This window comes from Sphaerotilus sp. FB-3 (assembly GCF_023706025.1).
GTDB lineage: Bacteria > Pseudomonadota > Gammaproteobacteria > Burkholderiales > Burkholderiaceae_C > Sphaerotilus > Sphaerotilus sulfidivorans.
In genome coordinates this window covers 56912-168771 of sequence record NZ_BQWE01000017.1, presented here as the reverse complement: position 1 = coordinate 168771, position 111860 = coordinate 56912, and the positions used below count along the sequence as shown (strand labels likewise).

The 111860-nt window shown below is 69.6% G+C and carries 107 protein-coding genes, 2 tRNA genes, 2 pseudogenes and 2 riboswitches (2 of these 113 running past the window's edge); of the genes and pseudogenes, 50 read left to right on the top strand and 61 right to left on the bottom strand.

Annotation, left to right across the window (positions count from 1 at the left end):
- Positions 1-451 carry the end of an aminopeptidase P family protein gene (locus NFT33_RS10420; protein WP_251675129.1) on the top strand. The gene continues 1370 nt to the left of window position 1, outside the view, so 451 of the gene's 1821 nt are visible here — the last part of the coding sequence; its start codon lies beyond the left edge, outside the window; its stop codon occupies positions 449-451.
- A gap of 46 nt (positions 452-497) precedes the next feature.
- Positions 498-761 carry a hypothetical protein gene (locus NFT33_RS10415; protein ID WP_149503825.1) on the top strand — a complete coding sequence of 88 codons (264 nt, stop codon included), beginning with the start codon at positions 498-500 and terminating at the stop codon, positions 759-761.
- A 150-nt stretch (positions 762-911) separates the two neighbouring features.
- On the opposite strand, the gene NFT33_RS10410 is transcribed toward NFT33_RS10415, so the two are convergent.
- From NFT33_RS10410 to NFT33_RS10400, 3 genes are all read right to left on the bottom strand, one after another.
- On the bottom strand, positions 912-2393 hold the full coding sequence (locus tag NFT33_RS10410; protein ID WP_251675127.1) for a methyl-accepting chemotaxis protein: 1482 nt from the start codon (positions 2391-2393) through the stop codon (positions 912-914).
- Positions 2394-2668: 275 nt separating this feature from the next.
- Entirely contained in the window at positions 2669-5434 is a 2766-nt protein-coding gene (locus NFT33_RS10405) for a zinc-dependent metalloprotease (protein ID WP_251675125.1), read from the bottom strand.
- Positions 5435-5529: 95 nt separating this feature from the next.
- Positions 5530-7593 carry an NAD(+) synthase gene (locus NFT33_RS10400; RefSeq protein ID WP_251675122.1) on the bottom strand — a complete coding sequence of 688 codons (2064 nt, stop codon included), beginning with the start codon at positions 7591-7593 and terminating at the stop codon, positions 5530-5532.
- An 87-nt stretch (positions 7594-7680) separates the two neighbouring features.
- On the opposite strand from NFT33_RS10400, the gene NFT33_RS10395 reads away from it, so the two are divergent.
- Complete coding sequence (locus NFT33_RS10395) at positions 7681-8901, top strand: GNAT family N-acetyltransferase (protein ID WP_376744148.1); 1221 nt, start codon at positions 7681-7683, stop codon at positions 8899-8901.
- Between the two features lie 9 nt (positions 8902-8910).
- On the top strand, positions 8911-10266 hold the full coding sequence (locus tag NFT33_RS10390; protein WP_251675120.1) for a DUF1615 domain-containing protein: 1356 nt from the start codon (positions 8911-8913) through the stop codon (positions 10264-10266).
- 12 nt (positions 10267-10278) lie between these two features.
- Here NFT33_RS10390 and NFT33_RS19400 read toward each other — a convergent pair whose 3' ends face one another.
- The 5 genes and pseudogenes from NFT33_RS19400 to NFT33_RS10370 all read right to left on the bottom strand — a co-directional run bounded on the left by NFT33_RS19400 (position 10279) and on the right by NFT33_RS10370 (position 12819).
- A complete protein-coding gene (locus tag NFT33_RS19400; RefSeq protein WP_446829367.1) occupies positions 10279-10452 on the bottom strand; it encodes a HepT-like ribonuclease domain-containing protein in 174 nt (57 codons plus the stop codon).
- A gap of 110 nt (positions 10453-10562) precedes the next feature.
- Positions 10563-10643: pseudogene (locus NFT33_RS19395) on the bottom strand (HepT-like ribonuclease domain-containing protein); the annotation flags it as partial.
- Between the two features lie 32 nt (positions 10644-10675).
- Positions 10676-10966: a nucleotidyltransferase family protein gene (locus NFT33_RS10380; RefSeq protein WP_149503831.1), complete on the bottom strand. Its 291-nt coding sequence runs from the start codon at positions 10964-10966 to the stop codon at positions 10676-10678.
- Positions 10967-11036: 70 nt separating this feature from the next.
- Positions 11037-11852: a DUF3047 domain-containing protein gene (locus NFT33_RS10375; protein ID WP_251675118.1), complete on the bottom strand. Its 816-nt coding sequence runs from the start codon at positions 11850-11852 to the stop codon at positions 11037-11039.
- 31 nt (positions 11853-11883) lie between these two features.
- Positions 11884-12819, bottom strand: coding sequence for a LysR family transcriptional regulator (locus NFT33_RS10370; protein ID WP_251675116.1), 936 nt, complete (start codon positions 12817-12819; stop codon positions 11884-11886).
- A gap of 103 nt (positions 12820-12922) precedes the next feature.
- Here NFT33_RS10370 and NFT33_RS10365 point away from each other — a divergent pair, with 103 nt between their 5' ends.
- The 6 genes from NFT33_RS10365 to tcuB all read left to right on the top strand — a co-directional run bounded on the left by NFT33_RS10365 (position 12923) and on the right by tcuB (position 19775).
- Positions 12923-14020 (top strand): 4-oxalomesaconate tautomerase, encoded by a 1098-nt coding sequence (locus NFT33_RS10365; RefSeq protein ID WP_251675114.1) that lies wholly within the window; start codon positions 12923-12925, stop codon positions 14018-14020.
- Between the two features lie 31 nt (positions 14021-14051).
- On the top strand, positions 14052-15014 hold the full coding sequence (locus NFT33_RS10360) for a Bug family tripartite tricarboxylate transporter substrate binding protein (RefSeq protein WP_251675112.1): 963 nt from the start codon (positions 14052-14054) through the stop codon (positions 15012-15014).
- A 159-nt stretch (positions 15015-15173) separates the two neighbouring features.
- The gene (locus tag NFT33_RS10355) at positions 15174-16100 is read left to right on the top strand and encodes a LysR family transcriptional regulator (protein ID WP_251675110.1); all 927 of its coding nucleotides are present in this window, start codon (positions 15174-15176) and stop codon (positions 16098-16100) included.
- A gap of 113 nt (positions 16101-16213) precedes the next feature.
- Positions 16214-17191: a Bug family tripartite tricarboxylate transporter substrate binding protein gene (locus NFT33_RS10350; RefSeq protein ID WP_251675108.1), complete on the top strand. Its 978-nt coding sequence runs from the start codon at positions 16214-16216 to the stop codon at positions 17189-17191.
- A 9-nt stretch (positions 17192-17200) separates the two neighbouring features.
- Positions 17201-18622 carry an FAD-dependent tricarballylate dehydrogenase TcuA gene (gene tcuA, locus NFT33_RS10345; protein ID WP_251675106.1) on the top strand — a complete coding sequence of 474 codons (1422 nt, stop codon included), beginning with the start codon at positions 17201-17203 and terminating at the stop codon, positions 18620-18622.
- Positions 18609-19775: a tricarballylate utilization 4Fe-4S protein TcuB gene (tcuB, locus tag NFT33_RS10340; RefSeq protein WP_251675103.1), complete on the top strand. Its 1167-nt coding sequence runs from the start codon at positions 18609-18611 to the stop codon at positions 19773-19775. Before tcuA ends, tcuB begins: the two co-directional genes overlap by 14 nt.
- A gap of 9 nt (positions 19776-19784) precedes the next feature.
- On the opposite strand, the gene NFT33_RS10335 is transcribed toward tcuB, so the two are convergent.
- Positions 19785-21572, bottom strand: a complete 1788-nt coding sequence (locus NFT33_RS10335) for an ABC transporter ATP-binding protein/permease (RefSeq protein WP_251675100.1) — start codon at positions 21570-21572, stop codon at positions 19785-19787.
- Between the two features lie 84 nt (positions 21573-21656).
- Complete coding sequence (gene ppa, locus NFT33_RS10330) at positions 21657-22181, bottom strand: inorganic diphosphatase (protein ID WP_173806528.1); 525 nt, start codon at positions 22179-22181, stop codon at positions 21657-21659.
- A gap of 399 nt (positions 22182-22580) precedes the next feature.
- Here ppa and NFT33_RS10325 point away from each other — a divergent pair, with 399 nt between their 5' ends.
- The 3 genes from NFT33_RS10325 to NFT33_RS10315 all read left to right on the top strand — a co-directional run bounded on the left by NFT33_RS10325 (position 22581) and on the right by NFT33_RS10315 (position 24883).
- The gene (locus NFT33_RS10325) at positions 22581-24062 is read left to right on the top strand and encodes a polyhydroxyalkanoate depolymerase (protein ID WP_251675098.1); all 1482 of its coding nucleotides are present in this window, start codon (positions 22581-22583) and stop codon (positions 24060-24062) included.
- A 57-nt stretch (positions 24063-24119) separates the two neighbouring features.
- A complete protein-coding gene (gene rsxB / locus NFT33_RS10320) occupies positions 24120-24782 on the top strand; it encodes an electron transport complex subunit RsxB (RefSeq protein WP_251675096.1) in 663 nt (220 codons plus the stop codon).
- A gap of 25 nt (positions 24783-24807) precedes the next feature.
- Positions 24808-24883, top strand: a tRNA-Ala gene (locus NFT33_RS10315).
- Between the two features lie 97 nt (positions 24884-24980).
- On the opposite strand, the gene NFT33_RS10310 is transcribed toward NFT33_RS10315, so the two are convergent.
- From NFT33_RS10310 to NFT33_RS10295, 4 genes are all read right to left on the bottom strand, one after another.
- Positions 24981-25823: a family 16 glycosylhydrolase gene (locus NFT33_RS10310; RefSeq protein WP_251675094.1), complete on the bottom strand. Its 843-nt coding sequence runs from the start codon at positions 25821-25823 to the stop codon at positions 24981-24983.
- Between the two features lie 227 nt (positions 25824-26050).
- The gene (locus NFT33_RS10305) at positions 26051-26302 is read right to left on the bottom strand and encodes a hypothetical protein (RefSeq protein ID WP_149503859.1); all 252 of its coding nucleotides are present in this window, start codon (positions 26300-26302) and stop codon (positions 26051-26053) included.
- 74 nt (positions 26303-26376) lie between these two features.
- A complete protein-coding gene (locus NFT33_RS10300) occupies positions 26377-26991 on the bottom strand; it encodes a DUF2242 domain-containing protein (protein ID WP_251675092.1) in 615 nt (204 codons plus the stop codon).
- A gap of 68 nt (positions 26992-27059) precedes the next feature.
- Positions 27060-27422 carry a hypothetical protein gene (locus NFT33_RS10295; RefSeq protein ID WP_251675090.1) on the bottom strand — a complete coding sequence of 121 codons (363 nt, stop codon included), beginning with the start codon at positions 27420-27422 and terminating at the stop codon, positions 27060-27062.
- Positions 27423-27544: 122 nt separating this feature from the next.
- On the opposite strand from NFT33_RS10295, the gene NFT33_RS10290 reads away from it, so the two are divergent.
- Both NFT33_RS10290 and NFT33_RS19245 read left to right on the top strand, forming a co-directional pair.
- The gene (locus NFT33_RS10290) at positions 27545-29032 is read left to right on the top strand and encodes a nickel-dependent hydrogenase large subunit (protein ID WP_251675088.1); all 1488 of its coding nucleotides are present in this window, start codon (positions 27545-27547) and stop codon (positions 29030-29032) included.
- 30 nt (positions 29033-29062) lie between these two features.
- On the top strand, positions 29063-30403 hold the full coding sequence (locus NFT33_RS19245) for a sensor histidine kinase (protein WP_220784237.1): 1341 nt from the start codon (positions 29063-29065) through the stop codon (positions 30401-30403).
- A gap of 3 nt (positions 30404-30406) precedes the next feature.
- On the opposite strand, the gene NFT33_RS10275 is transcribed toward NFT33_RS19245, so the two are convergent.
- On the bottom strand, positions 30407-30577 hold the full coding sequence (locus NFT33_RS10275) for a hypothetical protein (RefSeq protein WP_180693081.1): 171 nt from the start codon (positions 30575-30577) through the stop codon (positions 30407-30409).
- A 272-nt stretch (positions 30578-30849) separates the two neighbouring features.
- On the opposite strand from NFT33_RS10275, the gene NFT33_RS10270 reads away from it, so the two are divergent.
- From NFT33_RS10270 to NFT33_RS10200, 15 genes and pseudogenes are all read left to right on the top strand, one after another.
- Positions 30850-31926 carry a hydrogenase small subunit gene (locus NFT33_RS10270; RefSeq protein ID WP_251675086.1) on the top strand — a complete coding sequence of 359 codons (1077 nt, stop codon included), beginning with the start codon at positions 30850-30852 and terminating at the stop codon, positions 31924-31926.
- Between the two features lie 58 nt (positions 31927-31984).
- Positions 31985-32635: pseudogene (locus NFT33_RS10265) on the top strand (nickel-dependent hydrogenase large subunit); the annotation flags it as partial.
- A 20-nt stretch (positions 32636-32655) separates the two neighbouring features.
- A complete protein-coding gene (gene hybE, locus NFT33_RS10260; RefSeq protein WP_220787848.1) occupies positions 32656-33276 on the top strand; it encodes a [NiFe]-hydrogenase assembly chaperone HybE in 621 nt (206 codons plus the stop codon).
- Positions 33273-34412: a hypothetical protein gene (locus tag NFT33_RS10255; RefSeq protein ID WP_251675084.1), complete on the top strand. Its 1140-nt coding sequence runs from the start codon at positions 33273-33275 to the stop codon at positions 34410-34412. The genes hybE and NFT33_RS10255 overlap by 4 nt, the downstream gene beginning before the upstream one ends.
- Positions 34405-34752, top strand: coding sequence for a hydrogenase maturation nickel metallochaperone HypA/HybF (locus tag NFT33_RS10250; RefSeq protein ID WP_251675082.1), 348 nt, complete (start codon positions 34405-34407; stop codon positions 34750-34752). Before NFT33_RS10255 ends, NFT33_RS10250 begins: the two co-directional genes overlap by 8 nt.
- 40 nt (positions 34753-34792) lie before the next feature.
- Positions 34793-35644: a hydrogenase nickel incorporation protein HypB gene (gene hypB, locus NFT33_RS10245; RefSeq protein ID WP_251675080.1), complete on the top strand. Its 852-nt coding sequence runs from the start codon at positions 34793-34795 to the stop codon at positions 35642-35644.
- Positions 35641-36828, top strand: coding sequence for a Kae1-like domain-containing protein (locus NFT33_RS10240; RefSeq protein ID WP_251675078.1), 1188 nt, complete (start codon positions 35641-35643; stop codon positions 36826-36828). Before hypB ends, NFT33_RS10240 begins: the two co-directional genes overlap by 4 nt.
- Positions 36829-36831: 3 nt before the next feature.
- A complete protein-coding gene (locus NFT33_RS10235) occupies positions 36832-37098 on the top strand; it encodes a HypC/HybG/HupF family hydrogenase formation chaperone (protein WP_149503878.1) in 267 nt (88 codons plus the stop codon).
- The gene (hypD, locus tag NFT33_RS10230) at positions 37095-38234 is read left to right on the top strand and encodes a hydrogenase formation protein HypD (protein WP_251675076.1); all 1140 of its coding nucleotides are present in this window, start codon (positions 37095-37097) and stop codon (positions 38232-38234) included. Before NFT33_RS10235 ends, hypD begins: the two co-directional genes overlap by 4 nt.
- A gap of 89 nt (positions 38235-38323) precedes the next feature.
- Positions 38324-39382: a hydrogenase expression/formation protein HypE gene (gene hypE / locus NFT33_RS10225; RefSeq protein ID WP_251675075.1), complete on the top strand. Its 1059-nt coding sequence runs from the start codon at positions 38324-38326 to the stop codon at positions 39380-39382.
- 75 nt (positions 39383-39457) lie between these two features.
- Positions 39458-40270: a YdcF family protein gene (locus NFT33_RS10220; RefSeq protein WP_251675073.1), complete on the top strand. Its 813-nt coding sequence runs from the start codon at positions 39458-39460 to the stop codon at positions 40268-40270.
- 93 nt (positions 40271-40363) lie between these two features.
- The gene (locus NFT33_RS10215; protein ID WP_251675071.1) at positions 40364-40981 is read left to right on the top strand and encodes a 3'-5' exonuclease; all 618 of its coding nucleotides are present in this window, start codon (positions 40364-40366) and stop codon (positions 40979-40981) included.
- A gap of 10 nt (positions 40982-40991) precedes the next feature.
- The gene (locus tag NFT33_RS10210) at positions 40992-41663 is read left to right on the top strand and encodes a phosphatase PAP2 family protein (RefSeq protein ID WP_251675069.1); all 672 of its coding nucleotides are present in this window, start codon (positions 40992-40994) and stop codon (positions 41661-41663) included.
- Positions 41660-43195, top strand: a complete 1536-nt coding sequence (locus NFT33_RS10205) for a sigma-54-dependent transcriptional regulator (RefSeq protein WP_251675067.1) — start codon at positions 41660-41662, stop codon at positions 43193-43195. Before NFT33_RS10210 ends, NFT33_RS10205 begins: the two co-directional genes overlap by 4 nt.
- Positions 43192-44187 carry an NADH-quinone oxidoreductase subunit B family protein gene (locus tag NFT33_RS10200; RefSeq protein ID WP_251675065.1) on the top strand — a complete coding sequence of 332 codons (996 nt, stop codon included), beginning with the start codon at positions 43192-43194 and terminating at the stop codon, positions 44185-44187. Before NFT33_RS10205 ends, NFT33_RS10200 begins: the two co-directional genes overlap by 4 nt.
- Positions 44188-44221: 34 nt before the next feature.
- Here the strand turns inward: NFT33_RS10200 and NFT33_RS10195 are convergent, their stop codons facing one another.
- The 11 genes from NFT33_RS10195 to NFT33_RS10145 form a co-directional block, all read right to left on the bottom strand.
- A complete protein-coding gene (locus NFT33_RS10195; RefSeq protein WP_219340819.1) occupies positions 44222-44830 on the bottom strand; it encodes an HpcH/HpaI aldolase/citrate lyase family protein in 609 nt (202 codons plus the stop codon).
- 12 nt (positions 44831-44842) lie between these two features.
- A complete protein-coding gene (locus NFT33_RS10190) occupies positions 44843-45265 on the bottom strand; it encodes an alpha/beta hydrolase (RefSeq protein WP_376744147.1) in 423 nt (140 codons plus the stop codon).
- A 1-nt stretch (position 45266) separates the two neighbouring features.
- On the bottom strand, positions 45267-45413 hold the full coding sequence (locus NFT33_RS10185) for a hypothetical protein (RefSeq protein WP_180692753.1): 147 nt from the start codon (positions 45411-45413) through the stop codon (positions 45267-45269).
- Positions 45404-46345: an electron transfer flavoprotein subunit alpha/FixB family protein gene (locus tag NFT33_RS10180; RefSeq protein WP_251675061.1), complete on the bottom strand. Its 942-nt coding sequence runs from the start codon at positions 46343-46345 to the stop codon at positions 45404-45406. The genes NFT33_RS10185 and NFT33_RS10180 overlap by 10 nt, the downstream gene beginning before the upstream one ends.
- A 1-nt stretch (position 46346) precedes the next feature.
- Complete coding sequence (locus NFT33_RS10175; RefSeq protein ID WP_251675059.1) at positions 46347-47096, bottom strand: electron transfer flavoprotein subunit beta/FixA family protein; 750 nt, start codon at positions 47094-47096, stop codon at positions 46347-46349.
- A gap of 49 nt (positions 47097-47145) precedes the next feature.
- A complete protein-coding gene (locus tag NFT33_RS10170; protein WP_149503891.1) occupies positions 47146-48150 on the bottom strand; it encodes a Bug family tripartite tricarboxylate transporter substrate binding protein in 1005 nt (334 codons plus the stop codon).
- Positions 48151-48222: 72 nt separating this feature from the next.
- Positions 48223-49494 carry a CaiB/BaiF CoA transferase family protein gene (locus tag NFT33_RS10165; RefSeq protein WP_149503892.1) on the bottom strand — a complete coding sequence of 424 codons (1272 nt, stop codon included), beginning with the start codon at positions 49492-49494 and terminating at the stop codon, positions 48223-48225.
- Positions 49495-49497: 3 nt separating this feature from the next.
- Positions 49498-50661 carry an acyl-CoA dehydrogenase family protein gene (locus tag NFT33_RS10160; protein WP_149503893.1) on the bottom strand — a complete coding sequence of 388 codons (1164 nt, stop codon included), beginning with the start codon at positions 50659-50661 and terminating at the stop codon, positions 49498-49500.
- A gap of 15 nt (positions 50662-50676) precedes the next feature.
- Positions 50677-51897: an acyl-CoA dehydrogenase family protein gene (locus tag NFT33_RS10155; protein ID WP_149503894.1), complete on the bottom strand. Its 1221-nt coding sequence runs from the start codon at positions 51895-51897 to the stop codon at positions 50677-50679.
- A gap of 22 nt (positions 51898-51919) precedes the next feature.
- A complete protein-coding gene (locus NFT33_RS10150; protein ID WP_149503895.1) occupies positions 51920-53116 on the bottom strand; it encodes an acetyl-CoA C-acyltransferase in 1197 nt (398 codons plus the stop codon).
- A gap of 111 nt (positions 53117-53227) precedes the next feature.
- A complete protein-coding gene (locus NFT33_RS10145) occupies positions 53228-55381 on the bottom strand; it encodes a 3-hydroxyacyl-CoA dehydrogenase NAD-binding domain-containing protein (RefSeq protein WP_251675057.1) in 2154 nt (717 codons plus the stop codon).
- A 108-nt stretch (positions 55382-55489) separates the two neighbouring features.
- Here NFT33_RS10145 and NFT33_RS10140 point away from each other — a divergent pair, with 108 nt between their 5' ends.
- The 12 genes from NFT33_RS10140 to NFT33_RS10085 all read left to right on the top strand — a co-directional run bounded on the left by NFT33_RS10140 (position 55490) and on the right by NFT33_RS10085 (position 68143).
- The gene (locus NFT33_RS10140) at positions 55490-56389 is read left to right on the top strand and encodes a LysR family transcriptional regulator (RefSeq protein ID WP_149503897.1); all 900 of its coding nucleotides are present in this window, start codon (positions 55490-55492) and stop codon (positions 56387-56389) included.
- 42 nt (positions 56390-56431) lie between these two features.
- Positions 56432-56522: riboswitch (glycine riboswitch) on the top strand.
- A 34-nt stretch (positions 56523-56556) separates the two neighbouring features.
- Positions 56557-56692, top strand: a riboswitch (glycine riboswitch).
- Between the two features lie 78 nt (positions 56693-56770).
- Positions 56771-57904 (top strand): glycine cleavage system aminomethyltransferase GcvT, encoded by a 1134-nt coding sequence (gene gcvT, locus NFT33_RS10135; RefSeq protein ID WP_251675056.1) that lies wholly within the window; start codon positions 56771-56773, stop codon positions 57902-57904.
- A gap of 97 nt (positions 57905-58001) precedes the next feature.
- Positions 58002-58373: a glycine cleavage system protein GcvH gene (gcvH, locus tag NFT33_RS10130; protein ID WP_251675055.1), complete on the top strand. Its 372-nt coding sequence runs from the start codon at positions 58002-58004 to the stop codon at positions 58371-58373.
- 157 nt (positions 58374-58530) lie between these two features.
- Entirely contained in the window at positions 58531-61452 is a 2922-nt protein-coding gene (gene gcvP / locus NFT33_RS10125; RefSeq protein WP_251675054.1) for an aminomethyl-transferring glycine dehydrogenase, read from the top strand.
- A gap of 23 nt (positions 61453-61475) precedes the next feature.
- On the top strand, positions 61476-62549 hold the full coding sequence (locus NFT33_RS10120; RefSeq protein ID WP_251675053.1) for a threonine aldolase family protein: 1074 nt from the start codon (positions 61476-61478) through the stop codon (positions 62547-62549).
- 40 nt (positions 62550-62589) lie between these two features.
- Entirely contained in the window at positions 62590-63294 is a 705-nt protein-coding gene (gene ypfH, locus NFT33_RS10115; RefSeq protein WP_251675052.1) for an esterase, read from the top strand.
- Between the two features lie 90 nt (positions 63295-63384).
- Positions 63385-64281 (top strand): hypothetical protein, encoded by an 897-nt coding sequence (locus NFT33_RS10110; RefSeq protein WP_251675050.1) that lies wholly within the window; start codon positions 63385-63387, stop codon positions 64279-64281.
- A gap of 72 nt (positions 64282-64353) precedes the next feature.
- Positions 64354-64716 carry a response regulator gene (locus NFT33_RS10105; RefSeq protein ID WP_149503904.1) on the top strand — a complete coding sequence of 121 codons (363 nt, stop codon included), beginning with the start codon at positions 64354-64356 and terminating at the stop codon, positions 64714-64716.
- Positions 64713-65003, top strand: a complete 291-nt coding sequence (locus tag NFT33_RS10100) for an STAS domain-containing protein (protein WP_220787827.1) — start codon at positions 64713-64715, stop codon at positions 65001-65003. Before NFT33_RS10105 ends, NFT33_RS10100 begins: the two co-directional genes overlap by 4 nt.
- Positions 65004-65021: 18 nt before the next feature.
- Complete coding sequence (locus tag NFT33_RS10095; protein WP_251675048.1) at positions 65022-67013, top strand: methyl-accepting chemotaxis protein; 1992 nt, start codon at positions 65022-65024, stop codon at positions 67011-67013.
- A 25-nt stretch (positions 67014-67038) separates the two neighbouring features.
- Positions 67039-67599, top strand: a complete 561-nt coding sequence (locus NFT33_RS10090; RefSeq protein WP_173807541.1) for a chemotaxis protein CheW — start codon at positions 67039-67041, stop codon at positions 67597-67599.
- Entirely contained in the window at positions 67580-68143 is a 564-nt protein-coding gene (locus tag NFT33_RS10085) for a chemotaxis protein CheD (RefSeq protein WP_251675046.1), read from the top strand. The genes NFT33_RS10090 and NFT33_RS10085 overlap by 20 nt, the downstream gene beginning before the upstream one ends.
- Positions 68144-68161: 18 nt before the next feature.
- Here NFT33_RS10085 and aroC read toward each other — a convergent pair whose 3' ends face one another.
- Positions 68162-69274, bottom strand: coding sequence for a chorismate synthase (aroC, locus tag NFT33_RS10080; RefSeq protein WP_251675044.1), 1113 nt, complete (start codon positions 69272-69274; stop codon positions 68162-68164).
- Positions 69275-69535: 261 nt separating this feature from the next.
- On the opposite strand from aroC, the gene NFT33_RS10075 reads away from it, so the two are divergent.
- Together NFT33_RS10075 and NFT33_RS10070 are read left to right on the top strand one after the other, a co-directional pair.
- The gene (locus NFT33_RS10075; protein ID WP_244954526.1) at positions 69536-70000 is read left to right on the top strand and encodes a chemotaxis protein CheW; all 465 of its coding nucleotides are present in this window, start codon (positions 69536-69538) and stop codon (positions 69998-70000) included.
- Between the two features lie 172 nt (positions 70001-70172).
- The gene (locus NFT33_RS10070; RefSeq protein ID WP_149503911.1) at positions 70173-70595 is read left to right on the top strand and encodes a HAMP domain-containing protein; all 423 of its coding nucleotides are present in this window, start codon (positions 70173-70175) and stop codon (positions 70593-70595) included.
- Here NFT33_RS10070 and NFT33_RS10065 read toward each other — a convergent pair.
- Positions 70538-71005, bottom strand: a complete 468-nt coding sequence (locus NFT33_RS10065) for a CBS domain-containing protein (protein WP_149503912.1) — start codon at positions 71003-71005, stop codon at positions 70538-70540. The two genes, NFT33_RS10070 and NFT33_RS10065, sit on opposite strands and share 58 nt — an antisense overlap.
- Positions 71006-71107: 102 nt before the next feature.
- On the opposite strand from NFT33_RS10065, the gene NFT33_RS10060 reads away from it, so the two are divergent.
- Entirely contained in the window at positions 71108-72031 is a 924-nt protein-coding gene (locus tag NFT33_RS10060; protein WP_251675041.1) for an alpha/beta fold hydrolase, read from the top strand.
- Here the strand turns inward: NFT33_RS10060 and NFT33_RS10055 are convergent.
- From NFT33_RS10055 to NFT33_RS10050, 3 genes are all read right to left on the bottom strand, one after another.
- Complete coding sequence (locus NFT33_RS10055) at positions 71985-73067, bottom strand: methyl-accepting chemotaxis protein (RefSeq protein WP_309296139.1); 1083 nt, start codon at positions 73065-73067, stop codon at positions 71985-71987. The genes NFT33_RS10060 and NFT33_RS10055 overlap by 47 nt on opposite strands.
- Positions 73068-73070: 3 nt before the next feature.
- Positions 73071-73634, bottom strand: a complete 564-nt coding sequence (locus tag NFT33_RS19240; RefSeq protein WP_309296138.1) for a PAS domain-containing protein — start codon at positions 73632-73634, stop codon at positions 73071-73073.
- Between the two features lie 171 nt (positions 73635-73805).
- On the bottom strand, positions 73806-75032 hold the full coding sequence (locus NFT33_RS10050; protein ID WP_309296137.1) for a YihY family inner membrane protein: 1227 nt from the start codon (positions 75030-75032) through the stop codon (positions 73806-73808).
- Between the two features lie 58 nt (positions 75033-75090).
- Here NFT33_RS10050 and NFT33_RS10045 point away from each other — a divergent pair, with 58 nt between their 5' ends.
- Together NFT33_RS10045 and NFT33_RS10040 are read left to right on the top strand one after the other, a co-directional pair.
- Positions 75091-75561 carry a DUF2069 domain-containing protein gene (locus NFT33_RS10045; RefSeq protein ID WP_309296136.1) on the top strand — a complete coding sequence of 157 codons (471 nt, stop codon included), beginning with the start codon at positions 75091-75093 and terminating at the stop codon, positions 75559-75561.
- Positions 75558-76982, top strand: coding sequence for an FAD-binding oxidoreductase (locus NFT33_RS10040; protein ID WP_220786230.1), 1425 nt, complete (start codon positions 75558-75560; stop codon positions 76980-76982). Before NFT33_RS10045 ends, NFT33_RS10040 begins: the two co-directional genes overlap by 4 nt.
- 54 nt (positions 76983-77036) lie before the next feature.
- Here the strand turns inward: NFT33_RS10040 and NFT33_RS10035 are convergent, their stop codons facing one another.
- The 28 genes from NFT33_RS10035 to NFT33_RS09900 all read right to left on the bottom strand — a co-directional run bounded on the left by NFT33_RS10035 (position 77037) and on the right by NFT33_RS09900 (position 103562).
- Positions 77037-77531, bottom strand: a complete 495-nt coding sequence (locus tag NFT33_RS10035) for a DUF1178 family protein (protein ID WP_251675036.1) — start codon at positions 77529-77531, stop codon at positions 77037-77039.
- A gap of 9 nt (positions 77532-77540) precedes the next feature.
- Positions 77541-78161 (bottom strand): NUDIX domain-containing protein, encoded by a 621-nt coding sequence (locus NFT33_RS10030; RefSeq protein ID WP_149503919.1) that lies wholly within the window; start codon positions 78159-78161, stop codon positions 77541-77543.
- A 5-nt stretch (positions 78162-78166) separates the two neighbouring features.
- Complete coding sequence (locus tag NFT33_RS10025; protein WP_220786228.1) at positions 78167-78466, bottom strand: DUF2818 family protein; 300 nt, start codon at positions 78464-78466, stop codon at positions 78167-78169.
- Between the two features lie 16 nt (positions 78467-78482).
- Entirely contained in the window at positions 78483-79964 is a 1482-nt protein-coding gene (gene nuoN / locus NFT33_RS10020; RefSeq protein ID WP_251675034.1) for an NADH-quinone oxidoreductase subunit NuoN, read from the bottom strand.
- Between the two features lie 19 nt (positions 79965-79983).
- Positions 79984-81456, bottom strand: coding sequence for an NADH-quinone oxidoreductase subunit M (locus tag NFT33_RS10015; RefSeq protein WP_251675032.1), 1473 nt, complete (start codon positions 81454-81456; stop codon positions 79984-79986).
- Between the two features lie 16 nt (positions 81457-81472).
- Positions 81473-83488, bottom strand: a complete 2016-nt coding sequence (gene nuoL / locus NFT33_RS10010; RefSeq protein ID WP_149503923.1) for an NADH-quinone oxidoreductase subunit L — start codon at positions 83486-83488, stop codon at positions 81473-81475.
- A 21-nt stretch (positions 83489-83509) separates the two neighbouring features.
- On the bottom strand, positions 83510-83815 hold the full coding sequence (gene nuoK, locus NFT33_RS10005) for an NADH-quinone oxidoreductase subunit NuoK (protein ID WP_037482719.1): 306 nt from the start codon (positions 83813-83815) through the stop codon (positions 83510-83512).
- Entirely contained in the window at positions 83812-84471 is a 660-nt protein-coding gene (locus NFT33_RS10000) for an NADH-quinone oxidoreductase subunit J (protein WP_037482721.1), read from the bottom strand. Before NFT33_RS10000 ends, nuoK begins: the two co-directional genes overlap by 4 nt.
- Positions 84472-84555: 84 nt before the next feature.
- Complete coding sequence (gene nuoI / locus NFT33_RS09995; RefSeq protein WP_256365849.1) at positions 84556-85047, bottom strand: NADH-quinone oxidoreductase subunit NuoI; 492 nt, start codon at positions 85045-85047, stop codon at positions 84556-84558.
- A gap of 24 nt (positions 85048-85071) precedes the next feature.
- The gene (gene nuoH / locus NFT33_RS09990) at positions 85072-86130 is read right to left on the bottom strand and encodes an NADH-quinone oxidoreductase subunit NuoH (protein WP_149505271.1); all 1059 of its coding nucleotides are present in this window, start codon (positions 86128-86130) and stop codon (positions 85072-85074) included.
- A gap of 26 nt (positions 86131-86156) precedes the next feature.
- Positions 86157-88472 (bottom strand): NADH-quinone oxidoreductase subunit NuoG, encoded by a 2316-nt coding sequence (nuoG, locus tag NFT33_RS09985; protein ID WP_251675030.1) that lies wholly within the window; start codon positions 88470-88472, stop codon positions 86157-86159.
- A gap of 20 nt (positions 88473-88492) precedes the next feature.
- Positions 88493-89845 carry an NADH-quinone oxidoreductase subunit NuoF gene (nuoF, locus tag NFT33_RS09980; RefSeq protein ID WP_251675028.1) on the bottom strand — a complete coding sequence of 451 codons (1353 nt, stop codon included), beginning with the start codon at positions 89843-89845 and terminating at the stop codon, positions 88493-88495.
- 16 nt (positions 89846-89861) lie between these two features.
- Positions 89862-90374 (bottom strand): NADH-quinone oxidoreductase subunit NuoE, encoded by a 513-nt coding sequence (gene nuoE / locus NFT33_RS09975; protein ID WP_149503926.1) that lies wholly within the window; start codon positions 90372-90374, stop codon positions 89862-89864.
- A 35-nt stretch (positions 90375-90409) separates the two neighbouring features.
- Positions 90410-91663: an NADH-quinone oxidoreductase subunit D gene (locus NFT33_RS09970; RefSeq protein ID WP_251675026.1), complete on the bottom strand. Its 1254-nt coding sequence runs from the start codon at positions 91661-91663 to the stop codon at positions 90410-90412.
- A gap of 29 nt (positions 91664-91692) precedes the next feature.
- Positions 91693-92292, bottom strand: coding sequence for an NADH-quinone oxidoreductase subunit C (locus NFT33_RS09965; RefSeq protein WP_251675024.1), 600 nt, complete (start codon positions 92290-92292; stop codon positions 91693-91695).
- Positions 92293-92310: 18 nt separating this feature from the next.
- Entirely contained in the window at positions 92311-92787 is a 477-nt protein-coding gene (locus tag NFT33_RS09960) for a NuoB/complex I 20 kDa subunit family protein (protein WP_037482740.1), read from the bottom strand.
- 55 nt (positions 92788-92842) lie between these two features.
- Entirely contained in the window at positions 92843-93202 is a 360-nt protein-coding gene (locus NFT33_RS09955; RefSeq protein ID WP_037482741.1) for an NADH-quinone oxidoreductase subunit A, read from the bottom strand.
- Positions 93203-93368: 166 nt separating this feature from the next.
- A tRNA-Leu gene (locus NFT33_RS09950) sits at positions 93369-93453 on the bottom strand.
- Between the two features lie 244 nt (positions 93454-93697).
- The gene (secG, locus tag NFT33_RS09945; RefSeq protein WP_251675022.1) at positions 93698-94075 is read right to left on the bottom strand and encodes a preprotein translocase subunit SecG; all 378 of its coding nucleotides are present in this window, start codon (positions 94073-94075) and stop codon (positions 93698-93700) included.
- Positions 94076-94123: 48 nt separating this feature from the next.
- A complete protein-coding gene (tpiA, locus tag NFT33_RS09940; protein ID WP_037482745.1) occupies positions 94124-94873 on the bottom strand; it encodes a triose-phosphate isomerase in 750 nt (249 codons plus the stop codon).
- Between the two features lie 42 nt (positions 94874-94915).
- Complete coding sequence (locus tag NFT33_RS09935; protein ID WP_251675020.1) at positions 94916-95917, bottom strand: NAD(P)H-quinone oxidoreductase; 1002 nt, start codon at positions 95915-95917, stop codon at positions 94916-94918.
- Positions 95918-95960: 43 nt separating this feature from the next.
- Complete coding sequence (pnp, locus tag NFT33_RS09930; RefSeq protein WP_251675018.1) at positions 95961-98264, bottom strand: polyribonucleotide nucleotidyltransferase; 2304 nt, start codon at positions 98262-98264, stop codon at positions 95961-95963.
- A 217-nt stretch (positions 98265-98481) separates the two neighbouring features.
- On the bottom strand, positions 98482-98745 hold the full coding sequence (rpsO, locus tag NFT33_RS09925; RefSeq protein WP_220786216.1) for a 30S ribosomal protein S15: 264 nt from the start codon (positions 98743-98745) through the stop codon (positions 98482-98484).
- Positions 98746-98848: 103 nt separating this feature from the next.
- Positions 98849-100042 (bottom strand): pyridoxal phosphate-dependent aminotransferase, encoded by a 1194-nt coding sequence (locus NFT33_RS09920; protein ID WP_251675015.1) that lies wholly within the window; start codon positions 100040-100042, stop codon positions 98849-98851.
- A 21-nt stretch (positions 100043-100063) separates the two neighbouring features.
- On the bottom strand, positions 100064-101341 hold the full coding sequence (locus NFT33_RS09915; RefSeq protein ID WP_251675013.1) for a branched-chain amino acid ABC transporter substrate-binding protein: 1278 nt from the start codon (positions 101339-101341) through the stop codon (positions 100064-100066).
- A 25-nt stretch (positions 101342-101366) separates the two neighbouring features.
- Entirely contained in the window at positions 101367-102443 is a 1077-nt protein-coding gene (tsaD, locus tag NFT33_RS09910; protein ID WP_251675011.1) for a tRNA (adenosine(37)-N6)-threonylcarbamoyltransferase complex transferase subunit TsaD, read from the bottom strand.
- Positions 102440-103261, bottom strand: coding sequence for a prolipoprotein diacylglyceryl transferase (gene lgt / locus NFT33_RS09905; RefSeq protein WP_251675009.1), 822 nt, complete (start codon positions 103259-103261; stop codon positions 102440-102442). Before lgt ends, tsaD begins: the two co-directional genes overlap by 4 nt.
- 70 nt (positions 103262-103331) lie before the next feature.
- A complete protein-coding gene (locus NFT33_RS09900; RefSeq protein WP_180692750.1) occupies positions 103332-103562 on the bottom strand; it encodes a TIGR04438 family Trp-rich protein in 231 nt (76 codons plus the stop codon).
- A 235-nt stretch (positions 103563-103797) separates the two neighbouring features.
- On the opposite strand from NFT33_RS09900, the gene NFT33_RS09895 reads away from it, so the two are divergent.
- Entirely contained in the window at positions 103798-104103 is a 306-nt protein-coding gene (locus tag NFT33_RS09895) for a c-type cytochrome (protein ID WP_220786211.1), read from the top strand.
- A 141-nt stretch (positions 104104-104244) separates the two neighbouring features.
- Here NFT33_RS09895 and acs read toward each other — a convergent pair whose 3' ends face one another.
- Complete coding sequence (gene acs, locus NFT33_RS09890) at positions 104245-106194, bottom strand: acetate--CoA ligase (protein WP_376744149.1); 1950 nt, start codon at positions 106192-106194, stop codon at positions 104245-104247.
- A gap of 352 nt (positions 106195-106546) precedes the next feature.
- Here acs and NFT33_RS09885 point away from each other — a divergent pair, with 352 nt between their 5' ends.
- Positions 106547-107170, top strand: a complete 624-nt coding sequence (locus NFT33_RS09885; protein ID WP_051632010.1) for a TIGR00645 family protein — start codon at positions 106547-106549, stop codon at positions 107168-107170.
- Positions 107171-107195: 25 nt separating this feature from the next.
- Here NFT33_RS09885 and NFT33_RS09880 read toward each other — a convergent pair whose 3' ends face one another.
- Complete coding sequence (locus NFT33_RS09880; protein ID WP_251675005.1) at positions 107196-110270, bottom strand: transglycosylase domain-containing protein; 3075 nt, start codon at positions 110268-110270, stop codon at positions 107196-107198.
- 462 nt (positions 110271-110732) lie between these two features.
- Between NFT33_RS09880 and NFT33_RS09875 the strand changes: the two genes are divergently transcribed.
- On the top strand, positions 110733-111860 hold the 5' portion of the coding sequence (locus tag NFT33_RS09875; RefSeq protein ID WP_251675003.1) for a fumarate hydratase. It continues 396 nt past the right edge of the window; 1128 of the gene's 1524 nt are visible here — the first part of the coding sequence; its start codon is at positions 110733-110735; the stop codon falls past the right edge of the window.

Genomic DNA, 111860 nt, shown 5'->3' with positions numbered 1-111860 from the left:
GCCGCACCTGGATGCGCTGGCGCGCGCGCCGCTGTGGGAGGCGGGCCTGGACTTCGGCCACGGCACCGGCCACGGCGTGGGCTATTTCCTGAACGTGCACGAGGGCCCGCAGAGCATCTCGCGCGCGATGCCCGACGCCTCGATGGCGATGCAGCCCGGCATGATCACCTCGATCGAGCCGGGCCTGTACCGCGACGGCCGCTGGGGCATCCGCATCGAGAACCTGGTGCTGAACATCAGCGTCGGCCATCCCGACGAGTTCGGCGAGTACCTTGCCTTCGAGACGCTCACGCTCTGCCCGATCGACAGCCGCTGCCTCGAGCTGTCGCTGCTGCGCGCCGACGAGCGGCAGTGGCTGAACGACTACCACGCCGAGGTGCGCCGCCGCCTGGCGCCGCGCCTGGACGGTGCCGCGCTCGACTGGCTGCTGCGCCGCACCGAGCCGGTCTGAGCCCCGAGCCGCCTTCCCTCTCGACCCCCGACCAAGGAGACTGCCGATGAGCACCCGCCACCTCGACACCCTGCTGATCGACTTCCGCAGCGGCGAGCTGGACGCCACCGCGCTGGCGCACGGCTTCCGCGACACCGCCGCACACTGGCCCGGCCTGCCCGAGCGCTACAGCCAGGTGCTCGGCCAGCTGCTGATGCAGGTCGAGTCGAGCGCGCTCTTCACCGAGGAGAGCTGCAGCTTCAGCCGCGGCGACCTGTCGGACGCGCTCGGCCAGTGGCTGGCCAAGGCGCGCCAGGTCGCGCCGCACTGAAAAGGAACGGGGCCGGCATCGCTGCCGGCCCCGACCTCTCCCCCTCGACCGAGAGCCGCCACCCCTGACGGCTCTCGCCCCGTTCAACCTCGTTCCATTCTTTCGACTTCGCTCAGCCTCGAGCCTTCTTGTCTTCGGGTTCCATCTGGGTCAGAAACGGGTCCAGTCGCCGCCGCCGCCGTCATTGCCGTGTCCGTCGTCGCGACGGCGCCGGGGCTGCGGCTGCGGGCTCGGCTCGATGCCGTCGAGCGCGCCCCAGTCCGAGGACGGGAACGGCGGCAGCGCCGGCGGCACCTCGCCACGGGCCTTGACCCGGGCGCTGTGGATCGCGTGATGGGCATTCCAGGCGGCCTGCTGGGTGCGCTGCAGCAGCTGGAAGGCATTGACCACCTTCTGCAGCCGCTCGGCCTGCTGGCGCAGCGCCTCGGCGGCAGTGGCACTCTGGCTGACCACCGACTCGTTGTGGCGGGTCAGCTGGTCGAGCTGCTCGATGCTGCTGCCGGTCAGCTCGGCCTGCACCGCCGACGGGTCGCGCCCGTCCTGGTCCGGGCTGCTCAGCTCGACGATGTCGGTCATGCGCTGCACCGAGACGATCAGCGCATCCATCGTCGCGTCGGCATCGCGGGCCAGGCGGCCACCGAACTCGACCTTCGCGGCCGAGGCGGTGACCAGCTGCTTGATCTCGCGCGCCGCATTGCCGGCGCGCACCGCCAGCGCCCGCACCTCGCCGGCCACGACCGCAAAGCCCTTGCCCTTGTCGCCCGCCTGCGCCGCCTCGATCGCGGCCTGCAGCGCCAGCAGATTGGTCTGGAAGGCGATGCTGTCGATGGTGCCCAGGATCTCGGAGATCTGGCGGCTGGACTGGCGGATGTCCTCCATGTTGGCCACCACCTGCGAGACCACGTCGCCGCCCTGATGGGCCGCGGCCACCGCGGTGTCGAGCAGCTCGCGCGGGGTCAGGCCGGTCAGCGGCATGACCAGATCGCTGCTGGCCACCGGCGCCGGGCCGTCGGCCGGCAGCGCGGCATCGGACGGAGCCGCCGGCCCGGTCGACGCCGTGGCCGCCAGCGAGGCAGCCGCCGGGGCTGCGGCGGGAACGGTGGCCGGAGCCGCCACCGGCGGCACCGAGGCCGCGACCGGCGCCGGTGCCGCCAGGCCCTGGCCCGACTGCGCACGGGCCAGCACCTGCGACAGCAGCGGCGTGAAGCTCTCCGGCAGCGGCTCGTCGGCCATCTCGTCGGCCGCGGCGGCCCGGCCCTGGCGGCGCAGGCGGTCGCGCAGCTCGATCAGCGCATGCTGGAGCTGGCCGAACTCGTCGGCGCTCATCTTCGGCGCCGCAGCGGTGTCGTCGCCGTCGGCCAGACGCTCGGCGAAGTCGAGCGTGCGGTCCAGCGGCCACTTCAGGCTGTCGACCATCAGCCAGGCGACCATGCCGGCCGCCACCATCGCCGCCGAGCCGATCAGGCCCAGCATCTGGCGCTGCGACTGCAGCGCCGGATCCTGGCCCAGCAGCAGCAGCCCGGCGCAGGTCAGCACCATCAGCAGCGCGACCAGGAAGCCGAAGCCCCAGGCCAGGCGGGTGGCGACCGGCAGTCGGCTCAGGGCGTCACGGGAATCTCGCAGGGAAGGCATATCGGGTACAGCTCCGCAAAGTCGGATGGGTCTGGGCCCCGATTCTGTTCAAGGTCTACATGTCGATAAATACGTCACGATCTGACACCTTCAGGATGAACTGCGAGGTCTGAAACCTCCACCCTGCGTGCCGGGGTGCCGGATCCCGCAAACCGGTCTTTCCCGCCGAATCACCCGGGCCGGAACTGAGGGATATGCCCCGCATCCAGGGGTTCTGCGGGGCCCCTGCCGAAGGGGGCTTCCGCGGCCCGGAACACCCGGTCACATCGCCATCGTCACACGCCCGCTCGCATCACCCGGGCCTGCATCGCCTCGCGCAGGCGCTGCGCGCTGCCCTTCAGATGGGCCAGCGTTTCGGGTGACGCATCGGAACGATAACGTACCCGGTCCAGCCGTGCCAGCAGTTCGCGGGCCTGGCGCTGCATCTGCATGCGCATTTCCGCACGTCCGGCCGCCGGCGGCGCCAGCAGCCACTGGGTCAGCAGCGTGATCTGGTCGCGCTGCAGCGACTGCCGATCCGCATCGATGGGCTCGCCGGAGCTCAGGTCGGCCCACAGCGTCGCGGTCAGGCGGCTCTGCAGTTCCTCGAGCGACAGGCTGCCCAGCGCCGGGTCGGCGCGGCCGGTGCCGTCGAGCAGCCGGCTGCCCAGCGCCTCGCCCATCAGCTCGATCAGCATCTGGCGCTGCATCTCGGCGAGCTGGCGGGCCGGGTTGAAGTCGGTGGCGACCGCGCTCTGGCCCGACAGCATGGCCTCGCTGCGCTCGAGATAGTCGGGCGCCAGCCGGCGCTGCAGCGCCGGCGAGACGGTCAGCGCCTGCGGCGACAGCAGCTCGCCCAGCAGCAGCTCCAGCGCACGGCGCTGCTCGGCCAGCGGCAGCGGCTGCAGCGGATCGCGGCCGGTGCCGGGCGCGTCGCGCAGCGTGCGCAGGCCGCCGAGCTGGCGCATCAGCATCGCGGTGGAGCGGCCGACATCGCGCAGCGCGAAGCCCACCACCCGGCGCAGCCGCGCCGGATCGGCATCGGCGGCCAGCGGCTGCGCCTCCAGCCGGGTCAGCAGATCGCGCGCGATGCCCAGGCGCTTGCGCGCGAAGGCCACCGGATCGCGGCCCAGATCGCCCTGCAGCGTTTCCGGGTCGAGCCCGGCGATCACATCCTCGTCGGTGCCGAAGGCCAGCTCCGGCTCGCCGCTGCGCGCGGCGATGCACGCCAGCGTCGCGGCCTCCTCGGCCGGCGCGATGTCGCGGTAGGCATAGTCGATCGCCCAGTAGTCGTAGGGCCCGAGCGTGGTCTGGAAGGCCGCGGCCTGCGGCTGGCCGCGTGCGGGCAGATTGATGCCGGCGTATTCCATCACCGAGCCGGTCAGCGCATGGCGTCGGGTGAACTCGGGGTCTGACAGCTGCGTCTCGTCGCGCACGGTCGAGGCGCGGAAGTTGTGCCGCAGCCCCAGCGTGTGGCCGACCTCGTGCATCGTCACATCCTTCAGATAGGCAGCGACGAAGGCCTCGGCCTCGGGGCCGGCCGGATCCAGCCCTTCGCGCACCGACAGCACGTCGAGCGCATAGCCGAGCTGCTCGGCCGCCAGATCGGCATGCTGGCAGGCGGCCGGCAGACCCGGCGCGCCCAGATCGGGCGGCTGCGCGAAGACCGGCGCCGGCGTGGCGATCACCTGGCTGCGCAGCGTGCGCAGTGCACGCGAGCTCAGGCTCTCGATGGCGATGTCGGCGTCGAGGATCTCGCCGCTGCGCGGATCGACATGGCTGGGGCCGACCGCGCCGAACATCGCCGTCGCATTGGTCATCCAGCGCACCGAGGCGATGCCGGTCTCGAGCGTGTCGAAGTCGGCATCGTCGGGCTGGACCTTCACGACGATCGCCTCCTTGAAGCCGATGGCCTCGAAGGCACGGTTCCACTCCAGGATGCCGGCGCGGATCGGCTCGCGGTAGCGCTCGGGCACGCTGCGGTCGATCCAGTAGACGATCGGGCGCACCGGCTCGGACAGCGCGGCGGCCGGATCCTTCTTCTCGAGTCGCCAGCGGTTGATGAAGCGCTTCTTCGGGCTGCGGGCGAACTCGTCGCCGAAGTCGCTGACCGAGGTGACGAAGTGGCCGATGCGGGCGTCGGCCGCGCGGGTGCGCATCGGCGCGGCCGGCAGCCGGGTCAGCGACAGATGCTGCTGCACGAACAGGCTGCGCGGATCGGGCAGCGTGGCCGGCACCGAGGGGCCGGCACCGGCCGGGGTGCCCGGCTGCGCGCTGGCCAGCGCGCCGGTGGCGAAATGCTGCTGCACCGTCAGCGCCAGCAGCTCCGGGGTGCCGCGCACCGCGGTGATGCCGGAATGGCGTGCATCGAGCGCATAGCCCTGGCGGTAGCTGCGCTGCAGCTGCGCGCCCACGCCCATCAGGTCGGACAGGAAAAGCGCCGAGGCATCGACCAGCACCGTGCGGCGCTCGGGATGCGGCTGGCTGAGCACCGCCGCGCTGGCCAGCAGGCTGGGCGAGAAGGCCGCGGCCACCGCGCGGGCCTGCGGCGTGCCGGCGGCGGCCACATGCGCGGCATTGCGGGCCACCAGCCGCACCTGGTTGAACACCCGCACGAACTCGACCCACTTCGCGCCGCCGGCACCGCCCCGCCCGCCCATCAGGCCGCCGAGCACGCCGCCCTCGCCGATGCCGCTGGCCAGTTTCGGCGACAGGAAGAAGGGCACGCCGAAGTCCTTCTCGGACAGCTCCAGCCAGACCTTCTCGTCCTTCTGCCAGACCGGGATCAGCCCGTCGATGCGGCGCGCCTCGCGCACCACCTGGGCAAAGGGCGGCAGCGCCGGCACCGGTGGCGTGGCCGCCGGCGTGGCGGCAGGTGCCGCCCCCGGTGCAGCGGCAGGCGCCACCGCGGATGCCGCGACCGGTGCCGATGCCGCGGGGCTGCCCGGCGCCACCGCCGGCTTGGCAGCGGCCGGGGGCGTCGCGGCGGCCACCGGCGGATTCGGACGGCCGGCCGGCGTGGCGCAGCCCGCCATCAGCAGGGTCGCCGCCAGCGCGATCACGGACAGCGAGGACGGGGGCGGGAGAAGAAGGCAGCAGCGCATGCGGACTCGGTTCGATCAGATCGGGGTGAGCCGCATTGTGACCGTGCAGGCCCTCAGCGCTCGGGCACCTGCTCCAGATCGCCCAGCCAGACCGTGGCTTCTGCATCGCTGGGCGCGCGCCAGTCGCCGCGCGGCGACAGCGAACCGCCCGAGCCGACCTTGGGCGAGTTCGGCACGCAGCTGCGCTTGAACTGGCTGGTCTTGAAGAAGCGCCACAGGAAGGTGCGCAGATGGCGGCGGATCTCCGCCAGCGGGTAGGCGTTGCGCGTGGTCACGCCCTCGGGCCAGCGGCCGGCGGCCGCGTCGCCCCAGGTGTGCAGCGCCAGGAAGGCGACCTTCGACGGCGCGAAGCCCGAGCGCAGCGTGTGATAGAGGTGGAAGTCCTGCAGCTCGTAGGGACCGACGCTGGCCTCGCTGGACTGCTGCGGCTGGCCGGAGGCGTCGCCGGGCACCAGCTCCGGGCTGATCTCGGTCTCGACCACATCGATCAGCGCGCGGCTGCAGGCCTCGCCGAACTCGCCGCGTGCGGCCACCCAGCGCACCAGATGCTGGATCAGCGTCTTGGGCACGCTGGCGTTGACGTTGTAGTGCGACATGTGGTCGCCGACGCCATAGGTGCACCAGCCCAGCGCCAGCTCGCTGAGGTCGCCGGTGCCGACCACCAGCGCGTCCTGGTGGTTGGCCAGGCGGAACAGGTGGCTGGTGCGCTCGCCGGCCTGCACGTTCTCGAAGGTGATGTCGTAGACCGGCTGGCCACTGGCGTAGGGGTGGCCGAGGTCCTTCAGCATCTGCTCGCAGCTCGGGCGGATGTCGATCATGCCGCCGCCGCAGCCGATCACCTCCATCAGCCGCATCGCCTGGTCGAGCGTGCGCAGGCTGGTGGCGAAGCCCGGCATCGTGTAGGCGAGGATGTTGGCGCGCGGCAGGCCGAGCCGGTCCATCGTGCGGGCGCACACCAGCAGCGCATGCGTGGAGTCCAGCCCGCCGGAGACGCCGATCACCAGCTTTCTCAGCCCGGAGGACTGCAGCCGCTTGACCAGCGCGCTCACCTGGATCTGATAGATCTCCTCGCAGCGGGCATCGAGCCGCTGCGGGTTCGACGGCACATAGGGGAAGCGGTCGAAGACGCGGCGCAGCGGCAGCACCTCCTCGTCAGGGTGGCGCAGCGCGAAGCGCACCGTGCGCCAGGCGACCAGCTCGCCGCGGTGGCGCGCGACGCTGGCGGCAAAGCTGGTCTGGCGCATGCGCTCGCGCGCGAGCTTCTCCAGGTCGACATCGGCGCAGACCAGCTGCGCGTCCGCGCGGAAGCGCTCGGACTCGGCCAGCAGCGCGCCGTTCTCGCAGATCAGCGCCTGGCCGTCCCAGGCCAGATCGGTGGTCGACTCGCCCGGACCGGCCGAGCTGTAGAGGTAGGCCGCCAGACAGCGCGCCGACTGCTGCGACACCAGCGCGTGGCGGTAGTCGGCCTTGCCGACCGTCACGTTCGAGGCCGAGAGGTTGACCAGCACGGTCGCGCCGGCCAGCGCCGCGAAGGACGAGGGCGGAATCGGCACCCAGACGTCCTCGCAGATCTCGACCGCGAAGGTCAGCGGCGCGTGCGCCAGGCCGGTCTGCGCCGCGAACAGCAGCTGCGCGCCGAAGGGCACGGTCTGGCCGCACAGCGTCACCTCGGTGGCAAGCGCCTGGCCGCCGGGGCTGAACTGGCGCGCCTCGTAGAACTCGGCGTAGTTCGGCAGGTAGGACTTCGGCACCACGCCCAGCAGCCGGCCGTCGAGCACCACCGCCGCCACGTTGTAGAGGGCGCCGTCGACCTGCAGCGGCAGACCCACCACCGCCACCGCGCCCACGCCGCGCGAGGCCTCGATCACCTCGGCCAGCGCGCGCTCGCAGCCCTCGAGCAGCGCGCGCTGGTGGAACAGGTCCTCGCAGCTGTAGGCCGACAGACCCAGCTCGGGAAAGGCGACCAGCACCGCGCCCTGGCGCGCGGCCTCGCGGTGCAGCCGGACGGTCTCGGCGGCATTGAAGGCCGGATCGGCGACACGGCACACCGGCACCGCGACCGCCACGCGCGCGAAGCCGTGGCTGTAGAGATTGAGGAACGGATCCCGGGGGTTCAAGGCAGGCGACTCCGAAGTCAGACGGGTTCACGGGGAATGCCGAACTGTAGCCGCTGCGGTTCCAGGGGCCATGCGAACATCGCCCGCATGACGGACGCCGCCCTTCCGACGACCCCTCCCCGCCCCAGCCCGGCCCGGCCGCCCCGGCTGCGGCTGCAGATGCACGACGACCCCGGCCGCATCGACGCCGCCGCCTGGGATGCGCTGCTGGCGGCCTCGCCCGCGCCGACGCCCTTCCTGCGCCATGCCTTCCTGGCGGCGCTGCACACCAGCGGCAGCGCCTGCGCCGCCACCGGCTGGCAGCCGGTCTTCATGACGCTGACCGACGAGAACGACGCCGGCGTGCTGCGCGCCGGCGCCGCGCTCTACCTGAAGAGCCATTCCTACGGCGAATATGTCTTCGACTGGGCCTGGGCCGACGCCTGGGAACGCGCCGGCCAGCGCTACTACCCGAAGCTGCTGGGCGCCGTGCCCTTCACGCCGGTGCCGGGCTCGCGGCTGCTGGCGCGCGACGCGGAGGCACGCGCGGCGCTGCTGGTCGCCATCGAGGCCTTCGCGCGCGAGCAGGGGCTGTCCTCCGCCCACCTGCTCTTCCTGGACGAGGCCGACCGCGCGGCGGCCACCACGCAGGGCTGGCTGCTGCGCGAGGGCGTGCAGTTCCACTGGACCAACCGCCAGCCCGAGCCCTATGCCGACTTCGCCGACTTCCTCGCCCACCTCTCGCGCGACAAGCGCAAGAAGATCGCGCAGGAACGCCGCTATGTGCGCGAGGCCGGCATCACCTTCGACGTGAGGCGCGGCACCGAGATCACCGAGGCCGACTGGGACTTCTTCGCCCGCTGCTACGACAACACCTACCGCGAGCACCGCTCGACGCCCTACCTGAGTCGCGCCTTCTGGGCCGAGATGGCGCGCGCGATGCCCGAGCACTGGCTGATGTTCGTCGCCCGGCGCGGACCCGAGCGGGTGGCGGCGTCGCTGATCGCGATCGATACCGAGCGGCGGGTGGCCTACGGTCGCTACTGGGGCTGCACCGAGCCGGTGGCGCATCTGCACTTCGCCGCCTGCTACCACGAGCCGCTGGACTGGTGCGTGCGCGAGCGCTTCCTGCGCTTCGAGGGCGGCGCGCAGGGCGAGCACAAGATGGCGCGCGGCCTGCTGCCGGTGACGACGACCTCGGCGCACTGGCTGCGCCACCCCGGCTTCGCCGATGCGGTGGCGCGCTTCCTGGAACGCGAGACGGCCGGCGTGGAGGCCTACGTGGGAGAACTGCGGGAGCGCAATCCCTTCCGGCAGGGCGACCGATAATCGCCGCCCATGAGATCGTCCGCCCTGCGCCTTGCCGCCCTCGCGCCCCTGATGGCCACGCTGGCCGCCTGCACGACCCTGCCCAGCGACCGCCGCCCCGCCCCATCGCCCTGGCCCTCGCCGGCCCCGGCGCCTGCACCGGGCACGCTGCCACCGGTCTTCACCCTGCCCCCGGCGCCTGCGCCCGGACCGGCACCGACACCCACGCCGGTTCCGCTGCCGGTGCCGACGCCCCCGCCGGCGCCGGCCCTGCCGCCGCTGCCTCCGGCTCCGCCCCCGCCTCCGGCCCCGGCGCCGGTCAGCGCCGCCGAGGTGCGCGATGTCGCACTGCGGGTGCTGCCGCCCAACCTGAGCGACCGCCGCCGCTGGGCCGAGGACATCGGCACCGCGTTTGCCGCGCTGTCCATTCCGGCGCAGGCGCACAAGGTCTGCGCGCTGGCCGCGGTGATCGAGCAGGAATCGACCTGGCAGCCCGATCCGCCGGTGGCCAATCTCTCGAAGATCGCCAAGGCCGAGCTGGACAAGAAGCGCGAGCGCTTCGGCATCCCGAAGGCGGTGATGGACCTGGCGCTGTCGAAGACCTCGCCGGACGGCCGCACCTACCAGCAGCGCCTGGACCGGCTGCGCACCGAGCGCGAGCTGTCGGATCTGTACGAGGACATGATCCGCGAGATCCCGCTGGGCGCGCAGCTCGCCGGCGGCCAGAACCCGGTGCGCACCGGCGGCTCGACCCAGGTCAGCATCGCCTTCGCCGCCGACCACATGCGCGAGAAGCCCTACCCCTGGAAGCCGGCCGGCAGCGCGCGCGAGGAGGTCTTCAAGCGCCGCGGCGGCCTGTATTTCGGCGCGGCGATGCTGCTGGACTATCCGGTGTCCTACAACCGCATGCTCTACCGCTTCGCCGACTACAACGCCGGCCTCTACAGCAGCCGCAACGCGGCAGTGCAGTCGCTGCTGGCGCAGCTCACCGGCCAGAAGATCGACCCGGACGGCGACCTGCTGCGCTACAAGGGCCGCGAGCCGCTGTCGCCGCGCAGCGATCCGAGCCAGGCGTGGCGGGCCTTGCTGGCGCTGCAGGCCGAGCTGGGCGTGAACGCCGCGCAGATCGAGCGCGACCTGAAGCTGGAGAAGCAGTTCGCCTTCGAGCAGTCGGTGACCTACCGGCGCCTGTACCAGCTCGCCGAGCGCCGCGGCCTGAAGCCCGCCCGCGAGCAGCTGCCCGACATCGACCTCAACAGCCCGAAGATCACCCGCAAGCTCACCACCGCGTGGTTCGCCGATCGCTGCGAGGCCCGCTACCGCACCTGCCTGGCGCGCGACGCCGCCGCCGCCTCGCTGCCGCCGGCCAGCGATCCGCGGCCCTGAGGCGGCAAGGGGTCAGCCGCTGGCCGCCCCCGGGAGATCGTCCTGCCCTGAACCGATCTGCACCGCACGGCACAAGACCGGCAGTTGGCGCAGCAACTCGGGCAGAGCGATCTGCACCGTGTCCCAGACCACATCGAGGTTGATGTCGAAGTAGCCATGTGCAATCCGGTTGCGCATGCCGCGCATGCCGCGCCACGGCACAGCACGGCAGAGTGGGCCTGCGCGAAGTCCGGATGCGCGTCCATGACCTTGGTCGCTGCCTCGCCCAGGATGATCAGGCTCATGACGACGGCCTGCTGCGTGCGCCGATCGGAGAGAAAGGCGGCCTTGTCCAGTCCGTCGACAAAGGTGCAGGCATCCGATGCGGCCTGCGCCATGTGCTCGAGGTAGTCGGGCAGTCGGGGCGCGCTCATACTGGCCGCGCCTGCGCCAGCACCTGCCCCCGGAAAGACACCGGCAGATCACCCGGCGTGCGCACATCGACCGGTACACCGAGCAGGGCCTGCAGTTCGTCCTGCAAGGCGCCGAGGTCGAACAGCGTCGCGCCAGGCAGCGCATCCACCAGCAGGTCGAGATCGCTGCCATCGCGGTCGCGCCCATGCAGGGTGGAGCCGAACACGCGCGGGTTCGCGGTACGGTGGCGGGCTGCGGCCTCGCGTACGGCGGGTCGCAGGGCATCAAGGGCTTCGGACGGGCGCATGAGAGGCTTCGGCGAATTCAATGGCAAGACCAGAATACACCGCCTGAACGAAAAAAGACCGGCGCCCGCCTCACCCCCCGGCCAGCGCCGGCATGTCCGCCTCCGGCGCGGGCAGGCGGATGTCGCCGTAGAGCGTCTCGACCGCGCCGCCCAGGTCGTCGCTGTCGGTGAAGACGCCGACGCTGCGGATCGGGCCGGGCTCGCGGCCGAAGACGGCGCGGTAGTCGGCCACCAGATCGCGGCGATGCCAGCGCCAGCGGCCCTGCTCGGCCGCGCCGCTGTCGACGACCAGATAGCGGATGCTGCTGCTGCGCGGATAGGCCACCGCGGCGCCCACCGGCAGCTGGCCGTCCCAGACATACATCAGCGTCGAGTGCGGCAGGGTGTGGCCGGTGAACAGCTCGACCTGCTCGCGGAAGATCATCTCGCGCAGCGACAGGCCGGAGAGATCGCCGTCGAAGGCCACCACCACACGCGCCGGGCAGTCGTCGCGGCTGTCGTCGTCGCTGCGGGCCTGCTCGGGCACCTGCGAGACGCACCAGCCGAACTCCAGCCAGCGGTACTCGCCCGGCTCGCGTCGCAGGTCGTGGCGCAGGCCGGTGGCACCGCGCTCGGAGCGGGCCTGCAGCACGGTGCGGCCGCTGTCCGGATCGGGCACGGTGCGGTAGAGCGTGTCGCGCCGGTCCGGGCGCATGCGGTGCGGCACCCAGCCCGGCGCGCTCTCGGAGAAAGGCATCACCGGCCGCAGCGACGACAGCGGCGGCACCGCAGCCGCCACCGGAACCATCGGCAGCCAGGGCAACAGCGCCAGCGCACCGGCGCGGCGCAGCCAGGACCGGCGCGACGCGGCGCCACGGTCATCGGGGAAATCGGTCGACATATCCATGCGCGCACGGTAGCGCCGGAGCATGTCGGCTTCAGGACAGCCCCGCCGGGCGACTGGGACCCCGGTCTTCGGGCTGCGACTGCAGCTCCATCAGGAAGGCATGCAGCTGCTGCGCGGCCGGCGACAGCGAACGCCCGCGACGCCGGATCACGCCCATCGTGCGCCGCACCACCGGATCGGTCAGCGCGATGCTGACCAGCAGGGGATGGTCCGCGGCCGGCATCGCCATCGCCGGCACCACCGCCACCCCCAGGCCGGCCTCGACCAGGCCGAGCGCCGTGGTCACATGCTCCGTCTCGAAGATGCTGCGGGGGCGCTCATGCAGGCTGGCCAGCGCCTGGTCGAGCAGCACCCGGTTGCCCGAGGACTGGCTGATCGAGATGAAGTCGTAGCGTGTCAGCGCGCCCCAGGTGACGCTGCGCTCGCGGGCCAGCGGGTGATCGCGGCGGCAGGCGGCCACGAAGCACTCGTCCCGCAGCGGCTGGAAGTCGATGTCCGGCTCCTGGCTGCCGATGAAGTCGAGACCGAAATCCGCCTGCCCTCGCGCCACGGTCTCCAGCACCTCGTTGGCCCCGGCATCCAGGATCCGGACCCGGATCTTCGGATAGACCTCGTGATAGCGCCGCACCACCTGCGGCAGGAAGTAGTAGACCGCGGAGGGCACGCAGGCGATGCTGACCTCGCCCATGCGGGTGGCCGACACGCCGCGGATGCCCAGCAGCGTCGCGTCCAGGTCGTCGAGCAGGTCGTTCACCTTGCGCGCGAAGTCGCGGCCCACGGCGGTGAGCGTCACGCTGCGCGTCGTGCGGTCCAGCAGCCGCACGCCCAGGGCATCCTCCAGCTTCTCGATGCGGCGGCTGAAGGCCGGCTGCGACAGGTTGATCGACTCCGCCGCCTTGCGGAAATTCTGCAGCTCGGCCACCGCGCGGAAGGCCAGCAGGTCGTCGAGATCGAAGTTCAGGGCCATGGAGGGAGTCCTGGAGAGGTCGTCATGATTGATGCTTTCAGTCTATCAATTGATCCCAACAATGCAATTCACATGCATCGATCAGGACAGGATGATCCGTTCCATGCAAGCGATCACCCTTCCCTGTGTCCTGATGCGTGCCGGCACTTCGCGCGGCCCGTTCTTCCTGCGCGACTGGCTGCCGGCCGACGAGACCGAGCGCGACGCGACCCTGATCGGCGCGATCGGCGCGTCGGATCTGCTGCAGGTGGACGGCGTCGGCGGCGGCAGCACGCTCACCAGCAAGGTCGCCATCGTCTCGCGCTCCGGCCAGCCGGACTGCGACGTGGACTACCTGTTCGCGCAGGTCGGCGTCGGCCAGCGTTCGGTGGACACCCGGCCCAACTGCGGCAACATGCTCTCGGGCGTGGCGCCCTTCGCCATCGAGCAGGGCCTGGTCGCCGCGCAGGATGGCGAGACCACGGTCCGCGTCTTCAACGTCAACACCCGGTCGCGCATCGACGTGACCGTGCTGACGCCGGAGCGGCGCGTCACCTATGAGGGCCAGGCCCATGTCGACGGCGTGGCCGGCACCGCCGCCCCCATCCGGCTGAACTTCCTGGACGCCTGGGGCTCGGTGACCGGCTCGGTCTTCCCGACCGGGCAGCGCATCGACCTGATCGACGGGGTCGAGGTGAGCTGCATCGACGCGGCGATGCCGCTGATGATCGTGCGCGCCGCCGACCTGGGCGTGACCGGCCGGGAATCGCCGACCGAGCTGGATGCCAACCCGGTCCTGCTGGAACGGCTGGAGCGGCTGCGCCTGGCAGCGGGCGAGCGCATGGGGCTGGGCGACGTCTCGGCCAGCGTGATCCCGAAGCCGGTCCTGGTCAGCCGAGGCCACGACGACGACAGCGTCACCTCGCGCTACTTCACGCCCCGCCGCTGCCATGCCTCGCATGCGGTCACCGGCGCCATCGGCGTGGCCACGGCCTTCGCCCTGCCGGGCACGGTCGCCAGCGGACCGGCGGTGGTGGCCGGCGTGCGCAACCTCGCGGTGCTGCACCCCCAGGGCCGCATCGATGTCGAGGTGGCCATCGAAGGCGAAGGCCAGGACGCCCGCATCCAGCGCGCCGCGCTCGTGCGCACCGCCAGAAAGATCCTTCAAGGGGAGCTGCATATCCCCGACTACGTGTATTCCCCGTCCGATCGCACGCCGTGAAGCCTGCGAATTCCATCAAGGAGACAAATCCATGACGAAACATCTGATTCCCGCCACCCTGGCCGCCGTGCTGGCTGCAGCAGCCCCGATCGCCCAGGCTTTCCCGGAGAAGACGATCACGATCGTGGTGCCGACCGCCGCGGGCGGTGGCAACGACGCGATGGCCCGCACCATCGCCCAGAAGCTGGGCCCGCTGCTCGGCCAGACCGTCATCATCGACAACCGCGCCGGCGCCAACGGCTCGATCGCCAGCGAGTTCGTCGCGCGCGCTCCGGCCGACGGCCACACGCTGATGGTCGGCTACATCGCCACCCACGCGATGAACCCGGCGCTGCAGAAGCTGCGCTACGACCCGGTGGCGGACTTCGCGCCCATCGGTCTGGTCGGCTATTCGCCGACACTGATGGTGGCCAACACCAATGTCCCGATCAAGGACGTCAAGGACCTGATCGCCCAGCTCAAGGCCAAGCCTGACCGGTATGCCTATGCCTCGGCCGGCAACGGCACCGCACCGCACTTCGCCGCCGAGCTGTTCAAGCTCAGCGCCGGCGTGGAGATGCTGGGCGTGCCCTACAAGGGCGCGGCACCCGCGGTGAGCGACACCATCGGCGGCCAGACGCAGGTGATGTTCCCGAGCCTGTTCACCGGCGCGCCGCATGTCAAGAGCGGCAAGCTCAAGGGCCTGGCGATTGCCGGCCCGAAGCGCTCGCCGCTGCTGCCGGAGGTGCCGACGCTGAAGGAGCTGGGCGTCAACGGCGTGGACGTGCAGCAGTGGTATGCGGTCTTCGCACCGGGCAAGACGCCCAGGCCGGTGGTCGAGAAGCTGAACAAGGCGCTCAACCAGGTGCTCAACGACAAGGAGGTGATCAAGCGCATCGAGGATCACGGCGCCGACGTCGAGACCAGCACGCCCGAGCAGCTCGGCGACATGGTCAAGTCCGAGCTGGGCAAGTGGAAGGACGTGGTGCAGAAGGCCAGGCTCACGGCAGACTGATCCGGCTTGCAGCACATGCCCGCCGGACGCGGCAACCGCACGGAGAAACGGCGTGCGAGCCGCCCTGTATATGATCCGGCGAACGATCCGGACCAGCCCGGCGTGATGGTGGACCGGGGGCTCGCCCGGTCGGCCTGACGCCGGCATGACGACGCGACCATGGAACTCCGCCAGCTCCGCTATTTCATCCGCGTCGTCGAACTCGGCAGCATGGGCCGTGCGGCGGTGGAGCTGGGCGTCGTCACCTCGGCCCTGAGCCAGCAGATCAGCCGGCTGGAGAGCGAGCTGTCGACGCGGCTGCTGCAGCGCAGCGCCACCGGCGTGCGGCTGACCGACGCCGGCGTGGCCTTCTGGCGCCAGGCGCAGCTCGTGCTGCGCCACGCCGACGAGGCCGCCCGAGCCGCGCAGCAGGCGCGGCTGTCGGGCCATGTCAGCGTCGGGCTGGCGCCGTCGACCGCGGCCGTGCTCGGCCTGCCGCTGATGCAGGCGATGCGCACGCGCTATCCGGATGTGCGGCTGCACCTGGTCGAGAGCCTGTCGGGGCATCTGACGCAGATGCTCCATGCACGCCAGCTCGACCTCGCCGTGCTGTTCCGGTCGGAGGCGGCCCGACGCTGGAGCGTGATGCCGCTGCTCGACGAGGCGCTGTTCGTCATCGGCCCGGCATCGCTGCCCGGCCTGCCGCCGGGCGAGACCGCGGCGCTGGAGAGCCTGGGCTCGCTGCCGCTGATCCTGCCGAGCGGACCGCACGGGCTGCGGGCGCTGCTCGAACAGTCGTTCCAGCGAGCCGGCCTGGTGCCCTGCATCGCCGCGGAGATCGACGGACTGGCACTGCTGATGGACGCCGTCCGCGCCGGTCTGGGCGCGACGATCCAGCCGGGGTCCGCGGCGGCCCGACTGCCACAGGCCACGCTGCGGCTGATTCCGGTCGCAGAGCTTCATGCGCGACGGCCCAGTCTGCTGGTGAGCCTGTCGGACGACGAACTCTCCCCCGCCGCGCTGGCCACCCGGGTCACGCTGACCGACGTGGTGCGCACGCTGGTGCGAGAAGGCCGCTGGCCGGGCGCCTGTCTTCACGATCACTGAAGACCTCTTGCCGGTGTCGCTCTGGCCTGCGGGCCGGTGACTTCCTACATTGAAACAAGTCCGTCGCGAGCCGATCCCGCTGGCGCGACCCATTCCAACGAGGAGACACCACCATGCCCATCGCCCGTCGCCAATTCCTGTGCACCTCGGCTGCGCTCGCGCTGCCCGCGGCCGCCCAGCCCTCCGCCTCCGGATGGCCGAAGCAGTCGATCCGCTTCGTCGTGCCGTTCGCGCCCGGAGGCACGTCGGAAATCGTCGCGCGCACCGTCGCCCATGAGCTGACGAAGCAGCTCGGCCAGACCGTCTTCGTGGACAACCGGGGCGGCGGCGCCGGCCTGCCGGCGATGCAGGAGGTGGCCAAGGCGGCGCCGGACGGCCACACCCTCATCCTCGGCCATGTCGGCTCGCTGGCGGTGAACCCGTACATCTTCCCGAACCAGCCCTACGACGTGAACAAGGATTTTGTCCCCGTCACGCTGCTGGCGAAGGTGCCGAACCTGTTCGTGATCCATCCGGACGTGCCGGCGAAGGACTTCAGGGAGTTCGTCACCCACGTGAAGAAAAACCCCGGCCGGCTTAACTACGGCTCGGCCGGCAACGCCAGCGCCGGCCACCTGGCGATGGAATACCTGAAGCTGGTGACCGGCATGTTCATGACGCACATTCCCTACCGCGGCACCGGCCCGCAGCTCACCGATCTGCTCGCCGGGCGCACGCAGGCCAGTTCGGCCGGACTGCCTGCGATGCTGCCCTACATCAAGTCGGGCAAGCTGCGCGCCATCGCGGTGGGCACGCCGCAGCGGCTGGCAGCGCTGCCGGACGTGCCGACGGTCGCCGAAATGGGCTTCAAGGATTTCGAGACCTCGCAGTGGTACGGCATCCTGGCGCCCGCCGGCACCCCCGCCGACATCGTGAGAAAGCTCCAGGAGGAATCGCTGAAGGCGCTGAAGTCGAATGCGGTGACCGAGCGCTTCACCGCGGATGGCGCGACGGGCGGCGGCGGGCCTTCGAGTGAGTTCGCGGCCTACATCGCGCAGCAGCAGAAGGTCTGGAAAGAGATCGTCCGACGTGCGGGCATCAAGGCGGACTGAGGGGGCGACATGGTCGATGTGCTCGTGATCGGCGGCGGCAACGCCGCACTGTGCGCCGCGCTGATGGCGCGCGAGGCCGGCGCCTCGGTGCTGCTGCTCGAGGCGGCGCCACGCGCCTGGCGCGGCGGCAACTCCAGCCACACCCGCAACCTGCGCTGCATGCACGACGCGCCGCAGGACGTGCTGGTCGAGGCCTACCCGGAAGAGGAGTTCTGGCAGGACCTGCTGAAGGTCACCGCCGGCAAGACCGACGAGCACCTGGCCCGGCTGGTCATCCGGGCCTCGTCGAACTGCCGCGACTGGATGCGCTCGCACGGGGTGCATTTCCAGCCCTCGCTGTCGGGCGCGCTGCACACCGCGCGCACCAACGCCTTCTTCATGGGCGGCGGCAAGGCGCTGGTCAACGCCTACTACCGCAGCGCCGAGCGGCTGGGCGTGCAGATCCGCTACGAGGCGCCGGTCGACCGGATCGAGCTGGACGGCGACCGCTTCGTCGCCGCGTGGATCGGTCAGGAGCGCGTCCCGGCACGGTCGTGCGTGCTGGCCTGCGGCGGCTTCGAGTCGGACCGGGGCTGGCTGCGCGAGGCCTGGGGGCAGAACGCCCGCGGCGAGTGGCCGGCGGACAACTTCCTGATCCGCGGCACCCGCTTCAACCAGGGCACGCTGCTGCGCGAGATGCTCGCCCACGGCGCGGACCCGATCGGCGACGCCACGCAGGCGCACATGGTCGCCATCGACGCGCGCGCGCCGCTCTACGACGGCGGCATCTGCACCCGCATCGACTGCGTGTCGCTGGGCGTCGTCGTCAACCGCGAGGCGCGGCGCTTCCACGACGAGGGCGAGGACTTCTGGCCCAAGCGCTACGCGATCTGGGGCCGCCTCGTCGCCCAGCAGCCGGGCCAGATCGCGCACTGCGTGATCGATGCCAAGGCGATCGGGCGCTTCATGCCCCCGGTCTTTCCCGGCTGCAAGGCCGACACGCTGCCCGACCTCGCCCGCCAGCTCGGCCTGGACGAAGCCACCTTCATGCAGACCCTCGACGACTACAACCGCGCCTGCCGCCCCGGCACCTTCGACCACACCCGGCTCGACGACTGCCACACCAAAGGCGTCGCCCCCGCCAAGACCCACTGGGCACGGCCGATCGACACGCCGCCGTTCTATGGCTACACGCTGCGCCCTGGCGTCACGTTCACCTACCTCGGGCTGAAGACCGACGACCAGGCGGCGGTGCATTTCGGTGGTCGGCCGAGCGACAACCTGTTCGTGGCCGGCGAGATGATGGCCGGCAACGTGCTCGGCCAGGGCTACACGGCCGGCGTGGGCATGTCGATCGGCACGGCGTTCGGCCGCATCGCCGGCACGTCGGCGGCGCGCAGCGCGCTGGCCGGACAAGGGCAAGGCCAGGGAGCCGTCCATGCAGACGCTTGAGGCACTGACCCGCGACGCGCTGGCGCTCGGGCGCGGCGAGTTCGTCCCCGCCACGCCGCAGACCGACGAGGTGGCGCGCGTGATGGGCATCTGCAACGCCTGCCGCTACTGCGAGGGCTTCTGCGCGGTGTTCCCGGCGATGACGCGGCGGCTGGCCTTCGATCCGGCCGACGCGCACTACCTCGCCAACCTCTGCCACAACTGCGGCGCCTGCCTGCACGCCTGCCAGTACGCGCCACCGCACGAGTTCGCGCTGAACGTGCCGCGGGCGATGGCACAGGTGCGCATGACGACCTATGCCGACCATGCCTGGCCGGCCGCCTTCGGCGCGCTGTACCGACGCAACGGGCTGACGGTGGCGCTGGCGCTGGCGGCCGGTCTGGCGCTGTTCGGACTGCTGGTGCTGGCGCTGCACGGCCGGCTGTGGCATGCCCCGCTGGCTGGCGATTTCTACGCCGTGCTGCCGCACGGGCTGATGGTGGCGCTGTTCGCGCCGGTGTTCGGCTGGGCGGTGCTGGCGCTGGGCATGGGCGTGCGGCGCTTCTGGCGCGGAGTGACGCCGGGGGGCGAGATGCCGGGCGCAGCGGTGATGGAGGCGACGCACGACGCGCTGCGCCTGCGCTATCTCGACGGCGGACACGGCCAGGGCTGCCACGATGCCGACGACCGCACGACCCACTGGCGCCGCCGCTTCCACCATCTGACGGCAGGAGGCTTCGGGCTGTGCTTCGCCTCCACGACGATCGCCACGCTCTACCACTACCTGCTGGGGCTGCAGGCGCCCTACCCTGTCGCCAGCCTGCCGGTGCTGCTCGGAACCGCGGGCGGCTTGGGGCTGCTGGTCGGGCCGGCCGGACTGCTGTGGCTGAACCTGCGCCGCGACCCGCTGCACGGCGACCCGCGGCAGCGCCCGATGGACCGCGCCTTTCTGATGCTGCTGTTCCTGGTGAGCCTGACCGGTCTGGCCCTGCTGGCCGGGCGCGAGACCGGCGCGATGGCGGCGCTGCTGGTGGTGCACCTCGGGACGGTGATGGCGCTGTTCCTGACCTTGCCCTACGGCAAGTTCGCGCACGCGGTCTACCGCGGGGCGGCGCTGCTGAAATACGCGGTGGAGCGGCGCCGGCCCGACCGGATCGGCCTGGGGGACGCTTGATCCCGGCCCTCAGGGCGCGCCCAGCTGCCAGCTGCCGTCGCGCGCCAGCGTCAGCGCCTGGTCGTGGAAGGCCGCCAGCGTCTCGCGGTGGCCGACGCTGACCAGCACCGTCTGCGGCAGCCCGCTGCGCAGCAGCCGGTACAGGCCGTGCTCCAGACCGGTGTCGGTGGCGGAGGTGGCCTCGTCGAGGAAGACGATCGCCGGCCGATTCGCCAGCACCCGGCCGAAGGCCAGACGCTGCTGCTCGCCCGGCGAGAGCACCTGCGACCAGTCCTGCGCCAGGTCGAGCTGGCGGGCCAGGTGGCCGAGCTGCACCTGCTCGAGGATCTGCGCGGCGCGTGCCGGATCGAGCGACGCGGCCTCGGCCGGATAGGCCAGCGCCTCGGCCAGCGTGCCGATCGGCAGGTAGGGCCGCTGCGACAGGAACAGGCAGGCCGAGCCCTGGGGACGGGCAGCCTGACCGTCCGAGAACGGCCACAGGCCGGCGAGCGTGCGCAGCAGCGTCGTCTTGCCCGAGCCCGAGGGGCCGCGGATCAGCAGCGCGCTGCCGGCCGGCAGCGCCAGCGACAGGTCGGCGGTCAGCACCTGGCCGTCGGGGCGGCGCACCGTCAGATGCTCGATCGTCAGCCCCTGCGCCTGCTCGGCCAGCGCCGGCAGGGCCAGGCGGGACGACGCGCGCACGTTCTGCTCGAAGCCGCTCAGGCGCTCGAGCACCGCGCGGTAGCCGGCGAAGCTGTCGTAGGAGGTGCGGAAGAAGGACAGCGCCTCCTCGACCTGGCCGAAGGCCTGGCTGGTCTGCATCACATCGCCGAGCTTGATCGTGCCGGCGAACAGGCGCGGCGCCTGGATGATGAAGGGGAAGACCACCGCGATCTGGCTGATCGTCAGGTTGTAGCCGTCGAACTTCAGCGTGCGCCACAGCGTGTCCCAGGCGTTGCCGATGACCGCGGAGAAGCTCGCCAGCAGGCCGCGGCGCTCGACCGCCTCGCCGCGGTAGAGCGCGATGCTCTCGCCGTACTCGCGCAGGCGCACCAGCAGGTAGCGGTAGTTCGCGGTCAGCTTCTCGTTCATGAAGTTCAGCCCGATCAGCGGCCGGCCGATCCAGAACGCGAACACCGACGCGCCGATCACGTACAGATAGACCAGGAACACCATCGCGCGCGGAATCTCGGTGCCGGCCACCGTCATCGGCGCCGAGAGATTCCACAGGATGCCGGTGAACTCGTACATCGACACCACCGCGCCGACCAGGCCCATCGACAGCGCCAGCGTGGTCGTCACCAGCGTGGTCACGTCCTGCTGGATGCGCTGGTCGGGGTTGTCGACGGCCGGCTCGGCGAAGCGGCCGAGGTAGTAGGACTGGCCCTGCAGCCACTCGCCGACGGTGCGGTCGTTGAGCCACTGGCGCCAGTGGATGGTGAAGGCGCCGCGGATGTAGCTGCTGAGCACCGCACGCACCACATGGATCGTCGCCAGGATGCCGAAGAGCTGCATGCCGAACCAGAAGCCCTTCTGGTCGAGCGCCTGCAGCGCGCTGTAGAACTCGTTGTACCAGTACGAGAACACCACGTTCATGCGCACCGTGAACAGCACGAACAGCAGCATCAGCGCCACGCCGCCGAGCGGCCGCCAGGAGCGCCGCGGCGAGAAGTAGGCCCCGGTGAGCGACCAGAACTGCCGCCCCCACACCGTCGCTCGCGCCAGCAGCGCCATCACCGCGACGAAGACCACCAGCGTGATCGCGTAGGCCTTGGCCACCCAGATCGCGCTGTTCAGAAGTTCCTGGTTCCAGTTCATCCGGGTAGTCTACGGGCGAAAAATGCAGGCGAAAAAAAGGGAGCCCGGCGGGCTCCCCTTCTTCGCGGCGAGGCGCTCAGGCCATCACTTGGCGGCCAGACGCTCGACGCCGCTGCTGATCTCGGCACGGGCGGCTTCGGCATCGGCCCAGCCGGTGACCTTGACCCACTTGCCCTTCTCCAGATCCTTGTAGTGCTCGAAGAAGTGCTGGATGCGCGCCAGGATCAGCGGATCGACATCGCCGTGCGACTTGATGCCGGCGTAGGTCGGCAGGATCTTCTCGGTCGGCACGGCCAGCACCTTGGCGTCCTGGCCCGACTCGTCTTCCATGTTCAGCACGCCGATGGCGCGGCAGGGCACGACCGAGCCCGGCACCAGCGGGAAGGGCGTCAGCACCAGCACGTCGACCGGGTCACCGTCGAGCGACAGGGTCTGCGGCACATAGCCGTAGTTGCACGGGTAGTGCATCGCGGTGCCCATGAAACGGTCCACGAACAGCGCGCCGGTTTCCTTGTCGACTTCGTACTTGACGGGGTCGGAGTTCGCCGGGATCTCGATGATCACGTTGAACTTGTCGGCGGTGCCGGGGGGGACGTTGAGCAGGCTCATGAGGTGGTTCCGGAAGTGTTGAATGAATGGGAAAGCCGAAAAGCCGTCGCGATTCTACGGGGCGCGCTTGCGTCGGCCTTGCGCCCGACGCGCAGGTCGTGGCGTCGTCGAACAGCATCGAACAGGCCATCGGCCCGAAGACGTTGCGGCATCGCAACATCCGGCTCTCAGACCGGCCGCACTGTCCCGCAATGGAACAGCCAAGGTACCTGACAGACCCCATCCGGGGCCGATTGTCGGGAGGATGCCGCTGTAATTACGGGAATTGCCCGGTTGTCCCGCCTTGATCCCGCGCAGGATGATGCTGCGCAGCAATGCGGGCAAGCGTAGAATGCTGCACTGCAACATGAGCGGCTCGCCGCCCTGCCCCAGCCCCCACCGGATGCCCGAGGAATCGCGATGCTCTATCAGTTCTACGAAACCCAGCGCGCTCTGCTGAGCCCGTTCGCGGAGTTCGCCAGCGCCACTGCCAAGCTCTACAGCCATCCGCTGTCACCGTTTGCCCAGGCCCCCGGCTCCGAGCGCATGGCCGCCGGCTTCGACCTGCTTCACCGTCTGACCAAGGAATACGAGAAGCCGGCCTTCGGCATCACCGCGGTCAAGGTCGACGGCATCGACGTGGCCGTCCAGGAACAGGTGGTCGAGAACCGCCCCTTCTGCCGCCTGCTGCGCTTCAAGCGCTACACCGACAACGCGCAGATGCTCGAGCGCATGCGTGCGCAGCCGATCGTGCTGGTGGTGGCGCCGCTGTCGGGCCACCACTCGACGCTGCTGCGCGACACGGTGCGCACGCTGCTGCAGGACCACAAGGTCTACATCACCGACTGGGTCGATGCCCGCATGGTGTCGATGGAGGCCGGCAGCTTCCACCTGGCCGACTACATCGCCTATGTGCAGGACTTCATCCGCCTGCTCGGCCCCGAGGTCAACGTGATCTCGGTCTGCCAGCCCACCGTGCCGGTGCTGGCGGCGATCTCGCTGATGGCCTCGCGCGGCGAGACCACCCCGCGCACGATGACGATGATGGGCGGCCCGATCGACGCCCGAAAGAGCCCGACCGCGGTCAACAACCTGGCGATGAACCGCAACATCGAGTGGTTCGAGCACAACGTGATCTACCGCGTGCCGCAGAACTTCCCCGGCGCCGGCCGGCGCGTCTACCCGGGCTTCATGCAGCACACCGGCTTCGTCGCGATGAACCCGGACCGCCACGCCAACTCGCACTGGGACTATTTCCTGGACCTGGTGCGCGGCGACGACGACAGCGCCGAGGCGCACCGCCAGTTCTATGACGAGTACAACGCGGTGCTCGACATGGACGCGAACTACTACCTCGAGACGATCCGCACCGTCTTCCAGGACTTCTCGCTGGTCTACGGCACCTGGGTGGTCAACGGCGAGCCGGTGCGGCCGCAGGACATCCGCACCACCGCGCTGCTGACGGTCGAGGGCGAGCTCGACGACATTTCCGGCGCCGGCCAGACCGAGGCCGCACACGGCCTGTGCAGCGGCATTCCGGCAGAGCGCCGCGAGCACTACATCGTCAAGGGCGCCGGCCACTACGGCATCTTCTCCGGCCGCCGCTGGCGCGAGATGGCCTATCCGGAAGTGCGCAAGTTCATCCTCGAGCATCAGGCGCCGATGAAGGCGCCGGCGGTGCAGGCCGAGGTCGCACCGGCCGTCAGCGCCGAAGCGCCTGTGGCCGCGGCCGAGCCCGTCGAGGTGGTCGAGGCCGTCTCGACGGTGGACGCCGACGCAGCAGCCGTCACGCAGACGACGGAACCCGTCGATGCGCCGGAAACCTCGACCGAAGCCTCGGTCGAGGAAGCGCCCGCAGCTGCCGCACCGGCCGCGCCGCGCCGCGGCAAGTCACGCCGCTGAGTGCAGGGGACGGACGGTGACGGACAATCGCGGTTTTTCCCGCGTCTGTCCGCCGCCATGCCGCCGCCCTCTCTCGCCGATCTGATCGATGACCTGCTGCCGCAGACCCAGTGCACCCGCTGCGGCCAGCCCGACTGCCGCGCCTATGCCGAGGCGGTGGCCGCAGGCACGATGGACATCAACCGCTGCCCGCCCGGCGGGCAGGAAGGCATCGTCCGGCTGGCGGCGCTGACCGGCCGGCCGGTGCAGCCGCTCGATCCCGAGTGCGGCATCGACGGCCCGCTCACGGTGGCGGTCATCGACGAGGCCTGGTGCATCGGCTGCACGCTGTGCATCAAGGCCTGCCCGGTCGACTGCATCAGCGGCACGAACAAGCACATGCACACCGTCATCGAGGCCGACTGCACCGGCTGCGAGCTCTGCCTGCCGGCCTGCCCGGTCGACTGCATCTCGCTCGAGGTGGTCACGCCCGGGCGCAGCGGCTGGCAGGCCTGGACCCCGGAGCAGGCCGGTGCGGCACGCCAGCGCTACCAGGAGCGCAACGCGCGCCGCCAGCGCGCCGCCAGCCAGCAGGCCGAACGCCTCGAGCACAAGGCTCGGCACAAGCTCGAGCATCTGGCCGATCTGACCCGCGACACCGAGGTTCCCGGCGAGATCGACCGCAAGCGCGCGGTCATCGAAGCGGCCATGGCGCGCGCCCGTTTGCAACGCTCGAAATGATCGTGCTAGAATTGCATTCTGCGTTGGGGGGGTAGCTCAGCTGGGAGAGCGTCGCGTTCGCAATGCGAAGGTCGGGAGTTCGATCCTCCTCCTCTCCACCAACGAAACCAGCAAAAAACGCCAGATCCGAAAGGGTCTGGCGTTTTTTCTTGCCCGAATCCGGGCTGGCCGGATCGGGCGTCGGGTGAAGCGTCGCGGTCAGGCCGAGGTGCGGTTGCGGCGGCGCTGCTGCCAGCCCAGCACGCCCAGGCCGGCGAACAGCATGGCCATCGGAGCAGGCTCCGGCACCGGGCTGACCGCGGTGTAGCTGATCGAGTCGAAGGTGGCGGTCGCGCCGCCGCGCACATAGCTGCCCAGCACGCTGGTCGCGCTGCCGGACTCGACCGCCCACACATCGGCGACGATGCGGCCCTGCTCGTCCGGCACGTCGACGCCAGACAGCGTATGGACCGACTGCCCGTCGACCGACCAGGACAGCGAACCGGCCACCCAGCTGAAGGCATAGGTGTGCATGCCCGCTGACGCGTCGAAGCCCAGCGCGATCGACTGTGTCGTCAGCCCGGCGGTCGACGACAGGTAGCTGACGAACAGCGTGCTGGTGTCGTTGCCGGCAATGTGCATGCCGATCAGGTCGGTCGGGCCGGTGGCGACATTCAGCGTGCCGCTGTACTTCATGAAATCGGTGACGACGCCGGCGCCACTGGCCGCGCGAAAGGTCGCGCTGTAGGTGCCGAAGCCATAGCTGTCGTTCGACACCAGCTGGCCGGAGGCATTGGGCTGCCCGGCGCACTGCTCCTGCGCCACGCTGCACGGCCAGGTGTTGAGCCGCAGCGACATCTCGCCGGACCCGAAGCTCACATGGCTGCTGCGCCAGCCCACATCGATCGGATCGGGTGCGGCCACGCCATGGGTGCGAGTCCAGCGGCTGCTGTCGAAGGCATCAAGCCCGTCGACGAAGGAGGTGCCGGCCGCATGGGCGCCGACGGACAGGGGCAGCAGCAGCCACACCAGGGAGCGAAGGGTTCGGGCAACGGGCTTCATGGGGGAGTCTTTCAGTTGGCGGATGGCCTCGGCCACCGGTCCACGCACACCTCGGTGTGCAGCCTGAAGACAGGCTAGATCCCCGCATTTGCCCCGACATCCCCCCGTTTGAGCACTTTCGGCGAGAGGATCGCTTCAATCGAGGCCTGATGTGAAAAATTACAAGATGGATCGACCTCAATTCCAGGCGAAACCTGCCGACAGGGCCACGCGCCCCAGCACGGATTTCAGCGTGCCGGACGCAATCCGATCTGCGCGCAGATGTTGCGCCCGGTGACGGTCAGACGCAGCGTGCCGCCATGCCATTCCATCCAGTGAATGGCGACGAAATCATCGATGACCACAGGATCGATCAGATCGGCGCGACGCCGCTGCAGGAACTCGATCGTGGACGGCAGCGCAGCACGCAGGCGCTGTTCGCGCGCTCGGCGTGCGTCCAGTGGCGGCTCCACCACGGACGACGGACTCGGACTGGTCATGAGGCACTCCCGGAGTTGGGCCACGATAGCACCATTCCGGCTGTGCCGCTGCTTCTGAACGCCCGGATGGACGCTCAGGGAACTTCAAGGTACCTATCCACCAGCTGGAAGAATCGATCGTAGAACTCGCCGGCCGGAATGGTCTCGCTGGCCACCTTGACCAGGGAATCGTCATTGGACGACAGCGGCAGCGAGACCGAGCCGATCGCGCTCACGCCCAGGCTGGCCGAGCTGGAACTCTTCCTCAGCGAATAGCGGTCCTGGACCGCGCTGACGAAGGCGATGGTCGAGGGTCGATCGTCCGGATCGCCGGCATTGGCCGCCGCATCCGAAGCGGACAGCGACGCGGCGCGGACCTCGGGCACGCAGACGATGTGGAACTCGATCTGCACATGCACCTCGGGCTGAGGCTGGAAGCTCTTGCGACCGGTCACCGAATCGGCGCGATCCGCGCTGCCCAGCAGATAGCCCTGGCTCATCAGCGCGCGCCGGGCCGCCTCGCAGGTGCTGGCGGTGGTCGACGGGAAGACCCGCGAGAAGGTCTCGGTGTTCGAGAAGGCCTCGTCGAGATAGACCTTGGCCTTGGCGGCCGCACCGCCCGAGGAGGTCGAGCAGCCGGACAGGGCCGTCAGCAGCGCCAGCGTGGCGGCCAGGGATCGCAGGAGCGGCAGGTCGAAGGAACGCGTCATCGGCACGACAGTCGGTTCGGGCGGTCGGTGCGCATCGTAGCGCCGATCCCGGATCGGCGCAGATCCGATCAGGCGCGCGGCTTGCGCGGCGCCTTCTTCGCGGCCGGGGCCGACTCGGCGGCGACCGGAGCGGCGGAGAACAGCTTGGCCGCACGGCCCTTGAGCTCGAGCAGTTCGTCGGGCGTGACCGAGTAGCGCGCGGCCATCGCATCGGCGCGGATGCCGAACTCGACCTCCTTCTTGCCGTTGGACAGCGTGCCGCAGGTGAAGTCGTAGTCGGCGTCGCGCGCCGGGAAGCCGTTCTTCTCGAGGTCGTAGCCCTGATAGCGGACCTCGGTGATCTCGCCGCTGGCGAAGTCCAGGACGCCGGTCGACTTGACCAGGGTGTCGGCGAGCTCGTCGACGATGACGATGGGCAGCTTCAGGTCCATGCGGGGATTCTCTCTTTCCTTGTGCTTCGGGCGTCTTTCAGGGCGGCGGATGATGCCACAGCGCCATGTCCGGACACCGCACAATGCGGGCCGCAACCCGAATAGCCCGGAGGAACCGCCCCATGCCCCGCCTGATCGTCGGCCCCTTCAACCGCGTCGAGGGCGATCTCGAGGTCCGTCTGGACATCGCCGACGGCCGGGTGCGCTCGGCCGAGGTCTGCGCGCCGATGTACCGCGGCTTCGAGCAGATCCTGCTCGGCCGCCCGGCCGGGGACGCGCTGGTGATCGTGCCGCGCATCTGCGGCATCTGCTCGGTGTCGCAGTCGGTGGCGGCGACCCGGGCGCTGGCCGACCTGGCCGGCGTGCAGCCCCCGCCCAACGCCCTGCTGGCGACCAACCTGATGCTGGCCTGCGAGAACCTGGCCGATCACCTGACGCATTTCTATCTGTTCTTCATGCCGGACTTCACCCGCGAGGTCTACGCCACGCGGCCCTGGTTCATGGAGGCGCGCCGGCGCTTCGCCGCCCTCTCGCCCGAGGGCTGCGGCGAGCACCACCGGCTGGCGACCGCGGCACGTGCGCGCTGGTTCACGCTGATGGGGCTGCTCGGCGGCAAGTGGCCGCACACCGGCAGCCTGGAGGCCGGCGGCTCGGCACGGGCGATCGACGCGGCAGAGCGGCTGCGGCTGCTGGCGCGGGTGCGCGAGTTCCGCGGATTCCTCGAGCGCACGCTGTTCGGCGCGCCGCTGGAGGCGGTGGCCGCGCTGTCCAGCCTGGCGGATCTGGCGCGCTGGCGCGCCGAGCGCCCGACCGGCACGGACGCCGGCGCCGGCGACCTGCGCTTCTTTCTCGATCTGGCCGACGATCTGGGGCTGGCGCGGCTCGGACCCGGGCCGGGGCTGTGGATCAGCCACGGCGCCTATCCGCAGCCCGACGGCACCCGCGCGATCGGCGGTGGCGTCTGGCGTGCCGGCGCGTCGGCCACCGCCGCGCTGGACCTGTCGCGCATCACCGAGGATGTGACCCGCGCCTGGCTGGCGGCCGACGGCGAGCCGGTTCGCCACCCGGCGCGCGGCCTGACGCTGCCGGACGCCGACAAGCCCGGTGCCTACAGCTGGAACAAGGCGCCGCGCCTGGGCGGCGAGGTCGCCGAGACCGGCGCACTGGCGCGCCAGCTCGCCGACGGCCAGCCGCTGCTGCGTGAGCTGGTCGCACGCGAGGGCTCGGGCGTGCTGGCGCGGGTGCTGGCGCGGCTGATGGAGCTGGCGCGCGTGGTGCCGCTGATGGAGGGCTGGCTGAAGGCGATCCGCCCCGGCGAGCCCTTCTGCCGCCCGGCACCGCTGCCGGCCGAGGGCCAGGGCCGCGGCCTGACCGAGGCCGCGCGCGGCGCGCTCGGCCACTGGATCGCGCTGCAGGGCGGGCGCATCCGCCACTGGCAGATCATCGCACCGACCAGCTGGAACTTCTCGCCGCGCGACGCCGGCGGCCGGCCCGGCGCGCTCGAGCAGGCGCTGGAGGACGCGCCGGTGCACCCGGGCGAGACCACGCCGGTGGCGGTGCAGCACATCGTGCGCTCCTTCGACCCCTGCATGGTCTGCACCGTGCACTGAACGCTGACCCCGCCCGCAGGAAGATCCGCCATGCCCGACCGCCCGCCGCTCGCCCCGATGCTGCCGCCCGCCGACGGGCTGGACGACAGCGCCTGGCTCGACGTGATCCAGAAGATGGACGAGGTCTACTCGCAGCTGGTGGCCGACGAGGTCGCGCTCGAGGAGAAGAACGCCCAGCTCGAGCAGTCGCAGCAGTTCATCTTCAGCCTGCTCAGCGCGATGAGCGACGTGCTGGTGGCCTGCGATGCCGGCGGCCGCATCGAGGAGACCAACCGCGCGCTGGCCGAGCTGACCGGCCGCGACGAGGCTGCGCTGCGCGGCAGCGGCATCGCGGCGCTGATGGCCGACGAGGCCAGCCGGGTGCGCATCCGCCATGTGCTGGGCACGCCGGCGCTGCAGCGCGGCGGCACGGTGCTCGAGGTCGAGCTGCTCGACGGCGCCGGCCAGCCGGTGCCGGTCGACTTCAACTGCACGCCGCGGCTGGATGCGGCCGGGCGGCGCGTCGGCCTGGTCTTCGTCGGACGGCCGATGGGCGAGCTCAAGCGTGCCTACCACCAGCTGCGCGAGGCGCACGAGGCGCTCAAGCGCACCCAGCAGCAGCTGCTGCACTCGGAGAAGATGGCCTCGCTGGGCCGGCTGGTGGCAGGCGTCGCGCATGAGCTGAACAACCCGATCAGCTTCGTGCTCGGCAATGTGCATGCGCTGACCCGCTACACCGAGCGGCTGCGCCAGTACCTGGGCGAGATCCATGACGGCCGTCCGGTGGCCGAACTCGCGCCGATGCGCCGCAGGCTGCGCATCGACCATCTGCTGGCCGACCTGCCCTCGCTGATGGAAGGCACGCTCGAGGGCGCGCAGCGCACCGCCGACATCGTGCAGGGCCTGAAGCGCTTCTCGGCCGCCGACCGCGACGAGCGCGGCCCGGTGCGGCTCAACGAGGTGGTCGAGCAGGCGATCCACTGGGTGCGCAAGGGCACCGCGCCGGACTTCGTCGTGCACTGGCAGCCCGGTCCCGACTGCGTGGTCGAGGGCGCGCCGGGGCCGCTGCTGCAGGTGATGCTCAACCTGATCCAGAACGCCTGGGATGCGGCCAGCGGCGCGGGCGCGAAGCCCCCGACGCTGTGGATCACCGGCCATCTGGAAGCCGGTCTGGCGCGGCTGGTGTTCCGCGACAACGGCTCCGGCATCGCGCCGGAGCATCTGGGGCGACTGTTCGACCCCTTCTTCACCACCAAGCCGGTCGGCAAGGGCACCGGCCTGGGGCTGTCGATCAGCTACGGCATCGTCGAGCAGCACGGCGGGCGGCTGCTCGCCGGCAACCATGCCGACGGCGGGGCGGAGTTCGTGGTCGAACTGCCCGCCCGCGGCTGAAGCTCAGAGGCTGGAGGCGCCTTCCTGGGGGGCGGCCGCCGCATGGGCGCCGTCATCCTCACGCGAATGGCTCGGACCGGGGTTGGCCTTCTTCTGCGCCTTTTCCGCCTTCTTCTTCTTCTTCTCCAGCTCGCGCTGGCGCTTCTCGAACGAGTAGTTCGGCTTGATGGGCATGGGGCGCCTTTCTCTGTAGTGGTGTCTGCAGGGTATCACCATCGGACTGAAGCGGGCTCGCACCGCACCGCAAGCGCCGATTCCAGGCTGGATGCCCCGCTGCAAGCCCGCTTTCCACCCCTGCCCGAAACCCAGCCTGACCTGCGTCAAGCCGCAACGAATTTCCAAGACGTGACAAGGACTTGCAGTCAGGTCAAGGGATTACCCTGATCTCGATTCATGCAGGCACGCGACTTGTGACGTTCTCCGCGACAGAACCGAGGAGACACCACATGGAAACCTTCTACGAGGTGATGCGACGCCAGGGCATCTCGCGCCGCAGCCTGCTGAAATACTGCTCGCTGACCGCGACCTCGCTGGGCCTGGGCCCGGCCTTCGTGCCGCAGATCGCGCACGCGATGGAAACCAAGCCGCGCACCCCGGTGCTGTGGCTGCACGGCCTGGAATGCACCTGCTGCTCCGAGAGCTTCATCCGCAGCGCGCACCCGCTGGCCAAGGATGTCGTGCTGTCGATGATCAGCCTGGACTACGACGACACGCTGATGGCCGCCGCCGGCCACCAGGCCGAGGCCATCCTCGAGGAGATCATGACCAAGTACAAGGGTCAGTACATCCTCGCGGTCGAGGGCAATCCGCCGCTCAACGAGGACGGGATGTTCTGCATCCAGTCGGGCAAGCCCTTCATCGAGAAGCTCAGGCATGTGGCCAAGGATGCCAAGGCCATCATCGCCTGGGGCTCGTGCGCATCGTGGGGCTGCGTGCAGGCGGCCAAGCCGAACCCGACGCAGGCCACGCCGATCCACAAGGTCATCACCGACAAGCCCATCATCAAGGTGCCCGGCTGCCCGCCGATCGCCGAGGTGATGACCGGCGTGATCACCTACATGCTGACCTTCGACCGCATCCCCGAGCTGGACCGCCAGGGCCGGCCGAAGATGTTCTACAGCCAGCGCATCCACGACAAGTGCTATCGCCGGCCGCACTTCGACGCCGGCCAGTTCGTCGAGGCCTTCGACGACGAGTACGCGCGCAAGGGCTACTGCCTCTACAAGGTCGGTTGCAAGGGCCCGACCACCTACAACGCCTGCGCCACCGTGCAGTGGAACGAGGGCACCAGCTTCCCGATCAAGGCCGGCCACGGCTGCATCGGCTGCTCGGAGGACGGCTTCTGGGACAAGGGCTCGTTCTACGACCGCCTGACCACCATTCACCAGTTCGGCATCGAGGGCACCGCCGACCAGATCGGCGGCGGCACCGCCGCGGTGGTCGGCGCAGCGGTGGCCGCACACGCGGCCGTCTCGGCGATCAAGCGCGCCAGCTCGCGCGACAGCGCCACCACCGACCACTGAGCGCGGCCCCCGGCCGCATCCGCCCCTCCCGGACACCGCAGGACAGAGAGAACACATCATGTGCGTCATCGAGACCCAGGGCTTCCAGCTCGACAACACCGGCCGGCGCATCGTCGTCGACCCCGTCACCCGCATCGAGGGCCACATGCGCTGCGAGGTGAATGTGGACAAGGACAACATCATCCGCAACGCGGTGTCGACCGGCACGATGTGGCGCGGCCTGGAGGTGATCCTCAAGGGCCGCGACCCGCGCGATGCCTGGGCCTTCGTCGAGCGCATCTGCGGCGTGTGCACCGGCTGCCACGCGCTGACCAGCGTGCGTGCGGTCGAGGACGCGCTGGGCATCCGCATCCCGCTCAACGCCCATCTCATCCGCGAGATGATGGCCAAGACGCTGCAGGTGCACGACCATGCGGTGCACTTCTATCACCTGCACGCGCTGGACTGGGTGGACGTCATCTCGGCGCTGAAGGCCGACCCGAAGAAGACCTCCGAGCTGCAGCAGCTGGTCTCGCCTTCGCATCCGCTGTCCTCGCCGGGCTATTTCCGCGACATCCAGACCCGGCTGAGGAAGTTCGTCGAGAGCGGCCAGCTCGGCCCCTTCATGAACGGCTACTGGGGCTCGAAGGCCTATGTGCTGCCGCCCGAGGCCAACCTGATGGCCGTCACCCACTATCTGGAGGCGCTGGACCTGCAGAAGGAATGGGTCATCGCCGAGGACGCCCCGCGATGAGCGACGACGCGCCGCAGCGGCGTCTGGCCGGGCTCGAGGCGGTGTTCCGCCGCATCGCGACCACGCGCATGCGCGGCGTGCCGGTGCTGAACCCGGCGCTGTCGGTGCAGGCGGTCGGCTTCGGCCCGGATCCGCTGCGCACCGCGCCCGGCGCGGCGCCGACGATGCTCGGCGTGCTGGTCACGCCCTGGTTCATGAACCTGCTGCGCCTGCCGCTGCAGCCGGTGGACGGCCACGATGCCACGGCGCTGCAGGCGGCCGGCCTGGCGCCGCTCGGCCACACGGTGGTGCGCCGCTACGGCGAGCACGCGCTGGACTTCACCGGCGCGCACGAGGCCGAGGACCTGGGCGCCTGGGAGCAGGCCTCGCTGTTCTCGCCGATGTTCGCCTTCGCGGATCAGCCGGCAGCGGTGGCCACCGCGCGCGAGGTGATGCGGCTGCTGCGCCAGTCCTGGAGCGAGACCGCACCGCCCCCCTCTCCCCCCCGTCATCCTCGCGCAGGCGAGGACCCACGCACACCAGCCTCGGCGCCCCTCGTGGGTGCCCGCCTGCGCGGGCATGACGGGGTTGGCCCGCATGCCGGGGTCGGCGAGCCCGACCGGGAGCGCACGCGATGAGCGACGCCCGCGCCCTGGCCGGCCATCTGCGTCTGCACCCGGGTCGCCGCGACGGCCCGGCGATCAGCGGCGGGCGGCCGGACTGGCTCGTCCGGCTGGCGCCGGGCCGCGACGCCGACACCCTGCCGACGCTGCTGGGCGCGCTGTTCTCGCTGTGCGCCGACGCGCACCGCGACTGCGCGCGCGCCGCGCTGCGCGCCGCACGCGGCCAGACGGAGTCCGCCGCCGAGGCGGCCGTCGCCGCGCAGGCGCTGCGCCTGGGCACCGCCCGCGAGCATCTGCTGCGCCTGGGGCACGAGCTGCCGCGACGGCTCGGGATGAATGCCGACGCGGGCGCTGCCTGGCTGCGTTCCAGCCCGCCCTGGCGCGACGATCTCGATCCGATCGCGCGGCTCGCCGCGCTGCCAGCCTGGCTGCAGCGGCATCTGCTCGGCATCGCTCCGGCCGACTGGCTGCGCCGGCACGCGGCCGCGCCGTGCGATCGGCTCGAGGCCGTCGCGCACTGGGCGCAGGAACAGGCCGGCCGCCCGGAGGTCGATCCCGGCTCGCCGGTGCATGCGCTGGCCGCGCTGGCGCCGCTGGCACGCTCGCTGGCCACGCCGGGCCCGGCGGCGCTGCGACCCGGCACGACCGACTGGGCCGCGCTGGCCCTCGCGATGGATGCCGACGCCGGCTTCTGCCGCCTGCCGCACCGTCCGGGCGACGCGACGCCGGCCGGCGTGCCCGACACCGGCCCGTGGTGCCGCGAGGCCGATCCTCCGGCCGAGGCCGCGCAGGCCGGCGCCAGCGCCTGGGGCCGCCTCGGCGCGCGGCTGGTCGAGCTGGTGCGGCTGGCCGGGCCGGACGGCGCGCGGCGGCTGCAGCGCGGCGCGCTGGCGCTCGGCCCCGGCGACGGCCTGGCCTGGTGCGAGATGGCGCGCGGCCTGCTGCTGCACCGGGTGCGGCTCGAGGCCGGCGGCCGGCGCGTCGCCGCCTGGCAGGTGCTGGCGCCCACCGAATGGAATGCGCATCCGCGCGGCACGCTGGCGCAGGCGCTGGCGGCGCTGCCGCAGACCGGCCCGCGCAGCGAGGCGGCGCGGCTGCTCGCGCTGGCCTTCGACCCTTGCGTCGATGTCGAGGTGATTTGCGATGCATGAACTCAGTCTCGCCGGCGGCATCGTCCGGCTCGTCGAGGACGCGGCCGAGCGCGAACGCTTCCACCGCGTCAGCCTGCTGCGGCTGGAGGCGGGTGCCCTCAGCGGCGTCGAGGTGCGCGCGCTGCGCTTCGCGCTCGAGGCCAGCGTGCCGGGCACCTGTCTGGAAGGCGCCGAGATCCTCATCGACGAGCCGCCCGGCACCGCCTGGTGCCTGGGCTGCGGGCGGTCGGTCGAGATCGCCTCGCGCGCCGACGCCTGCCCCTCATGCGGGGGCTTTCGCCTGCAGCCCACCGGCGGCACCGAGCTGCGTGTCGTCGACCTGATGGTCCACGACGACTGACCCCCACCGAACGACGAAGAACACCGAAAGGAACCCCACCATGTGCGTCATCTGCGGCTGCTCGACCGGCACCCCCGGTGCGGTGCACCAGCACGGTCACGACAGCGACCCTGCCCACGCCCACCCCCATGATCACGGCGACCTGCACTACGGCCAGGGCCCGGCGCGGGTCAGCGTGCCCGGCATGAGCCAGGCCCGGGCGATACGGCTCGAGGCCGACGTGCTCGGCGCCAACCAGCGCATCGCCGATGCTAACCGGGCGCACTTCGCCGGCCACGGCGTCATCGCCTACAACCTGGTCTCCAGTCCCGGCTCGGGCAAGACCACGCTGCTGTGCGCCACCATCGAGGCGCTCAAGGTCCGCGCGCCGGGCCTGCCGGTCGGTGTCATCGAGGGCGACCAGCAGACCACGAACGACGCCGACCGCATCCGCGCCACCGGCGCGCCGGCCATCCAGATCAACACCGGCAAGGGCTGCCATCTCGACGCGCCGATGATCGCCGAGGCCTTCGCGCGGCTGCCGCTGCACGGCCATCACCACCATCACGGCCATGACCATGCCCACGCCGCCGATCCGTCGCTGCTGATGATCGAGAACGTCGGCAACCTGGTCTGCCCGGCGATGTGGGACCTGGGCGAGCGCGCCAAGATCGCGATCCTGTCGGTCACCGAGGGCGAGGACAAGCCGATCAAGTACCCCGACATGTTCGCCGCCGCGCGGCTGATGGTGCTGACCAAGGTCGACCTGCTGCCGCATCTGGACTTCGATGTGGCGCAGTGCATCGCCTTCGCGCAGCGCGTCAATCCAGACATCGAGGTGCTGCTGGTGTCGGCCAGGACCGGTGTCGGCATGGACGCCTGGCTGGACTGGCTGCTGCAGGACGTGGCATGAACACGCCGACCGTGCTGGTGCTGCCGCGCGCCGCACCGCGCCGGGTGCTGGCCTTCGGCGCCTGGCTGAAGAACAGCGCCGGGCTGCTGGAGGGCGATCGCTTCCTGCCGTCGGCGCTGCATGGCGACCTGGACACGCCCGAGGCCTGCATCGCGCTGGAGCGTTCGGTGCAGACCCTGGTCACGGCGGCCGGCGGGCCGATCGAGGCGGTCGCGCATGATCTTCACCCGGACTTTCACAGCACCCGGCTGGCGCTGCACTGGGCCGAGCGGCTGGGCGTGCCGGCCATCGGCGTGCAGCATCACCAGGCGCATCTGGCGGTGCTGCAGGCCGAGGCCGGGCTGGCGGACGGGCCGCTGCTCGGCCTGGCGCTGGATGGCGTCGGACTGGGCACGAACGGCACCGCCTGGGGCGGCGAGCTGCTGCGGCTGGATGCGCACGGTGGCTTCGAGCGGCTCGCGCATCTGCCGCCGCTGGCGCTGCCCGGCGGCGATGTGGCGGCGCGGGAGCCGTGGCGGCTGGTCGCGGCGGTGCTGCATGCGCTGGGGCGAGGCGACGAGATCGAGCCGCGTCTGGCGCCGGTGGTCGGGGCGGCGGCGGCGCAGGGCGTGCGGACGATGCTGGCGCGCGGGCTGAACTGCCCGGCCAGCACCGGCGCGGGGCGCTGGTTCGATGCGGCGGCCGGGGTGCTGGGGCTGTCGGTGCGGCAGCGCGAGGAGGCCGAGGCGGCGATCGCGCTGGAGCGGTGTGCGGCGGCCTGGCTGGAGCGGCATCCGGAGGGCGTGGCGGGCGTGGGCCCTCGCGTTCGCGAGGGTGACGGTGAACGACGGGTCGGTGATCTGGGCGGGGCGGTGTGGGCGCTGTTCGAGGCGCTGCTGGCGGTGGATCCGCGGGATGCCGACGCCTGCGGGCGGGGGGCGGCGCTGTTCCATGCGGGGCTGGCGGATGCGCTGGCCGACGCCACCGTCGCGGCAGCGGCCCGCGACGGCCTGCACGATGTCGCCTTCGGCGGCGGCTGCTTCTTCAACCGGCTGCTGAGCCAGCGCCTGAGCGCGCGGCTGACGGCGGCCGGCCTGCGCGTGCACCGCCCGCAGGCGGTGTCCTGCGGCGATGCCGGCCTGGCGCTCGGCCAGGCCTGGGTGGCGGCCGCGACGATTCCAACCTCTTCTGCGACGGAGACCTGAACCATGTGCCTCGCCCTGCCTGCCCGCGTGGCAGCCCTGTTGCCCGACGAGATGGCCGTGGTCGACCTCGGCGGCGTGCGCAAGGAAATCTCGCTGGCGCTGACGCCCGAGGCGCGTGTCGGCGACTATGTGATCGTGCATGTCGGCCACGCCATCGGCCGGCTCGACACCGAGGAGGCCGAGCGCACGCTGGCGCTCTTCGCCGAGATGGCCGCCCTGGACCCGACCATGGCCCCTGCCCCGACCCCTGCCGAGGAGACGCCGCGATGAAATACGTCGACGAGTTCCGCGACGGCGAGCTGGCGCGCCAGCTCGCCGCGAAGATCCGCGCCGAGGCGCGCACCGACCGGACCTACAGCTTCATGGAGTTCTGCGGCGGCCACACCCATGCGCTGTCGCGCTACGGCGTGCCGGCGCTGCTGCCCGACAACGTGCAGATGGTGCACGGCCCCGGCTGCCCGGTCTGCGTGCTGCCGATCGGCCGCATCGACCAGGCCATCGGCCTGGCGCTGCAGCACGGCGCCATCGTCTGCACCTACGGCGACACGATGCGCGTGCCGGCCTCCGGCCAGCTGTCGATGCAGCGCGCCAAGGCCCGAGGCGCCGACATCCGCATGGTCTATTCGCCCGCCGACGCGCTGAAGATCGCCCGCGCGAACCCGGAGCGCGAGGTGATCTTCTTCGCCATCGGCTTCGAGACGACGACGCCGCCGACCGCGCTGGTGCTGAAGCAGGCCGCGGCCGAGAACCTCGCCAACTTCAGCGTGCTGTGCTGCCATGTGCTCACGCCCAGCGCGATCACGCACATCCTGGAGTCGCCCGAGGTGAAGCAGTGGGGCACGGTGCCGCTCGACGGCTTCGTCGGGCCCGCGCATGTCAGCATCCTGATCGGCTCGGCGCCCTACGAGGGCTTCGCCCGCGACTACCGCAAGCCGGTGGTGATCGCCGGCTTCGAGCCGCTGGACGTGATGCAGGCCATCCTGATGCTGATCCGCCAGGTCAACGACGGCCGCCACGAGGTCGAGAACGAGTTCACCCGCGCCGTCACCCGCGAGGGCAACGCCGCGGCGCAGGCGCTGGTGGCCGAGGTCTTCGAGCTGCGCGAGAACTTCGAGTGGCGCGGCCTGGGCGAGGTCGAATTCAGCGCGCTGCGCATCCGCGCGCCCTACGCACGCTGGGACGCCGAGCGGCGCTTCGAACTGCGCTACCAGCCGGTGCCCGATCACAAGCAGTGCGACTGCGGCGCGATCCTGCGCGGCGTCAAGCGCCCGGCCGACTGCAGGCTCTTCGCCACCGTCTGCACGCCCGAGAACCCGATGGGCTCGTGCATGGTCTCCAGCGAGGGTGCCTGCGCGGCGCACTACAGCTACGGCCGCTGGAAGGACATCGCGATCACCACCGCCTGAGCGCCCCGTCTGGCCCCGCCCCCACTTCCCGTCCTTCCCGCCCTTCCCGTCATTCCCGCGAAGGCGGGAACCCACCCCCGGCACCCACCATGGCCCTCCGCAAAGACTACACCCGCCCGCTCGACCTGAAGCACGGCCGGGTCGACATGAACCACGGCGCCGGCGGCCGCGCCAGCGCGCAGCTGATCGAGGCGCTGTTCGCGCGCGCCTTCGACAATCCCGCGCTGCGCGAGGGCAACGACGGCGCGGTGCTGCCCGCGCCGCCCGCCGGCCACCACCTGGTGCTGGCCACCGACGCGCATGTGATCTCGCCGCTGTTCTTTCCCGGCGGCGACATCGGCGCATTGAGCGTGCACGGCACCGTCAACGACGTGGCGATGATGGGCGCGCAGCCGCTCTACCTGTCGGCCAGCTTCATCCTGGAGGAGGGCCTGCCGCTGGCGGACCTCAAGCGCATCGTCGACTCGATGGCCGCGGCCGCGCGCGAGGCCGGCGTGGCCATCGTCACCGGCGACACCAAGGTGGTCGAGCAGGGCCACGGCGACGGCGTCTTCATCAGCACCACCGGCGCGGGCTGGCTGCCGCCGGGCCGGCGCCTGGGCGGCGACCTGGCCCGGCCGGGCGACGTGGTGCTGGTGTCGGGCCCGATCGGCGACCACGGCGTGGCGGTGCTGTCGAAGCGCGAATCGCTGGAGTTCGAGACCGAGATCGTCTCCGACAGCGCCGCGCTCAACGGCCTGACCGCGGCCATGCTGGCGGCCGTGCCGGAGGGCAGCGTGCGCGTGCTGCGCGACCCGACGCGCGGCGGGCTGGCGACGACGCTCAACGAGATCGCCCGCCAGTCGGGCACCGGCATCACGCTCGACGAGGCAAAGATTCCGGTGCGGGCGCAGGTCGAGGCGGCCTGCGAGCTGCTCGGGCTCGACCCGCTCTATGTCGCCTGCGAGGGCCGGCTGGTGGCGATCTGCGCACCCGACGCGGCAGACCCGCTGCTGGCGGCGATGCACGCGCATCCGCTGGGGCAGCAGGCCGCGCGCATCGGCCTCGTCACCGACGATCCGCACCGCTTCGTGCAGATGGCCACGCGCTTCGGCGGCCGGCGCGTCGTCGACTGGCTCAGCGGCGAGCAGCTGCCACGCATCTGCTGAAATCTGCTGAATCGACGGAGATCGCAGCGGCTGTCGTGGCCGTTATCGTGGCGGCCTGTTCCCGCCTTTCACGACATGCTGCGCCTTGCCCTGCCCCCGTCCGTCCGCTCCGCCTCGCGCCTGCTGGTGCTGCTGGCCGGCGCCCTGCTCTGTCTCGACGCGCTGCTGCTGATGTCCATCGGCATGCGCCATCTGGGCGTGCTGCTGCCGCTGCCGATCGGGCTGGCGCTGATCGGCCTGGCCTGGCGCGGCGCGCAGTGGCAGCACTGGCTGGCGCAGCAGCGCTGGCGCCAGCGCCTGTGGCGGGCGGTGTGCACCGGCTTCTGGCTGTGGCTGGCCAGTCTGCTGCTGTTCTTCCTGCAGATCGCCCAGGCCGGACGGGAGGGTCCTGACCTCAGCGCTGCGCCGCCCGGCGCGATCCTGGTGCTCGGTTCGGGCACCAACCACTGCCGCCCCTCGCCAACGCTGCGCCAGCGCCTCGAGCGCGGGCTGGACCTGGCGCGGATCTATCCGCAGGCGCGGGTGGTGGTCAGCGGCGGTGTCGATCCGGGCTTCGGCTGCACCGAGGCCGAAGTGATGCGCCGCCATCTGCGCGACCGGGGCCTGGACGAGGCGCGCCTGCTGCTGGAGGAGCGCAGCACCAGCACCCACGAGAACCTGGTCTTCAGCCGGACGCTGCTGGAGCAGGCCGGTCTGGACCCGCGCCACACCGCCATCATGGTGATCACCAGCGACTTCCATGTGCCGCGCAGCCTGCGCATCGCCCGGCAGGCCGGCTATGCGCAGGTGCGTGCCGCCGGCGCGCCCACGCCGCGCCATCTGCGCTGGAACGCCTGGCTGCGCGAGTATTTCGCCTTCGCCAGCAGCCGGGCGCTGGGCGAGTTCTGAGCCTCGCGCTCGCACCTCGCTCAGGCGCCAGGCCCGATCTGCCATGATCGCTGCCTTCTTCTGCTGCCCGCGGCCGTCCCGCTGCTGCCTGTCATGTCCTGCATCGCCGTCATCGACTTCGAGACCACCGGCGGATCGCCCGCGCTGGGCGACCGTGCCACCGAAGTGGCGATCGTCATCCTCGAGGACGGCCGACCGGTCGAGCGCTTCCAGAGCCTGATGAACGCCGGCCGGCCGATCCCGGCCTTCATCTCGCAGCTGACCGGCATCACCAACGCGATGGTCGCCGCCGCGCCGCCCGCCGAGCAGGTGATGCGCGAAGCGGCGCGCTTCGTCGGCGAGCTGCCGATGGCCGCGCACAACGCCGCCTTCGACCGCCGCTTCTGGCAGGCCGAGCTGGCGCTGGCCGGGCTGGCGGCGCCGCATCCCTTCATCTGCACCGTGATGCTGTCGCGCCGGCTCTATCCGGACGCACCCAGCCACCGCCTGGGCGATCTGGCCAGCTACCACCGCCTGCCGAGCACCGGCCAGGCGCACCGGGCGCTGGCCGATGCCGAGATGGCCGCGCATCTGCTCGGCCGCATGCAGGACGACCTGAAGCACGCCGGCCTGGGGCCCGGCAGCGAGGGCCGCTGCGACCATGACTGGCTGATGCGGGTGCAGGCGCTGCCGAAGCAGCGCGTCGCGCAGATGCTGGCCGGCGCACGCTGACCGCACCGGCATGAAAAAACCTCCCCCCCTGCTGGCCGGCGCGCTGCTGGCCCTGCTGACCGGCGTGGCTGCCGGCCTGCTGCTCTGCCAGGACGGCATCTGCCGCGTCATCGCGCTCGATCGCACCGGGCTGGCGCTGTTCCACGCGCTGCGCTCGGACGGCACCGACCGGCTGGCGGCCGCACTGACCTGGGCCGGCTCGCTGGCGCTGCTGCTGCCGGTGGCGCTGGCCCGGGCCGCCTGGCTGCGTCGCCAGCAGCACCCCTGGCAGGAAGCGGCCTTCGTGCCAGCCGCGCTGCTGGGCACGACGCTGCTGGTGCATGCGGTCAAGCTGCTGGTGATGCGCCCGCGCCCGGACCTCTTCCCCACCGGCCTGCCGCTGCCGCCCGACCTGAGCTTTCCCAGCGCGCACACCGCGCAGGTGCTGGCGCTCGTGCTGGCGCTGTGGTGGCAGCCGGGCCGGCCGCGCCCGGCCGCAATCTGGCTGGCCGCCGGCCTGGCGCTGGCCTGCGCGGTCGCGGCGACCCGGCTGCATCTGCAGGTGCACTGGCCGACCGACCTGATCGGCGGCGCGCTGATGGCCCTGATCTGGGTGAGGGCGCTGGCCGGCGCGATGCCCGGAGCCTCGCGCATCTGCGGATGCGGGCGCTACCCGGGCACGACACAATCGGATCCGCCATGAACGCCCCCGATTCCCTGCCCTTCGACGACACCGATCCCGACGCACCCGACGAGGCCGACCTGCCGCTGGTGCTGCTGGTCGACGACGAGGTGCGCTCGCAGGACGCGATGCGGCGCACGCTCGACGAGGACTTCCGCATCCTGTGCGCCAGCTCGGCCGAGGAGGCGCGCGCGCTGCTCGAGCGCCACGAGGCGGCGGTCATCCTGTGCGACCAGCGCATGCCGGGGCTGACCGGCGTGGAATTCCTGCGCGAGGTGCGCGAGCGCTGGCCGGAGACGGTGCGCATCGTCATTTCCGGCTACACCGACAGCGAGGACATCATCCGCGGCATCAACGAGGCCGGGATCTACCAGTACATCCTCAAGCCCTGGGTGCCGGACCACCTGCTGCAGACGGTGCGCCAGGCGGTGGAGGCACGCACGCTGCAGCGCGGCGTCAGCCGGCTCGAGCTCGACCTGCGCGCCGGCACCACCGCGCTGCGCACCCGCCGCGGCGACCGGCTGGCACAGGCGCGCGCGACCTTCGGCTTCGAGCGCATCGAGCGCACGCCGGGCAGCCCGCTCGACGCGGTCTGCGCGATGGCGGCGCGGGTGGCGCGCTTCGACCTGCCGGTGCTGGTGCTGGGCGAGTCGGGCACCGGCAAGGAACTGCTCGGCCGCGCGATCCACTACGCCAGCCCGCGCGCCGACGGCCCCTTCGTGCTGGAGAACTGCGCCGCCATTCCCGACACGCTGCTCGAGTCGGAGCTGTTCGGCCACAAGCGCGGCGCCTTCACCGGCGCCTTCGAGGACCATGTCGGCCTGTTCCAGCGCGCCCACGGCGGCACCGTCTTTCTCGACGAGATCGGCGAGACCTCGCCGGCCTTCCAGGTCAAGCTGCTGCGGGTGCTGCAGGAAGGCGAGCTGCGTCCGGTGGGCTCGCCGCGGCCGGTGCCGGTGGACGTGCGCGTGATCGCCGCGACGCACCGCCGGCTCGACGACGAGGTGCGCGCCGGGCGCTTCCGCGAGGACCTCTACTACCGCCTGGCCGGCATGACGCTGCAGATGCCGGCGCTGCGCGAGCGCGCCGGCGACATCGCGCCGCTGGCGCGCCGGCTGACCGGCGAGGTCGGCGCCGAACTGGGGCTGCCCGGCGTGGAGATCGGGGCGGAGGCGATCGCGGTGCTGATGGCCTACCCCTGGCCGGGCAACATCCGCGAGCTGCGCAACGAGATCGCCCGCGCGATCGTGCTGGGCGACGGCCGCCGGATCGCACCGCACGACTTTTCCGCCACCGTGCTGCACGGCCAGACCGGCCGCCATGCGCCGGCCGGCATGCCCGGCCCGAACCTGCCCGGCCTGCCGCAGAGCGGCACGCTGCAGGAGCGCCTGGACGCGATCGAGGCGATGGTGCTGCGCGAGACGCTGCTGCGCCACCGCTGGAACAGGACCCGCGCGGCCGCCGAGCTGGGCCTGTCGCGCGTCGGCCTGCGCGCCAAGCTGCGGCGCTTCCAGCTCGAGGACACGCCCGCATCGCCCGAGGACCTGCCATGAACCTGCTGTGGCTGCAGTCGGGCGGCTGCGGCGGCTGCTCGATGTCGCTGCTGTGCGCCGACACCGCCGACTTCGCCGGCCAGCTCGAGGGCGCGGGCATCCGGCTGCTGTGGCATCCGTCGCTGTCGCTGGCCAGCGGGGCGGATGTGGTCGCGCTGCTCGACAACCTGCTGGCCGGCCGGATCGCGCTGGATGCACTGTGCGTCGAGGGCGCGCTGCTGCGCGGGCCGAACGGCACCGGGCGCTTCCATCTGCTGGCCGGCACCGGCGTGCCGATGATCGACTGGGTGCGGCGGCTGGCCGGCGTGGCGCGCCATGTGGTGGCGGTGGGTGCCTGCGCGGCCTGGGGCGGCGTGACCGCGGCCGGCAGCAACCCGACCGAGGCCACCGGACTGCAGCACGACGACGAGCGCCCGGGCGGTCTGCTCGGGCCCGACTTCCGCAGCCGCTCCGGCCTGCCGGTGGTCAACATCGCCGGCTGCCCGACGCATCCGGGCTGGGTGCTGGAGACGCTGATGGCGCTGGCGGCCGACCTGCTCGGCCCTGCCGACCTCGACGCGCTCGGCCGGCCGCGCTTCTACGCCGACCAGCTGGTGCACCACGGCTGCACCCGCAACGAGTTCTACGAGTTCAAGGCCAGCGCCGAGAAGCCCTCCGACCTCGGCTGCATGATGGAGCACATGGGCTGCAAGGGCACGCAGGCGCATGCCGACTGCAACACCCGGCTGTGGAACGGCGAAGGCAGCTGCACCCGCGGCGGCCACGCCTGCATCTCCTGCACCGAGCCCGGCTTCCAGGACCCCGGCCACGCCTTCGCCGAGACGCCGAAGATCGCCGGCATCCCGGTGGGCCTGCCCACCGACATGCCCAAGGCCTGGTTCGTCGCGCTGGCCTCGCTGTCGAAGAGCGCCACCCCGCGCCGGGTGCGCGAGAACGCCACCGCCGACCACCGGGTGGTGGCGCCGCAGATCAGGAAGACCGGGCGGCGGTAGACCGACAGGGCCTGCGACCCGCACGCCACGCGAGTCAGCACCGATCGAGCAGACGGTGAGCCCGCAGCACGACCGGACGATCGATCATCTTGCCGTCGAGTCGCACTGCGGCACCTCCGCTGGTGCGGTCCGCATCCACGACACGTCGCGCCCAGTCACACTCGGCCGGACTGGGAGCCAGAGCCGCGTGCACCGGCCTGACCTGACACAGGTGGATGCAGAGCTTGCCGCCAAAGCCGAAACGGCGGGCACGCGCGGTGTCCCGCCCCAGCTGCTCGGCAGCATCCAGGGCGACCGTCACACCATCAATGGCCGGCGCCAGACCGGCCAGACCGACAGAAGGTCGATCGCTGCGGCACCAGGTCGCCAGCCAGGCCTCGTCCTCGGCCCAGTCCGCACTGCGATGCGCATTCAGGCGCTGCACGACGGGAACACCATGACTGATCCAGTCTGACCAAGCAGCCCGGACCGCGACACGAGCGGCCGGCTTGTCAGCCGGTGCAACGGCATCCTCGAGATCCAGCACGATCGCGCCGGCCCCGCTGGCCAGCGCCTTGGCAAAGCGCTCGGGTCGATGCCCTGGCACGAAAAGCAGACTGCGCGCCTGAGCCAGACGAGCAGAAAGATTCATGGAAGCAGACATGTGCAATCCGGGTCAGACTGCGGTGGCGCCGGTCACATGCGTCACCACAAGGCGGCGCAGCAAGGGCAGCTGGCCGGTGAAGAAATGATCGGCCTCGGGCAGCACGGTCACCGCCTTGTCATGGCGGCGTGCCCAACCCAGGACCAGATCGCCGCCGAAATGGCCCGGGCTGTCATAGCTGCGGCCCGCAGGCACGCGGCCGTCGGGCGGGCTGGCCAGTACCACGCTCGAGGCCGGCGCACCGGCCTCGCTCAGAGCTGCAGCGATACGCGACACCACATGCGCTCCGAAGGAGAAACCCACCAGCGCCAGCGCCAGCCCCTGCCTGATTCCTGCGCGCAAGGCCTGCACCAGCGCCAACAGATCGTCGGCCTCGCCAGCGCCGCAGGCGTGCCCCCCCGTGCTGCGCCCCACGCCACGGAAGTTGGGGCACAAGTCAGCCAGCCCGCGTCGGCCAGCCCGCCCGGACGCGGGCCTCCAGCGGAGGAGAATCGCTCAGCACCTCCAGCATGCCTGCAGGACTGCGCACCAGCGTCGCGCTGCAGGCCAGATCGTCGGCAGTCAGTGCCTCGATCATCGCCATGCGGCCAACACAGTCACCAGCTCAGGCACGGCCGCAAACAGATCCGCTTCGAGGCCGTAGTCGGCGACGCTGAAGATCGGCGCTTCCGGATCCTTGTTGATCGCCACGATCACCTTGGAGTCCTTCATGCCGGCCAGGTGCTGGATCGCGCCGCTGATGCCGGCGGCGATGTACAGGCTCGGCGCCACGATCTTGCCGGTCTGACCGACCTGCCAGTCGTTCGGCGCATACCCCGCATCCACCGCCGCACGGCTCGCACCCAGCGCCGCGCCCAGCTTGTCCGCCAGCGGGATCAGCACTTCATTGAACTTGTCGCTGCTGCCGAGTGCGCGGCCACCGGAGACGATGATCTTGGCAGCAGTCAGCTCGGGGCGATCGCTCTTCGTGACCTCGCGGCCGACGAACTGGCTCTTGCCCGAGTCGGCCACGGCAGCGACCGATTCGACCGCAGCCGAGCCACCCGTGGCAGCCGCGGCGTCGAAGCCGGTCGTGCGCACAGTGATGACCTTGACCGCATCGGTGCTCTGCACGGTGGCGATGGCGTTGCCGGCGTAGATCGGGCGCTCGAAGGTGTCGGCGCTGATGACCTTGGTGATGTCGGTCACCTGGGCCACGTCGAGCTTGGCGGCCACGCGCGGGGCGACGTTCTTGCCGCTGGCGGTCGCCGGGAACAGCAGGTGGCTGTAGGCACCGGCCACGGCCAGCACTTGGGCCGCGAGGTTCTCGGCCAAGCCGTCAGCGAGGCTGGCGCCGTCGGCGTGCAGCACCTTGGTCACACCGGCGATCTGGGCTGCGGCAGCCGCAGCCGCACCGGCGTTCAGGCCCGCGATCAGCACGTGGACTTCACCGAGCTGCGCCGCCGCAGTCACGGTGTTCAGCGTCGCGCCCTTGATGGATGCGCCGTCGTGTTCAGCAATGACGAGTGCAGACATCTCAGATCACCTTCGCTTCGTTCTTCAGCTTGGCGACCAGCGTCGCCACATCCGCCACCTTGATGCCCGCGCCGCGCTTGGCCGGCTCCGCCACCTTCAGCGTCTTGATGCGCGAGGCCACGTTGACACCCAGCGCGTCCGGCTTGATGACTTCCAGCGGCTTCTTCTTCGCCTTCATGATGTTCGGCAGCGTCACGTAACGCGGCTCGTTCAGGCGCAGGTCGGTGGTGATGATCGCGGGCAGCGACACCGACACCGTTTCCAGACCGCCGTCCACTTCGCGGGTGACCACCGCGCGACCGTCCACGACCTCGACCTTCGAGGCGAACGTGGCTTGCGGCAGATCCGCCAGCGCCGCCAGCATCTGCCCGGTCTGGTTGCAGTCGTCGTCGATCGCCTGCTTGCCCAGGATCACCAGCCCCGGCTGTTCCTTGTCGACCAGCGCCTTCAGGATCTTCGCCACCGCCAGCGGCTGCAGTTCGGCATCGCTCTCGACCAGGATGCCGCGGTCGGCACCGATGGCCATCGCCGTGCGCAGCGTCTCCTGGCACGGGCTCACGCCGCACGACACCGCCACGATCTCCGTGACGATGCCCTTCTCCTTCAGCCGCACCGCTTCCTCGACGGCAATCTCGTCGAACGGGTTCATGCTCATCTTCACGTTGGCGATGTCCACGCCGGTGCCGTCGCTCTTCACGCGCACCTTCACGTTGTAGTCGACCACCCGCTTGACCGCGACCAGAACTTTCATCTTCAGACCTTTCGTTTTCCAGGGGGACGGATTGGCGCCGCCCGGGCGCTCAGTCCAGCTTGGCGCCCGAGACCTTGACCACCCGCTCCCACACCGCGGCGTCCTGCCGGAACTGGGCGCCAAAGCGCTCGGGACTGCTGCCCACAGGGATGAAGCCCATCTGCACGATGCGCTCGCGCATGTCGGGCTGGGCCAGGATCGCCTGCATCTCGGTGGCCAGGCGATTGACCACCTCGGGCGGAGTCCTGGCCGGGACGCTCATGCCCAACCAGCCGGAGACCTGAAACACCTCATCCTTGATACCCTGTTCCACCATCGTGGGCACCTTGGGCAGCGCCTCCATGCGCTGGGTGCCGGTGACCGCCAAGGCCTTCAGCCGACCCGACTCGATGAAGGAGCGCGCCGACTGCAGGCTGGCGAAGGCCATCTGCAACTGTCCGCCCACCAGATCCTGCAGCATCGGCGACTCGCCCTTGTAGGGCACATGGCTCATGTCGGCCTTGAGCTTGTCCGACAGCCAAGCGCCGGCCAAGTGCGCGTAGGAGCCCATGCCCCAGGAGCCATAGGTGACCCTGCCCTTGTTGTGCTCGATGTGGGCGATCAGCTCCGGTGCGGTGGCCAGCGGCATCTTCGGGTTGACCAGCAGCACCACCGGTGCCAAGGCGATCTGGGTGATCAGCGTCTGGTCCTTCTGCGGGTGGTAGGGCAGCTTATCGTAGAGGAACTGGTTGATCAGCATGGTAGTGCCCAGCGAGACCAGTACGGTGTAGCCGTCGGGCGCGGACTTCAGCGCCTGGTCGGTGCCCATGATGCCGCCGGCACCGCCGCGGTTCTCCACGATCACCGGCTGGCCCAAGCGGGCCGAGAGCTTTTCGCCCAGGGTGCGGGCAGTGATGTCGGTGGCGCCGCCGGCGGCGTAAGGCACGATGAACTTGATGGGCTTGGCCGGCCAGCTCTGGGCCTGGGCGAGGCCGCTCAGGCCCAGCGTCGTCAGCACCGTAAAAGCACTCAAGGCGCCGGCCAAAACGCGGCGGGGAATGGCGGGGGTGGTCATGGGTGTGTCTCCTGTGGGTATGGTGTGGGTGTGGTGTTGTATGGGGGTGCGGGCCGGTTCGGTCGGGTCGGCTCAGCCGGGCAAGGTCAGCACGCCTTGGGCGCGCAGGTGCTCCAGCTGCGCGTCGCTCAGATCCAGCAGGCGGTTGAGCAATTCGCGGGTGCCTTCGCCCAAGGTGGGCGGGGCGCTGCGGATGGGCAGGCGCTGGCCGTTCAGCCGGTAGGGCGGTGCAAACACATGCGTGTGGCCGGCCACCGAGTGCGGCAGCTGCTGCACCAGCTGGCTGCGCTGGGTGCGTTCGCTGGTCAGGGCTTCGTGCAGGCCGGCCACCTGGCCGCAGGGGATGCCGTGGGCGTTCAGGCGCTCCAGCAACAGCGCGCGCGGTAGGCTGCGGATGACCTCGGTCACCAGGGGCAGCAGGCTCAGGCGGTGGCGGGCGCGCTCCACATTGGTGGCGTAGCGTGGGTCTTCCACGATGTCGGGGCGTTGCACCACGTGGCGGCAGAACTTGTCGAACTGGTGGTTGGTGCCCACGGCAATGATGAGCGGGCCGTCGGCCGCCTCGAACAGGCCGTAAGGCACGATGGACGGGTGGGCGTTGCCGTAGCGCTGCGGGTCGCGGCCCAGCAGTAGCGCGTCCAGGCCGTAGTAGCCGGTGACCATCAGGCCGCAGTCGTACAGGGCCAGCTCGATGAGCTGGCCCTGTGTTTTGGCGGGGTTGGAAGGGTGGATAGCGTCCGCCACCCGATCACGGCGGAACAGCGCGGCCAGCACCGCCTGGGCGGCGTACATGCCGGTCATCATGTCCACCACGGCCACGCCAAATTTCAGCGGCGGCATGTCGGCCGCGCCATTGAGCGCCATCAGGCCGGCTTCGCCCTGGATCACCAGGTCATAACCCGGGCGGCTAGCCTCGGGGCCGCTGCTGTCGTAGCCGGCAATGGCGCAGTAGATCAGGTCAGGCTTGAAGGCCTGGAGCTGCGCAAAGCCCAGGCCCAGCTTCTCGGCACCGCCGGTCTTGAAGTTGTGGATCACCACGTCCACCTGCGGCAGCAGCTGCTGCACGATGTGCAGCCCCTCGGGGCTTTGCAGGTCCAGCGTGAGGGACCGCTTGTTGCGGTTCATCGCGCTGAAGTAGGTGGTCTCGGTCTGGCCGATGCGCTGGCCCCAGTCGCGGGTGTCGTCGCCCCGGCCGGGGTGCTCCACCTTGATGACCTCGGCGCCAAAGTCGGCCAGCACCTGGCCGCACAGCGGCCCGGCGAACACGCGGGAGAGGTCTAGAACGCGCACACCCTGCAGCGGCAGCGTGGGATGCGCGTGGGGGTGAGAAGGCGTGTCGTGCATGGTTCAGACCTCCGCATCAGCCGGGGCGTCGGCCTCGGCCTGGGTCAGGGCGATGAAGCGCGCCAGGTGGTGGTCTTCATCGCCAAACTGGTGGTCAATCATCACCAGACGCTTGGCGTAGTGCGAGAGTGGCAACTCCCAGGTCATGCCGATGCCGCCGTGCAGCTGGATGCTCTCTTCGGCCACCAAGGTGCCGATGCGGCCCACGCTGAACTTGGCGGCGCACAGCGCTTTTTCGCGGCGCAGGCTCTCGGGCTCGTCGACGGCAGCGGCCGCGTTGATGACGGCCGAGCGGGCCTGCTCCACCTCCAGCAGCAGGTCGGCCATGCGGTGTTGCAGGGCCTGGAAGCTGCCGATGGGCACGCCGAACTGCTTGCGGGTGCGCAGGTACTCCAGCGTCTGGTCTTTGGCCACGTCCATGGCGCCCAGGCTTTCCGACGCCAGGGCCAGCAGCGCGTAGCCGTTCAGGCGCTGCAGCAGTGCCCCGCCCTGCCCTGCGGTGCCCAGCAGCGCGTCGGCCCCCAGCTGCACGGCGTTCAAGCTCAGCTGCGCGGCGCGGCCGCCATCGATGCGGCCGTGGCCGCGCCTCTCAAGACCCGCCGCCGTGCCCGGCACCAGGAACAGGCTGATGCCCTCGGCGTCCAGCGGGCCGCCCGCCGTACGGGCCGAGACGAGCAGCAGGTCGGCCGAGTCACCCAGCGGCACCACGCTCTTGGCGCCCTGCAGCCGCCAGCCCTGGGCGTTGCGGGTGGCAGTGGTGCTCACGCGGTTCAACTCGTAGTGGCTGCCGGGCTCGTCGTGCGCCCAGGCAGCGGTCAGCTCACCGCTGATGAGGCCGGCCAGCTCAGCACGCTGGACAGGGGTGCCCGCCTCGATCAGGCCGCGCCCCACCAGCAGCGCGCCCAGCAGGGGCTCCACCACCAGATGGCGGCCCAGGCACTCGAACACCACGCTCACATCGAAGCCGGCGCCGCCGAAGCCGCCATGGCTTTCGGGGAACAGCGCGCCGATGGCACCCAGCTCGGCCAGGCCGGCGTAGAGCGTGCGGCTGTAGCCCAGGGGGCTTTCGGCATGGTGGTGGCGGGCCTCGATGCCGTTGTGGTCGGCCAAGAAGCGGTTGAGCGAGTCCGCCAGCATACGGCGGTCTTCGGTGTGCTGGAAGTTCATGTCAGCGTCCCGTCCTCACAGGCCCAGGATCATCTTGGAGATGATGTTCTTCTGGATTTCGTTGGAGCCGCCGAAGATCGACAGCTTGCGGTAGTTGAAGTAGCTGGGCGCGGCGGTGGAAGCCACCGTGGCCAGTTCGGGGTCACCCAGCAGGGGCTCGTCAAAGCCCTCGTACTGCGCGGCCTCGATGAAGGCCAGGGCCTGCGGCCCCATGGCGCGGCGGATCAGCGAGAGGATCTCCTGCCGGATCTCGGTGCCGCGGATCTTGAGCATGGAGCTTTCCGCCCCCGGCACGCCGCCACCGGCCACGGCGGCGATCACGCGCAGGTTGGTGGTCTTCATGTTCTCCAGGTCGATCTCCACCCGGGCCATGCGGGCGGCGAACAGCGGGTCGTGGCTCAAGGGCCGGCCGTTGCACTGCACGCGCGCCGCAATCACCTTGAGCTTGGCCATCGCCGCGATGCAGAAGCCCACGCCGGCGATGCCGGTGCGCTCGTAGGTGAGCAGGTACTTGGCATAGGTCCAGCCGGCGTTCTCCTCGCCCACCAGGTTCTCGACGGGCACCTTCACGTCGGTGAAAAAGACTTCATTGACCTCGCGGTCGCCATCCAGCGTGCGGATGGGGCGCAGCTCCACGCCGGGCGTGTTCATGTCCACCAGCAGGAAGCTGATGCCGGCCTGGGCCTTGGCCGCGCGGTCGGTGCGCACCAGGCAGAAGATCATGTTGGCGTGCTGGCCCTGGGTGGTCCAGGTCTTCTGGCCGTTGACGAGGTAGTAGTCGCCCGAGGCATCACTGACACGGACGGCGGTGGTCTTCACCGAGGCCAGGTCCGAGCCCGCACCGGGCTCGGAATAGCCCTGGCACCACCAGTCCGCACCACTCAAGATGCGTGGCAGCCAGTGGGCTTTTTGCTGCGCGTTGCCGTACTTGATGAGTACCGGGCCCAGCATGCTGACGCCGAAGGGCACGATGCGCGGGCCGCCGGCCAGGGCGCATTCGGTGTCGAAGATGAACTTCTCGACCGCGCCCCAGCCCGGGCCGCCGTGGGCCTGGGGCCAGTGGTAGGCCAGCCAGCCCTGGGCCTGCAGGATGGCGTGCCATTGCTCCTGATCGGCCTTGGACAGGCGCTGCCCGGCCTTGACCTGCCGGGCGATGCGCGCCGGCAGCTTGCCCTTCAGGAAGGTGCGCACGGTATCGCGGAAAGCCAGTTCCTGCGGGGTGAATTGGAGGTCCATGAGCGGGGTTCCTGCGCTGAGGTCAGAAGATTTCGAACAGGCCGGCGGCACCCATGCCACCGGCAATGCACATCGTCACCACGCCCCACTTCACGCGCTGGCCCTGGGCCTTGCGGCGCCGGCCTTCCAGCAGGAGGTGGCCAGCCAGGCGGGCGCCAGTCATGCCAAAGGGATGGCCAATGGCGATGGCGCCGCCGTCCACGTTCAGGCGTTCATCGGGGATGCCCAGGGTCTTTTGGCAGTAGATGGCTTGCGAGGCAAAGGCCTCGTTCAGCTCCCACAGGTCGATGTCGTCCACCGTCAGGCCGTGGCGCTGCAGCAGCTTGGGCACGGCGTAGACCGGGCCGATGCCCATTTCGTCGGGCTCACAACCGGCCACCGCCAGGCCCCGGAAGGCACCCAGCGGCTGCAGGCCCAGGCGCTCGGCCTCAGCGGCTTCCATCAGCACGCAGGCGCTGGCGCCGTCAGACAGCTGCGAGGCATTGCCGGCGGTGATGAACTGCTCTGGACCCTTCACCGGGGCCAGCTTGGCGAGTGACTCGTAGGTGGTGCCCACGCGGTTGCAGGTGTCATGGTCCACCGTGGCTTCTTGCTGGGTGACGGCGCCGGTGGCCTTGTCCGTCACCGCCATGGTGGTGGTAACGGCCACGATTTCCTCGGCATAGCGGCCGGCGGCCTGGGCCTTGGCCACCTTGCGCTGGCTCTCCACCGAGAAGCGGTCCTGCGCCTCGCGGGAGATGCCGTAGCGGCGGGCCACCACATCGGCGGTGTCGATCATCTCCATGTAGAGCGCGGGCTGGTGGGCCACAATCCAGGGGTCCAGGCCGCTGGCACCGTCTTGGCGCGAGCGGATGCCCGAGATGCTCTCCACCCCGCCGGCAATCATGGCCGGCGCGCCATCCACCACGATGCGCCCCGCCGCGATGGCGATGGCCTGCAGGCCCGAGGCGCAGAAACGGTTGACAGTGGTGCCGCCGATGCTCAGCGGCAGGCCGGCGCGCACCACCGTCTGGCGGGCCACGTTGCGGCCGGTGATGCCTTCGGGGTAGCCGCAGCCGAGCACGGCGTCTTCGATCAACGACGGGTCAATGCCGGCGCGCTCCACCGCGGCTTTCACCGCAAAGCTGGCCAGCGTGGGGCCGGGGGTGATGTTGAACTCGCCACGGTGGGCTTTGGTCAGCGGCGTGCGGGCGGTAGAGACGATGACGGCTTGGCGCATGGGAGGGCTTCTTTGGGAGGGAATTGGGGTGTCAGGCGGTCGCAGCCCGGCCGCGCGGCCACGTCAGGCGTGACCGCACGGGGGCCGGAGGGCGCAAGGAGTCAGAGACTCTCAGCCTCTTAGATTCAGGCTGTCGAAGTTGCGGCCCTCGGCCACCAACTGTTCCAGCAGTGGCGCGGGCTGCCAGAACAGCGGGTCTTCTTCGGCCAGGCGGCGCAGGTCCGCCAGGATCGGGGCCAAGCCGACGGTGTCGGCGTACTTCATGGGGCCGCCGCGGTGGCGCGGAAAACCGTAGCCGTGGACGAAGGTGACGTCGATGTCCAGCGGGCGCAGCGCGATGCCGTCGGCCAGCACCTTGGCGCCTTCGTTGACCATGGCCGCCAGGTAGCGGCTCAAAATCTGCTCGGGCGTGAAGGCGCGGGGCGTGATGCCCTTGCGATTGCGCTCGGCGTCCACGATGGCCAGCACCTCGGGGTCTGGCTGGCCGGTGCGGGCGCCTTGCGGGTAGCGGTAGAAGCCGCGGCCGGTCTTCTGGCCAAACCAGCCGCGCTCGCACAGGCGGTCGGCGATCTCCACGTAGCGAGCGCGCGGGTCACGGGTGGCAGCGCGGCGCTTGCGTGCGGCCCAGCCGATGTCGCCACCGGCCAGGTCGGTCACCTGGAAAGGCCCCATGGGGTAGCCGAAGCCGCGCACGGCGGCGTCGATCTCGTAGGGGCTGGCGCCGTCTTCCATCAGGTGGTCGGCGGCCTGCTTGTAGGTGGCCAGGATGCGGTTGCCGATGAAGCCGTCGCACACCCCCGCGCGCACCGGCACCTTCTTCAGGCGCCTGGCCAGCTCGAAGGCGGTGACCACCACGTCGGCGCCCACCCGGGCCGGCACCACGATCTCCAGCAGCTTCATGATGTTCGCCGGGCTGAAGAAATGCAGCCCGATCACGTCCTGCGGGCGGCCGGTGGCGGCGGCAATGGCGTCGATGTCCAAGTAGGAGGTGTTGGTGGCCAGCACCGCACCGGGCTTGCACACGGCGTCCAGCTGGCGGAACACGGCTTTCTTGACGTCCAGGTCCTCGAACACGGCCTCGATCACCAGGTCCACGTCCGCCACCTCGGCGTAGCGGGTGGTGGGCGTGAAGCGCGCCAGGGTGGCGGCCTTTTGCGCCTCGGTCAGGCGGCCCTTGGCCACCAGGCCATCGTACACCTTGGTGACATGGGCCACGCCGCGCGCGATGGCCTCGTCATCACGCTCCACCATCACCACCGGCAGGCCGGCGTCTAGTGCCGCCACGGCGATGCCGGCGCCCATGGTACCGCCGCCGATGACGGCCACGCGGGCCACCGGGCGCGGGGTGGCGCCGCGGGCCTCGGGCACCTTGACCACCTCACGCTCGGCGAAGAAGGCGTGGATCAGGCCGGCGCGCTGCGGGCTGTCGATGCAGGCCAGGAACAGGCGGCGCTCCAGCGCCATGCCCTCGGCAAAAGGCAGTTCCACGGCGGCGCGCACCGCCTCGATGATCTTCAGCGGCGAGAACAGACCACGGGACTTTTTGGCGGTGTCTTCGGCAAGCGCGTCCAGCGTGGCCAAGGCAGCGGCGGGGTCGGCCACGGCCATATCCCGCACCCGGCGCACCGGGGCACCCTGGGCGAGTCGCGCCTGGGTGTAGGCCAAGCCGACTTCCAGGGGGCTGAGGGTCTCGTCGTCCACCAGCAGGTCGATCAGGCCGGCCTTCACGCCGGCGGCGACGCTGATGGGCTTGCCGCTGAGCATCAGCTCGGCGGCGGCCTTCACCCCCATCAGGCGCGGGGCACGCTGGGTGCCCCCGGCGCCGGGCATCAGACCCAGCTCCACCTCGGGCAGGCCCAGCCTGGCGGCTGCAAAGGCCAGGCGGTAGTGGGCGGCCAGCGCCACCTCCAGCCCGCCGCCCAGCGCCGCGCCCTGCAGGCAGGCCACCACAGGCTTGGTGCACGACTCGATGCGCTGGCACACGTCCGGCAGCACCGGGGGCACAGGGGGCTGGCCGAACTCGCGGATGTCCGCACCGGCGATGAAGGTCTTGCCCTCGCTCACGATCAGCACCGCCTGCACCTCGGGCGCGGCGTCGGCCTGCTCGATGGCATCGAACAGGCCACGGCGCACGGCGGCGCTCAGGGCATTGACGGGTGGGTTGTGGATCGTGGCCACCAGCACCGATCCATGCAGGACGGTGGTGACAGCGGACGGGGCCGCAGAGGCCGATGCGGATGCGGATGCGGGAGCGTCGTGCGCCATGGGAGGTCTCCTGTGTTGTTTTGGGCTTGACCCTATTCTTCTGATCCCGGAGTGTTTTTACAATCTCAAAATATTATGACGAACTATCAAATAAATTTTGACATTGCCATGGACATCCAAGCCCTTAACCTGCTGGTGGAAATCATCGACTGCGGCAACCTGAGCCAGGTGGCGCGCAAGCTCAAGATGACGCGCGCCAACGTGAGCTACCACTTGGCCCAGCTAGAGAAGCAGACCGGCGTGCAGCTGGTGCACCGCACCACACGGCGGGTAGAGCCCACCGAGGTCGGGCTGCGGCTCTATGAACATGGCTGCAACATCCGGAACGAGATGCAGGCGGCCCAGGAAACCATCACCCGCCTGGGCCAGGGCCTGCAGGGACGGGTGGGCATCAGCGTGCCCAGCGGCTACGGGCAGATGGTGATGTCGCACTGGCTGATCGAGTTCAAGCGCCAATACCCGGGCATCGTGCTGGACGTGGTGTTCGAGAACCGGGTGGACAACCTGCGCGACGAGATCGACATCGCGGTGCGCATCCTGCCCGAGCCGCCGCAGCAGCTGGTAGCCCGCGACATGGGAACGGTGCGCTACCTGGCCTGCGCAGCCAGGACCTATGCCGACGCCCACGGCCTGCCCACCGAGCTGGCCCAGCTGGGCAGCCTGCCGGTGGTGACGGCCAATGTGGTGGGACGGCCGCTGTCGGTGCGCGGCTACCGCGGCGACAGCCGGGAGGAGGTGCAGCTCGCTCCCGCCCTGATCTCCGACCACTATCCCTTCCTGCGACAGGGCGTGCTGGCCGGTCTGGGCATCGGCCTGCTGCCCGACTACATGGTCCAGGACGTGTTGACCAGCGGCGAGGTGGTGACCGCGCTTGACGACTACCGGCTGAGCATCTTCGGCACGCGCATGTACCTGCTCACCCTGCCCAACCGTCACCCGACCCGCGCCGTGCGCACCTGCATCGACCACCTGCTGGCACGGGCCAAGAGCGAGTCGCCCTCATCCTGAACGGCTTGGCGCCTGCCGCCGCCCCGGTTAAACTGCGCGCCGCCAGGAGAGAGCCGCGCCCCCGAGCGCGGCCGCCGAAGGCGCAGAGGCGGGCCTGAACCCCCGATCTCGAACGCTCAGGCAGAAGGACTGGCAAGCGGCCGTGCCGCCGACAAGACCGGCACGGACGACACCTCACTGGAGAGAGACCACGGGCAGCGCCAGCAGGCGAGGCGACGCGGTCCACCGAAGGGGCAAGCGCTTCGTGACCCGACCGGGTCGCGCGGCGTCAATCTCTCAGGTAAAGCGGACAGCGAGGGCAGCACCATCGATCGACGATGGACCGATCCGTTCAAGATCGATGACCCGATTGCCCTCCCTCCGCCGAAAGCGAGCCGCCCGATGTCCGACGCTCCCGCTCCCTCCGCCCCGCTGCTGCAGACCCCGCTGCACGCGCTGCATCTCGAACTCGGCGCCCGCATGGTGCCCTTCGCCGGCTACGCGATGCCGGTGCAGTATCCCGCCGGCATCATCGCCGAGCACCGTCAGTGCCGCGAGGCGGCCGCGCTGTTCGATGTCTCGCACATGGGGCAGGTGCGGCTGGTGGGCGACGATGCCGCAGCCGCGCTGGAAACGCTGGTGCCGCAGGACATCGCCGGCCTGGGCCTGCTGAAGCAGCGCTACGCCTTCTTCACCAACGACGCCGGCGGCCTGCTCGACGACCTGATGGTCACCCGCCGCGAGGGCGACCTGTTCCTGGTGGTCAACGCCGGCTGCAAGGACGCCGACATCGCCCACCTGCAGGCCCGCATCGGCGCGCGCTGCCAGGTCATCCCCGAGCCGGAACGCGCACTGCTGGCGTTGCAGGGCCCGAAGGCGGTCGACGCACTCGCGCGCCTGGATGCCGGCGTGGCCGCGCTCACCTTCATGACCGGCGGCCATTTCCGCCTGGCCGGCGCCGACTGCTTCGTCACCCGCTCGGGCTACACCGGCGAGGACGGCTACGAGATCTCGGTGCCCGCCGCCCAGGCGGTGGAGCTGGCGCGCGCGCTGCTGGCGCAGCCCGAGGTGGCGCCCGCAGGTCTCGGCGCGCGCGACACGCTGCGCCTGGAAGCCGGCCTGTGCCTCTACGGCCACGACATCGACACCGCGACCACGCCGGTCGAGGCCGGTCTGGTCTGGGCGATCCAGAAGCTGCGCCGCCCGGGCGGCGAGCGCGCCGGCGGTCATCCCGGCGCCGAGGTGATCGGCGCGCAGCTGACCGGCGGCGCCGCGCGGCGCCGCGTCGGCCTGGTGGGCCTGGAGCGGCTGCCGGTGCGCGAGGGCGCGCCGCTGCTCGACGCCGAGGGCCGCCGCGTCGGCCAGGTCACCAGCGGCACGGTCGGCCCGAGCGTCGGCCAGCCGATCGCGATGGGCTACGTCGAGACCGCGCTGGCGGCGGTCGGCACCGCGCTGTTCGCCGAGGTGCGCGGCAAGCGCGTGCCGATGCAGGTCGCCGCGATGCCTTTCGCGCCTCACCGATACTTCCGCGGCTGAAGTGCGCGCCGCCCGCCGTGGCGGCCGACCTCAGCCCTCCATTTCATCGAACGAACGAACCATCCGCATCCTGCGGGATGCGCTCCAGGAGCCCCTCATGAGCATCAAGTACACCCCGGACCACGAGTGGATCGACGCCACCGACACCGCCGCCGCGATCGTCGGCATCACCGTGCACGCGCAGGACGCGCTCGGTGACGTGGTATTCGTCGACCTGCCGGCCGTCGGCGCCACCTTCGCCCAGGGCGATGTCGCCGGCGTGGTCGAGTCGGTCAAGGCCGCGGCGGACGTCTACGCCCCGCTGTCGGGCGAGATCGTCGAGATCAACGAGGCGCTGCGCGACGACCCGTCGCTGGCCAACACCGATCCGCTGCAGGCCGGCTGGTTCTTCAAGATCAAGCTGTCCGATCCGTCGCAGCTCGACGCGCTGATGGACGCCACCGCCTACGACGCCCTGACCCAGGGCTGATGCCGGCGGCGCGGGAGCCTGGTGCGATCCGCATGAACCGCACGCCATGCGCTCCCGCCGCCCCGCCCCCTTCTCCTCCCGCCTGACCGCCCTGCGGCCGGCCTGCCCGCAGGCCCCGGCCCGGGCCGCGCCTTTGCCCGACGACGACGCCACCGCCATGACGACTCCCGCCCTGCCCCGCCTGAGCGACCTCGAGAACCCGCGCGAGTTCACCGCGCGCCACATCGGCCCGGACGCGGCCGACGAAGCCCGCATGCTGGCGTCGATCGGTCCGGCCAGCCGCCGTGCGCTGATCGACGCGATCGTGCCGCCCTCGATCGCGCGCCCCGCGCCGATGGACCTGCCCGCGCCGCTGACCGAGGCCGAGGCGCTGACCGAACTGAAGGCGCTGGCGGGCAAGAACCGCGTGCTGACCTCGCACCTGGGCTGCGGCTACTTCGGCACGCACACGCCGGGCGTCATCCTGCGCAACATCCTCGAGAACCCGGCCTGGTACACCGCCTACACGCCGTATCAGGCCGAGATCAGCCAGGGCCGCATGGAAGCGCTGGTGAACTTCCAGACCATGGTCACCGACCTGACCGGCATGGCGATCGCCAACGCGTCGATGCTCGACGAGGCCACCGCCGCGGCCGAGGCGATGACGCTGGCCGCGCGTGTGGGCAAGTCGAAGTCGACCCGCTTCGTCGTCGCGCATGACGTGCTGCCGCAGTCGCTCGAGGTGATCCAGACGCGCGCCAAGCCGCTGGGCATCACCGTCGACCAGGTGCACGCGACCGAGATCGCCGCGTCGCTGGCCACGTCGCCTGCCTTCGCGGTGCTGCTGCAGTATCCGGGCGTGAACGGCCAGATCCGCGACCTGCGCCCGATCATCGAGGCCGCCCACGCCGCCGGTGCGCTGGCCATCGTCGCCGCCGACCTGCTGGCGCTGACGCTGCTGACCTCGCCGGGCGAGCTGGGCGCCGACATCGCGCTGGGCACGACGCAGCGCTTCGGCATGCCGATGGGCGCCGGCGGCCCGCACGCCGCCTACCTGGCGACCCAGGACGCCTTCAAGCGCTCGCTGCCCGGCCGCCTGGTGGGCGTGAGCATCGACAGCCACGGCGCGCCCGCCTACCGCCTGTCGCTGCAGACCCGCGAGCAGCACATCCGCCGCGAGAAGGCCACCTCCAACATCTGCACCGCGCAGGTGCTGCCGGCGGTGGTCGCCAGCATGTATGCGGTCTACCACGGCCCTGAGGGCCTGACCCGCATCGCGCAGCGCGTCGCCCGCCTGACCGCGATCCTGGCCGAGGGCCTGAAGGCGCTGGGCTGGACGCTGCTGCACGACAGCGCCTTCGACACGCTGCAGGTCGCCGCGGGCGATCGCCGCGACGCGCTGATGGCCGCGGCAGTCGCTGCGGGCCGCAACCTGCGCGCCGCCAGCGCCGACACGCTGGCGATCTCGCTCGACGAGACCTCGACCCGCGCCGACGTCGAAGCGCTGTGGGCGGTCTTCGGCGCTGCGGCGGGCGACACGCCGCTGCCGAGCCTGGACGCCTACGCCGACACCGTCGCGCCGATGATCCCGGCCACGCTGGTGCGCAGCTCCGCGTTCCTGACCCACCCGGTCTTCAACACGCACCACAGCGAGACCGAGATGCTGCGCTACATCCGCGCGCTCTCGGACAAGGACCTGGCGCTGGACCGCAGCATGATCCCGCTGGGCTCGTGCACGATGAAGCTCAACGCGACCTCCGAGATGATCCCGATCACCTGGCCGGAATTCGCCCAGGTGCACCCGTTCGCGCCGGCCGATCAGCTCGCCGGCTATGCCGAGCTGAACGCGCAGCTCACCGCCTGGCTGGCCCAGGCCACCGGCTACCAGGGCATCAGCCTGCAGCCCAACGCCGGCTCGCAGGGCGAGTACGCCGGCCTGCTGGCCATCCAGGGCTGGCACGCCTCGCGCGGCGAGAGCCACCGCAACATCTGCCTGATCCCGGAGAGCGCGCACGGCACCAACCCGGCCTCGGCGCAGATGGTGGGCCTGCAGGTGGTGGTGGTGAAGTGCGACGCCAACGGCAGCGTCGACCTCGACGACCTGCGCGCCAAGTGCGAGAAGCATGCGGACCAGCTCGCCGCGATCATGATCACCTACCCGTCGACCTACGGCGTGTTCGAGCCGCGGGTGCGCGAGCTGTGCCAGCTGGTGCACGACTTCGGCGGCCGCGTCTATGTCGACGGCGCCAACATGAACGCGCTGGTCGGCCTGGCCGCGCCGGGCGAGTTCGGCGGCGACGTCAGCCACCTGAACCTGCACAAGACCTTCTGCATCCCGCACGGCGGTGGCGGCCCCGGCGTCGGCCCGGTCTGCGTCGTCGAGGACCTGGTGCCCTTCCTGCCCGGCCACGCGACCGCGGGCGAGGCACGCGCGGGTGGCGTGGGCGCGGTGTCGGCCGCGCCGCTGGGCAACGCGGCGGTGCTGCCGATCTCGTGGATGTACATCCGCATGATGGGCGCCGAGGGCCTGAAGGCCGCCACCGAGACCGCGATCCTGAACGCCAACTATGTGGCCGCCCGTCTGGCCGACCACTACGACATCCACTTCAGCGGCGGCATCGACGGCATCCAGGGCGGCGGCGTGGCGCACGAGTGCATCCTCGACCTGCGCCCGCTGAAAGAGACCTCGGGCATCAGCGCCGAGGACGTCGCCAAGCGCCTGATCGACTACGGCTTCCACGCGCCGACGCTGTCCTTCCCCGTCGCCGGCACGCTGATGGTCGAGCCCACCGAGAGCGAATCGCTGGCCGAGCTGGACCGCTTCTGCGACGCGATGATCGCGATCCGCGCCGAGATCGCGCAGGTCGAGTCCGGCGCCTGGCCGCGCGAGGACAATCCGCTGAAGAACGCGCCGCACACCGCCGCCAGCCTGGTGTCGGGCGAGTGGACGCACGGCTACAGCCGCGAGACCGCCGCCTACCCGGTGGCCAGCCTGCGCCGCACGAAGTACTGGAGCCCGGTCGGCCGGGTCGACAATGTGCACGGCGACCGCAACCTGTTCTGCTCCTGCGTGCCGATGAGCGCGTTCGAGTCGAACTGAACCTGCCCTGACGAGACCTGACGATGACGCCTTCCGACCCCGCCCTGCCCCAACAGCATTTCGCCAGCGACAACTACGCCGGCATGTGCCAGAACGCCGCGCGCTGGTTCATGGAGGCGCAGACCAGCGGCCACGAGCCGGCCTACGGCGAGGACCGCTGGACGCAGCAGGTCTCGGAGGGCTTGCGCGAGCTCTTCCAGACCGACTGCGACGTCTATTTCGTCTTCAACGGCACGGCGGCCAACTCGCTGGCGCTGGCCTCGCTGTGCCAGAGCTACCACTCGGTGATCTGCAGCCCGGTGGCCCACATCGAGACCGACGAATGCGGCGGGCCGGAGTTCTTCTCCAACGGCTCGAAGCTGCTGGTGGGCGAGTCCGAGAGCGCCTCGGCGCGGCTCGGCAAGCTCACGCCGGACGCGGTGGAATCGCTGGTGACCAAGCGCCACGACATCCACTACCCGAAGCCGAAGGTGGTGAGCCTGACCCAGGCCACCGAGCTGGGCACGGTCTACAGCATCGAGGAGGTGCGCGCGATCGCCGCGATCGCCAAGCGCCGCCACCTCAAGGTGCACATGGACGGCGCGCGCTTCGCCAATGCGGTGGCCACGCTGGGCTGCCATCCGAGCGACATCACCTGGCGCGCCGGCGTCGATGTGCTCTGCTTCGGCGGCACGAAGAACGGCCTGCCGGTCGGCGAGGCGGTGGTGTTCTTCGACCGGGCGCTGTCCGAGGACTTCGCCTGGCGGGTCAAGCAGGCCGGCCAGCTGGCGTCGAAGATGCGCTTCATCTCGGCGCCGTGGCTGGGGCTGCTCGAGAACGACACCTGGCTGGCCAACGCACGCCATGCCAACGCGATGGCCGCGCGGCTGCACGCGGCCCTCCGCGAGGTGCCCGGCGTCGAGCTGCTGCACGCGCCGCAGGCCAACGCGGTCTTCGCGCGGCTGCCGCAGCCGGCGGTGAACGCGCTGCATGCCAAGGGCTGGCGCTTCTACCAGTTCATCGCGGGCGGAGGCTGCCGCTTCATGTGCAGCTGGGACACCCGGCCGGAGTCGGTCGACGCCTTCGCCGCCGACATCCGCCAGGCCTGCGGCGCCTGAGCAGCGAACGCGGTCAAGGGCTGAAGTACAGTCGGGCGCCATGAACATCCGACTGATCCAGATCCTGCCCGAGTCCGGCGAGCCCCCGAAGCAGCTGATGATCCTGCTGCACGGCGTCGGCGCCAGCGCGCAGGATCTCGTGCCGCTGGCGCATGCGCTGCGCGAGTCCTTTCCCGCCGCGGCCTTCGTGCTGCCCGACGGCGTCGAGCCCTTCGACGCCAGCCCGGCGCTGGCCGGACGCCAGTGGTTCTCGATCCAGGGCGTGACCGAGGAAGACCGCCCGGCGCGGGTGCGCGCGGCGCTGCCGGCCTTCGTCGAGCTGATCCGTGCCTGCCAGCGCCACTTCGGCATCGGCGAGGCCGCCACCGCGCTCATCGGCTTCTCGCAGGGCTCGATCATGGCGCTGGAGGCCTGCGCGGCGGTGCCCGGCCTGGCCGGACGCGTGCTGGCCTTCTCGGGCCGCTACGCGCGTCTGCCCGAGACGGTCTCGCCGCTGACCAGCTATCACTTCCTGCACGGCGCCGAGGACGGGGTGATCGCCGCATCGAACTCGCGCGCCGCCTTCGAGCATCTCTCCAGCCTGGAGGGCGGCGACGCCACGCTCGACATCGCCGACGGCGTCGGCCACGAGGTGCACGAGGCGCTGGTCGACCGGGCGCTGTTCCGGCTGACGCACCATGTGCCGGTGCGGATCTGGAAAGAGGCGATGGGGGCCAGCGCCCCCTCGCCCTCCGGGGACAACTGAGGACGATTCGGTCCCGAATTCGGCCGATCGGGCATCGCGCCGGCGGGTCACAGTGCGGGGGCACGAATGCGCCCTCCCACCCGACCCGACATGCCCATGCAGCCTGAGCACGAAGACGCCGCACCGACCGCGCCCCCGGTCCCCGATCGTGCGGATGACGCCCCCGTCAGCGACGGCCCGCGCCTGATGGTCGCCGAGGTCGTGCCGGTGTGGAAGCGTCATGTCGATGCCTCGCGCGTCGCGGTCGAGGACGGCGTCTGCCGGCTGCTGGAGACCTTCTCCCAGCTCTGCGACGGCGTCACCCAGGTCAGCCGCCAGGCCGACGAGACGGTCGCCCCGATGAGCGCCGGCGCCTGGACCCAGCGCCGCGACGTGATCCTGGGCGACCTGATCGATCAGGTCGACCGTGCCCGGCAGCACCGCGAGCGGCTGCTGTCCCAGTTCTCCGAAGGTCTGCTGCAGCTCGAGGACATCGAGCGCTCGCTGCGCGAGGCCAGCCTGGGTGCCGGCGCCGATCCGGACGTGGTCGACGGCCTGCAGCGACTGGACAGCACCCGCCACAGCATGGCGGCACTGTCGCGCCAAGTCGCCGCCGACCTGCGCAGCGACCATGTGCAGCACGACGCCGCCCGCAGCCAGGCCGCCCAGGCGCTTGACCGGCTGCTGGCCGACAGTCTGCCGACCAATGCAGGCGCGATGGCCGACACCATTCGCAGCCTGAGCACACGCATCGAGCAGGATCTGGAGCAGGTGCTCGTCGGCCTGCAGTTCCAGGACCGCATGAGCCAGATGCTGCACGGCGTGGCCGCCGACATGCAGCGCTTCATCGAGTGGATGGCTGGCAACGAGCATGCCACCCATGCCGACGCGATGCGCTGGCTCGCGCAGCTCGAACACTCGTACACGATGCGCGAGCAGCAGCTGCTGCATGACGGCAACAGCGGCGAAGGCAGCCCTCCCGCGCCCTCCGGCATCGAGTTCTTCTGATTCTTCTGATCCAGCACCGGCCCGAGCACCGGCACGACACCCCTGAACAACAGCCCCGACCGAGGTGATTTCATGAGCAAGACCATTCTGGTCGTCGACGATTCGAGCAGTTTCCGGACCGTGGTGAAGCTGGCCCTGCAGAAGGCTGGCTATGCGGTCGTCGAGGCCGTCGACGGCGAGGACGCCAAGGGCAAGCTCGAGGCGCACAAGCCCAACCTGATCGTCTGCGACGTCAACATGCCGCGCCTGGACGGGCTGAGCTTCGCGCGATTCGTCAAGGCAGGCCCCTTCAAGTTCACGCCGATCATCATGCTGACGACCGAGTCGCAGGACACCAAGAAGGCCGAGGGCAAGGCCGCCGGCGTGCGGGCCTGGATCACCAAGCCCTTCCAGCCCTCGCAGCTGGTCGACGCGGTCTCGCGTCTGTGCATGTGAACAACCTCACCTGCCCCGAAGCGCCTGCCGCGGCGCTGGCCCTCGATGGCGAGCTGACGATCGTGCAAGCCGCCGCCGTGCGCGAGCGGCTGCTCGAATGGCTGCCGCAGGCCGACGGCCGGCTTGACCTGTCGGGCATCAGCGCCTGCGACAGCGCCGGCATCCAGCTGCTGCTGGCACTCTCGCGCAGCCTGCGCGAATCGGGCCGCACCCTCCAGATCCTCCAGCCGTCGACCGCCGTGGTCGAGTCCCTGCAACGCTACGGTCTGGACGCGCTGCGGGCCTGACCTCCGGAGAAGTCAACCATGTTCCAGATCAAGAGCATCTACCAGGCCCAGCGCGAACAGGACGCGATCGAGCGCCATCTCGCCCGCGCCGTCCAGGCCGCCGCCCAGGGCGACTTCTCGCAGCGGGTCGACGCAGCGGCGCTGCCGCCGCATCTGCACGGCACCGCCGCCGCCGTCAACCAGCTGATCGACACCGTCGCGCAGATGCGTCTCGATCTGTCCCGCATGCATGCGGAGCATGACAAGGGCGACATCGATGCCGTCATCGATGCCAACCGCTACCGCGGCGAGCTGCGCCAGATGGCGCAGGGCATCAATGACCTGGTGACCGCGCACATCACGGTCAAGAAGATGGCCCTGGGCGTGGTGCATGAGTTCGGCCTGGGCAACTTCGACGCACCGATGCCCCAGCTGCCGGGCAAGAAGGCCTTCATCAACGACACGATCGAGCAGGTACGCACCCGCTTGCGCCAGGCCGCCACGGTCGCAGCGGAGAACGTGCGCATCCGGCTGTCCCTCGACGAGGTGCCCAGCGCCGTGATGATCGCCGATACGCAAGGCATCATCCGCTACATGAACAAGTCGGTGACGACGCTGCTGCGTCGCATCGAACCGGATCTGCGCACACTGGTGCCCGGCTTCGACGCAAGCCGCACGCTGGGTGCGAACTTCGACACCTTCCATCGAAACCCGTCCCATCAGCGAGGTCTTGTGGATGGCCTGCGCCAGCCACATCACGTCCATATCAAGGCGGGTGCACACACCATCCGGCTCATCGCCACGCCGATCTCTGACGGTCATGGCCAGCGCGTCGGCACCATCGTCGAATGGGTCGACCGCACCGCAGAAGTCCGTGCCGAGCAGGAAATCACCAACGCAGTCGAGGCCGCCGCCAAGGGCGACTTCACGCATCGACTGGACACACGCAACAGCGAAGGATTCTTCCGCGTTCTCGGCGAGCACATGAACGCACTGCTCGGCACGACTGAAACCAATCTCGACCAGCTCGGTCGCTCGCTCACAGCGGTGGCCCAGGGCGACCTCACGCACGAGCTGCGGGGCGAATTCCAAGGGGTGTTCATGAGACTGCAGGAGGACATGAATCGCATGACCCGCCAGCTGGTGACGACGATCTCCGATGTCTCGGCCGCCGCAGCAGCGCTGACCGCCGCCGCCAGCCAGGTCTCGAGCACCTCGCAGACACTGTCGCAGTCAGCCTCGGAGCAGGCCGCCAGCGTCGAGGAGACCACCGCCTCGCTGCAGGAGATGGCGGCTTCGGTCAAGCAGAACTCGGAGAACGCCAACATCACCGACGGCATGGCCTCCAAGGCCGCCAGCGAGGCGGTGACGGGTGGCTCGGCGGTGACCCGCACCGTCGAGACGATGAAGTCGATCGCCTCGAAGATCTCGATCATCGACGACATCGCCTATCAGACCAATCTGCTGGCGCTCAATGCCGCGATCGAGGCGGCGCGGGCCGGCGAACACGGCAAGGGCTTCGCGGTGGTCGCCGCCGAGGTGCGCAAGCTCGCCGAGCGCAGCCAGGTCGCCGCGCAGGAAATCGGCCAGCTCGCGGGTTCGAGCGTGCAGCTGGCCGAGCAGGCCGGCAATGTGCTGACCCAGATGGTGCCGACGATCAACCGCACCTCCGAGCTGGTGCAGGAGATCTCCGCCGCCTCGGGCGAACAGGCCGCGGGCGTCAACCAGATCACCACCGCGATGAGCCACCTCAACGGCGCGACGCAGCAGAACGCCTCGGCCTCCGAGGAGCTCTCGGCCACCGCCGAGGAGCTCTCGGGCCAGGCCGCGCAGCTGCAGGAGATGATCGCCTTCTTCCGTCTGGCCCAGGACGAGGGCGGATTCGGCCACGCCGCGCCGGCCCGCATGGGCTCCGCACGGTCGTCGGGCGGATTCGACGAAGGCAGCCGCCGCGCCCGCAGCATGCCGACGGGCAGCGGCTCGCGGGGCCGCGCGGCGATGGCGGTCGAGGCCGGATTCGGTCACTTCTGAACCCGGCCCGCGCGCCCCGCCTGCCATGATCGCCTCATCGATCGCTTCCGCCTCCCGCGGTCACGGCCAGCCGGCCCGGGAGGACGACGGATCGCCGCTGCACCAGTTCCTGTGCTTCGCGCTCGGCCTGGAGCCCTGCGCGGTGCGCATCGACCTGGTGCGCGAGATCCTCGAGGTCGGCCACATGACGCCGCTGCCGCTGATGCCGGCCTTCGTTCGCGGCGTGATGAACCTGCGCGGCGTCGTCGTGCCGGTGATCGACCTCGGCGCCCGGCTCGGCCTGCCCGCCACCGTCATCGGCCGACGCACCTGCATCGTCATCGTCGACGTCTGCCTGCCCGACGACGGCGGCACGCAGACGCTGGGCGTGCTGGTCGACGCGGTGCAGGAGGTCATCAACATCGCCGAACGCGACCTCGAGCCGGTACCGCGGCTGGGCACGCGCATCGACGCGGCGCATCTGCGCAGCATGGTGCGCCACCGCCAGCAGGCCACGCCCGAGCTCGATCTGGCCGCGATCCTCGATCCGCAGCGCCTGGTCGGGCTGATCGGCGAGCATCGCCAGCATGCGCAGCCGCCTCACTGAAGCGGCGGTACACCACCGCGAACCGGTCTCCGGCTTCGTGCAGCCCCGCCAGGGCCATGCCCTGAACCTGCTGGCCGGCCAGCTCTACTTCGGCACCCAGGCCGGCACGGTGCGCACGCTGCTGGGCTCGTGCGTCGCGTTGGTGCTGTGGCATCCGCAGCGACGCATCGGCGCGATGTGCCACTACCTGCTGCCCGGCAGGCAGCGCCGCGACGGCTCGCCCGACGCCCGCTTCGGCGACGAGGCGATCGGTCTGCTGCTGCAGGCGATCGAGCGCAGCGGCACCCGGCCCGCGGATTTCCAGACCCACCTCTACGGCGGCGCCGACACCATGCCGGGCCGGGACGGCCCGAACTTCAACATCGGCGAGCGCAACATCGCCATCGGCTGCGAGCTGATCGACCACCACGGCTTCGATCTGCAGGCGGTCGATGTCGGCGACTTCGTGCCGCGCACCGTGACCCTGGACCTGCAGGCAGGCCGCATCGAGGTCAGACGCGGCCACTCGTCCCGGCAGGCGATCCGGCGCATCCAGCAGCGCTGAACGCGGCCGAAGCCGATCTCAGGCCTGAGGTGCGACTTGGCCGGCCAGCGGCGGCACCGGCAGCACGACATCCGCGCACTGCGCGCGCCAGCGCAGCACATGGTCCATCACCACCAGCGCCAGCATCGCCTCGGCGATCGGCGTGGCACGGATGCCCACGCACGGGTCGTGGCGGCCGAAGGTTTCAACCGAGGTCGGCTCACTGGCGCGGTTGACCGAGGCCTTCGGGATGCGGATCGAGCTGGTCGGCTTGATCGCGATGGAGACCTCCAGGTCCTGACCGGTCGAGAGGCCACCGAGCACGCCGCCGGCATGGTTGCTGGCGAAGCCGGTCGGCAGCATCTCGTCGCCGTGCTCGCTGCCGCGCTGCGTCACCACACCGAAGCCGTCACCGATCTCAACGCCCTTGACCGCGTTGATGCCCATCATCGCGTGCGCGATGTCGGCGTCGAGCTTGTCGAACAGTGGCTCGCCCAGCCCGACGGGCACGCCACGCGCCACCACCTTCAGCCGCGCGCCGACCGAGTCGCCGGACTTGCGCAGCGCGTCCATGTAGGCCTCGAGCTCGGCCACCTTGGCCGTGCCTGCCGGCGCGAAGAAGGGATTGACCGGGATCTGCGCCTCGTCCTCGAACGGGATCGCCACGTCGCCGAGCTGGGTCATCCAGCCGGCGAAGGTGGTGCCGTGGCGCTGCTGCAGCCATTTCTTGGCCACCGCACCGGCAGCCACCATCGGCGCGGTCAGCCGTGCCGACGAGCGCCCGCCGCCGCGCGGGTCGCGCAGGCCGTAGCGGCGCCAGTAGGTGTAGTCGGCGTGGCCGGGACGGAAAGTGTCGAGAATGTTGCCGTAGTCCTTGCTGCGCTGGTCGGTGTTGCGGATCAGCAGGCAGATCGGCGTGCCGGTGGTCTTGCCTTCATAGACGCCGGAGAGGATCTCCACAGCGTCGGGCTCGTTGCGCTGCGTCACATGGCGGCTGGTGCCGGGGCGGCGGCGGTCCAGATCAGGCTGGATGTCCGCTTTGGAGAGCTCGAGCCCCGGAGGGCAGCCATCGATGACGCAGCCGATCGCCGGGCCGTGGCTCTCGCCGAAGTTGGTGACGCGAAACAGGAGGCCGAAGGTGCTGCCGGACATGGTGGGAGGACGCGCTCAGAGTTCGAGGAAATGGCGGCGATTGTAGGCGCCCGGTCCCGGCCGGCCGAGACGGCGCGAATTGTCCGGCGAATGCCCTGCTGCTCAGGACTTCCCCAGGCCTGTCGATACCGAAAATCCATCCATCGTCACCAGGGACCTCCCATGAGCACGGCTTTCGAAACCCCCACCGCGACCCGCTCCCCTTCCGGCGCCTCGAGCAAGTCCCAGCAGCGCGGCCAGGCTGGCTCCGAGGGCGGCAGCATGGCCCACCTGCGCGGCGAGTACCTGACCTTCCGCCTGGGCAACGAGGAATACGGCATCGACATCCTCAAGGTCCAGGAAATCCGCTCCTATGAGGCACCGACCCGCATCGCCAACGCCGCATCCTGCTTCAAGGGTGTGGTCAATCTGCGCGGCGTCATCGTGCCGATCGTCGACCTGCGGCTGAAATTCGGCTGCGACTCGGCCGAGTACAACAGCTTCACCGTCGTGATCGTGCTGAACATCAACGGTCGTGTCGTCGGCGCGGTGGTGGATTCGGTGTCGGATGTGCTGGAGCTGCCCGGCGAGGCAGTCCGCCCCACGCCGGACATGGATGCCAGCGTCGACACCCACTACATCACCGGCATCGCCAGCCTGCAGGAGCGCATGCTCATCCTGCTCGACATCGAGGCCCTGATGGGCAGCTCCGACATGGGCCTGACCGGCTCGATGCTCGACATGTGACCGGGTGACCGCTTTCGGTTCCAGCCTCGAGTCATCCTGACTCGTTGACAGCACGGCCCCTTAAGGGCGCCGTGCTTTTTTTATGGCATGGTCAGATCTGTTACAAGCAGAAACAACCATGCCCAAGCGATCTCGTCCTGTCCACCGCTCTCGCCGCAGCCGTCGCACGGTCTTGTCGATCCGGACTCGGCTGCTGCTCTGCGCCCTGCTGCCGCTTGGCCTGGCCACGCTGGCGCTGCTGGTGTCGCATCAGTGGCCCGGTCCGGCCGGCAGTCCGCTGGCAGGCGCACTGCTGCTGGGCGCACTCGGCCTGGCGCTGGCGCTGGTGCAGTCGCATGGGCGCGCCCTGACCGAGCCGCTGCTGCAGGCGCAGCAGGCGCTGGACGCACTCCAGCGCGGCGACTACGACCACCCGGTTCCGGTGCTTCGTCTGGACGAGAGCGGCGAGGTGCTGCGCCGCATCCGCGAGCTGGGCGACTACCTGACGGTCGTGCTGCCGTCAGAGAATGGCGATGAGCCCGATCAGGTGCACCAGGTTCAGGTGCGCGAGGCCGCCTCGTCGCTGCCCGCCTCGGCCGGCCAGTCGCGGATGTAGGCCTTGAGCATGCGGTTCTCGAAGTCCTGGCTGTCGACCACCGCCTTGGCCACGTCGTAGAAGGAGATCACGCCCATCAGCGTGCGGGCGCTCATGACCGGCATGTAGCGGGCATGGCGCTCGAGCATCATGCGACGCACTTCGTCCATCTCGGTGCCGGGCGTGCAGGTCAGCGGGTGGTCATCCATCACGCCACGCACCGTCATCGCGCCGATGGAGCCCTGGTTGCGCACGACCGCCTGGATGACCTCGCGGAAGGTGAGCATGCCGACCAGGTCGCCGTGCTCCATGACCACCAGCGAGCCGATGTCATGCTCGGCCATCACGGCCACGGCTTCGGCCAGCGGCTGGTTCGGGGTGACGGTGAAGAGCGTGTTTCCCTTGACACGCAGGATGTCGCTGACTTTCATGGGGAGGTCCTTGGAGTTGTCGGATTCGGGACGCAAGAAACGGTGCTGTTGCGCCAATATAGCCCACATCCTGCCCGAGTTCACCCCAAGGAGACCTGTGTGATGCCGATGCGATTCACGCTGGCCGGACGCCAGCTGCATGCCGACCAGGCGCCTGGCGCCGCCCCCGATTCACGATGTGTCGTGTTCGTGCATGGCGCGCTCAACGACCGGAGCGTCTGGACGCATGCGGCGCGCTGGTGCCGGACGCAGGGCCTGGGCGTGCTGGTGCCGGACCTGCCCGGCCACGGCCTCAGCGAGGGCCCGCCTGACGCGGACATCGGCGCGATGGCCGACACCCTGCTGGCCCTGCTGCGATCGGCCGGGCTCGGGCGGATCGTGCTGGTCGGCCACAGCATGGGCTCGCTGATCGCGCTGGAGGTGGCCGCACGTCTGGCGGGGCCTGACAAGGCGCCACAGGATCCGCAGATCAGCGATCTGGTGATGGTCGGCACCGCGTTCCCGATGCGGGTGGCGCCGGTGCTGCTGCAGCAGGCTGCCCAAGCCCCGCTCCAGGCGATCGAGCTGATCGCCTCGCTGTCACATGCGGGCCCGTCGGACGGCCGTGCCGAGCGCCAGGCCGCCAGCCGGGCACGCATGCAGCGGGTGCTGGCCGGCTGCGATGCACGGCGGCTGCCCGAAGGCCGGCGCACCTTGCTGGAGCTGGATCTGGCCGCCTGTGACCGCCATGACAGCGCGCTGGCGGCAGCCCGCCTGCTGACCGAAGCGACCGAGGCCGGCGGCCCGCCGCGCTGCCACCTGATCTGCGGCGAGCTCGACCAGATGACCCCGGTGCGACGCGCCGCGGCGCTGAGGGATGCGCTGCAGGCCGGGCAGCAGACGCTGCCTCAGGCCGGCCACGCGATGATGGAGGATGACCCCGAAGGCTTCGTCGCTGCGCTGCAGGCGGTGCTGCAGGCCGAGGCGACGGCCCGTCCAGTCAGGCCGTCGCCAGCCGACGCGCCTTCATCTCCCGACGCAGGCTGACCGCATCGCTGGCGTGGGCCAGCGCCGGTGCCGCCGCATCGAGCCGGAACACCGCCACCGCCTCGGTCACCGCCTGGGCCTGGCCGGTGACCGTCTCGGATGCCGAGGACAGCTCGTCGACCAGCGCCGCGTTCTTCTGCGTGAGCTGATCCATGTGCGAGACCGCCTCGTTGATCTGGGAGATGCCGTTGAGCTGCTCGGAGGCACCGGCGCTGATGCCCGCCACCAGCTCGCTCATGCGCTGCACCGCCACCTGGGCCTCCTCCATCGTGCCGCAGGCCCGACGGGTCTGCTCGGAGCCGGCCTCGACCTTCAGACCGGCATCCTCGATCAGGTCCTTGATCTCGCGGGCCGCCACCGAGGTGCGCTGCGCGAGCTGGCGCACCTCGCCGGCCACGACACCGAAACCCCGTCCCTGCTCGCCAGCGCGTGCGGCCTCCACCGCGGCATTGAGCGCCAGCAGATTGGTCTGCAGCGCGATGCCGTCGATCACCTGGGTGATCTCGCGGATGCGTCGCGAGGCGTCGGCGATCGCCTCGACCGTGACGGTGACCTCCTTGACCGCCTCGGTGCTGCGCGCGGTCACGTCGGCCGCCTGGCGCGCCACATCGGCGACATCGCGGGCGGTGTCGGCGCTGTGCCGCACCGTCTCGGTGATCTCGGCCATCGACGCGGAGGTCTGCTCCAGGCTGGAGGCCTGGGATTCGGTGCGCTCGGCCAGATTGCGGTTGCCGCTGGCCAGATCATGCGAGGTGTGCCGCAGCCGCTCGACGCCGGCACGGGTGTCGCCGACGATGGCCATCAGGTTGACCGAGAGCTGATTGAGCGCTCGCGCCAGCCGGCCGCTCAGCCCGGGCTGGCCGGTCGGCAGCTGTCCGGTCAGATCGCCAGCAGCCAGCCGGTTGGCAAAGCGCAGCAGCGCCTTCAGCGGCTCCTGGTTCTGCCGGCGGATCAGCGCGGCCACGCCGACCGACACACCGGCAGCCAGGAGCGCCGCCGCCGCCGTCGCGGCAAGCTGCCCGGGCCAGAGCGACATCAGCTACGCGCCGCCCCAGCCGCCGGCCACGCCAAGCAGGCACAGCGCCTGGGTGCGCCAGTGACCGTCGCCCTGCAGGCGGTCCAACCCGCGGGCCAGCACGCCCTGAGGCGCCAGACGACCCGCCTGCAGGCGCGGTCCGCCGCCGCCCCGGCTCGCCGCCTCGCGCATGCGGGCATACAAGGTCTCGGCCTCGCTCACCTGCTGACGGTCAGGCAGGGTGCGCACCGACATGTAGCCCACCGGTCGATCGCCATCGAGCAGAGGCGTCACATTGGCCATGACCCAGTAGTGATCGCCGTTCTTGCGCCGGTTCTTCACCAGTCCGGACCAGGGCTGCCCCGACTCGATCGTCTGCCACATGTCGCGGAAGGCCTCTTCCGGCATGTCGGGGTGGCGAATCATGTTGTGCGGCTGACCGAGCAGCTCCTCCCGGGTGTAGCCGCTGACCTCGATGAAGGCCGGATTGCAATAGAGGATCCGCCCCTGGAGATCGGTCGTGGAGACCAGAGCCTGCCCGGCCGGGAAAGCGTACTCCCGCTGGGTGATCGGCAGATTGGTGCGCATGCAGACTTCCTTCCCTCGAACTGCCTGGAATGGGGAACAACAGGAATCATGCTCGCAGGCAGGCTGCGAGAACTGCGCAAGCCTAGGGCGCAGGTTCCCCGGCTGAAACCACAAAAACCTGCCGGGTCCGGGTGCTGCTCCGGCTCATGTCCGGGTCCACGCTGCCGGACTTCAGTTCACGGAATGTTGCGGCTCCAGGCAGTCCGGCTCCCCAGGCCTGGCCAGGGCATCGGCCAGGGTGAGTTCCGACAGGCCGGTGCGCTGCTGCAGCGGCTGCAGCAGCGGATCGCCGGCCAGCAGCAGCCGCTCGACCAGCGGGGCCAGAGGCGTGGCCGCCGGCTCGGCCAGCAGCACATGGCGCGCCTCGCCGTCCTCGGCCAGCAGCCCGATCCAGTCGAGGCGCTGCAGCACCTCCAGCACCGGCTCGGCCTGCAGCGGGTCCAGGCGCAGGCGCTCGCACAGCGCGGCCAGCGCCATGCCGCGCGCTGGCGTCTGACGCGCCCGGGCCAGCTCGCCCAGCAGTTCCAGCGCCAGCACGAAGCGCCAGCCCGGCCGGTACTCGCGCCGGCGCACCCGCAGGTCCAGGCTGGGCATGTAGGCCGCCACCACCGCGCCCAGCAGCACGATGACCCAGCCCAGATAGATCCAGATCAGCAGGATCGGCAGGGTCGCGAAGGCGCCGTAGATCGTGGTGTAGGTCGGCACCAGGCTCAAGTACCAGGCCAGCAGCTTCTTGGCGATCTCGAAGGCCACCGCGACGAAGATCCCGCCCGCCAGGGCATGGGTCCAGCGCACCTGGGTGTTGGGCACGAAGCGGAACAGCATCGCCGCGCCCAGGGCCATCAGCAGCAGCTCGGCCAGCCCCAGCAGCAGCGCCACCCCGCCCGGCAGGCTTTCGACCACATCGCGCGACGCGGTCAGGGCCCAGGAGGTCAGCGACAGGCTGAAGCCCAGCATCAGCGGCCCGAGCGTGGCGGTGGTCCAGTACACCAGCACCCGGCGGGTCAGCGACCGGGGCTGACGCACCCGCCAGATCGCGTTGAGCGAGCGGTCGATGGTCAGCAGCATCGCGATCGCGGTGAAGAACAGCACCACCAGACCCACCGCCCCCACCCGGCTGGCCTTGGTGGCGAACAGCGTGAGCTGCTGCAGCACCGGCCGCGCGATCGCGTCAGGCACCAGGTTCTGCAGGAAGTACAGCTCCAGCGCCTTGCGCAGGCTGGCGAACATCGGAAAGACGGTGAAGATCGCGAAGGCCACCGTCAGCAGCGGCACCAGCGAGACGGTGGTGGTGAAGGTCAGGCTGCCGGCCGCCACGCCCAGCCGGTCTTCGCGAAAGCGCTGGCGCAGGGTCTGCAGGGTCTCGCGCCAGGGCCAGTGCGATCGGGAGATATTCATGACGGATATCATGCCAAAGCCCCCGGCCCGCCCGGGAACGAACACGATCCCTGCCCACATGAACGACGCTCCCGCCCCCTCGCCCCACCCGACTGCCGCCCATTCCACCGATCCGGTCGATCCGGTCGACGGCCAGCCGCGACCGCCCACGCCCGCGGTGCAGCGCAGCCGCTGGCTGACCTTCGGACTGTGCCTGGCGCTGGTCGTGCTGGGGCTGCTGTGGGAGCTGGTGCTGGCCCCGACCGGGCGCGGTACGCTGGTGATCAAGGTGCTGCCGCTGGTGCTGGCCCTGCCCGGCCTGTGGCGCATGCGGCTCTACACCTACCGCTGGCTGAGTCTGGCGGTCTGGCTCTACGCAGCCGAGGGCGGCGTGCGGGTGCTGGGCGAACGCGGCCTGGGCCCGGCGCTGGCCCTGACCGAGATCGTGCTGTCGGTGCTGCTGTTCGGCGCCTGCGCCTGGCATGTGCGTGCACGGCTGGCAGCCGGCCGTCTGCTGGCTGCAGAAAAGACCGCAGAGCCCGCCGCATGAGCCTGGACACCCCGAAGTTTCTCGAGCAGCTTGCAGCCCGGATCGGCCCGGCGCAGGTGCTGCGCGAAGGCGACCTGTCGGCCTGGACGCTGGACTGGCGCCGGCGCTGGCCGGGCCGCGCGCTGGCGGTGGCCCGGCCCGGCACGACCGAGGAGGTCGCGCAGGTGATGCGCCTGTGCGCCGAGCACCGCGTCGCGGTCGTGCCGCAGGGCGGCAACACCGGCCTGGTCGGCGCCTCGGTGCCCGACGCCAGCGGCACGCAGCTGCTGCTGAGCCTGCGCCGGCTCGAGCGGGTGCGCGCGATCGATCCGGCCAACCTGACGATGACGGTCGAGGCCGGCTGCGTGCTGCAGGCCGCGCAGCAGGCCGCCGAGGCCGAAGGACTGTGGCTGCCGCTGAGCCTGGCCTCGGAGGGCAGCTGCACCGTCGGCGGCAACCTGGCGACCAACGCCGGCGGCACCCAGGTGCTGCGCCACGGCAACGCGCGCGAGCTGTGCCTGGGGCTGGAGGTGGTGACGCCGGCCGGCGAGATCTGGGACGGGCTCTCCGGCCTGCGCAAGGACAACACCGGCTATGACCTGCGCCATCTCTACATCGGCAGCGAGGGCACGCTGGGCGTGATCACCGCGGCGGTCATGAAGCTGCAGCCGCAGCCGGCGGCCACCCGCACCGCGCTGGCGGCCTGCGACTCGCTCGAGGCCTGCGTGGCGCTGCTGCGCCTGGCGCGCAGCCAGGCGGGCGACGCGCTGACCGGCTTCGAGGTGATCGGCCGGCATGCGCTGTCGCTGGTGGCACGGCATTTCCCGCAGATCCCGCAGCCACTGCCGGCCTGCGCCTGGACGGTGCTGCTGGAACTCTCCGACAGCGAGGGCGAGGCCCATGCGCAGGGCCTGCTCGAGGCGCTGCTGGCGCGCGCGCTGGACGCGGGCATGATCGGCGACGCGGCGGTGGCGCGGTCGCTGGTGCAGTCACGCGCGATGTGGCAGCTGCGCGAGTCGGTGTCGGCGGCGCAGTCGGCCGAGGGGCTCAACATCAAGCACGACATCGGGCTGCCGGTGTCGGCGATTCCCGAGTTCGTGGCCCGCACGGATGCGGCGCTGCGCGCGCGCTGGCCCGGCGTGCGCCCGGTCACCTTCGGCCACCTGGGCGACGGCAACCTGCACTACAACGTGCAGGCGCCCGAGGGCGAGGATCCGGGCCGCTTCCTGGACGAGCAGGAAGACGCGGTCAACATGCTGGTGCACGATGCGGTGCAGGCACACCGCGGCACGATCTCGGCCGAGCACGGCATCGGCCGGCTCAAGCGCGACGAGCTGCAGCGGCGCAAGTCGCCGGTGGCGCTGGCGCTGATGCGCTCGATCAAGCAGGCACTGGACCCGGACGGCCGGATGAACCCGGACCGGATGCTGCCGGCAGGCTGAAAGCCCGACGCAGCGAACCCGCCCGGCTCATCCCAGGGGCCTTGTTGGCTGCATCTACTGCAGCGGGCCGTCCAGCCCTTCGGGCACCGGCAGCGCCAGCACCCCGATGCCCTCCTCGCGCAGCTCGCGGCGCTCCTCGGGCGTGGCCTGGCCGCGAATGCCGCGGGCCTCGGCATCGCCGTGATGAATGCGCCGGGCTTCCTCGGCGAAGCGCGGACCGACATCCTCGGTATGCGCCAGCACATGGCGCACCGCCTGCAGGAAGATCGCCTCGGCCTGCTGCCGCTCGGGCGTGGCCGCGGGGGCCGGATGGGAGACCGGTCGGGGCGACGGCACCTGGACAGGTGCAGCAGAGCGTGCGCTCGGGGTCTCGGCCCGCGAGGTCGACAGGTTCAGCCGCGGCGCCGAGGGCAGGCGCACCACCTCGGCACTGCCGCACAGCGGACAGGTCAGCAGGCCGCGCGCGCACTGGGACTGGTAGTCCTCCTCGGAGCCGAACCAGCCCTCGAAGCCGTGCCCGGCCTCGCACTGCAGATCGAATACTTTCATGGACCGGAATTATCGGCCGCGGCTCCAGGCCTCGGCAGGCCGCCAGTCCAAGGCCCAGCGGCCGGCGCGCCATTGCTGCAGCCACAGCAGCGCGATCATCGTCTTGGCGTCGGTCACCTCGCCGTCGCGGATCCAGTCGGAGAGCTGCTGCTCGCTGGCGGCGAAGACATCGAGGAACTCGCCCTCGTCGAGCCGGCGCTCGCCGACCGTCAGGCCGCGTGCGAACCAGATCTCGATGCGCTCGTCGGAATAGGCGATCGCGTTGCGCAGCTCGCCGGCCAGCGCCCACTCGGCGGCGCTGCAGCCGGTCTCTTCGTGCAGCTCGCGCACGCCGCAGGTGATGCCCGCCTCGCCGGCGTCGATCTTGCCCGCGGGAAACTCGATGAAGGCGCGGTGATGCGGGTAGCGGTACTGGCGCTCGAGCAGCAGGCGGCCGTCGTCGAGGATCGGCACCACCATGACCGCGCCCGGGTGGACGATGTATTCGCGGTAGGAGACCGACCCGTCGGGCAGGCGCACCGTGTCGTGCATCACCTGCAGGAAGCGGCCCGAGTGGGCCAGCGTCGAGTCCAGGCGCTGCTCGCGCAGGTGGTCGTCGCCCTCGGGCAGATCGGCAAGATCAGGCAGCATGGACTTCAGCGCTGACGGCGCAGATAGCGCCAGACGAAGCCGGGAAAGGCCAGCGTCAGCATCAGGCACAGCAGCACGGCGTAGAACTGCCAGCCCTGCGGGACCATCTGGCCGGCGCGTGACTCCAGCAGCCGCCCGACCAGGATGACGATCCCGGTATGCAGCAGCAGCTCCAGCAGGCGCCAGGCCAGGGACTTCGGCGCGCGCAGCGGGCCGAAGGCCAGAAGCCGCTCGGTGATGAACGGCAGGTTGGCCAGCACCGCTGCCAGCAGCAGCACCAGCCAGATCGAGGCGGATGAGCTCACCTCTCGGACTCCGTCGTCAGCCGGCCAGCGACTTGACGATGGCCTGCGAGCACAGCGTCATCAGGCCGCCCGGAACGATGCCCAGCAGCAGCACCGCCGCGCCGTTGAGCGACAGCGCAGTGCGCGGGCCGCCGGCGATGACGATCGCCGCGCTGTCCTTCGGCTCGTCGAAGTACATGACCTTGACGACGCGGATGTAGTAGAAGGCGCCGATCAGCGACATCACCACACCGAAGATGGCCAGCTGGATCAGCACCGGATCATTGGTGGAGATCAGCGCCTGCAGCACCGCCAGCTTGGCGTGGAAGCCCACCATCGGCGGCACGCCGGCCAGCGAGAACAGGAAGATCGCCATCACCGCGGCCAGCACCGGGCTGCGCTTGTGCAGGCCGGCCAGGTCGGCGATGTCCTCGGCCTCGAAGCCCTGGCGCGCCAGCAGCATGATCAGACCGAAGGTGCCCAGCGTCGTGACCACATAGGTCAGGATGTAGAACAGCGACGAGCTGTAGGCGTTGGCGGCCGACAGGGTGTTGCCGTTGACCACGCCGGCGATCATGCCCAGCAGCAGGAAGCCCATTTGCGCGATGGTCGAGTAGGCCAGCATGCGCTTGAGGTTGGTCTGCGCGATCGCCGCCAGGTTGCCGATCAGCAGCGAGCACACCGCCAGCACGCCCAGCATCTGCTGCCAGTCGGCCGCCAGACCCATCATGCCGTCGACCAGCAGGCGCATCGCCATGCCGAAGGAGGCGATCTTCGGCGCACCGGCGATCAGCAGCGTGGCGGCGGTCGGCGCGCCCTGGTAGACGTCCGGCACCCACATGTGGAAGGGCACGGCACCGAGCTTGAAGGCCAGGCCGGAGACGATGAACACCAGACCGAAGGTCAGGACCTGGCGGTTGGCCTCGCCCTTGGCGATGACGTCGAAGATGGTGCCGATGTCCAGCGAGCCGGTCGCGCCATACAGCATCGACATGCCGTAGAGCAGGAAGCCGGAAGCCAGGGCGCCGAGCACGAAGTACTTCATCGCGGCTTCGGTCGACTGGGCGTGGTCGCGGCGCAGCGCTACCAGCGCGTACAGCGACAGGCTCATCAGCTCCAGGCCGATGTAGGTCACCAGCAGGTTGTTGGCCGACACCATCACCGAGATGCCCAGCAGCGAGAACAGGCTGAGCGAATACAGCTCGCCCTTGAGCATCTCGCGGCTCTCGGCATAGGGACGCGCGTAGATCAGCGTGACCGCGATCGCGATCACCGCAAACAGGGCCAGCAGGTGACCCATCGGATCGGACACCACCATGCGGTTCATCGCATAGAGGGTCTCGCCGTCCTGGATGTAGGTCCAGTGCATCGCACCGACGCCGGCCAGCGTCAGCAGCGTGAGCACATGGGTGGGCGTGCGCTTCGGGTCGGTGACGTAGAGGTCGGCCAGCGCGACCACGCAGGTCATCACCAGCAGGAAGATCTCGGGATACACCGCGAGCCAGTTCATTGCAGTCATGGGGTGCAGCGCTCCGTGATCACAGTTTCGAGACGCCGACGTGGCGGATCAGCTCGGTCACCGACACATGCATCACGTCGGTGAAGGGCTTGGGATACAGGCCCATGCCCAGCGTGCACAGGGCCAGGATCGCCAGGATCGCGAATTCTCGGGCGTTGATGTCGGTCAGCTCGCGGACATGGTCGTTGGCGACATCGCCGAAGTAGACGCGCTTGACCATCCACAGCGTGTAGGCGGCGCCGAAGATCAGCGCGGTGGCGGCCAGCAGGCCGATCCAGAAGTTGTACTTCACCGCGCCCAGGATGACCATCCACTCGCCGATGAAGCCCGCCGTGCCCGGCAGACCGGCATTGGCCATGCCGAAGAAGACCGCGAAGGCGGCGAACTTGGGCATCGTGTTGACCACGCCGCCGTAGCTGGCGATCTCGCGGGAGTGCACGCGGTCGTACAGCACGCCGATCGAGAAGAACATCGCGCCCGACACGAAGCCGTGCGAGACCATCTGCACCAGACCGCCGGAAATGCCCAGCTCGCTGAAGAAGAAGAAGCCCAGGGTGACGAAGCCCATGTGCGCGATCGACGAGTAGGCGACCAGCTTCTTCATGTCGTTCTGCACCATCGCCACCAGACCGATGTAGATCACGGCGATCAGCGACAGGGTGATCAGCAGCCAGGACCACTCATGCGAGGCGTCCGGTGCGATCGGCAGCGAGAAGCGCAGGAAGCCGTAGGCACCGAGCTTCAGCATGATCGCGGCCAGCACCATCGAGCCGCCGGTGGGCGCCTCGACGTGGGCGTCCGGCAGCCAGGTGTGGACCGGCCACATCGGCACCTTCACCGCGAAGGCGGCCAGGAAGGCGAAGAAGATCAGCGTCTGCACGTCCATCGGCAGCGGCAGCTTGTGCCACGTCAGGATGTCGAAGCTGCCACCCGACTTGTAGTACAGGTAGATCAGCGCGACGAGCATCAGCAGCGAGCCGGCCAGCGTGTACAGGAAGAACTTGATCGCGGCGTAGACGCGGCGCGGACCGCCCCAGATGCCGATGAGGATGTACATCGGGATCAGGGTCGCCTCGAAGAAGACGTAGAACAGCAGGCCGTCGACCGCCGAGAACACGCCCACCGTCAGGCCGGACATGATCAGGAAGGCGCCCATGTACTGATGCGCGCGGTCGGTGATGACCTCCCAGCCGGCGCCGACCACCAGCACGGTGATGAAGGCGGTCAGCGGGACGAACCACATCGAGATGCCATCGACACCCAGGTGGTAGTTGACGTTGAAGCGCGGAATCCAGCTGATCTTCTCGACGAACTGCATCGCAGCCGTCGAGTTGTCGAAGCCGGTGATCACCGGGATCGTGACCAGGAAGCTGACCAGCGCGCCGACCAGCGCGATCCAGCGCGCGGTGCCGGGTTGATCATCGCGGCCGACGGCCAGCAGGATGATCCCGAAGACGATCGGGATCCAGATCGCAAGAGAGAGGTATGCCATGTTCAGGTGCCTCCGCTCAGCGATGCAGCCACACGAACCACGTCATCAGCGCGAAGACGCCGACAAGCATGACCAGTGCATAGTGGTAGATGTAACCGGTCTGGAGGAGTCGCACCAGCGAGCCGATCCAGCCGACCAGGCGAGCGGACCCATTGACGGCTGCGCCGTCGATCAGGGTCACGTCACCCACCTTCCACAAGCCGCGACCCAGCAGGCGTGCACCCGCAGCGAAGATGTGCTCGTTGATCCAGTCCATGTAGTACTTGTTTTCCATCAGCGTCACCAGCGGCGCGAGCGCACGGGCGAAGAAGGCAGGAACAGCAGGCACCAGCATGTAGAAGACATAGGCGGTCACCACGCCACCGACCGCCAGCCACAGCGGCAGCGTGACCAGCGAGTGGGTGGCCATGGCCGCCGCGCCATGGAAGTGCTCGGCCAGCTGGGCCATCGCCGGATGACGGGCCGCGTCGACATGGACCGCATCCTTCAGGAAGTCGCCGAACAGCAGCGGCTCGATCGTCAGGTAGCCGATCACCACCGACGGAATCGCCAGCAGCAGCAGCGGCACCGTCACCACCCAGGGCGACTCGTGCGGCGTGTGCGCATGGCCGTGGCCGTCGTCGTCATGATGGTCGTGCTCGCCCGGGAAGGGCTTGTGATGGAAGTGCTCCTTGCCGTGGAAGACCAGGAAGTACATCCGGAAGGAGTAGAAGGCGGTCACGAAGACGCCGGCCACCGCCGCGGTCAGCGCGATCGGCGCTGCGGCCAGGTTGCTCGCGCCCAGGGCCAGGATGATCGAGTCCTTCGAGTAGAAGCCCGAGAAGAACGGCGTGCCGATCAGCGCCAGGCTGCCCAGCAGCGAGGTGATCCAGGTGATGGGCATGTACTTGCGCAGGCCGCCCATGTTGCGGATGTCCTGGTCATGGTGCATGCCGATGATGACCGAGCCCGCGCCAAGGAACAGCAGCGCCTTGAAGAACGCGTGCGTCATCAGGTGGAACACCGCGACCGAGTAGGCCGAGGCGCCCAGCGCGATCGTCATGTAGCCCAGCTGCGACAGGGTCGAGTAGGCGACCACCCGCTTGATGTCGTTCTGGATGATGCCCAGGAAGCCCATGAACAGCGCGGTGATCGAGCCGATGATCAGGATGAAGTTCAGCGCGGTGTCCGACAGCTCGAACAGCGGGCTCATGCGCGTCACCATGAAGATGCCGGCCGTCACCATGGTCGCCGCGTGGATCAGCGCCGAGATCGGGGTCGGGCCTTCCATCGAGTCCGGCAGCCAGACATGCAGCGGGAACTGCGCCGACTTGCCCATCGCGCCGATGAACAGGCAGATGCAGGTCACGGTGATCAGCATCCAAGGCTCGCCGCCGAACGGATTGTCGAAGCCCAGCTTGGCGTACTCGTCGGCCTTGGCGAAGGCCTCGGTGTAGTTCAGCGTGCCCGCGTAGGCCGCGATCAGGCCGATGCCCAGGATGAAGCCGAAGTCGCCGACCCGGTTGACCAGGAAGGCCTTCATGTTGGCGAAGATCGCCGTCTGCTTCTTGTACCAGAAGCCGATCAGCAGGTAGGAGACCAGGCCCACCGCTTCCCAGCCGAAGAACAGCTGCAGGAAGTTGTTGCTCATGACCAGCATGAGCATCGAGAAGGTGAACAGCGAGATGTAGCTGAAGAAGCGCTGGTAGCCCGGATCCTCTTCCATGTAGCCGATGGTGTAGATGTGCACCATCAGCGACACGAAGGTCACCACGCACATCATCATCGCCGTCAGGCCGTCGACCATGAAGCCGACTTCCATCTTCAGGTCGCCCAGCACCATCCACTCGTAGACGGTCTGGTTGAAGCGTGCGCCGCCGATCACGTCGATGAGCGTCATCACCGACAGGATCAGCGCGACCAGCACGCCAAGAATGGTGGCCACATGCGAGCCGGTGCGACCCACGGCCTTGCCGAAGAAGCCGGCGATGATGGCGCCCGCCAGGGGCGCCAGCGGAACCGCCAGCAGTGTCGATTGCGAGAGCTGAGACATTTTCTGGTTTTCCCCTTGGCGTCAGCCCTTCAGCGAATCGAGCTCGTCGACGTTGATGGTCGAGCGGTTGCGGAACAGCACGACCAGAATGGCCAGACCGATCGCGGATTCGGCCGCAGCGACCGTCAGGATGAAGAACACGAAGACCTGGCCGGCCATGTCACCCAGGTAGTGGGAGAAGGCCACGAAGTTCAGGTTGACCGACAGCAGCATCAGCTCGATGGCCATCAGCAGCACGATCAGGTTCTTGCGGTTCAGGAAGATGCCGATCACCGACAGCGCGAACAGGATCGCGCCCAGCGTCAGGTAGTGTCCGAGGGTGATCATGCCTTTCCTTTCGCGGCGTCAGCGGCCGGTGCGGTCGTCTCGGCGGCGGGCTGGGAGGGCAGCTCGCGCACGGCGTCCATCTTGACGATGCGCAGGCGGTCGGCCTTCTTCGCCTTGACCTGCTCCGACGGGTTCTGGCCGCGCACATCCTTGCGACGACGCAGCGTCAGGGCCACCGCGGCGATCATCGCCACCAGCAGCAGCACCGCGGCGAGCTGGACCGGATAGAGATAGTCGGTGTAGATCTCGATGCCCAGCAGCTTGGTGTTGGGCACGGTCTCGGCACCCGGCATCGGCTTCGGATCCGGCACGTTGAAGCCGCGCTGCAGCACCCAGGCCATTTCCAGCGCGATGATCACGCCGACCAGGCCGGCGACCGGGAAATGTTTCCAGAAACCCTGGCGCAGCAGGTCGAGATTGATGTCGAGCATCATCACGACGAACAGGAACAGCACCATGACGGCGCCGACGTACACCAGGACCAGGGAGATGGCCAGGAATTCGGCATGCAGCAGCATCCAGACGCACGAGGCGCTGAAGAAGGCCAGCACGAGGAAGAGCGCCGCATGCACGGGGCTGCGGGCCGTGATGACCCGGAAGCCCGAGAACAGCAGCACGGCGGAGAAGACGTAGAAGAGCGCGGTGGTCGTGTCCATGTCGATGTCGGGTACTCGATGCGCAGGCCCAGCCCGGCCCGGCACCGTCACCATGACGGCACCAGCGAGTCTGGGTGGAATGGCTTACCGGTACTTGGCGTCCGCCTCCTTGTTGGCTGCAATCTCTTTCTCGTACCGATCACCGACGGCCAGCAGCATGTCCTTCGTGAAGTACAGGTCGCCGCGCTTCTCGCCGTGGTATTCGAAGATGTGCGTCTCGACGATCGAGTCGACCGGGCAGCTTTCCTCGCAGAAGCCGCAGAAGATGCACTTGGTCAGATCGATGTCGTAGCGCGTGGTGCGGCGGCTGCCGTCGTCCTTGCGCTCGCCGGCCTCGATCGTGATGGCCATCGCCGGGCAGACCGCTTCGCACAGCTTGCAGGCAATGCAGCGTTCCTCGCCGTTCTCGTAGCGACGCAGTGCGTGCAGACCGCGGAAACGCGGGCTCAGCGGCGTCTTCTCTTCCGGGAACTGGACGGTGACCGTCTTCTGGAAGAAGTGACGACCCGTCAGCTTCATTCCCTTGAGCAGCTCCAGCAGCATGAAGCTGGAGACGAAATCCTTGACAGCAGACACGGTGTGCTTCCTTGCTGGCTCGATTTATTTCCAGATGTTCCAGGGCGACTGGATCCACAGACCCACCACCACCAGCCACACCAGCGTGAGCGGAATGAAGATCTTCCAGCCCAGACGCATGATCTGGTCGTAGCGGTAGCGCGGGAAGGTCGCACGCACCCACAGGAACATCGTGACCACCACGAAGGTCTTGATGCCCAGCCAGATCCAGCCCGGGATGAAGCTCAGGGCCGCGACCGGCGCATCCCATCCCCCCAGGAACATCAGGACGGCCAGCATCGACACCAGGATCATGTTGGCGTACTCGGCCAGGAAGAACATCGCGAACGACATGCCCGAGTACTCGATCATGTGACCGGCGACGATTTCCGCCTCGCCTTCCACCACGTCGAACGGGTGGCGGTTGGTCTCGGCCAGACCCGAGATGAAGTAGATGACGAAGATCGGCAGCAGCGGCAGCCAGTTCCAGGACAGGAAGTTCAGGCCCATGTCGGCGAACTGGCCCTTGGTCTGGCTGACGACGATGTCGCTCATGTTCAGGCTGCCGGCGACCATCAGCACCACGACGAAGCAGAAGCCCATCGCGATCTCGTAGCTGACCATCTGCGCCGAGGCGCGCATCGCGCCCAGGAAGGCGTACTTCGAGTTGGAGGCCCAGCCGGCGATGATCACGCCGTAGACCTCGAGCGAGGTGATCGCCATCAGGAACAGCAGGCCGGCGTTGACATTGGCCAGCGCGACCTCAGGTCCGAAAGGCACGACCGCCCAGGCGGCCAGCGCCGGCATGATGGTCATGATCGGGCCGAGGAAGAACAGGCCCTTGTTCGCGGCGGTCGGGGCGATGATCTCCTTGAAGATCAGCTTGACCGCATCGGCGATCGGGGTCAGCAGACCCATCGGGCCGACGCGGTTCGGGCCCGGACGCACCTGGGTGCGACCGATGGCCTTGCGCTCCCACAGCGTCAGATAGGCCACGCAGCCCAGCAGCGGCAGCAGCACCGCGACGATCTTCAGCAGGGTCCAGACGACGGGCCACGCACCTCCCAGGGTCGCGGCGCCGGTGGTTTGCAGGGTATCCAGCATCATCAGCTCTTTTCTGCGACGGCGACTCAGGCGCGCTCGAGGCTCACGGTGCCGAAGACGGCACCGAGCGCGGCGGTTTCAGGGCAACCGGCGCTGACGCGCACGGTGTCGGCGGCCAGCGTGGCATCGATGGCCACCGGCAGCACGACGCTGCCTTCGCCCTGCTTGACGCGGACCTTGGCACCGGCCTGCACGCCCAGCTTCGCGGCCAGTGCGGCGCCGATGGCCAGCAGCGGCGCGGCGGCATCGGCGGTGGCCTGCAGCGAGGGCGCGCGACGCACGACCGAATCGGTGGCGTAGAGCGGCACGTTGGCGATGCGCTGCAGACCCGCCGGGGCCGCGACCAGCTGCGGGGTGGCGCTGCTGGCGTTGGACAGGCGGGCCGACACCTTGGCGGCATCGTTCAGGCCGGCAGCGGCGCGCACGTCCTCGACCGATTCCTGCGTGAAGGCGTTCAGGCCCAGCAGATTGCCCAGCACGCGCAGCACCTTCCAGCCCGGACGGGTCTCGCCCAGCGGACGCACCACGCCGTGGAAGGACTGCACGCGGCCTTCGGCGTTGACGAAGCTGCCACCGGTCTCGGTGAACGGCGCGATCGGCAGGATCACGTCGGCGAACTCGACATTGGCCTGGAAGGGGCTGAAGGCGACGACCATCTCGGCCGCGGCCAGCGCCTTGGCGGCCTGGGCGGCGTTGGCCGCGTCCAGCACCGGCTCGGTGTTGAACAGCAGATAGGCCTTCAGCGGCTTGGCCAGCATCTCGGCGGCGTTCAGGCCGCCCTGGCCCGGCAGCGCGCCGACCAGCTGGGCGCCGACTTGGTTGCCAGCATCACCCAGGAAGCCGCAGGACGCGCCGGTCTGCGCGGCGATCCAGTTGGCGATGGACAGCAGCTCGGCCGCCTGCGGGTGGGCGGACGCCGCCTGACCCAGCAGCACCGCGCCCTTCGAGCCCGACAGCAGTGCCTCGGCGATGGCCTGGGCCTGTTCGCCCGGCTGCACCGCCAGCGGCGCAGTCACGCCCTTGGCGGTGGCCACGGCGGCCGCGACCTCGATCAGCACCGACAGCCACTGCGACGGGGCCGCGACGATCTCGGCACCGACCGGCAGCGCCCAGTCCTCGGCCTGCGCACCGATGCGCATGATCTGCGCGCCATGGCGAGCCGCCTGGCGCAGACGCTGCGCGAACAGCGGATGGTCCTTGCGCAGGAAGGAGCCGATGACCAGCGCACGGTCGACCGACGACAGCTCGGCGATCGGCAGGCCCAGCCAGCGCACCGCGCCGACGTCCACGCGGAAGTCGCTCTGGCGCAGGCGGTGGTCGATGTTCTGGCTGCCCAGGCCGCGCACCAGCTGGCCCAGCAGGAAGAGTTCCTCGCTGGTGCTGGTGGCCGAGGCCAGCGCGCCGATCGAGGCGGCGCCATGCTGCGACTTGATGTTCTTCAGGCCGTTGGCGACATATTCCAGCGCGACCGTCCAGTCGACGCTCTTCCACTGGCCGCCCTGCTTGACCATCGGCTGGGTCAGGCGGGCATCGCTGTTCAGGGCCTCGTAGCTGAAGCGGTCGCGGTCGGCGATCCAGCACTCGTTGACGGCCTCGTTCTCCAGCGGCACGACGCGCAGCACCTTGTGGTTCTTGACCTGCACGATCAGGTTCGCGCCGGTCGAGTCATGGGGGCTCACGCTCTTGCGACGCGACAGCTCCCAGGTGCGGGCCGAATAGCGGAAGGGCTTGCTGGTGAGCGCGCCGACCGGGCAGATGTCGATCATGTTGCCCGACAGCTCGGAGTCGACCGTGCCGTTGACGAAGGTGGTGATCTCCGAGTGCTCGCCCCGGTTGACCATGCCCAGCTCCATCTGGCCGGCGATCTCCTGGCCGAAGCGCACGCAGCGAGTGCACTGGATGCAGCGGCTCATCTCCTCCATCGAGATCAGCGGGCCGACCTCCTTGTGGAAGACGACGCGCTTCTCTTCCTCGTAGCGCGAGGCGCCCTTGCCGTAGCCGACCGCCATGTCCTGGAGCTGACATTCGCCGCCCTGGTCGCAGATCGGGCAGTCCAGCGGGTGGTTGATGAGGAGGAACTCCATCACCGACTGCTGGGCCTTGATCGCCTTGTCGCTCTTGGTGCGCACGATCATGCCCTGCGTCACCGGCGTGGCGCAGGCGGGCATCGGCTTGGGCGCCTTCTCCACGTCGACCAGGCACATGCGGCAGTTGGCCGCGATCGAGAGCTTCTTGTGATAGCAGAAGTGCGGAATCATCGTGCCCGCCTTCTCGGCCGCATGCATCACCATGCTGCCTTCGGGCACTTCCACCTTCTTGCCGTCGAGTTGGATTTCAACCATGTTCGTCTGCCCCGATCAGATCAGATGTACGACGGGACCTTGCAGGTCTTGTGTTCGATGTGGTGGGCAAACTCGTCGCGGAAGTGCTTGAGCATGCCGCGCACCGGCATCGCCGCGGCGTCGCCGAGCGCGCAGATGGTGCGGCCCATGATGTTCTCTGCGACGTTGTCGAGCAGCGCCAGGTCATCGGGACGGCCGTGGCCGTGCTCGATGCGCTCGACCATCTTGAACAGCCAGCCGGTGCCCTCGCGGCACGGCGTGCACTGGCCGCAGGACTCGTGCGCGTAGAAGTAGGACAGGCGCAGCAGGCTCTTGACCATGCAGCGGGTCTCGTCCATCACGATGACCGCGCCCGAACCCAGCATCGAGCCGGCCTTGGCGATGGAGTCATAGTCCATCGTGCAGGCCATCATGATGTCGGCCGGCAGCACCGGCGAGGACGAGCCGCCCGGAATCACCGCCTTGAGCTTTCTGCCGCCCTTGACGCCGCCCGCCAGCTCGAGCAGCTTGCTGAAGGGCGTGCCCATCGGGATCTCGTAGTTGCCGGGACGCTGCACGTCGCCGACCATCGAGAAGATCTTCGTGCCGCCGTTGTTCGGCTTGCCGCACTCGAGATAGGCCTGGCCGCCGTTGCGGATGATCCAGGGCACCGCCGCGAAGGTCTCGGTGTTGTTGATCGTCGTCGGCTTGCCGTAGACGCCGAAGCTGGCCGGGAACGGCGGCTTGAAGCGCGGCTGGCCCTTCTTGCCTTCGATCGACTCGATCAGCGCGGTCTCTTCGCCGCAGATGTAGGCGCCGAAGCCGTGGTGCGCGTGCAGCTGGAAGCTGTGGCTCGAGCCCAGGATGTTGTTGCCCAGGTAGCCGGCCGCACGTGCCTCTTCCAGCGCTTCCTCGAAGCGCTCGTAGACCTCGAAGATCTCGCCGTGCACATAGTTGTAGCCGACCGAGATGCCCATCGCGTAGGCCGCGATGATCATGCCCTCGATGACGATGTGCGGGTTGTACCGCATGATGTCGCGGTCCTTGCAGGTCCCCGGCTCACCTTCGTCGGTGTTGCAGACCAGGTACTTCTGCACCGGCAGCGCGCGCGGCATGAAGCTCCACTTCAGGCCGGTCGGGAAGCCTGCACCGCCGCGGCCGCGCAGGCCGGAGGCCTTGACCTCGGCAATGACCTGATCCTGGGTCAGACCGGCGCCGCCGTCCTTGCCCAGGATCTTCTTCAGGGCCTGATAGCCGCCACGGGCCTCGTAGTCCTTCAGGCGCCAGTTGCTGCCGTTCAGGCCCGCATAGATCTGCGGGTTGATGTGGCGGTCATGGAAACAGGTTTCCAGGCCGGTGGCCTGGAACTTCGAGAGATCGAGCGCGAGCGTCATGGCCTGTCCACTCCGTTCAGTTCTTCTTTGCGGCCGCGGCAGCCGGCTTGGCGCTGGCACGCAGCACCTTCACCAGTTCCTTCAGGCGGTCGTCGCTCATGTAGCTGAGCATCTGGCGATCGTTGACCAGCATCACCGGCGCGTCGGCGCAGGCGCCCAGGCACTCGCACTTCTGCACGGTGAACACGCCGTCGGGCGTGGTGCCGCCGTCCTCGATGCCGAGTTCCTTGCACAGGTTCTCCAGCGCCTTCTGGCCGTCGCGCAGCTGGCACGGCAGGTTGGTGCAGACGTTCAGCTTGAACTGACCGACCGGACGCTGGTTGTACATGTTGTAGAAGGTCGTGACCTCGCGCACCGCGATCGGGGCCATGCCCAGATAGTCGGCGATGGCCTTCTCGGCCTCCGGCGAGACCCAGCCCTGCTCCTGCTGGGCGATCGACAGACACGCCATCACGGCCGACTGCTTCTGCTCGGCCGGGTACTTGGCAACTTCGCGCGCGAACCGCGCCAGGGTGGCTTCACTGAACATGGATGGTTCTCAGCGGACTTCAGTGATCTTCGGACTCAGCGGTCGATCTCGCCGAACACGACGTCCATCGTGCCGATGATGGCGACCGCGTCGGCGATCATGTGGCCGCGCGACATCTCGTCGAGCGCCGCCAGATGCACATAGCCGGGCGGGCGGATCTTCATGCGGTAGGGCTTGTTGGCCCCGTCGCTGATCAGGTAGATGCCGAACTCGCCCTTCGGGTGCTCGACCGCCGCGTAGGCCTCGCCCTCGGGGACGTGGAAACCTTCGGAGAAGAGCTTGAAGTGGTGGATCAGCTCTTCCATCGAGGTCTTCATCTCGACGCGCGAAGGCGGTGCCACCTTGTGGTTGTCGGTGATGACCGGACCGGGGTTCTTGCGCAGCCAGTCGACGCACTGCTTGATGATGCGGTTCGACTGACGCATTTCCTCGACGCGCACCAGGTAGCGGTCGTAGGTGTCGCCGTTCACGCCCACCGGGATGTCGAACTGCATGCGGTCGTAGACATCGTAGGGCTGCGTCTTGCGCAGATCCCAGGCGATGCCCGAGCCGCGCAGCATCGCGCCGGTCAGACCCAGGTTGAGCGCACGCTCCGGGCTCACCACGCCGATGCCGACGGTGCGCTGCTTCCAGATGCGGTTGTCGGTCAGCAGCGTCTCGTACTCGTCGACCAGCTTCGGGAAGCGACGCACGAAGTCCTCGATGAAGTCAAGCATCGAGCCCTGGCGGTTCTCGTTGAGCTTGGCCATCGCCTTGGCGTTGCGGATCTTGCTGTGCTTGTACTGCGGCATCGAGTCCGGCAGGTCGCGGTAGACGCCGCCCGGACGGAAATAGGCCGCATGCATGCGCGCGCCCGACACCGCCTCGTACATGTCGAAGAGGTCTTCGCGCTCGCGGAAGCAGTAGATCAGCATGTTCATCGCGCCGCAGTCCATGCCGTGGCAGCCCAGCCACAGCAGATGGTTCAGCAGGCGGGTGATCTCGCTGAACATCACGCGGATGTACTGCGCACGCTCCGGCACCTCGATGCCGAGCAGCTTCTCGATCGCCAGGCAGTACGCATGCTCGTTGCACATCATCGACACGTAGTCGAGACGGTCCATGTACGGCAGCGACTGGATGAAGGTCTTGTGCTCGGCCAGCTTCTCGGTGGCGCGGTGCAGCAGACCGATGTGCGGGTCCGCACGCTGGATGACTTCGCCGTCGAGCTCCAGCACCAGGCGCAGCACGCCGTGGGCCGCCGGGTGCTGCGGACCGAAGTTCAGGGTGTAGTTCTTGATCTCAGCCATGGCTCATCAAACCTCTGGTGCCGCGCCGCTCAGTGCAGACCGCCGTAGTTGTCTTCGCGGATGACGCGCGGGGTGATCTCGCGCGGCTCGATCGTCACCGGCTGGTAGATCACGCGCTTCTGCTCGGGGTCGTAGCGCATCTCGACATGGCCGGTGACCGGGAAGTCCTTGCGCATCGGGTGACCGATGAAACCGTAGTCGGTCAGGATGCGGCGCAGATCCTCATGGCCTTCGAAGACGATGCCGTACAGATCGAAGGCCTCGCGCTCGAACCAGTTGGCGGCCGTCCACAGCGGCGTGACCGCGGCCACGACCGGAAAGTCGTCGTCGGTCGCGAACACCTTGATGCGCAGGCGCCAGTTCTTGCTGACCGACAGCAGGTGCGAGACCACCGCATAGCGCAGGCCGTCGTATTCACCGTCGCGGTAGGTGCTGTAGTCCACGCCGCACAGGTCGATCAGCTGCTCGAAGGCCAGGTCCGGATGATCGCGCAGCGTCTTGCAGACGACGAAGTAGTCGCCCGCCTTGACGGTGATCGTGAGCTCGCCGCGTGCGCGGACCAGCTTGGCCACGCGATCGCCGAGAATGCGCTCGAGCGCGGCCTGCAGGGTGTCGAGTTTCTGGGTCATGTCGATTTCCCTTGGCGATCAGCGCGCGATGGTGTTCTCGCGGCGGATCTTGGCCTGCAGCTGCAGGATGCCGTAGAGCAGCGCCTCGGCGGTCGGCGGGCAGCCCGGAACGTAGACGTCGACCGGCACGACGCGGTCGCAGCCGCGCACGACCGAGTAGCTGTAGTGGTAGTAGCCGCCACCGTTGGCACAGGAGCCCATCGACAGCACCCAGCGCGGCTCGGCCATCTGGTCGTAGACCTTGCGCAGCGCCGGCGCCATCTTGTTGCACAGCGTGCCGGCGACGATCATCAGGTCGGACTGCCGCGGACTGGGCCGGAACAGCATGCCGAAGCGGTCGATGTCGTAGCGGGACGCACCCGCATGCATCATCTCGACGGCGCAGCACGCCAGACCGAAAGTCATCGGCCAGAGGGAACCAGTCTTCGACCAGTTGATCAGAGCATCGACACTCGTCGTGACGAAGCCTTCTTTCAAAACGCCTTCAATGCCCATCGTGTTCTTCCGTGGCTCTTGCGGTGATCGATCGATTGTCGTACCGGGAGAAAACTCACTCCCAGTCGAGGGCGCCCTTCTTCCATTCGTAGACAAACCCGACGACCAGGATGCCCAGGAAGATCATCATCGCCCAGAAGCCTGTCGCGCCGATTTCACGCAGCGACACCGCCCAGGGGAACAGGAAGGCGATCTCGAGATCGAACAGGATGAAGAGGATCGCGACGAGGTAGTAGCGCACATCGAACTTCATGCGCGCATCCTCGAAGGCCTCGAAGCCGCACTCGTAGGGAGAGTTCTTGGCCGGGTCGGGGCGATGCGGGCCGAGCAGCGCACCGAGGATCTGAGGGGCAACGCCGACACCGATGCCGACGAGGATGAACAGAATGACGGGGAGATATTGTTCCAGGTTCATGTCGGTCGGCTCGGCAGATCCTCGTGCGGCAAAAATAAAGCGCGCTGTCATGGAAGACACCGGAGTGTCCTACCGAATGCTCAGCGCGCCCACCTGTTCCCTGTGCCTTGCCAGGGCGCCGGATCGATTGCCGCATGAGGAATCGATCCACGTGTCACTTGATTCATGGTGCCGTCGGCGAGACTCGAACTCGCACAGCTTTCGCCACTACCCCCTCAAGATAGCGTGTCTACCAATTTCACCACGACGGCATCGGGTTGTTGATCGTGCTTCACGATCCTGCTGAAAGATCCATCAAGAAGATGCTGGATTATCCGGCAGTTGCTGCGGCTGATTTGCTTGAGGTTTGCTCTTCAGCACAGACATGAATTCTAGCGTGGCTCAGGGTTTATCTCAAGCCCCTGCCACTCTTGCCGTGACGATCTCGAGAGTGTGTATCGAATTCACCACTTCGATGAATCCAGCCACCGCCCCCGAGAACGCACAGGGCACGGCTCAGCGCGAGGCCGGGACGGAGGCAGCCGGAGCGACCAGGCCCGGGATCTGTGCCGCGGCCGGAGCAGCGGAGGCCGGCGCACTGGCCGCCACCGGCGCGGCGGCACGGTCCAGAATGCTGCTGCCGGAGTCTTGCGGACGCAGGTTGCCGAAGTAGGCCAGCGCCAGAGTGCACAGGAAGAACACCGTGGCGGCAATCGCGGTCGAGCGCGACAGGAAGTTGGCGCTGCCGGTCGCACCGAACAGGCTGCCCGAGGCGCCACCGCCGAAGGAAGCGCCCATGTCGGCACCCTTGCCCTGCTGGACCAGCACCAGCCCGATCATCGCCACCGCTGCCGCCATCTGCAGCAGCAGCACGATATTCATCATCACTTGCATCGAGAAGACTCCGAGAAAGACCGCTGAAGCGCGCCCCGTGCGCGGCTATCAGCCTGCGGCCCGCGCGATGGCGACGAAATCCGCCGCCTTCAGCGCTGCACCGCCGATCAGGCCGCCATCGATGTCGGCCTGGGAAAAAAGGATCGCGGCATTGTCAGGCTTGACGCTGCCGCCGTAGAGCAGCTTCATGTCCGCCGCCCGCGCGGTGGCCGCAGCCAGCTGCGCGCGCAGCACCGCATGGACCGCCTGCGCCTGCTCGGGCGAGGCGGTGCGGCCGGTGCCGATCGCCCAGACCGGCTCGTAGGCGACGACGATCTCGCCGATGCACTGGCCCAGCGTGTGGATCACCGCCGAGAGCTGGCGCTTGACGACCGCTTCGGTTTCGCCGGCCTCGCGCTGTGCCAGCGTCTCGCCGACGCAGACGATCGGGGTCAGGCCCTTGGACAGGGCCGCCTGGGCCTTGTCGGCGACCTGCTGGTCGGTCTCGCCGTGGTAGGCGCGACGCTCCGAGTGGCCGACGATCGCGAAGCGGCAGCCGAACTCCTGCAACATCGCCGCCGAGACCTCGCCGGTGTAGGCGCCCTGCGCGTGCGCCGAGACATCCTGCGCGCCCCAGGCCACGCCGCTGTTGGCCAGCGTCACCGCGACCTCGGACAGGTAGGGGAACGGCGCGCAGACCGCCACATCGGCCGCCGCGAACGGACGCGCGGCCAGGATGCCCTGCAGTAGCTCGGCGTTGGCGGCATGGCTGCCATGCATCTTCCAGTTGCCCACCACCAGTTTGCGACGTGTCGTCATCTTCAGTCCCTATCGATATCGAGTTGAGAAATCCGGAATGCGTCAGGCCGGGAGCGTGTCCCAGCGCAGCACGATCTTGCCGACATGCTGGTTCGACTCCATCAGCGCATGGGCGGCGGCGGCCTCGGCCGCCGGCATCACCACATGAATGACCGGGCGGATGCGGCGCGAGGCCAGCAGCGGCCAGACCTGCTGGCGCAGCGCCGCGGCGATCTCGCCCTTGAAGGCGACCGAGCGCGGACGCAGCGTGGAGCCGGTCACCGTCAGCCGACGGCGCAGCACCAGGCCCGCGTCGAGCTGTGCCTTCGTGCCGCCCTGCACCGCGATGATGACCAGGCGACCGTCCTCGGCCAGGCAGGCGACCTCGCGCGCGACATAGTCGCTCGCGACCATGTCGAGAATGACGTCGACGCCGCGGCCACCCGTCAGACTCAGCGCCTCGGCCTGGAAATCGGCCGTGCGGTAGTTGATCGCATGGTCGGCGCCCAGCGCGAGGCAGGCCTGGCACTTGTCGTCGCTGCCGGCGGTGGCGATGACCGTGGCCCCGAAGGCCTTGGCCAGCTGGATCGCGGTCACGCCGATGCCGCTGGTTCCGCCCTGGACCAGGAAGGTCTCGCCGGGCTGCAGCGCGCCGCGCATGAAGACGTTCGACCAGACGGTGAAGAAGGTCTCCGGCAGGCTGGCCGCCTCCAGATCGGACAGGCCGTCCGGCACCGGCAGGCACTGCACTGCCGGCGTCACGCACAGCTCGGCATAGCCGCCGCCCGGCGTCAGCGCGCACACGCGCTGGCCGATCGACAGGCCGGCCGCGGCCATCGCGGCGGCATCGCCGTCCACGATGATGCCCGCCACCTCCAGACCCGGCAGGTCGGAGGCACCCGGCGGCGGCGGATACAGCCCCTTGCGCTGCAGCACGTCCGGCCGGTTGACGCCGCTGGCGGCCACGCGGATCAGCACCTCGCCCGCACCCGGCACCGGGTCGGGGCGCGTGCCCTGAACCAGCACCTCGGGGGCGCCGGGGCGCGTGATCTCGATGGCTTTCATCCGTCGTCCTCCGTGCGTCTGGCTGCGGCGTCTCAGGCCCGCATCACTGCTGCTGCTGTTGCTGCTGCTCGGCCGGCGCATCGGCGGCGCCCGGCGCAGCGCCCTGCTCGCCACGCGGCGGACGCTCGGCGCGCTCGCCACGGTCAGCACGGTCACGGCGCGGGCCACGATCGCCACGCTCCGGGCGGTCGCCGTACTCGCGGCGCGGGGCGCGCTCGAAGCGCTCCTCTTCCATGCCTTCCGGACGCTCGATCAGGGCCTTCATCGACAGCTTGATGCGGCCCTTCTCGTCGGTCTCCAGCACCTTGACCTTGACGATCTGGCCTTCCGACAGGAAGTCGGTGACCTTCTCGACGCGCTGGTGCGCGATCTGGCTGATGTGCAGCAGGCCGTCCTTGCCCGGCAGGATGTTGATCAGTGCGCCGAAGTCCAGGATCTTGGTGACCGGGCCTTCATAGACCTTGCCGATCTCGGCCTCGGCGGTGATGTCGGCGATGCGCTTCTTGGCCTCCTCGGCCTTGACCGCGTCGGTCGAGGCGATGGTGATGGTGCCGTCCTCGCCGATGTCGATCTGGCAGCCGGTCTCCTCGGTCAGCGCGCGGATGACCGAGCCGCCCTTGCCGATCACGTCGCGGATCTTCTCCGGATTGATCTTCATGGTGTAGAGGCGCGGCGCGAACTCGGACACTTCGGTGTTGGCGCCCGACACGGCCTCGGTCATCTTGCCCAGGATGTGCAGACGGGCTTCCTTGGCCTGGGCCAGCGCGACCTGCATGATCTCCGGGGTGATGCCCTGGATCTTGATGTCCATCTGCAGCGCGGTCACGCCGGCGGTGGTGCCGGCCACCTTGAAGTCCATGTCGCCGAGGTGGTCCTCGTCGCCCAGGATGTCGGTCAGGACGGCGAACTTGTTGCCTTCCTTGATCAGGCCCATCGCGATGCCGGCGACATGCGCCTTCATCGGCACGCCGGCGTCCATCATCGCCAGGCAGCCGCCGCAGACCGAAGCCATCGACGACGAGCCGTTGGACTCGGTGATCTCCGAGACGACGCGGATGGTGTAGGCGAAGTCTTCCTTGTTCGGCAGCAGCGGCACCAGCGCGCGCTTGGCCAGGCGGCCGTGGCCGGTCTCGCGGCGCTTGGTCGAGCCCATGCGGCCCACTTCGCCGGTGGCGAACGGGGGCATGTTGTAGTGGAACAGGAAGGTGTCGCGGAACTCGCCGGCCAGCGCGTCGATGCGCTGCGCGTCCTGGTCGGTGCCCAGGGTCGCGACGACCAGGGCCTGCGTCTCGCCGCGGGTGAACAGCGCCGAGCCGTGGGTGCGCGGCAGCACGCCGGTGCGGATCTCGATCGGGCGCACGGTGCGGGTGTCGCGGCCGTCGATGCGCGGCTCGCCGGCCAGGATCTGACCACGGACGGTCTTGGCTTCCAGCTCGAACAGCAGGTTGTCGACCTCGACGCCGTCGAACTCGACGCCGGCGGCGGTCAGCGCGGCCTTGGTCTCGGCGTAGGCGGTGCGGCAGGCCTGGGTGCGGGCCTGCTTGGAGCGGATCTGGTAGGCAGCCTGGATCCTGGCCAGACCGAATTCCTCGACCTTGGCGATCAGCGGCTCGTTCTTGGCCGGCGGGGTCCACAGACCGGACTCGATCCAGTCGGGCTTGCCGGCGTCACGCACCAGATCGTTGATCGCGGCGATCGCCACCTTGGCCTGGGCGTGGCCGAAGCTCACGCCGCCCAGCATCACCTCTTCCGACAGCTGGTCGGCCTCGGACTCGACCATCAGCACGGCCGCCTCGGTGCCGGCGACCACCAGGTCCAGCTTGGAGGACTTCAGCTGCGTCGGACCGGGGTTGAGCACGTACTCGCCGTTGACATAGCCCACGCGCGCGGCGCCGACCGGGCCGTTGAACGGAATGCCCGAGATCGCCAGCGCGGCGCTGGAGCCGATCAGCGCGGCGATGTCGGCCGAGACTTCCGGGTTCAGCGACAGCAGGTGCACGACGACATGCACCTCGTTGTAGAAGCCTTCCGGGAACAGCGGGCGCAGCGGGCGGTCGATCAGGCGGCTGGTCAGCACTTCCAGCTCGGAGGGCTTGGCCTCGCGCTTGAAGAAGCTGCCCGGGATCTTGCCGGCAGCGTAGGTCTTCTCGATGTAGTCGACGGTCAGCGGGAAGAAGTCCTGGCCCGGCTTGGCGCCCTTGGCGCCGACCACGGTGGCCAGCACCACGGTATCGTCGATGTTGACGATGACGGCGCCGGAGGCCTGGCGCGAGATCTCGCCGGTTTCCAGCGTGACGGTGTGCTGGCCCCAGGTGAAGGTCTTGGTGACTTTGTTGAACAGGCTCATGGAGGGGATTTCCGTGTGAGGGTCCCGGTCACCGCGGCTGGGATGCCATTCCACCGGGGCCGCAGGCCGCTGGCGCGACCCCGGTGGAATGACACAGCAGCGCCCACGCGCGACCGAAGGGACTGATGAGGAACTGGGAAGAGGGACGTCGGGAATTCAGAAAAACAAAGAGCCTGTGCTGGCTGATCCAGACAGGCTCTTCGCATGCATGCGCAGATTACTTGCGCAGGCCCAGCTTCTGGATCAGCGCGACATAGCGGTCGGCGTCCTTGGCCTTCAGGTAGTCCAGCAGCTTGCGACGGCGGCTGACCATGCGCAGCAGGCCGCGACGACCGTGGTGGTCCTTCTTGTTGGCCTTGAAGTGCGGGGTCAGGTGGTTGATGCGCGCGGTCAGCAGCGCGACCTGGACTTCAGGAGAGCCGGTGTCGGCAGCGCCGCGGGCGTTGGCGGCGACGATCTCGGCCTTGTTGATCTCGGACATGTGCGTTTCCTTCGGTTCCGGATTGATGGTTTGACTTGCGGTCGCGGATGGAACCGATCCGCGCCGTGTGGTCCCCGCCAGCCTGAACCGGCGAAGCCCGCCATTATAGCGCCAAGGCGCGCGCCAGCCGATCGACCCCGGCCAGCAGCCGCTGCGGCTGGCGTGACGCAAAGCACCACCGCAGCCAGCCCTCGCCCTCCGGCCCGAAGGCCGAGCCCGGCGCCAGACCCAGGCCATGCTCGGCCACCAGGCGGCGCGCCAGCGCCAGCGAGTCGGGCTCGCCCTCGATGCGCAGGAAGGCGTACATCGCGCCGTCGGGACGCGCGACCTCGACGCGGGGCAGCGCCTGCAGTGCGTCGACCAGCGTGTCGCGGCACAGCCGCAGCCGCGCCTGCAGCGCCGGCACCGCCTCGGGCGCGGCCGCCAGCGCCGCCAGCCCGGCGCGCTGCACGAAGACCGGCGCGCAGGAGGTGTTGAACTCGATCAGCTTGGCGATGTGCGGCATCAGCGCCTCGGGCACGATCAGGCTGCCCAGGCGCCAGCCGGTCATCAGGAAGCTCTTCGAGAAGCTGTGGATGACGATCAGCCGGTCGTCGGGCGCGGCGATGTCGAGAAAGCTCGGCGCGCACAGCCGCACCGCCTCGGCCGAGCCGGCGGGCGGCGGATCCTGCGGGTAATGCAGCCGCTCGTAGACCTCGTCGGCGACGATCCAGGTGCCGGTGCGGCGGCAGTGCGCCAGCAGCGCCTGCTGCTCGGCGCGGCTCATCGTCCAGCCGGTCGGGTTGTTCGGCGCGTTGACGATCAGCACCCGCGTGGCCGGCGTGACGGCGGCGAGCAGCGCATCCAGATCGAGCGACCAGACGCCGCCCGCCCCCGCACGCAGGCTCACCCGGCGCACCCGCGCGCCCAGGATCGCCGGCTGCGCAGCCAGATTGGGCCAGACCGGCACGACCACCACCACCTCGTCGCCGGCCTCGACCAGCGCCTGCTGCGCCAGCATCAGCGCGCTCACGCCCGAGGACGTCACCGCGACCCGCTCCGACCCGATCGGCAACGGCGGCGCATGCAGCCGCGAGACCTGCGCGGCCAGCGCCGAGCGCAGCTCCGGCAGACCGAGATTGGGCGAGTAGAAGGTCTCGCCGGCCTCGATCGAGGTCACAGCCGCATCGCGCACCGGCACCGGCGTGATCTCGTCGCTCTCGCCGAACCAGAAAGCCAGCACGTCGGAGCGGCCCAGGCCGGCATCGGCGACCTCGCGGATGCGCGAGGCGGGAAGGTCGGCGATCAGCGCGCGCACCAGGGCTCCCGACGGGAAATTTCAGATGGGGGCCATCTTGCACGAATGCGGCTGCGCCGTCTGATCCGGCTCGAGATAGCGCACGGTGCGGAAGCCGTAGCCGCTGCCCTCGACATCGAAGCGGACGCCCTCGCTGCCGGCCTTCTGCATCGTGCTGACATAGAGCGGCTGGATGAACTGGTGGTCGGCGGCGCGCATCCGGCCCGCGCCCAGGCCGCCAAGCGCCCGGCCGTCGAAGCGCGCGCCCGACAGCGCACGCGCGACCGCGGTCGCGTCCAGCGAGCCGGCGCGCTCGATCGCCTGCGCCAGCATCTCGACCATCACCTGCATGCGCAGGTGCAGATAGTCGTCCTGCGGCTTCGGGAAGCGCTGGCGGAAGGCCTGCACCAGCGCCTCGGAGGCCTTGTCGCCGACATTCGGATGCCACTCCGCCACCGCGAGCACCCGCCCTGCCCCGCTCTCGCCCAGCGTGGCCGGCACGCCCAGCGCATTGCCGTAGAAGGTGTAGAACCTGCCCTCGAAGCCGACATCGCGCGCGGCCTTGATCAGCAGCGTCAGGTCATTGCCCCAGTTGCCGGTCAGCACCGCCTGCGCGCCGCTGGCCTTGATCTTGGTCGCGTAGGGCAGGAAGTCCTTGATGCGGCCGACCGGATGCAGCTCCTCGCCGGCGATGCGGATGTCGGGCCGACGCGCGGCGATCATCTCGCGCCCCCTTTTCAGCACATGCTGGCCGAAGCTGTAGTCCTGGCCGATCAGGTAGATGCTGCGCAGCGCGCTGTCCTGCTGCAGCACATCGACCAGCGCCGACAGGCGCATGTCGGCATGCGCGTCGAAGCGGAAATGCCAGGGGCTGCACTTCTCGTTGGTCAGCACCGGATCGACCGCGGCGTAGTTGAGGAACAGCGCGCGACGCTGGGGCTCGCGGGCGTTGTGGCGGTTGAGCGCCTCGACCAGCGCAGCCGCCACCGCCGAGCTGTTGCCCTGCATCACCACCGGCACGGCCTGGTCGGTGGCCGCGCGCAGCAGCGCCAGCGCCTCCTCGGTCGAGCCCTTGCTGTCCATGCGCACCAGCTCCAGCGGGCGCGCGCCGCCGGGCAGCTTCACGCCGCCACGGGCATTGACCCGCTCGATCGCCCAGCCCAGATTGCGCGCCACCGCCTCGCCGGCATTGGCGAACGGGCCCGACAGGCCCTCGATCAGCGCCAGCCGCACCGGCTCGGCGGCCTGGGCCACGGCACACAGGCCGAGCAGCGCACCGGCCAGAGCAGCGCGCACAACGACATTCAGACGGAAGTTCATCCTGGACATCAGAAACAGAGGCGGATCAGACGCTGGCCAGATCCCAGCGCGGGCGGACATCGAAGTCGTACTGGCGCCGCGCCTCGGCCTGGCCGGACTGCAGCCGCATCGCCGCGGCCAGCGCGATCATCGCGCCGTTGTCGGTGCACAGATGCAGCTCGGGATAGTGCACCCGCACGCCGCGGCGGCGGCACTGCGCGTCCAGGTCGGCGCGCAGCTGGCGGTTGGCGCCGACGCCGCCGGCCACCACCAGGCGCTTCAGCCCGGTCTGCTTCAGCGCCAGCAGCGACTTGGCCACCAGCACCTCGACGATCGCCGCCTGGGTCGAGGCGGCCAGATCGGCGCGTTCCTGCGCATGGCCGTCGCCGGCCGCATCCTCGCCGGCGTCGATCTTCGCCAGCTGGGTCCAGACGGCCGTCTTCAGCCCGGCGAACGAGAAGTCGAGCAGATCGCCGCGCAGCAGCGGCCGCGGCAGCCGGTAGGCCTGCGGATCGCCCTGCTCGGCCAGCCGCGCCAGTGCCGGCCCGCCGGGATAGCCCAGACCGAGCATCTTGGCCGACTTGTCGAAGGCCTCGCCGGCGGCGTCGTCGATGGTCTCGCCGAGCAGCTGGTAGCGGCCGACGCCGTCGACCCGCATCAGCTGGGTGTGCCCGCCCGAGACCAGCAGCGCGACGAACGGGAACTCCGGCGGATCGGCCGAGAGGAAGGGCGACAGCAGGTGGCCCTCCAGGTGATGCACGCCCAGCACCGGCCGGTCCAGCGCCATCGCCAGCGCGCAGGCCGCGCCGGTGCCCACCAGCAGCGCGCCGGCCAGGCCGGGCCCGCGGGTGTGCGCGACGACATCGACCGCCTCCAGCCCGAGGCCGGCACCGGCCAGCGTCTCGCGCAGCAGCGGCACGACGCGGCGGATGTGATCGCGCGAGGCCAGCTCCGGCACCACGCCGCCGTAGGCCTGGTGCATGTCGATCTGGCTGTGCAGCGCATGCGCGAGCAGCCGCGGCGCGGCCGCGCCGGCCGCGCCCTCGGGCAGCTCGACCAGCGCCACGCCGGTCTCGTCGCAGGAAGACTCGATGCCCAGCACCCGCAGCGGAGCGGCACTCATGCGCGCCTCCCGGCCCAGGCCCAGATCAGGGCGCCGGCCACCATCATCGGCACGCACAGCCACTGGCCCATGCTGAGATTCAGCGCCAGCAGGCCCAGGAAGCTGTCGGGCTCGCGGAAATACTCGGCGATGAAGCGGAACAGCCCGTAGCCGATCAGGAACAGGCCCGAGACCCGGCCCCAGACCACCGTGCCGTCGGCGCGGTGGTGCGCGCCGTGACTGCGGCCATACAGCCACAGGATGACGAACAGCAGCAGCCCCTCCAGCAGGAACTGGTAGATCTGCGAGGGATGGCGGGCCAGCTCGCTGCCCGACTGCGGAAAGACCATCGCCCAGGGCAGCGACGCATCGGCCGCGCGGCCCCAGAGCTCGCCGTTGATGAAGTTGCCCAGCCGGCCGCAGGCCAGCCCGGTCGGCACGCAGGGCGCGACCAGATCGGTGACCTCGAAGAATCCGCGCTTGCGCACCCAGGCGAACACCGCCATCGCGGCAATCACGCCCAGCAGGCCGCCATGAAAGGCCATGCCGCCCTTCCAGACCGCGAACACCTCCATCGGGTGGGCCAGATAGTGTGCCGGCTTGTAGAACAGCACATAGCCGAGGCGCCCGCCCAGGATGACGCCGACGATGCCGTAGAACAGCAGGTCCTCGACCTCGCGTGGGGTCCAGCCGCGTGCGGCATAGACCGGCTGAAGAATGCGGCGGGTGGCCAGCCAGTAGAACAGGCCGAAGGCGGCCAGATAGGTCAGACCGTACCAGTGGATCTGGACGGGGCCGAGCGCAAGCGCGACCGGATCGAATTGAGGATGGATCAGCATGGCGCGGATGATAAGGGCCGGAACCTGCCGGTGCCTTGCATCCGCCCGCAGGGCCTGCGCGGCGCGCGCCTCAGTGACGCCGGCCGAGCGAGGCGATGGTCGAGCGCCGACGTGCCTGCCGGCGTGCCTCGTGGCGCTGCTCCTCGAGACGTCGGGTGCGCCCGCTCAGGTCGGAGAACCACCACCAAAGCGGCGCCAGCGCCAGCGGCGCGATCACCAGCCACCAGTCCCAGCCGGAGACCGGCGCCAGGCCCAGCGCCTTCAGCGCGATCAGGGCCAGGCCGAGAATCATCAGTGCCATCTTGTTCTCCCTTGTGCAACGCCAGTGCAGGATCCGTCGCCCGAGCGTGTTGTCCAGTTGACCAGCATAGGCTCGGAAGCCTGAATTCTCCGGGGCTGCATCAAGGCATGTCAGCGTGCCGGCTTCTAGAATCGTTGTGGATGCGACGAAGCGGTTGCATTTCAGGACCGTCTTCACGCCTGGTTTCCCGTTCGCCTGCCATTTTCCCCAACCCACCCTCAGACAGGAACTCCCGATGAAGCCTCTGTTCGCCCTCGCCGCCCTGGCCGCCGTCACGCTGACCAGCCCGGCCTTCGCCAGCGCCGATCTGGCCGCCAAGAAGAACTGCATGGCCTGCCATGCGGTCGACAAGAAGCTGGTCGGCCCGGCCTACAAGGATGTCGCCGCCAAGTACGCCGGCGACAAGACGGCCGCTGCCAAGCTGGCCGACAAGATCGTCAAGGGCGGCGTCGGCGTCTGGGGCCAGATCCCGATGCCGGCCAACAACGTCACCCCGGACGAGGCCAAGGCGCTGGCCGCCTGGGTGCTGAGCACGAAGTGAGCCGGATCGCGGGCTGAACCGATGCGCTGACGCGCCGACGACAACTCGACGGACAGCTCGACGAAACGAAAAAGCCCCGCGATGCGGGGCTTTGTGCTTTCCGGCCCGCGTCACACGGGCCGGGCGGACTGCGGCGCCAGATCAGTACGCCTGACCCAGCTGACCCAGGATCGCCGGATTCTCCAGCGTCGAGGTGTCCTGCGTGATGGCCTCGCCCTTGGCCAGCGAGCGCAGCAGGCGGCGCATGATCTTGCCCGAGCGGGTCTTGGGCAGGTTCTCGCCGAAGCGGATGTCCTTGGGCTTGGCGATCGGACCGATCTCGCGGCCGACATGGTCGCGCAGCTGCTTGGCGATGGCCTTGGCCTCGTCGCCCGAGGGCAGCGGACGCTTGAGCACGACGAAGGCGCAGACCGCCTCGCCGGTGGTCTCGTCCGGACGGCCGACGACCGCGGCCTCGGCGACCAGGTCGGTGCAGCTCACCAGCGCCGACTCGATCTCCATCGTGCCCATGCGGTGGCCGGAGACGTTCAGCACGTCGTCGATGCGGCCGGTGATGGTGAAGTAGCCGGTCTTGGCGTCGCGGATCGCGCCGTCGCCGGCGAGGTAGAGCTGACCCTTGAAGTCTTCCGGGTAGTAGGACTTCTTGAAGCGCTCCGGGTCGCCCCAGATGGTGCGGATCATCGACGGCCAGGGCTTCTTGCAGACCAGGATGCCGCCCTTGCCCCAGGGCAGCTCGTTGCCGGTCTCGTCGACCACCGCGAACTGGATGCCCGGGAAGGGCAGCGTGCACGAGCCCGGCACCATCGGCGTGGCACCCGGCAGCGGGGTGATCATGTGGCCGCCGGTCTCGGTCTGCCAGAAGGTGTCGACGATCGGGCAGCGGCTGCCGCCGACGTGCTGGTAGTACCACTCCCAGGCGGCCGGATTGATCGGCTCGCCCACCGAGCCCAGCAGGCGCAGGCTGGAGAGGTCGTAGCTCTTCGGGTGGACGGCGTCGTTCGACTCGGCGGCCTTGATCAGCGAGCGGATCGCGGTCGGCGCGGTGTAGAAGATCGAGACCTTGTGGTCCTGGATCATCTTCCAGAAGCGGCCGGCGTCCGGGTAGGTCGGCACGCCCTCGAACACGATCTCGGTGCCGCCCAGCGCGAGCGGGCCGTAGGTGATGTAGGTGTGGCCCGTGACCCAGCCGATGTCGGCGGTGCACCAGAAGACATCGTCCTGCTTCAGGTCGAAGGTCCACTTGCAGGTCAGCGCCGCGTGCAGCAGGTAGCCGCCGGTGCAGTGCTGCACGCCCTTGGGCTTGCCGGTCGAGCCCGAGGTATAGAGCAGGAACAGCGGATGCTCGGCATCGACCCATTCCGGCTCGCAGGTGTCGGGCTGGCTGGCGACCAGCTCGTGCATCCACACATCGCGGCCGTCCTTCATCGTGACGGCGGCGTCGGCGCGGTTGACCACCAGCACCTTCTCGATCTTCTCGCAGCCCGGCATCGCCAGCGCCTCGTCGACGATCGCCTTCAGCGGCAGCTTCTTGCCGCCGCGCACCTGGCAGTCGGCGGTGATGACCGCCTTGGCACCGGTGTCCTCGATGCGGTCGCGCAGGGACTGCGCCGAGAAGCCGCCGAACACCACCGAGTGGGTCGCGCCGATGCGGGCGCAGGCCTGCATCGCCGCCACGCCGTCGATCGACATCGCGATGTAGATGACGACGCGGTCGCCCTTGCCGATGCCCAGGCTCTTCAGGCCGTTGGCGATGCGGCAGGTCCTGGCCAGCAGCTCGCTGTAGCTGACCTTGGTGACTTCGCCGCCGTCGGCCTCGAAGATGATGGCGGTCTTGTCGCCCAGACCGCGCTCGACGTTGCGGTCCAGGCAGTTGTAGGAGGCGTTCAGCGTGCCGTCCTCGAACCACTTGAAGAACGGCGCCTCGGCCTGGTTCAGCGTCTTGGTGAACGGCGTCTTCCAGCTGATCAGCTCGCGGGCCAGATCGGCCCAGTAACCTTCGTAATCCGCTTCGGCCTTGGCGCACAGCGCCTCGTAGGCGGCCATGCCGGAAACCGCAGCGTTGGCGACAAAGGCCTCGGACGGCTGATAGATCTTGGTATCGGGGGTATTCTCGGCTTGGGTCACGCGTGTCTCCTGCGGTGAAAAAGTGCCGGACCTGACAGTAGGCAGGGGCTCTTACGAAGCCCTTACTTTGCAAATCCCGTTCCCGCCGTGTTAACCCCAGCGCACAGGCCGCGCACGGCGATGCGCTTCATCCTGACACGCCTACCCGCCTAGAATCCGCTGGTTTTCCCTGAATTCACCGCGACACACCGATCCCTGGATGCTGTCGGTCGTCACTGCAATTCATGGCACAACCCCAGGACAAACCCTGATCGACAGATTGGCCACGCGGCCTGACCTCGCCCGTTCCCTTTTCCTTCACGTCGCTTCGCGCTCGCTCATGCCCCACAAGAATCCCTCCGAGCTCTCCCGCTCCGGCAGCAATCCGCTGTCGCGCCTGATCTTCGCCAGCCGCTGGCTGCAGCTGCCGCTCTACCTCGGCCTGATCCTGGCCCAGGGCGTCTACGTGTTCCAGTTCTGGAAGGAGCTGGTCCATCTGATCGAGGCGGCCTTCGGCAACCAGCATGCGCTCGACATCCTGGTGCAGAGCATCGGCTACAAGAGCAATGCGCCGGTCACCGGCCTGAACGAGACCGTCATCATGCTGGTGGTGCTCGGCCTGATCGACGTGGTGATGATCTCCAACCTGCTGATCATGGTGATCGTCGGCGGCTACGAGACCTTCGTGTCGCGGCTGAACCTGGAGGGCCATCCGGACCAGCCGGAGTGGCTCGACCATGTCAACGCCTCGGTGCTGAAGGTCAAGCTGGCCACCGCGATCATCGGCATCAGCTCGATCCATCTGCTCAAGACCTTCATCAACGCCGAGAACTACAGCGACAAGGTGCTGCTGTGGCAGACGGTGATCCATGTGGCCTTCCTGTTCTCGGCCATCGCGATCGCCACCGCCGACCGGATCATGCATCCGGTGCCGGCCGCGCCGCACGGCGGCGCGGGCCACTGAGGCCGCCCAGGCCGCGGCGATCCGCTCAGGGCGCCCGGACGGCCAGCGCCGTGCCCGACGGCGCCGCCGGGCAGCTGGCCTCGGCCTGACCGGCCAGCACCGGCTGGAGCAGCGGCGCCATCGACTTCAGGATCTGCGTCGGCAGCGCGCTGGTGAACTTGTAGCCTCCGGCCTCGGGCCCGAGCACGAAGGCGGTCAGCGTGCCGAAATGGCGCGGCCCCAGATAGAACACGAAGGTCGCGGTGCGGCTGGTGACCCGGGAGGCGGCCAGGCCGCCGCCACGGGTGTAGGTGTTGAGCCGGTTGTCGCCGGTGCCGGTCTTGCCGCCGATCGGCAGCGGCGCCTGCCCGTCGACATCCAGCACGCCCTTGAGCCGCCGTGCGGTGCCTTCGCTGACCACCAGACCCAGCGCGCGGCGCAGCGTGGCCGCCACCTCCGGCGCCATCACCTGCTCGCCCGCCGAGGGTGCGCGCCGCAGCGCCGCCTCGTAGGGCGAACCCGCGGCGAAATGCAGCCGGTCGATGTGCACGGTCGGCAGCCGCAGGCCATCGTTGACGATGATGCCCATCAGCTCGGCCAGCGCCGCCGGCCGGTCGCCGGAGCTGCCGATGGAGGTGGCATAGGACGGCACCAGCGTGTCGAAGGGGAAGCCCACCTTCTTCCACTGCGCATGGATCTTCGCGAAGGCCTCGGCCTCCAGCAGCTGCAGGATGCGGCTGTTCTGGCCACGCCGGGCCTTGCTGCGCATCAGCCAGGCATAGGACTGCTCGCGCTCGGTCGCGCCGGCGTCGAGCACCTGCGCCAGCTCGGCCTGCGGATGCTGGCGCAGATAGGAAGCCACCCACAGCTCCAGCGGATGCAGCCGCGCCAGGTAGCCGCGGTCGGCCAGCGAGTAGTTGCCCGGCGCATGGCGCTTGTAGAGCGTCTCGAGGTAGTCGTCGGCCAGCGCCGCGCCCGGCAGGTGGCGGCGGATGTAGGCGGAGAAGTCGGCCTGCGAGCCCTCCGGCTCGACCGAGCGGTAGATCACCGCCAGCCGCGGCGCGGTGCGGTTGACGCTCTCGGCCAGACGGTCGAGCACCTCGGCCGGCGTCTTGCCATGGTGGCGCTGGTAGAACTTGCGCATGAACTGCCGCCCTTCCTTGTTGATGAAGAGCTTGAGCAGTTCCTGGCGGCGCGGGTTGTCGTCGTCGCCCTCGAGGATGTCGCTGGCATCGCTCGAGGCGTGGTACATGTGGTGGTAGACGATGTCGCGCATCAGCCGGATGAAGGGCAGATTGAGCGAATCGCGCAGCGACTCGTGCAGCGTCGCCAGCCGGCCGTTGTCGGCGGCATTGAAGTTGGAGAAGGTGTGCGCGCCGCCGCCGGTGAAGAAGCGCTCGCCGGGGCTGGCGGAATAGCGGCGCTGCATCGCCGCCTCGAGCATCGCCGCCAGCGAGCGGTCCTCGGTGGTCGACAGCCAGTCGATCGCCCAGCGGCTCAGCCGGTCCTTCGCGCCGACCTCGACCTCGGCGAGCTGCGCGCGCTTCATGCCGGCGTATTCCCGGTGCAGCTCGGCGATGATGTCCAGATAGGTCGCCAGCGTGCGCAGCTTGGCGGTCGAGCCCAGCTCGAGCTTGGCGCTGCCGTTGATGTCGAAGGGCTGGTCGAGGTTGTCGGTCTGCACCCGCACGAAGTTGGCGCCCTCGCCCCGCTCGTAGAGCGTGAAGCTGTAGAGCAGCTTCGACGGGTCGCCCTTCTCCAGCAGCTGGAAGCCCAGCAGGCCGGCCTCGCGGGCGAAGGCCGGATCGCGCAGCCGGTGCAGCCGCTCGGTGATCTCGCGCTGCAGGTGGCCGTCGAGCGGACTCGAGGCGCTCAGGTCGAAGCGGTCGAGCTCGTACAGGCGCGGGGTGTTCAGCAGCCCCGACAGCTGCACCCGCAGCAGCGAGGAGGCATTGCGCTCGCCGAACTCCAGGTTCGGGATCGCGCCGGCATGGGCGTGCTGCACCTGCAGCGGCGCGGCCAGCGCCGCATCGCGCAGGCCCGGGCCGATGATGCCCTCGGCCGCGAGCAGGCGCAGATAGCTGGCGGTCATCGCCATCAGCTGCTCGTGGCCCGGGCCGAAATAATGCGCCGGGCGGCGCTGCGCGATCAGCAGGCTGAGCATGCGGCGCAGCGCCAGGCCGCGCTCGGCCAGGCCCTCGGCCTGGTCGGAGGGCTGGGCCAGCAGCCGGTTGCTGGCCTCGACATCCGCGCCGTACCAGGCCTGCAGGCCGTCGTTGACGCCATGCACCTCGCCCCAGCCGCGCTGCGCGCCCAGCGGCAGGCTGTTGAGATAGTCGAGCAGGATGCGCCGGCGCGCCGCCACCGTGTTCTCGCCGTCGCGGTAGGCCCGCACCGAGGCCGAGACCATCTGCAGGTACTTGTCATGCGCCGAGGCGGTGCGCCCCTCCGGCGAATGGCGGAACTTCTCGGTCTGCGTCGCCAGCGTGCTGCCGCCGGCGGCGGCATGGTCGTCGTCGGCGACCGCGATGACCTGATCGACCACCGCCTTGCCCAGCCGGGTCCACTCGATGGCCGGGTTGTGAAGCGGCTCGCTCTCGTCGAGCACCTCGCGGTTCTCGATGAAGCCGAGCATGCGTGCGACCACCGGTGGCACCTGCGCCTCGCCGGCATAGGTGTGCAGCGGGAAGCGCGAGCGAAACAGCGGCTCGCCGCGGCAGTCCAGCACCCGCAGCCCGGCCTGCATCCGCTCCGGATAGGGCGGGAAGAAGCCGCGGTCCATGAAGTCCTGCAGCGCAGGCGACTGCTGCGCCTGCGCGGTCAGCACATAGCCGCGTCCGGCCAGGCTGTCGAGAAACTCGGGCATGCGGGTGTAGCCCATGCGGATGTCGCTCGGCCCGGTGCGCGGATAGCGGCTGGCGGTGGCAGGCTCGGTGCGGACCTGATGATCGAGCTGCGCCGCCCAGTCGGCGAAGAAGCGCGCCTGCAGCGTCGAGGTGCGCATCTCCCACATCGCCACATGCGTCAGGCCGGCCAGCACCACCGCCGCGGTGCCCCAGCGCGCCAGGATGCCCGGCCAGCGGCGCCCGGACGGGGCCGGGGCCGGCACCGGGGCGGACACGGTCTCGCCAGCGGCAGGGGCTGAGGCAGGGGAGCGGGAGCTGTCGTCTTCGCCTGGAGTCATGAGAGATGCATCGCGGGGATGCCATTCGCACAAGAGGATTGCCGGAACAAGAGCAGGAACGAGCCCCGCCCCCGCGCATTCCGTGAACCAGAACACGCCGGATCAGCATACCTGAGTACTTTTTGGAACCACGGGATGAAGAGCCCCCCGAAAGCCGCGTTTCAGATCTGGAACCGTCCGCTTTTTCGGGATCGATCCGGGATGGATCCGAAATCCATCCGAGGCCGGTCCGGAATCGACCGCAGCCGGCTTGAGTAAACTCGCCGGTCTGACCGGACCCCGCCCGGCGATGCCCGAGCGTGTCGCCGACTGTGCCAGATTGATGCAAGTCGGATGGCGCAGGATCGCGGCCCAGTCGATGCCAGCCCGTCACCCCGACCCAGAAAGCTCCAGTCCGCCATGACCATCATCCGCCAGGACGACCTGATCGAATCGGTCGCCGCCGCCCTCCAGTACATCAGCTACTACCATCCGGCCGACTACATCGCCCATCTGGCGCGCGCCTACGAGCGCGAGGAAAGCCCGGCCGCCAAGGACGCGATCGCGCAGATCCTGACCAACAGCCGCATGTGCGCCGAGGGCCGCCGCCCGATCTGCCAGGACACCGGCATCGTCAACGTGTTCCTGAAGATCGGCATGGACGTGAAGTGGCAGGGCTTCACCGGCTCGATCCAGGACGCGATCGACGAAGGCGTGCGCCGCGGCTACAACAACCCGGACAACAAGCTGCGCGCCTCGGTGCTCTCCGACCCGATCTTCGAGCGCAGGAACACCAAGGACAACACGCCGGCCGTGGTGTTCATGGAAGTCGTGCCCGGCGACAAGGTGGACGTGATCGTCGCGGCCAAGGGCGGCGGCTCGGAGAACAAGTCCAAGGTCTACATGCTCAACCCCTCGGACAACATCGTCGACTGGGTGCTCAAGACCGTGCCGACGATGGGCGCGGGCTGGTGCCCGCCGGGCATGCTGGGCATCGGCGTCGGCGGCACCGCGGAGAAGGCCGCGCTGCTGGCCAAGGAAGCGCTGATGGACGACATCGACATGTACGAGCTGCTCGAGCGCGGCCCGCAGAACAAGCTGGAGGAACTGCGCATCGAGCTGTACGAGAAGGTCAACGCGCTGGGCATCGGCGCGCAAGGCCTGGGCGGCCTGACGACGGTGCTGGACGTCAAGATCAAGACCTACCCGACGCACGCGGCCTCCAAGCCGATCGCGATGATCCCGAACTGCGCCGCCACCCGCCACGCGCACTTCGTGATGGACGGCTCCGGCCCGGTCTACCTGGACCCGCCGAGCCTGGACCTGTGGCCCAACGTCAACTGGGCGCCCGACTACAACAAGAGCAAGCGCGTCGACCTGAACACGCTGACCCCGGCCGAAGTGGCCAGCTGGACGCCGGGCCAGACGCTGCTGCTCAACGGCAAGATGCTCACCGGCCGCGATGCCGCACACAAGCGCATCCAGGACATGCTGGCCAAGGGCGAACCGCTGCCGGTGGACTTCACCAACCGCGTCATCTACTACGTC

Excerpts from the sequence above, each read along its gene's own strand:
- NFT33_RS10140 (WP_149503897.1), top strand. The coding sequence starts at position 55,490 with ATGGACATCCAAGCCCTTAACCTGCTGGTGGAAATCATCGACTGCGGC.
- nuoL (WP_149503923.1), bottom strand. The coding sequence starts at position 83,488 with ATGTCTCAGCTCTCGCAATCGACACTGCTGGCGGTTCCGCTGGCGCCC.
- NFT33_RS10180 (WP_251675061.1), bottom strand. The coding sequence starts at position 46,345 with ATGTCTGCACTCGTCATTGCTGAACACGACGGCGCATCCATCAAGGGC.
- NFT33_RS09965 (WP_251675024.1), bottom strand. The coding sequence starts at position 92,292 with ATGACCCAGAAACTCGACACCCTGCAGGCCGCGCTCGAGCGCATTCTC.
- gcvP (WP_251675054.1), top strand. The coding sequence starts at position 58,531 with ATGACGACTCCCGCCCTGCCCCGCCTGAGCGACCTCGAGAACCCGCGC.
- NFT33_RS10155 (WP_149503894.1), bottom strand. The coding sequence starts at position 51,897 with ATGGACCTCCAATTCACCCCGCAGGAACTGGCTTTCCGCGATACCGTG.
- rsxB (WP_251675096.1), top strand. The coding sequence starts at position 24,120 with ATGCCGCCGCCCTCTCTCGCCGATCTGATCGATGACCTGCTGCCGCAG.
- NFT33_RS10390 (WP_251675120.1), top strand. The coding sequence starts at position 8,911 with ATGAGATCGTCCGCCCTGCGCCTTGCCGCCCTCGCGCCCCTGATGGCC.
- lgt (WP_251675009.1), bottom strand. The coding sequence starts at position 103,261 with ATGCTGATCCATCCTCAATTCGATCCGGTCGCGCTTGCGCTCGGCCCC.
- NFT33_RS10200 (WP_251675065.1), top strand. The coding sequence starts at position 43,192 with ATGAACCTGCTGTGGCTGCAGTCGGGCGGCTGCGGCGGCTGCTCGATG.
- NFT33_RS10075 (WP_244954526.1), top strand. The coding sequence starts at position 69,536 with ATGGCCCACCTGCGCGGCGAGTACCTGACCTTCCGCCTGGGCAACGAG.
- NFT33_RS10210 (WP_251675069.1), top strand. The coding sequence starts at position 40,992 with ATGAAAAAACCTCCCCCCCTGCTGGCCGGCGCGCTGCTGGCCCTGCTG.
- NFT33_RS10410 (WP_251675127.1), bottom strand. The coding sequence starts at position 2,393 with ATGCCTTCCCTGCGAGATTCCCGTGACGCCCTGAGCCGACTGCCGGTC.
- NFT33_RS10255 (WP_251675084.1), top strand. The coding sequence starts at position 33,273 with ATGAGCGACGCCCGCGCCCTGGCCGGCCATCTGCGTCTGCACCCGGGT.
- NFT33_RS10305 (WP_149503859.1), bottom strand. The coding sequence starts at position 26,302 with ATGACCAGTCCGAGTCCGTCGTCCGTGGTGGAGCCGCCACTGGACGCA.
- NFT33_RS10240 (WP_251675078.1), top strand. The coding sequence starts at position 35,641 with ATGAACACGCCGACCGTGCTGGTGCTGCCGCGCGCCGCACCGCGCCGG.
- NFT33_RS10205 (WP_251675067.1), top strand. The coding sequence starts at position 41,660 with ATGAACGCCCCCGATTCCCTGCCCTTCGACGACACCGATCCCGACGCA.
- NFT33_RS10110 (WP_251675050.1), top strand. The coding sequence starts at position 63,385 with ATGCCCATGCAGCCTGAGCACGAAGACGCCGCACCGACCGCGCCCCCG.
- NFT33_RS10415 (WP_149503825.1), top strand. The coding sequence starts at position 498 with ATGAGCACCCGCCACCTCGACACCCTGCTGATCGACTTCCGCAGCGGC.
- NFT33_RS10300 (WP_251675092.1), bottom strand. The coding sequence starts at position 26,991 with ATGACGCGTTCCTTCGACCTGCCGCTCCTGCGATCCCTGGCCGCCACG.
- gcvT (WP_251675056.1), top strand. The coding sequence starts at position 56,771 with ATGTCCGACGCTCCCGCTCCCTCCGCCCCGCTGCTGCAGACCCCGCTG.
- NFT33_RS10290 (WP_251675088.1), top strand. The coding sequence starts at position 27,545 with ATGCCCCGCCTGATCGTCGGCCCCTTCAACCGCGTCGAGGGCGATCTC.
- NFT33_RS10310 (WP_251675094.1), bottom strand. The coding sequence starts at position 25,823 with ATGAAGCCCGTTGCCCGAACCCTTCGCTCCCTGGTGTGGCTGCTGCTG.
- NFT33_RS10170 (WP_149503891.1), bottom strand. The coding sequence starts at position 48,150 with ATGACCACCCCCGCCATTCCCCGCCGCGTTTTGGCCGGCGCCTTGAGT.
- tpiA (WP_037482745.1), bottom strand. The coding sequence starts at position 94,873 with ATGACGACACGTCGCAAACTGGTGGTGGGCAACTGGAAGATGCATGGC.
- NFT33_RS10215 (WP_251675071.1), top strand. The coding sequence starts at position 40,364 with ATGTCCTGCATCGCCGTCATCGACTTCGAGACCACCGGCGGATCGCCC.
- tcuB (WP_251675103.1), top strand. The coding sequence starts at position 18,609 with ATGCAGACGCTTGAGGCACTGACCCGCGACGCGCTGGCGCTCGGGCGC.
- NFT33_RS10015 (WP_251675032.1), bottom strand. The coding sequence starts at position 81,456 with ATGGCATACCTCTCTCTTGCGATCTGGATCCCGATCGTCTTCGGGATC.
- NFT33_RS10275 (WP_180693081.1), bottom strand. The coding sequence starts at position 30,577 with ATGCCCATCAAGCCGAACTACTCGTTCGAGAAGCGCCAGCGCGAGCTG.
- NFT33_RS10145 (WP_251675057.1), bottom strand. The coding sequence starts at position 55,381 with ATGGCGCACGACGCTCCCGCATCCGCATCCGCATCGGCCTCTGCGGCC.
- NFT33_RS10365 (WP_251675114.1), top strand. The coding sequence starts at position 12,923 with ATGCAAGCGATCACCCTTCCCTGTGTCCTGATGCGTGCCGGCACTTCG.
- gcvH (WP_251675055.1), top strand. The coding sequence starts at position 58,002 with ATGAGCATCAAGTACACCCCGGACCACGAGTGGATCGACGCCACCGAC.
- NFT33_RS10270 (WP_251675086.1), top strand. The coding sequence starts at position 30,850 with ATGGAAACCTTCTACGAGGTGATGCGACGCCAGGGCATCTCGCGCCGC.
- hypE (WP_251675075.1), top strand. The coding sequence starts at position 38,324 with ATGGCCCTCCGCAAAGACTACACCCGCCCGCTCGACCTGAAGCACGGC.
- NFT33_RS10355 (WP_251675110.1), top strand. The coding sequence starts at position 15,174 with ATGGAACTCCGCCAGCTCCGCTATTTCATCCGCGTCGTCGAACTCGGC.
- NFT33_RS10175 (WP_251675059.1), bottom strand. The coding sequence starts at position 47,096 with ATGAAAGTTCTGGTCGCGGTCAAGCGGGTGGTCGACTACAACGTGAAG.
- NFT33_RS10120 (WP_251675053.1), top strand. The coding sequence starts at position 61,476 with ATGACGCCTTCCGACCCCGCCCTGCCCCAACAGCATTTCGCCAGCGAC.
- NFT33_RS10325 (WP_251675098.1), top strand. The coding sequence starts at position 22,581 with ATGCTCTATCAGTTCTACGAAACCCAGCGCGCTCTGCTGAGCCCGTTC.
- NFT33_RS10395 (WP_376744148.1), top strand. The coding sequence starts at position 7,681 with ATGACGGACGCCGCCCTTCCGACGACCCCTCCCCGCCCCAGCCCGGCC.
- ypfH (WP_251675052.1), top strand. The coding sequence starts at position 62,590 with ATGAACATCCGACTGATCCAGATCCTGCCCGAGTCCGGCGAGCCCCCG.
- nuoK (WP_037482719.1), bottom strand. The coding sequence starts at position 83,815 with ATGATCACCCTCGGACACTACCTGACGCTGGGCGCGATCCTGTTCGCG.
- NFT33_RS19240 (WP_309296138.1), bottom strand. The coding sequence starts at position 73,634 with ATGCGCACCAATCTGCCGATCACCCAGCGGGAGTACGCTTTCCCGGCC.
- NFT33_RS10060 (WP_251675041.1), top strand. The coding sequence starts at position 71,108 with ATGCCGATGCGATTCACGCTGGCCGGACGCCAGCTGCATGCCGACCAG.
- NFT33_RS10055 (WP_309296139.1), bottom strand. The coding sequence starts at position 73,067 with ATGTCGCTCTGGCCCGGGCAGCTTGCCGCGACGGCGGCGGCGGCGCTC.
- NFT33_RS10000 (WP_037482721.1), bottom strand. The coding sequence starts at position 84,471 with ATGGACACGACCACCGCGCTCTTCTACGTCTTCTCCGCCGTGCTGCTG.
- tsaD (WP_251675011.1), bottom strand. The coding sequence starts at position 102,443 with ATGAGTGCCGCTCCGCTGCGGGTGCTGGGCATCGAGTCTTCCTGCGAC.
- NFT33_RS10195 (WP_219340819.1), bottom strand. The coding sequence starts at position 44,830 with ATGTCTGCTTCCATGAATCTTTCTGCTCGTCTGGCTCAGGCGCGCAGT.
- NFT33_RS10335 (WP_251675100.1), bottom strand. The coding sequence starts at position 21,572 with ATGAACTGGAACCAGGAACTTCTGAACAGCGCGATCTGGGTGGCCAAG.
- tcuA (WP_251675106.1), top strand. The coding sequence starts at position 17,201 with ATGGTCGATGTGCTCGTGATCGGCGGCGGCAACGCCGCACTGTGCGCC.
- NFT33_RS09885 (WP_051632010.1), top strand. The coding sequence starts at position 106,547 with ATGCCCCACAAGAATCCCTCCGAGCTCTCCCGCTCCGGCAGCAATCCG.
- nuoF (WP_251675028.1), bottom strand. The coding sequence starts at position 89,845 with ATGACGCTCGCGCTCGATCTCTCGAAGTTCCAGGCCACCGGCCTGGAA.
- NFT33_RS10375 (WP_251675118.1), bottom strand. The coding sequence starts at position 11,852 with ATGGATATGTCGACCGATTTCCCCGATGACCGTGGCGCCGCGTCGCGC.
- NFT33_RS09970 (WP_251675026.1), bottom strand. The coding sequence starts at position 91,663 with ATGGCTGAGATCAAGAACTACACCCTGAACTTCGGTCCGCAGCACCCG.
- NFT33_RS10050 (WP_309296137.1), bottom strand. The coding sequence starts at position 75,032 with ATGAATATCTCCCGATCGCACTGGCCCTGGCGCGAGACCCTGCAGACC.
- NFT33_RS10220 (WP_251675073.1), top strand. The coding sequence starts at position 39,458 with ATGCTGCGCCTTGCCCTGCCCCCGTCCGTCCGCTCCGCCTCGCGCCTG.
- NFT33_RS10035 (WP_251675036.1), bottom strand. The coding sequence starts at position 77,531 with ATGAAAGTATTCGATCTGCAGTGCGAGGCCGGGCACGGCTTCGAGGGC.
- NFT33_RS10105 (WP_149503904.1), top strand. The coding sequence starts at position 64,354 with ATGAGCAAGACCATTCTGGTCGTCGACGATTCGAGCAGTTTCCGGACC.
- NFT33_RS10095 (WP_251675048.1), top strand. The coding sequence starts at position 65,022 with ATGTTCCAGATCAAGAGCATCTACCAGGCCCAGCGCGAACAGGACGCG.
- NFT33_RS10065 (WP_149503912.1), bottom strand. The coding sequence starts at position 71,005 with ATGAAAGTCAGCGACATCCTGCGTGTCAAGGGAAACACGCTCTTCACC.
- nuoG (WP_251675030.1), bottom strand. The coding sequence starts at position 88,472 with ATGGTTGAAATCCAACTCGACGGCAAGAAGGTGGAAGTGCCCGAAGGC.
- NFT33_RS10250 (WP_251675082.1), top strand. The coding sequence starts at position 34,405 with ATGCATGAACTCAGTCTCGCCGGCGGCATCGTCCGGCTCGTCGAGGAC.
- NFT33_RS09915 (WP_251675013.1), bottom strand. The coding sequence starts at position 101,341 with ATGAACTTCCGTCTGAATGTCGTTGTGCGCGCTGCTCTGGCCGGTGCG.
- NFT33_RS10165 (WP_149503892.1), bottom strand. The coding sequence starts at position 49,494 with ATGCACGACACGCCTTCTCACCCCCACGCGCATCCCACGCTGCCGCTG.
- NFT33_RS19400 (WP_446829367.1), bottom strand. The coding sequence starts at position 10,452 with ATGCGCGGCATGCGCAACCGGATTGCACATGGCTACTTCGACATCAAC.
- NFT33_RS09895 (WP_220786211.1), top strand. The coding sequence starts at position 103,798 with ATGAAGCCTCTGTTCGCCCTCGCCGCCCTGGCCGCCGTCACGCTGACC.
- NFT33_RS10380 (WP_149503831.1), bottom strand. The coding sequence starts at position 10,966 with ATGCGCCCGTCCGAAGCCCTTGATGCCCTGCGACCCGCCGTACGCGAG.
- nuoH (WP_149505271.1), bottom strand. The coding sequence starts at position 86,130 with ATGCTGGATACCCTGCAAACCACCGGCGCCGCGACCCTGGGAGGTGCG.
- NFT33_RS10370 (WP_251675116.1), bottom strand. The coding sequence starts at position 12,819 with ATGGCCCTGAACTTCGATCTCGACGACCTGCTGGCCTTCCGCGCGGTG.
- hypD (WP_251675076.1), top strand. The coding sequence starts at position 37,095 with ATGAAATACGTCGACGAGTTCCGCGACGGCGAGCTGGCGCGCCAGCTC.
- NFT33_RS19245 (WP_220784237.1), top strand. The coding sequence starts at position 29,063 with ATGCCCGACCGCCCGCCGCTCGCCCCGATGCTGCCGCCCGCCGACGGG.
- NFT33_RS10295 (WP_251675090.1), bottom strand. The coding sequence starts at position 27,422 with ATGGACCTGAAGCTGCCCATCGTCATCGTCGACGAGCTCGCCGACACC.
- NFT33_RS10090 (WP_173807541.1), top strand. The coding sequence starts at position 67,039 with ATGATCGCCTCATCGATCGCTTCCGCCTCCCGCGGTCACGGCCAGCCG.
- hypB (WP_251675080.1), top strand. The coding sequence starts at position 34,793 with ATGTGCGTCATCTGCGGCTGCTCGACCGGCACCCCCGGTGCGGTGCAC.
- NFT33_RS10150 (WP_149503895.1), bottom strand. The coding sequence starts at position 53,116 with ATGCGCCAAGCCGTCATCGTCTCTACCGCCCGCACGCCGCTGACCAAA.
- NFT33_RS10045 (WP_309296136.1), top strand. The coding sequence starts at position 75,091 with ATGAACGACGCTCCCGCCCCCTCGCCCCACCCGACTGCCGCCCATTCC.
- NFT33_RS10360 (WP_251675112.1), top strand. The coding sequence starts at position 14,052 with ATGACGAAACATCTGATTCCCGCCACCCTGGCCGCCGTGCTGGCTGCA.
- NFT33_RS10040 (WP_220786230.1), top strand. The coding sequence starts at position 75,558 with ATGAGCCTGGACACCCCGAAGTTTCTCGAGCAGCTTGCAGCCCGGATC.
- NFT33_RS10235 (WP_149503878.1), top strand. The coding sequence starts at position 36,832 with ATGTGCCTCGCCCTGCCTGCCCGCGTGGCAGCCCTGTTGCCCGACGAG.
- NFT33_RS09955 (WP_037482741.1), bottom strand. The coding sequence starts at position 93,202 with ATGAACCTGGAACAATATCTCCCCGTCATTCTGTTCATCCTCGTCGGC.
- rpsO (WP_220786216.1), bottom strand. The coding sequence starts at position 98,745 with ATGTCCGAGATCAACAAGGCCGAGATCGTCGCCGCCAACGCCCGCGGC.
- NFT33_RS10030 (WP_149503919.1), bottom strand. The coding sequence starts at position 78,161 with ATGCTGCCTGATCTTGCCGATCTGCCCGAGGGCGACGACCACCTGCGC.
- NFT33_RS10350 (WP_251675108.1), top strand. The coding sequence starts at position 16,214 with ATGCCCATCGCCCGTCGCCAATTCCTGTGCACCTCGGCTGCGCTCGCG.
- hybE (WP_220787848.1), top strand. The coding sequence starts at position 32,656 with ATGAGCGACGACGCGCCGCAGCGGCGTCTGGCCGGGCTCGAGGCGGTG.
- NFT33_RS09960 (WP_037482740.1), bottom strand. The coding sequence starts at position 92,787 with ATGGGCATTGAAGGCGTTTTGAAAGAAGGCTTCGTCACGACGAGTGTC.
- ppa (WP_173806528.1), bottom strand. The coding sequence starts at position 22,181 with ATGAGCCTGCTCAACGTCCCCCCCGGCACCGCCGACAAGTTCAACGTG.
- NFT33_RS10160 (WP_149503893.1), bottom strand. The coding sequence starts at position 50,661 with ATGAACTTCCAGCACACCGAAGACCGCCGTATGCTGGCGGACTCGCTC.
- NFT33_RS10185 (WP_180692753.1), bottom strand. The coding sequence starts at position 45,413 with ATGGCGATGATCGAGGCACTGACTGCCGACGATCTGGCCTGCAGCGCG.
- pnp (WP_251675018.1), bottom strand. The coding sequence starts at position 98,264 with ATGAGCCTGTTCAACAAAGTCACCAAGACCTTCACCTGGGGCCAGCAC.
- nuoN (WP_251675034.1), bottom strand. The coding sequence starts at position 79,964 with ATGACTGCAATGAACTGGCTCGCGGTGTATCCCGAGATCTTCCTGCTG.
- secG (WP_251675022.1), bottom strand. The coding sequence starts at position 94,075 with ATGCAAGTGATGATGAATATCGTGCTGCTGCTGCAGATGGCGGCAGCG.
- NFT33_RS09900 (WP_180692750.1), bottom strand. The coding sequence starts at position 103,562 with ATGGCACTGATGATTCTCGGCCTGGCCCTGATCGCGCTGAAGGCGCTG.
- NFT33_RS10085 (WP_251675046.1), top strand. The coding sequence starts at position 67,580 with ATGCGCAGCCGCCTCACTGAAGCGGCGGTACACCACCGCGAACCGGTC.
- nuoE (WP_149503926.1), bottom strand. The coding sequence starts at position 90,374 with ATGTTCAGTGAAGCCACCCTGGCGCGGTTCGCGCGCGAAGTTGCCAAG.
- NFT33_RS09935 (WP_251675020.1), bottom strand. The coding sequence starts at position 95,917 with ATGAAAGCCATCGAGATCACGCGCCCCGGCGCCCCCGAGGTGCTGGTT.
- aroC (WP_251675044.1), bottom strand. The coding sequence starts at position 69,274 with ATGTCCGGCAGCACCTTCGGCCTCCTGTTTCGCGTCACCAACTTCGGC.